Raw genomic sequence first — 100689 nt, 5'->3', positions numbered from 1 at the left:
CCCAGCCGTTATCAGAGACTTCATAACGTTCGACCATGACGGTTCTCCTATGCAGCTATCGCATAGGCAAATTTAGCAGATATGACTTTTCGTACAAAACCTAGTATGCAAATCCACAACAGAAACTGTAATTGCTATAAAGAAAAGAACCAATGCCGCCTCAACAAACAAAATTAAAGTAAAAACAACCTTATCCTTGATGGGACGACTATACACAAAAATAAGAAAACGAAAGGCAACAATCAAAACGACAACAATCAAAGAAGTTGCCAATGCCGTTCTCGAGCCCGTGTTATATGAAAAAAACATTGCAGCCAGAGAAAACAACACTGAATAAAGACGGACACCAAAGTCCTTACTAATTAAAAAAAGTAAAAAAGCGGAAATCATCAATATTGAAGCCAGCCTACCCAAAGAGTTTTTTTGATCATATACACCCTTCCAGTCTCCCTCAAAAAAGCCAACATCCACGCCTATTTCAGGAATAGCGACGATCACAAAGAAATTCAAAACTGATAAAAAGAAGAGAGACAGCACTACCACTTTCAAAAAAACTTCGACTTTTATTTTTTCAGCACAATAAACCGCCATCCAAACCACCACGGCAAAAACCACGACCTTTGCCACACTTTGAAGACCACCTCCATTAAAAAGCGAAACCAGATACATGTATAAAAACAAGAGCGGAAAAAAAACCATAGCCAGGGGTAACTTATGCCCATCATATAAAAAAAGCACCAAAAACCCAACCAAAACAAGCACCATGGCGCCTTGCAAATACATCCCTGACATAACTCTTGGATCAAGGTTTCCATTAATCAAAAAAAGCCATGCGCTCAAAAGCGCAATGGCAACTTTGGGAAACATCACATTTCCTTTGCGATTTATTTCTGTAGACATGATACTTTCAGCTCATCATTTTTGATAATTTTCTTAATATCTTTTCAGGCAGACTCATTTTCCACCCCTTACCCCAATGGTGGATCAGGTATGTTTCTTCGGTGACATGCCGATAGAGCAGCTGCTTCCGGTCATGGGTTTTTGCGTAAGGGTTGTAGGGATAGAAAAGTGGCCAAGGCAGAATGACGGTATCGGTATCTTCTTTGGCAATGCACGCATTGGCCACTTCGGGCGCTATCAGATAAGGCTTTTTCTTCTGATGCCGCTCTTCGATGAGCTGCATGGCGTTCTTGAAGAAGTGATGCCCAGGCACACCGCCAATGGCTCCAGCGCCGATTCTTCCCTCATCTTCATACCCGATGAAAAAGGGATGACTCAACAAAGGATCCAAGGACTTCACTACTTCCATGTCCACATCGAGGTAGATGCCCCCTTGCTCATTCAGGGCGTACATCCGAATGTAGTCCGAGAGAAATGCCCACTTTTTGTTTTCCAGGCAGTAGCGAACAAAAGGAATATCTTTATCGATATTACTTTCGTTCCATTCCACGATTTCATAATCGGGCATTTTCTCTTGCCACGAAGCGATACACTCTTTATAGAGTGATGTCATGGCGTTACCGCCAAACCAGCAGAAATGGATCTTTTTAGGAATCATGATTTACTCGATCTTGTTGCCGTATTTGATCAAAAACCGGGGATAGTCTTTCAAGTAGCGCTTCAACAGCCGATTTGGCTCTTTCATCATTCGGTACAGCCAACGCAGGTTGAGACGGTCTACCCAGGCCGGGTAGTAGTCTTGCCCCTTGGCCTCCACGAACTGATCCAGATAGCCGCCACAGGTAAAGCCGGTGCCTTGCCAGCCCGCAGCCCTCAGGTCCAGCAGCAGGCGCTCCTGCTTGCCTGCGCCCATGCCCACGATGACGATGTCGGCATTGGCTGCCTGCACCAGGCTCTGCTGGCGCTCTTCGTCACTGCTGAAAAAGCCGGAGCGTGCGTAGCTGATCTCCAGCCCCGGGTATTTCTGCGCCAGCAGCTGCGCCGCCTGACGGACGTTCTCTTCGGTGCCGCCCACCAGCGCAACGCGCTTCTGTGTGGCCTGGGCATGGCCCAGTACCACCGGGGCAATCGAGGTGTCGTCGAAGCTGGTACGCTGAATCTTTTTGCCTTTGAACAACCGGGCATAGAGCACGACGGCAATGCCATCGGCGTAGAAGCGAATCTGTCGGCACTCCTGCTCGCTCAGGCTTTGCGCCACGACCCCTAGAGAAAACGGATTGATGAAGCTGTAATCGATCCCTTCTTCCAGGTGGAACTCCCTTTCGAGTCTAATCATCTTGGTTCACCATCATTGTTGGCTCGGCTTCGTGGCGTCATGACGAAACGCCAGTCGGTCATCATGAAACCGAACTTTCTCTTCACCACGTAGACCGCCACGCCATTCTGAATCAGCAGGCACAGCAGCAGCGCATAGGCCGCCCCCTCTGCGCTGTAACGCGGAATCAGCAGCAGCGAGGCAATGCCCCCCACCACCACAGACCAGATTAGTATATTCCGCGCCGCACGCTGCTGGTCGGCCATCAAAAGCAGCAAAATGACCGAGCCGGTCATCACATTCACCAGCTGCCCGATCACGAGAATTCTCACGACGCTGGCAGCACCGCTGTAATCACTGCCAAACAACGCCAGCACGGCGTTGGGCCAGATGATGAACACCAAGGCGGGCAGCAGCGCGAAGCAGGTCATTTGAAAAGCACTTTTCTGGGCAAGCAGCCTGAGCCCTTCGCTATTGCCTTCATGCTGGAGCCGTGAGAAACGCGGCCCCAGAATGCTGTCGTATACGGTCAGGATGAAGCCGATGATCATGGCCAACCGTAGCCCCAGGCTGAACAAGGCAACATCGCTTTCGCTATGGAAGGCGCCCAATACCAGGCCAACCCCCCACTGGGTGTAGTAGAAGATGATGCCTACCAGCAAAAAATCGGGCAGATGGCGATAGAAGCCTTTGGTAAAGCTGACGCTGTCACTTTCGACCAGCGCGCTGCGGCGGTAGAGCCACCAGACGGCCCACAGCGCCACCAGCAGGTAGAGCCCTAGAATCACACCCAGCGCGGTCATCAGCGCCAGTGCCCCCAGCGAGATCCCCAGCCAGGCACACACCAGCACGACCCCGCTGAGCACGATGGAAATACAGCCTATTTCGAACAGGCAGGAAACGTTGGCCCTGCCCCAGCCTTTCATCAGAAAATTGCACAGGTAAATGACGCTGTACACCGGCGACAGCAGCGCGGTCATTCTCAGGGCCTCGACCGCATTGTCTGTCGAGGAGAGCAGCATTTGTGCCACGCTGGGCGCCGCCACCCACAGCACTACGCCCAGCAGCACGCCGACCAGTACGTTGACCGTCATGGCGTGCCGGTAAATCCAGGCGACTTCACGGCGGTTATTATTGGAGGTCGCGACCCCCATGTACTTGAGCGTGGCCCGGTCGGTGCCCAGGCTGGCAAAGACCTGCATGCCGATCATGATCGACAGGCACAGCATGAAGGCACCAAAGGCCTGAATACTGACGAACGTGGCCAACACATAGGAAAGCAGGAAGGTGCCACCTGCGGCAATCCCACGCGCAGCCAGCGTGGTGAGCAGTTGGTTCTGCAGAATTCGTTTTATCATCCGTGACTCTTGGAGAAGTCAACTCTTTGACTTTGCGCGTAAATTCAGAAAGGCATGGCCATCGAACGCCACTACCTGATAAGCGTTATCACTAATGTAAGTGTGCTTAGCCTAACGTATGAATCATACCCTTTTCGGCGCCTGCATGTAACAAGGTGGAAGCAGGATTCATAAATCTTGCCTATTTCCTCCATTGTCAATAGCAATGAGATGTGTTTAGTAAATACTGATAAAGCTACTGTACCTTGCTTCAGACGGCCAAGCGATTGGCCAACCTGTTCACTAACTGACCATAGGCCATCAAATAAAAAACCGGCCCCTGAGGGCCGGTTCTATCTGCTGTTAGGCAGTTATCCATTCAAGCGTTGGCGAAAGCCAGGCTTAGAAGTGGTAACGAGCGCCAGTCAGCCAGTATACGTTGTCGGTCAGGTCGCCCAGAGTGGTGTCACGGTTGACGCTCGGCGCATCGCCGTCAGCCAGCTCAGCGAATACGTCGAAGTTGCTGGATACCTTGTAGTATGCGCCAGCAGACCATGCGTTGCTGGTAGAATCGTCGTCACGCTCGATGTTGTAGTAGTCGACGTTGAACGCCCAAGGACCAGTGGTGAAAGTACCACCCAAACCTACGGTGTCGAAGCCACCGCCGAATTCAGTGCTGTTGTCGCGGCCTTCGTAGCCCAGACGTGCAGAGAACTGGTCAGTGATGTCATAAGAACCGATCAGGCCGTACAGCATTTCGCCGTTGCCGCCGCCACGAACTACGTCGTCAACGAAGCCCAGAGCAACAGTTACAGGACCTTCAGCGTAACGAACACCACCCTGAGCGGCTACAACTTCGCCTTGCTCAGTAGTTTCGATACCTTCCAGCAGGCCGCGCTCGCTGTAGTGCTTCAGCTGCAGGAAGGCAGTGAAACCGCTCAGGTCAGGCGTGTAGTAACCGATAGAGTCGCCGCGAGACTGGGTCGGATGTTCAGCGAACTGCAAGCCTTTGTCGATGTAGACGTCGAACGGATCGACAACGAACTGGTTGTAGAAGCTGTCGAAGTTACCGCCAACCACTGTACCGTACTGCTCGCTCTTCAGACCGATGTAGCTCTGACGAGTTTCACGGAAGGCTTCGCCGCTGCGACGCTCGTCAGCACGGAAACGCCATTCCAGGTGACCGAAAGCGCTCAGGTCAGAAGTAACCTGCTGGCTCATGCGCAGACCCAGACGAGAGGCCACGTCTACGAACTCAGCGCCGTTGTCGATTTCACGGTCTTTAGAATCGAACTCGGGGCCACCACCGGCGATACCCATGGCGATACGACCGTAAATGTCCAGACGAGTGCCGTCCTGGTCATAGACAGTGGCTGCTTGAGCGGCAGCGGAGGCACCCAGGGCGCCAACAATAGCAGTCGCTAAAAGTGTCTTTTTCATGATATAGGTTCCTTAACTAGCTTACTGTTTCGATCGTTGTTACTGGCCTTCGAAGAAGCCAGCAAGCGGCTTGCGGGCCATGCTCTTTTTCTCACCCGCCGGTTTTTCCCGGTGGTATGCGACATGTCCTCAACAAAGCCTTGTTATAGTCCAATGCTCGCAGATCAAACTCTATACTGGGATTCCAAGGAACGCAATAGAAAAAAACAGTGTTTTTTTATGATTTGTGTTTTTTTATGGAACCCAGCCAACCCAAACCGGTCTCAGCGGCCTTCGAATTTCTGCTGCAAACCTTTCAGCTTCTCTTCAAGGCTAAGCGGTTTTGCCTGCTCGATTTTTTCCTGCCGGGGCACTTCCTGACGTTTTTCCTTCCTTGGCGGCGGCGTTCGTTGAGCAGGTTTGGCACGCGGTGTCGGCGCGGCTTCTGTTGCTGTGGTCGCCTGGCTTTCGTGGCGCCGCGCACTGGCGTGCTGTGCCGCTTCCTTGTCGACTTTGCCTGCCGGATTGCCTTCCAGATCCACCCGTTCTACGCCTTCCCGCATGGATTTGATGTAGCGCGGCAGATTGACGTAGTTGGCCAAGGCACGACGCACCAGCTTGCCCGACCAGGGCTCACGCTCGGCCAGGTCGTGATGAATGCCCACTTTCAGCGGCTTGGTATGCCCTTTGAAGAAAGCATTGGGGTAGCGCTGATACCACTGTTTCAACAACGCGTGAGGCGATGGCGGCTGAGTCGCTTCGGCAGCAGGTTCAACGGCAGGGGGTGGCGCTACCTGGGGTGGCGCTGCTTCCCAGCGCGCCAGCTGCTGTTTCAGGCGGCTGTTTTCGGCACGCAGTGCTTCCAGCTCGGCGTTCTTCTGGTCGAGCCGTGTTTCGAGTAGTTCTAATAGTTGCAGTACGCTGGCAGCCATTACCCCCTCCTTTGCCCTTGGTCAGTCGTTGACACGCTCATACACCACGAAATCATAACGTGGCTGCCCTTCCGCTGGCTGGCCGGGTACGCGCTGCACTTCACGCCACTCGTCTGCCGAGAATTCAGGAAACGTCGCGTCGCCCGCAACGTCGATATCGACTTCAGTAATATATAGCCGCTGGGCAAAGGGCAAGGCTTGCTGGTAGATCTCGCCGCCTCCCATCACCATGATCTCCTCGGCCGCTTCGATGGTGGCATGCTGGTCGGCCAGCGCCAAGGCTGATGGCAGGTCGTGGCAGATGCGCGCTCCTTCGGCGGTGAAAGCCGAGTCTCGGGTCACCACGATATTCAGCCGATTGGGCAACGGCTTGCCGATGGATGCATAGGTCTTGCGCCCCATCACCAGAGGCTTGGCCTGGGTCATGCGTTTGAAGAACTTCAGGTCTTCCGGCAGGTACCAGGGCAGCTTGCCATCGACGCCGATGACACGATTCTTCGCCATGGCGACGATCATCGCCACCGGCACCAGCAGTTCGTCAGTCGGGAGAGATTGGCTCATACGGCGACCTTTGCCTTGATGTGAGGATGCGATTGGTAACCTTCTATATGAATGTCATCGAAGGTGAAGTCGAACAGATCCGTGACGGCCGGGTTGAGCACCAGCGCTGGCGGTGCCATGGGGGGGCGCGCCAGCTGTTCCTGCGCCTGCTCCAGGTGGTTGCTGTAGAGATGGGCATCGCCCAGCGTGTGGATGAACTCGCCCGGCTTCAGCCCGGTCACTTGCGCCACCATGCTGAGCAGCAGCGCGTAGCTGGCGATATTGAACGGCACACCGAGGAAAATATCCGCACTGCGCTGGTACAGCTGGCAGGAAAGGCGACCGTTCGCCACGTAGAACTGGAACAGGCAGTGGCACGGCGGCAGCTTCATTTCATCCACCTGCCCTGGGTTCCAGGCCGAGACGATCAAACGGCGCGACTGCGGGTTATGACGAATCTGCTCCAGCACATTGGCAATCTGATCCACGCTGCCGCCCTTGGGGTGCGGCCAGCTACGCCACTGGTAGCCATATACGGGGCCCAGGTTGCCCTCTTCATCGGCCCATTCGTCCCAGATACGCACGCCGTGCTCTTTCAGGTAACCGATGTTGGTATCGCCCTTCAGAAACCACAGCAGCTCATGAATGATCGAGCGCAGGTGCAGCTTCTTGGTGGTCAGCAGCGGAAACCCACGGGAAAGATCGAAACGCATCTGGTGGCCAAACACCGAGCGCGTACCCGTACCGGTACGGTCACCGCGATCAACGCCCTGTTCGAGCACAGTGCGCATCAAGTCCAGGTAAGGCTGCTCAAGCGCAGGCAATTCGTTCGACGTGGTAAGCGAAGGCGTTGTAGCAGTCACAAGGTTTCCAGATTAACAGCGAATATGAGGCTGTATTCTAGGCTCCCCTAAAGGCAACGTCTACGTTAAGCCCACCGCCGCCCACCGAGCCCTCATCGGCAACGCTCCTCGCGTTGCTTCGCGGGTGCGCTCCGGTTACGCCGCGCTACGTTTTCCACCGAAAGCTATGCCCCCCGTAGCGCGGTGTAACGACAGAGCGAGAGCAACGAGCGATGGAGGCACCCGCGAAGGCGGCGCCAGCCGCCCCGATTACGCCACCGTAACCACCACGCCTCCGGCCACAAAAACGCCACTGCCACCAACCGTGCCCTCATCGGCAACGCTCTCGCGTTGCTTCGCGGGTGCGCTCCGCTTACGCCGCGCTACGGGGATATCGCCAACGCCGATGTTGTGCAACCGCACGTGCATATGTCGCCCCATGTGGGCGCGCCCGCTCACGGTATCGAACAATAAAACGCCACCGCCACCCACCGTGCCCTCATCGGCAACGCTTTCGCGTTGCTTCGCGGGTGCGCTCCGCTTACGCCGCGCTACGGGGTGTACTGCTTTCTATACCTTGGCGTCGATGGGCTTGCCTTTTGACCAGAGCATCAGGAAGAGTCCGAGAATAATCATGGGTAGGGTGAGGAGCATGCCCATGGTGAACCAGCCAAAGGCGAGGTAGCCGATGTGGGCGTCGGGCATGCGGACGAATTCGACCATGAAGCGGAAGACGCCGTAGCCCAGCAAAAACAGGCCGGAGACGAACCCGCGCGCGCGAGGCTTGGCCGAGACCCACCAGAGGATGACGAACAGCACGGCGCCTTCCAATACGGCTTCGTAGAGTGCCGAGGGGTGACGCGGCTCTGGGCCCATGCCGGGAAAGGGCATGCCCCAGGGAAGCGAGGTCACGCGGCCGGGCAGCTCGTGGTTGATGAAGTTGCCGATGCGCCCTGCCCCGAGGCCGATGGGCACGAGCGGGGCGATGAAGTCGGTGAGGGTGAAGAAGGCCAGCTGCTTGCGCCGGGCGAATAGCAAGGCCGCCAGCAGTACGCCGATCAGCCCGCCGTGGAAGCTCATGCCGCCATCCCAGACGCGGAAGATCCACAGCGGGTCGGCAGACCACTGCCCCAGGCCGTAAAACAGCGCATAGCCCAATCGCCCACCGGCCACGACACCGATGGCGCAGTAGAACAGCAGGTCGCTGATATCATCCTTGGTGAGCCCGATCCGCGCAGCACGGCGGCAGCCCAGCCACCAGGCAGCAACGAAACCGACCACGTACATCAAACCGTACCAGTGCACTTGCAGGGGGCCGAGCGAAATCGCGACGGGGTCTATCGTGGGGTAATTGATCATTCCGTTTCTCTACGTGAACAAAAGAAGTGACAGCGTGCCGGGTGGCGATTACGCCAGGATGAAGCGCAGCCCCACCACCGTGAGCAGCAGGGCAAAACCATAGCGCAGCACGTGGGCAGGCAACACGTGCGCCAGCCGCACCCCTAGCCGTGCAAAGGGAACGCTGGTGACGACGATGCCGATAAACGCGGGCCACATGACGAAGCCGGTGGCCCACGGCGGCAACAGAGGGTTGCCCCAGCCGACGATGATGAAGGTGATGGCACCCACGACGGCAATGGGCAGGCCGCAGGCGGCGGAGGTGCCCACGGCCTGGGTCATGGTGGCACCGGAGCGAGACAGCCAGGGCACCGTCATGGCCCCGCCGCCAATACCGAACAGTGCCGAAATGGCGCCCACGATGCCACCGGCCACGGTCATGGCCACTTTACCAGGCGGTACGCTGCCCGGCTTTGGATTCAGGCCAATGACCATTTTGGCCGCCAGCAGAAGCACGAAAACACCGAACAGAGTGCCCAGCACGGTACCCGAGAGGTTGCCCGCAATGAACACCCCGGCAATGGCACCGAGCATGAGCCCGGGCAGCAGCGCCATGAACCAAGGGCGGTGCACGCTGCCTCGGCGCACATGGCCAAGGGCCGATGAAGCTCCGGTAACAACGATGGTGGCCAGCGAGGTGCCCACCGCCAGGTGCATGGTGATTTCCGGGGCGATGCCTTGCAAACCAAAGGCGAGCACCAACACCGGTACGATGATGATGCCGCCCCCCACACCAAACAGTCCTGCCATGGTGCCTGCGGCGGCACCGAGTACGAGATAACTGGCCAAAATGGCGGCAAATGTCATTGTGCGGGCTTCTCCAAAGCGTCAGGCAGCCATTTTTTGAGCATGCGTTGCAGCGTTTCGGGTTGATAGGGCTTGGCTAGGATATCATCCATGCCTGCCGTTTCGCAGGTGCCTCGCCCGGCGTTGTCCACGTTCGCGGTGAGGGCAATGATGATACTGCGATGGGCGGGGTTATGCCGCTCGAACTGACGCCAGCGGCGGGTAGTTTCCAGGCCATCCAGCGTGGGCATGAAGATGTCCATGAACACGAGATCGTAAAAAGTGGACTGTTGCCGCTCCAGCGCCTGCTCGCCACTGCTGACGCCTTCTACCTGAAGCCCTTGAGATTCCAGCATTTGCCGTGCCAGCATCAGGTTGACGGGGCCGTCATCCACGACCAGCACACGGGGCTGATAACCTTCGGTTTCCAGCACGTCGTAGGTGGTGGCTTCGTTGACGCTCTGCTGCACGAAATTGGCCAGCAGCGAGCGTATATCGGCCAGCCGCTCGCGCACATGGGTGACGTTCTGGCGACACGCCTCGGTAGTGTCGTCCTTGATCATGCTGCCCAGGTGTTCGAACAGGCTGTCGGCTTCACGCTGCATCAAGGTCAGGTAGCCTGACTTCAGCCGCGACTCTTCCCGTGCCCGCTCCCTGCCTGCCATCAGGTGCTTCAGCTGCTTCTGCTGGTGATGCAGGTCTTCGAGCAGCGCCTGGTCGGCCCGGCCCGCGCTCTCTTGCGTCGCCGTGGGTATTTTTTCCAGCTGTTCCAGCATGGCGGCCAGCCGATCGTTGGCATGGGTAAGGCGCTTGAGGGGGCGCTGATGGGTGTCTTCTTCCGCCGCCCATGGCTGGCTGGGAGCGACCTTCTGCCCCAAGGAGGCGACACGGCACTCCAGCTCGACCAGGCACTGCATGAAACGGGCATCCTTATATCTGGCCCGGGCTTTGATTAACATCAAGAAAGCGCCTACATTCATGCAACTGCCCAGCAGCAGGGCCAGGGTAAGCCATAACGTGGTCGACCAGGAGGCCTGGCCTGGCGACATCACCCAGATCACCACTCCCATCAACAGGCAGAGCAGTACGAGTGCGGCTTGCACTAACAGCAGCGGCCACAGAACGGGCCAGATGATGGCGTTCCAGAAGTGCTCTCGCTGATCACGTTGCATAGTGTGCGTCTTCCTCGTTGATATGAGGCTCTGTCGCGGCAGGTGAACCGCCTTATTGCTTTAGCTTTGCTAAGTGTACGTCCACTCTTGGATGCTGTCATGCAGCACACCGCAAGGAGTCGGATTTCGTGACCAACAGGGGTCGTTTATGTGTTTGATCACCTTTTCATGGCGCCCAGGGAGTCGTTTCCCGCTGCGTCTGGCCGGTAATCGGGATGAATTTCATGCCCGCCCCACGGCACCACTGGCCCGCTGGGACGACAAGCCGCTGCTGGGCGGCCGCGACCTGGAGGCCGGGGGCACCTGGCTGGCGGCCAACCGGAAAGGAATGGTAGCCGCATTGACCAACGTGCGCGACACCCGGTTGTTGGCCCCCGCTCACCCGCCCAGCCGGGGCGAACTGGTGGCCAACGCACTCACCAGTAGCGACCCTGCCCAGTGGTTAAGGGACATGGCCGAGCACGGCGCAGCCCGCTATGCCGGGTTCAACCTGCTGGTGGCGACGCCCACCCACTGCTGGCACCTGCACCGGGGGCGCAACGGCGTGACGCTGAACGAAGTGGCCGAGGGGGTTCACGGGTTATCGAATGCCAGTCTGAACACCGCATGGCCCAAGCTCCAGGCGGTGCGCCATGCCCTACGCCAGCATGAAGCGGGCCACTGGCGTCAGGCCACCCGCCAGGCGCTTCACGATGCCCGCCTTGCCGATGACGCGGCGCTACCCGATACCGGCGTGGGGCTGACGCTGGAGCGTCAGCTCTCTGCGGCGTTCATCGTGGGCGAGACCTACGGCACACGAGCCACTACGTGGCTCTCATTGAGCCACGCAGGGAGCGTCACCTTGACCGAGCAGCGTTTTGGGCCCCTCGGCCGTTTTCAGGGTGAGACCACGTTGGCAACGCCCGCCTACAGGGGGTATTAATCCCTAGGGGGAAGCAGGTGGGAAAGCTGCCACTCGTCGAAGCGCTGGTTGAGATGGGCATGTACCTGGGAAGGTGTATCCAGCTGCATGATCTCCTTGAGCAGCGTTTGCGCATCAGCCAGGGTGACACGCCGAATGGCTGCTCGCACCTTGGGCAGGCTGGGAGCGTTCATGGAGAGGCTATTGAAGCCCATGGCCATCAGCAGCAGCGCCCCTGCCGGGTCCCCGGCCAGCTCGCCACACAGCGAAATGGGTTTGTTCAGCCGCCGGGCATCCTGAGACAGCTCGACCAGCGCGCCCAGCAGCGCTGGGTGCAGCGCATCGTAGAGGCTGGATACCCGTGCGTTGTTGCGGTCCACCGCCAGCAGGTACTGGGTGAGATCGTTACTGCCCACCGAGAAGAAGTCCACCCGCTTGGCCAGCGCATCCATCTGATAGATGGTGGCGGGCACTTCGATCATGACCCCCACGCTGGGCCGCTCCACTTGGATGCCCTCTTCGCCCAGCTCGATGATGGCACGGTCGAGCAAGCGAATGGCTTCATCCACCTCTTCGACGTTGGTAATCATCGGGAACAGAACGTGGAGATTGTTCAGATCCTGAGAGGCCTTGAGCATGGCGCGCAGCTGCACCATCAGCACTTCAGGATGGTCGAGGGTGACGCGCATGCCGCGCCAGCCCAAAAAGGGGTTGGCCTCTTCGATGGGGAAGTAGGGCAAATCCTTGTCGCCGCCGATATCCAGCGTGCGCATGACCACCGGCAGCGGCGCAAAGCCTGCCAACTGCTCGCGGTACATGCGCATCTGCTCTTTTTCGCCGGGAAAGCGCTCGGTGATCATGAACGGTACTTCGGTGCGATAGAGCCCTACCCCACCAATCCGGCTTTTCAGCATGGCAGACGCATCCACCGCCAGGCCGGTGTTCACCATCAGCGGGATGCCGTGGCCATCCGGGGTTTCGCTGGGCAGGTCCTGCTCGTGGGCCAACACCTCACTGAGCACTTTCTCTTCGGCAATCAGGCTAGCGTAGCGAGCCTTGAGCTCCGCCATGGGCCGCACGAACAGCCGCCCACGGTGGCCATCCAGCACCACAGGCGCGCCGTTCAGGCGGGGCAGCGGCAAATCCATCATGCCCAGCACGGTGGGGATACCCATGGCACGGGCGACGATGGCCACATGCGAGGTGCTGGAGCCGCGCACCGAGACCAGCCCCTTGAGCTTGTCGCGGGGCACTTCGCCCAACATCGCCACGCTGATTTCATCGCCCACCAGAATGGCGTCGTCCGGGTAGATTTCCGGGGTGGCGGGCGTATCTTCCTGAAGATGCGCCAGCACGCGGCGGCCCAGGTCGCGAATATCCGCCGCCCGTTCACGCAGGTAGTCGTCATCGACCCGCTCCAGGTATTGCACGTGACGGCGCACCACATCGGCCAACGCCCCCGGCGCCCACTGCCCTTCACGGATGCGTTTTTCGACCTCTTCCGAAAGCGCTGCCTCGCCCAGCATCTGCTGGTAGACATCGAACAGCGCCAGCTCCTGGGAAGAGATACGGTTGACCAGCCGCTCGGCCGCCGCGCGGATTTCGTCGCGGGTCTTGCCGATGGCTTCTTTCAGGCGGGCGATTTCATACTCCTGATCGCTGGGGATCAGGTCTGGCACGCTGTTGAGGTCGGCGGGCGGGGTGATGACCACCGCTTCACCCATGGCCATGCCAGGCGACGCGGCCACGCCCTTGAACATGGCCTGGCCACCGGGCAGCGCGGGGCGGTTGAGGTGGCCAGTGGCCAGGGCATGGGCCAGCACGCCGGCCAACTGGGCTGCCATGGTGACCAGAAAGGCTTCGTCTTCGTCATCGTAGCGGCGTTTTTCCGCCTGCTGCACTACCAGCACGCCCAGCATGTGACGCTGGTGGATGATCGGCACGCCGAGAAAGCTGCAGTAGCGCTCCTCCCCGGTGGCCTCGAAATAGCGGAAGTGCGAGTGCGACTGCGCATCTTCCAGGTTGAGAGGCTCACTGCGCTTGGCTACCAACCCCACCAGGCCCTCGCCCAGTGGCAGAATGACTCGCCCCACGGCCTGAGTGCGCAGGCCGATGGTTTCCATCAGCACCAGCGACTCCAGCTCTTTGTCATACAGGTAGAACGAGCAGACGTCCGTCTGCATGGCCTTGCGGATACGACGTACCATGGTGGACAGCGCGGCATCGAGGTTGCGCGCGCCATTCACTTCCTGAATCACGCGTCGTAGCACCTCAAGCATCGACATTTTACTATTCACTGTTGTTTGCCTCGCTGAGGAAGTGTCCGGCTATAGCCCACTGCCGACTTCCAGCAGTGACGCGCACGTCATCCTTCATTATCTTGTGCCAACCGTTGAACGCGGGGAGACAGCTCTCGTAACGCGCGTCGATAAACCTCTCTTTTAAAGGGCACCACTTGACCCAGCGGGTACCAGTAGCTCACCCATCGCCAACCATCGAATTCCGGCTTGGGTGTCGCCGTCATGCAAATCCGGTTTTCCTGGCAGCGAATTTGCAGTAAAAACCACTTCTGTTTTTGGCCGATGCAGACTGGCCTTGAGTGGGTACGAATCATGCGTCGTGGCAGACGGTAGCGCAGCCAGCCCCGGGTGCAGGCGACAATATCAACATCGTCGGCGGTCAGGCCGATTTCTTCGTGAAGCTCACGAAAAAGTGCTTGTTGTGGAGTCTCGCTTGCCTTGATGCCTCCCTGGGGGAATTGCCACGCATTTTGTCCTACACGACGCGCCCAAAGCAGTTGCCCCTGGCTATTGGCAATAATGATGCCAACATTGGGGCGAAAGCCGTCAACGTCGATCACGGACATCACCTTCATAAATTTTCAGTTGTCCCCATTTTTCCACAAGGGAGTCAACCGTATCAATACAATTTGACATCCTCCCCTCCCTCAGCTTGCGCTGCCGCCTCGCGGCGGAAAGGAAGGGGATTCCCAGGTTGTTGCCTTCCTGGTTCCTGCTTCGCTGTCCGTTGCCCTCAATGCCTTGGCATTGCCGGTCTTACACAAACTCCACAGGCGTTAATTCCCGAGTGCCCCTCGGTAGTTACTTCAACGCTCGGCACCAGCTAATAGCGCGGTGCCAGCTTGTAGGATGTTGCGGGCGGCATTGAGGTCACGGTCAATGCCTTCGGTGCCACAGCCTGGGCAATCCCACATGCGAATATTTAGTGGCAGCGATTCCATGACAAATCCACAGCCATGGCAGCGTTTTGAGCTTGGGTACCAGCGGTCGATCTGGACGAACTGGCGTCCGGCCCAAGCCGCTTTGTAGTCAAGCTGGCGCACCAGCTCCCCCCAGCCAACATCACTGATGGCGTTAGAGAGATGGGGATTTTTGACCATGTTCTTCACCTGCAAACTCTCCGCTGCGATCACTTGGTTCTCGTTAACGATCTGGCGAGTGAGTTTATGCAGGCGGTCTAGCCGAGTGTCGGCAATTTTGGCGTAGCATTTGGCGACCTTTAACCGCGCCCTGGCGCGGTTATTGGAGCCTTTCCGCTTACGTGATAGCTGGCGCTGCGCCCGCGCCAGTTTACGGGCATAGCGTGCCGTATGGCGGGGATTGTTAACCCGCATTCCGTCGCTGGTCACAAAGAGGTCTTTCAGTCCCAGGTCGATACCGACCATCTTCGGCGTTATAGGGAGGGCGTCGGTGTCCACTTTGCAAAGACAGCTAATGAAGTAACGGCCTGCGGCGTCCTTGGATACCGTGACGGTGCCTGGGGCAGAAGGAAGCTCACGGCTCCAGCGAATGCTCAGCGGTTCACTGCATTTAGCCAGGGTGATTTTACCGTCACGGTAGGAAAACGCTGAACTGGCAAACGTTGCCGACTGGCGGTGCTTTTTGGATTTAAAGCTGGGATACCGCGCCCGCTTGGCAAAGAAATTCTTGAAAGCGGTTTGTTGGTGGCGCAGGCATTGTTGCAGTGGCACCGAACTGACCTCGGCCAGAAAGGCGGTGTCAGGCTGCTTTTTTAACTGTGTCAAAAACGCGCTGGCGTCGGTGTAACCGATTTTTTCCTGACGCTGATAGAACGCATCGGTGCGATAGCGCAGCACCGCGTTCCAGACAAACCGCACGCACCCAAACGTTCGCGCCAGCAGGGTTGCCTGCTCTGGCGTGGGGTAGAAGCGGTATTTGAAAGCGCGTTCGGTTATCATATCTTACAAATTATCGTGTTTTATGTAAGGTTGCAAGGCACAAGGCGTCCTGCCGGACGCCGCGCTATCCATCCTCGCACTCAAAGTACGAGGTTTTACGCGCTGACTGATAACGCCAAGTGGTGAAAGCCAGGCGACTCTGCGATAATCCGGCGCTTTGTGCCGCGAACATCTCACCAACATCAACCACCAAGGGGAGCGCCGTGAGTCTGGCCATTTTCGACCTGGATAATACGCTGCTATCCATCGATAGCGATCATGCCTGGGGGGAGTTCCTGGTAGAGCAAGGGGCGGTGGACCCAGTGGCCTACCGCGAGGCCAACGAGCGCTTCCTGGCCGACTATAATGCGGGCACGCTGGACATGATGGCGTTTCTGGCGCTGGCGCTGAAACCCCTGGCTGACAACAGCCCGGAACAGCTTGCTGCCTGGCACCAACAGTTTATGATTAGCAAGATCGAGCCGCATATTCTGCCCAAGGCCGAAGAGCTGCTGGCCCGCCACCGCACCAAGGGCGATACGCTGCTGATCATTACGGCCACCAACCGTTTCATCACTGGCCCGATTGCCGAGCGGCTGGGCGTGGATGATCTGATTGCCGTCGACCCCGAAATGGTCGATGGCCGCTATACCGGACGCGTGGCCGGGGTGCCCAGCTTCCGAGAAGGCAAAGTCACGCGTTTGGAAGCATGGTTGGAAGACCAGGACTGCACCCTCGATGATGCGTGGTTCTACAGCGACTCACACAACGACCTGCCGCTACTAGAAGTGGTCGACAACCCCGTTGCCGTAGACCCTGACGATACCCTGCGCCAAGTGGCCGAAGCACGTCATTGGCGCATCATGAGCTTACGGGATTGAGGTAAGCGTCTCGCATTGAATGGTGTGGCGACAACCCTATCGTCATGCGTACCAAGCCATTGCCACCACCGGCACCCCTATCGGGGTGCTTCGCGGGTGCGCTCCGCTTACGCCGCGCTACGGTATGCGCCCACATCACCCCAACGTATAAACCACCCCGATCACATCGCCAACACCAACCCGAATACGTCACCACGGCAAATCGAGGCCCCCCGTAGCGCGGCGTAACGATTGAGCGAGAGCAACGAGCGAAAGAGGCACCCGCAGCGGCGGCCCGGCGCGAAGGCGGCACCAGCCGCCCCGATGAAGCCACCGACTTCAACACGCTCTCGAACCGCAAAACGCCACCGCCACCCACCATGCCCCCATCGGCAACGCTCCACGCGTTGCTTCGCGGGTGCGCTCCGCTTACGCCGCGCTACGGGGTCACCCACTCAAGCTATCCCGCAAGCGACATAACTATCCATCCCAGCCCATTACGCTGAGCATAAAAAAACCCCGCAAGCATGGCTTGCGGGGTGGGTGCGGTTGGCGGGTGCCAAACGGCGTGCTTAGCCGAGCAGGTGCTCGACGGCAGCGCGCTCTTCGCGCAGTTCTTTTTCCGTGGCTTGCATCTTCTCTTTGCTGAACGCATCGAGTTCGAAACCTTGTACGATTTCGTACTTGCCACCCTGGCAGCGCACCGGGTAGGAGTAGATGATGCCTTCGGCGATGCCGTAGCTGCCGTCGGAGGGGATGGCCATGCTGACGATACCGTCGCAGCCCAGCGCCCAATCACGCATGTGGTCGATGGCGGAAGACGCAGCGGAGGCGGCAGACGAGGCGCCGCGTGCCTTGATGATGGCGGCACCGCGCTGCTGTACGGTCGGGATGAAGTCGTTTTCGTACCAGTCGCGCTCGACCAGATCGAAAGCGGCTTTGCCGTCTACCTTGCACTGGGCCAGGTCCGGGTACTGGGTGGCACTGTGGTTGCCCCAGATGATCATGTTTTCGACGTCGGTGACGTGCTTGCCGGTCTTCTGTGCCAGCTGCGTCAGGGCGCGGTTGTGGTCCAGACGGGTCATGGCGGTGAACTGGCCAGCGTCCAGGTCCGGCGCGTTGCAGGAGGCGATCAGCGCGTTGGTGTTGGCCGGGTTGCCGACGACCAGCACTTTCACATCACGGCTGGCGTGGTCGTTCAGCGCTTTACCTTGTACGGAGAAGATAGCGGCGTTGGCTTCCAGCAGGTCTTTACGCTCCATGCCGGGGCCACGCGGACGAGCACCTACCAGCAGAGCGAAGTCGGCATCCTTGAACGCCACGTTGGGGTCGTCGGTGGCGACGATATCTTGCACCAGCGGGAACGCACAGTCGTTCACTTCCATGACTACGCCGTTGAGCGCATCCATGGCCTGAGGAATTTCGAGAAGCTGGAGAATGACAGGCTGATCCGGCCCCAGCATGTCGCCAGCGGCAATGCGGAAAATAAGAGAGTAGCTGATCTGGCCGGCACCGCCGGTAATCGCAATACGTACTGGATCTTTCATCATTGCTCCTTGATGGTTCGCCTAGTGAAGGTTCGCCCGGTAAAGATTCGCGCACCGATGTTATGCCCACACGCCTAAAAACTCAATCAGACTTGAGACTACTACCCATTCGCGCGGCGGCTTGGTACTCGCTGAGCGGCAGCACTTGCGCTATGGTGTGACGGGTTGCGAGCCCCTCTTTATTTGGAACAGTGACTCCTCATGCGAAGAATCCCCCCCTCTTATGCACTGGCTAGCCTGCTGGTGCTGGCCCTGGTGGTATGGCTTGCCCTGGGCGACTTTCAGCGTTTTCAGTCCGCCCCTGTAGAAAACCGCGAGAGCAACGGCGAGACCTTGGCTCGGGTGGAGGTCTCGACCCAGCCCAGCACGCTCTACATTCCTCAGGTGGTCGTTCAAGGCCAGCTGGCGGCCGCTCGCGAGGCGGTATTGCGCGCCAACGTGGCGGGCCTGGTGGCGGAAGCCCCCATCACCCAAGGCGAGCGCGTTCAACCGGGCGAGACGCTGCTGGTACTGGAGAGCGATGCCCTGCCAGAGCGCCTGCAGCAGGCACGCGATGAGCTGGCCCTGGCGCAGGCCGAGTACGCGGGGGCCCAGAACCTGCGCCGTCGCGAGCTGATTTCCCAGCCCGAGCTGCTGCGCTTGCAAAGCGCACTCAGCGCCAGCGCGGCCCAGGTGGCTCAACTGGAGAAGCAGCTACGCGATACCCGCCCCAGCGCTCCGTTCGAAGGCGTGCTGGACCGAGTACAGGTGGAAATCGGCGACCTGCTGCAGCCCGGAGAAGAGTGGGCGCGTCTGGTCGATGACCGTCGCCTGAAAGGAGAGGCCTGGGTGTCCCAGCAGCAGGTAGGCACTCTGAGCGAAGGGCTGCCGGTGACGGCCCGCTTGTTGAATGGCGGCGAACTGACCGGCGAAGTGAGCTATATCAGCCGCCGTGCCGATGAAGCGACTCGGACGTTCTATGTGGAAGTCATCCTCGACAACCCCGAGCGCCAGCGGCTGGCAGGCGGTAGCGCCGAGCTGACCATCACCCTGCCCCCTCGCGCCGTGCATACGCTTTCCCCTGCGCTGTTCAGCCTGGATGAGCGGGGCCAGCTGGCCATTCGGCACCTGGATGCCGAAAACCGCGTGGTGCAGTCTGCCGTGGAGCTGATCAGTGCCGACACCCAGCGCGCCTATGTCAGCGGCCTGCCCGACCCGGTCACGCTGATTACATTGGGGGCTGGCCTGGTCAGCCCTGGCGAGGAAGTCACCCCCGTGCCTGCCCAGGAAGGTGGTCATGCGATCACTCATTAATGCCGCGCTGACCCATACGCGCACCACCCTGCTGCTACTGGTCGGGCTGCTGCTGGCGGGGCTCACGGCCTGGCAGGTGATCCCCAAGGAAGCCAACCCGGACGTCACCATCCCGATCATTTATGTCTCGCTCTCGCTGGAGGGGGTCAGCCCGGAAGATGGCGAACGGCTGCTGATTCGCCCGATGGAACAGGAGCTGCGGGGCATTGCCGGGCTGCGCAAGTTCACGGCGCAGTCCAGCGAGGGGCATGGCTCCGTCACGCTGGAGTTCGACCCGGGCTTCGATCCGGACACGGCGCTTTCCGACGTGCGGGAACGAGTAGACATTGCGCGTAGCAGCCTGCCCACCGAAGCCGACGAACCGAGGGTCATGGAGGTCAATGTCTCGGAGTTCCCGGTCTTGAGCATCGGCCTTTCAGGGGAGCTGGACACCCGCGAACGCATTGCCATCGCCCGCCGCCTGAAGGAGGAGATCGAAGGCATTGCCGACGTGCTGGAGGTGGACATTGCCGGTGACCGTGAAGACCTGCTGGAAATCGTCGTGGACCCGCTGGTGCTGGAGAGTTACGGGGTCGATTTCGATGCCTTGTTCAACCAGGTCTCGCGCAACAATCGGCTGGTGGCCGCCGGCAGCCTGGATACTGGCGCAGGCAGGCTGGCGCTGAAGGTGCCCGGCATCATCGCTGCCCTGGAAGACGTGATGAACATGCCCGTGAAAGTAGAGGGCGAGCAAGTGGTCACGTTCGGTGACGTGGCCTGGATTCACCCCACCTACAAAGAGCCCGAAGGCTTTGCGCGTATCGACGGCCAGCCTGCCGTGGTGCTGGAAATCTCCAAACGCGCCGGGGCCAACATCATCGCCACCATCGACGCCGTGCGGGACCGCTTTGCGGAGGCGCAAACGCTGTTACCCGAGCAGCTACGGGTGACGACCATCCTGGACGAGTCGGTCACCGTGCAGAACATGCTCTCCGAACTGCTCAACAACGTGCTGACTGCGGTGGTGCTGGTACTGGTCGTGGTGGTCGCCGTGATGGGCTGGCGTATGGCACTGCTGGTCGGACTGACCATTCCAGGGGCTTTCCTGACCGGCATTCTGCTGGTCTGGGCCTTTGGCTTCACTCTCAACATCGTAGTGCTGTTTGCGCTGATTCTGGTGGCGGGCATGCTGGTGGACGGTGCCATCGTGGTCAGCGAGCTTGCCGACCGCCATCTGCACGAGGGGCTGACGGCTCATCAGGCGTGGCTGAACGCCGCGTCGCGGATGAGCTGGCCGGTGATTGCCTCCACGGCAACCACATTGGCGGTGTTTCTACCGCTACTGTTCTGGCCCGGCGTCGTCGGCCAGTTCATGAAGTACCTGCCCGCCACGGTGATTCTGTGCCTGCTGGCCTCGCTGGTCATGGCGCTCATCTTCCTGCCCACGCTTGGGCGGCTGTTTACCCGTACCGCCAAGGCCAGCGGTGCAGGCACTGGGCCTCTGGATGAAAGCACTGCGATGGGCCGAGGCTACCGCCATTTGCTGAGCCGATTGCTGCGCTACCCCGGCTGGGTGCTGGCCTTCGCCCTGCTGCTGATCGCACTGCTGTATACCGGCTATGCGCGGTTCAACCACGGCGTGGATTTCTTCCCCAACGTCGAACCCGATAGCGCCCAGGTGCTGGTGCGCGCCCGGGGCGATTTTTCCGCTCAGGAAACCGACGCTATTTTGCGCCGCGTGGAGCAGCGCCTGGGCGGCCTGGGTGAAGTGGAGGCTCTCTACGCACGCTCTTTTGCAGTGCCCGACCAGCAGATGGGCAGCGACGTGGTCGGCATGCTGCAGTTTCAGTTCATTGACTGGTATCAGCGCCGTCCGGCACGCACCATCCTGGCGGACATGGCCGAGCGCACGGCAGATATTCCGGGGATCACCCTGGAATTCCGCGAGCAGGAAATGGGCCCCGGCGGCGGCAAACCCATCGTGCTGGAAGTCAGCGCCACGGACCCGGACGTTGCCGATGCGGGGGTCGATCAACTCACCCGGTTGATGCGCGAGCTGGGCGGCTTCGTGGATATTCAGGACAACCGCAGCCTGCCAGGGGTGGAGTGGCAGATCACCGTGGACCGTGAGGCCGCCGCCCGCATGGGCACCGACATCACCACCATTGGCAGCGCGGTTCAACTGCTCACCACCGGCCTGCAGGTGGCCAGCTACCGCCCTCCCACGGTGAGTGACGAGGTCGATATTCGCGTACGCCTTCCGGAACACTGGCGCACGCTGGACCAACTGGAGCGGCTCACCATCAACACCTCCCGTGGGCAGGTGCCGATTTCTCATTTCGTGGAAATCGCCCCGGCGCCCAAGGTGGGGACATTGAACCGCATCGATGGCCGCCGCGCGATTACGTTGGAAGCGGATCTGGCGCCCGGCTACCTGGCCGATGAGCGCCTGAGAGCCCTGCTGACCGCTGGCCAAGGCCAACTACCGGATGGCCTGATGGTCAATGTGGCTGGCGAACAGGAGGATCAGCAGGAGTCGATGCAGTTTCTGATCAGTGCCTTCCTGATTGCCGTAGGATTGATGGCGCTGATTCTGGTGACCCAGTTCAACAGCTATTACCAGGCCGCGCTGGTGTTGTCCGCCATCGTGTTCTCCACGGCGGGCGTACTCATGGGCCTGCTGATCACCGGCCAGGCCTTTGGCATCGTCATGGTAGGCATGGGCGTGATCGCGCTGGCGGGCATCGTGGTCAACAACAATATCGTCTTGATCGATACCTACAACGAGCTGCGCCGCGACGGCATGCCACCTCCTCAGGCAGCCCTGGAAGCAGGCTGCCTGCGCCTGCGCCCCGTCCTGCTGACCGCCATCACCACCGTGCTGGGGCTGATGCCCATGGTACTGGGAGTCAACGTCAACCTCTTCACCCCCGCGCTCGGGTTCAACGCCCCCTCCGCCCAGTGGTGGACACAAATGTCCAGCGCCATCGCCGGTGGATTGACGTTCGCCACCTTCCTCACCCTACTGCTCACCCCCTGCATGCTGGTGATCGGCGGCCGCTTACGGCGGGAGAAAGATCTCGGATAAAACGCGCCCCACCCCGCTACGGGCAACCCCATTTGCATCGTTGGCGCCGCACCCGTAGCGCGGCGTAAGCGGAGCGCACCCGCGAAGCAACGCGAGAGCGTTGCCGATGGGGGCGACGGGGGTGGCGGTGGCGTTTTGTGATTCGAGTGCGCGTTCGGCTCGGTGGCTCCATCAGGGCGGCTGGCGCCGCCTCCGCGGGTGCCTCTTTCGCTCGTTGCTCTCGCTCTTTCGTTACGCCGCGCTACGGGTGTGCCGCGATTTGCCGTGGTGACGTATTGGGGTTGGTGTGGCTCGATTTGCCGTGGTGACGTATTGGGGTTGGTGTGGGCACATACCGTAGCGCGGCGTAAGCGGAGCGCACCCGCGAAGCAACGCGGAGAGCGTTGCCGATGAGGGCGCCGGGGGTGGCGGTGGCGTTTTGTGATTCGAGGGCGCGGTGGGTTCGGTGGCGTCATCAGGGCGGCTGGCGCCGCCTCCGCGGGTGCCTCTTTCGCTCGTTTCTCTCGCTCAGTCGTTACGCCGCGCTACGGGGGTATCCGTGCCCGTGCCCCCATACCCAATGTTGGCGACATATCGTAGCGCGGCGTAAGCGGAGCGCACCCGCGAAGCAACGCGCAGAGCGTTGCCGATGAGGGCACCGGGGGTGGTGGTGGCGTTTTGTGATTCGAGGGTGCGGTCGGTTCGGTGGCACTATCGGGGCGGCTGGCGCCGCCTTCGCGCCGGGCCGCCGCTGCGGGTGCCTCTTTCGCTCGTTGCTCTCGCTCTTTCGTTACGCCGCGCTACAGGGGCGCGGCATTAAGCGGGAGATTTGATCTGTTGGGGGCTGTGGGCTGCGTGGAGGCGTGCGATGAGCTGGTCCTCCAGGGCGAAGCGTTCGGTGAGCCCTTTGGCGAGTCGGTCGATCCAGGCGGGCAGCCGGGCCAGGTTTTGCTGGCAGCGTACCGAGGTGGCGAAGTCTTCGTCGAACTCCAGCACCATGGCGGTAGACATTTCGAGCCTTTCCAGCAACAGGGCCGCGATTTGCAGGGCTCCTTCATCTTCGAAGGCCTTGGCTTCTTCGGCCAACTGGGGGTAGATCTCGAAGTGGCCCGCGCTGATGTAATCCATCAGCAGCTCGCTGAAGGTGTCGATGCGAGCCTTGCTGACGGCTTCGAGTTCCGCATCGCAGGCTTCCTTGAGCTCAATGAAGCTGACCAGTAGTGCGCGCCGTTGATCCAGCCAGCGGTCGATCAGGCTGTGTACGCCCCCCCAGCGCTCCAGGGCATTTTTGCAATCTTCGAGCATGGGGCTTCTCCTTGCTGATAGCCGCCTTCATCAGGGCTAGACTCGCTGTTCCTTCTAGCCCTGTCAATGCAGGCGGGCACGATTTCCTTGATACTGCCGAGTGTGCCTTGAATAATCAACGCTTGGCTAACGTACCCTGCCCCGTCACGGCCAGCCATAACATACGTAACGGCACCAGGGCGAGAATGACGAACCCGACCAGCGTCCAGCCAGGCAGCGACAGCCCCAGCAGCATGAAATCGATTTCCGCGCACTCGCCGGAGCCGGTGAGCACCATGGCCACGACGTCCTGCATGGGCAGAATATCCATCATGTATTCCAGGCCGGGGCCACAGCTGGGCACTTCATCGGCGGGCAGGCCCTGTAGCCAGACATGGCGGCCTGCAATGAACGCCCCGGTACCCACCGCCGCCAGGCTGAGCACGCCATATAGCCCCTTGCCGAAACGGCCGCGGGGGTTGTGGATGGCAGCCACGGCCAGCACTAGCCCGGCGGCGATGACCGCGACACGCTGGAAGATGCACAGCGGGCAAGGCTCCAGCCCGCCAATGTGCTCCAGTCCTAGCGCCACGGCCATCATCAGGATACAAAAGGCGACGCCGAGTAGCGCGACCGGACGAATAGCTGATGAGGTCATTGCCCATCCTCAGGTGTAATGGCCGATAGCGCTCGCGATTCCCGCGCCTTGGTGAAGTAGGTTTCCAGGAAGGTGCTGAAGCTTTCTTGATCCGCGGCTTCGATATCACGCTGCTGCTGGTGCGAGGTGTCGATGAGCTGTGCCAGCAGCGCTTCCCGTGAGCGCAGCATGGGGGTGCTCTTCAAGGCCTCTGCCTGTTCCTGGGCCATGCCCAGCAGAGTCTCGCTGAGCGAGCCGTTGCCGGATTGCAGCTTCGCCAGCAGTTGCGCAGAGGGCGTCAGCTCGGGCTGGCGCAAACGGGGCTGTAGCGCCGCCAGGGCGGCCGCATGGGGGGCGTCGTCTTCCACGGCGTCCAGCAGCCGAGCGACCTCGGCCATTTCCGCGAAGATCTGCTCGCCCCACTCGGGGAGCGTCACCGATTCCCCCTGACGCACGAGACGCAGCTCAGGGTCACGCCCACGCTCCACCACCAGGCGACGGTTGTCATCCAGGCGGTCACACTCTTCATCGGAAATCCAGGGGCTGTCACTGAGCAGACACCACATCAGGAAGGTGTCGACGAAGCGCATCTGCACTTCCGTGACGCCCAGCGGATCGAAGGGGTTGAGGTCCAGACAGCGCACTTCGATGTATTCGACGCCACGAGCTTCGAGTGCCTGGCTCGGGGTTTCGTTGTGCCGCGCCACGCGTTTGGGGCGAATATCGCTGTAGTATTCGTTCTCGATCTGCAGAATATTGGCATTGAGCTGCTGCCACTCATCGCCTTGCCGAACGCCCAGCGCTTCATAATCGGGCCACGGTGTGGAAATCGCATGGCGCAGGGTGTTGACGTAGTTGGAGAGCGAGTTGAAGCAGATTTTCAGCTGCGACTGGACCTTGTTCTGATACCCCAGGTCGGACATGCGCAGCGTGGTAGCGTAGGGGGCGATATAAGTATCGTCACCGAGCGGCTGCAGCTTGTCCGGCACCTGCCCGCTGGGCAGGAAGCTCTTGTCCACGGCGGGAGACGCACCGAATAGATAGAGCAGCAGCCAGCTATGGCGACGGAAGTGACGAATCAAGCCAAAGTAGCGCGTCGAACGGTAGTCGTTGAACGGTACGTGGGTGGCTTTTTCCATCTCGCGCAGGGCGTACCACATGTCTTCAGGCAGCGAGACGTTGTAGTGCACCCCGGCAATGGCTTGCATGATCCGCCCGTAGCGCACGTCGAGCCCTTTGCGGTAAACGTGCTTCATGGTGCCCACGTTGGAGCTGCCGTAGTCGGCAATCGGCACGCTGTCGTTACCGGAGAGCCGGGAAGGCATGCTGCCAGGCCAGATCCACTCGTTATCGAGGTGGTGATAGGTAAAGGTATGCAGATCGGACAGGAAGGCCAGAGCCTCCTTGGGTTCCGAATACACCGGGGTGATGTACTCCAGCAGCGCTTCGGAGTAGTCGGTGGTGATGTGCGGGTGGGTCAGCTTGGAGCCCAGCGCCTGGGGGTGTGGGGTCTGTGCGATATGGCCCTGCGCATCGACCCTCAGCCCCTCTTTTTCTAGCCCGCGACGCAGCCGCCCCAAACGACCCAGACGGGCGCTGGGGAGCAGGCGCTCGACCTGAGCGGTCAGCGACGTAGGCACCGTGAGTGGTTCAGACAAGGTGAACACTCCTTGTTGATAAGGCCTGCATGACGCAGGCCTTGTGGAAACCGGCGGGCGTGACCATGAGCTGTATCCTACCTGATAGGGAATAGTGGGCAGGATATGGCGGCAACCCTGTGTTTTTCAAGACACGCGACTATTTGCCCCGCTTGGCCTTCAACAACGCAGCACCCAGGGCGCCCATGGCCGCCGGTGCATTGCCCTGCTGCTGCCCCTGGCGCTGGCCCGATTGCCGGCTGCTGCGCGCAGGATTGCGCGGCTCCTGAGCGGCGCGGCTACCGCTTTGTTCAGGCTGCTCTGGTTCATCGCTGAGACGCATGGAAAGCCCGACTCGCTTGCGGGGAATATCGACGCTCATCACCTTGACGGTGACGATGTCGCCCGCCTTGACCACGCTGCGCGGGTCGTCGATGAAACGCTCGGACAAGGCCGAGATATGCACCAGGCCATCCTGATGAACCCCGATATCCACGAACGCGCCGAAGTGCGTCACGTTGGTCACCGTGCCTTCCAGCACCATGCCCAGGGTGAGGTCCTTGAGCGTTTCCACGCCTTCGCGGAACTCCGCCGCCTTGAACTCCGGGCGCGGGTCTCGGCCTGGCTTGTCCAGCTCCTTGAGAATGTCGCTGACGGTGGGCACCCCGAAGCGCTCATCGGCGAAATCGGCGGGCTTCAGCGCCTTGAGGGTGGCGCTGTCGCCAATCAGGCCCTTGAGGTCACGCCCGCTTTGCTTGGCGATGCGCTCGACCAGAGTATAGGCCTCTGGGTGGACGGCGCTGGCATCCAGCGGGTTGTCGCCATTGCTGATGCGCAGGAAACCGGCACACTGTTCGAACGTCTTGGGCCCCAGACGGCTGACGCCGAGCAGCTCCTTGCGGCTTTTGAAGGCACCCTGCAGGTTGCGCTGCGCGACGATGTTTTCGGCCATCGCGGCGCTCAAGCCAGCCACTCGGGAGAGCAATGCGCTGGAGGCCGTGTTGAGGTCCACGCCCACCGCGTTCACACAATCTTCGATGACGGCTTCCAGGCTGCGCGAGAGCTGCACCTGAGAGACGTCGTGCTGATACTGGCCTACCCCGATGGATTTGGGCTCGATCTTCACCAGCTCGGCCAGCGGGTCCTGCAGGCGGCGGGCAATCGAGACTGCCCCCCGGATGGTGACGTCGAGGTCGGGCAGCTCACGGGCCGCGTATTCCGACGCCGAGTACACCGATGCCCCGGCCTCCGACACCATGACCTTGCTCAGCGACTGCGCGGGCGCCAGCGCCTTCACCAGTTCCCCGGCCAGCTTGTCGGTTTCACGGCTGGCGGTTCCGTTGCCCACGGCAATCAGCTGCACGCGATGCTGCTTGACCAGCCGCGCCAGCACCTCCAGCGATTCGCTCCAGCGGTTCTGGGGAGCGTGGGGGTAAATGGTGGCCTGGTCGATGAACTGACCGGTGGCATCGATGACCGCTACCTTGCAGCCGGTACGCAGGCCGGGGTCCAGCGCCAGGGTGACTTTCTGCCCCGCCGGGGCCGCCAGCAGCAGGTCTTTCAGGTTGGCAGCAAAGACATCGATGGCGGTCTGCTCGGCCTGTTCGCGCAGGCGGCCCAGCAGCTCGGTTTCCAGTGCGGTGTAGAGTTTGACACGCCAGGTCCAGCGCACCACTTCGCCCAGCCACTTGTCGGCCGGGCGCCCTTCATCGCGAATACCGACCTGACGGGCAATGGCCACCTGGGCAGGATGCACCGGGGCGTCTTCTTCACCGGGCAAGCGAATGGCCAGCCCCAGAATCCCTTCGTTGCGGCCACGGAACATGGCCAGCGCCCGGTGCGAGGGCACCTTGGCGAGTTTTTCGTCGTGCTCGAAGTAATCCGAAAACTTGGCGCCTTCCTGCTGCTTGCCTTCCAGCACCCGGGCGCTCAGCTCGCCTTCCTGCCAGAGCCGCTCACGCAGCTGGCCGATCAGCTCGGGGTCTTCGGCAAAGCGCTCCATCAGAATCTGCTTGGCACCGTCGAGGGCGGCCTTGGCATCTTCGATGGCCGGTACTTCCCCTTCTGCCGGGCGCAGGTAGCGTGCCGCTTCGTTTTCCGGGTCGAGGGTGGGGTCGGCCAGCAGCACATCCGCCAGAGGTTCGAGACCGGCTTCCCGGGCAATCTGGGCTTTGGTGCGGCGCTTTTTCTTGAACGGGAGGTAGAGGTCTTCCAGGCGCTGCTTGGTGTCGGCGGCCTCGATGGTGGCCTTGAGCGCGGGGTCCAGCTTGCCTTGTTCATCGATGGCCGCCAGCACGGCTTCGCGCCGCTCTTCCAGTTCGCGCAGGTAACGCAGGCGCTCATCCAACTGGCGCAGTTGAGTATCGTCCAGCGCGCCGGTCACTTCCTTGCGGTAGCGGGCGATGAAGGGCACGGTGGCACCGCCATCCAGCAATTCCACCGTGGCCAGGACTTGTTCAGGTCGTACGCCCAGCTCTGACGCCAGGCGCGCAATAATCCGTTGTTTGACATCCATAACGTGCAACCAGCTCATGCAGCCTTCGAGGTGCCGACACGGTACCACAAAGCACCTGTGCTGGCATGGCTTGCGCGCCCGAGACCGCCCTAGCGGTGGAATTGCTTCTCCCGCTCGGGCTGCCAGAAGATGGCATCCACCCGCAGCTTCACGTCGGTGGCATTGGGTAGCGGCCATTCGATGACATCGCCCACCTTCAGGCCAATCAGCGCGGCTCCGATCGGCGCCATGACGGAAATACCGTCTTCCACGCTGGCCAGCGCATGGGGATAGACCAGCGTGCGGATCATTTGCCGCCCACGGGTCAGGTCGGTGAAGCGGATCTGGCTATTCATGCTCACGACGTTATCAGGAATGTCCTGCGGGTCGAGCACCTCACCGCGCAGCAGCTCTTCTTCGAGCAATTCCGCCACCATCTGATCCTTTTCCGGTGCTTGATCGATCAGTCGCTGCAGACGCTCTGCATCGAGACGGTTGATGATGATTGGAGGACGCTGCCCCATGGTCTCTCTCCTTGATGATACCGACCATAAAAAACAGCCCTTCCCCAAAGGGAAAGGACTGTGGATATCCGCTACATGCAGGATAGCTTATTTAAAGTGACCCGGTAACTCAATCGACCAGGCCACCGACATGATCAGGTAACGCCCTGCTCGATCATGGCATCGGCCACCTTGCGGAAGCCTGCGATGTTGGCACCGAGCACCAAGTTACCGGGTTCGCCGAACTCTTCTGCCGTGTCAGCACACTGCTGATAGATATCGGCCATGATGCGCTTGAGCTTGTCATCGACCTTCGCTAGCGACCACTGCTCCATGCTGCTGTTCTGGGCCATTTCCAGCTGGCTCGTGGCCACGCCACCGGCGTTGGCGGCCTTGCCAGGGCCGTAGGCGAGCCTGGCGGCAATAAAGCGCTCCACTGCCGCCTTGGTAGAGGGCATGTTGGCCCCTTCACTGATACAGCTCACCCCGTTGGCGATCAGCGCCTGGGCATCCTGTTCGGTCAATTCGTTCTGGGTGGCACAAGGAAACGCTACCTGCGCCGGTAGACGCCATACGGCATGGCCATCGGCGGGGTAATCCCGTGCCGCCACATAGTGTGCCTCAGGGTGCTCGTGCAGATAAGCTTCCAGAGAAACACGCTCGACCTCCTTCAGACGCTTGAGCAGCCCCAGGTCGATGCCTCGCGGGTCGTGAATCATGCCCTTGGAATCACTGCAGGTCACCGGTAGCGCACCGAGTTCCAGCAGCTTTTCGATGGTATAGATGGCGACGTTGCCCGCGCCGGACACCAGGCAAGTCTTGCCTGCCAGACTCTCCCCTCGGGCGGCCAGCATGTTCTGGGCAAAGTAGACCGCGCCGTAGCCGGTGGCCTCCTTGCGCCCGAGCGAGCCGCCCCAATTCAGCCCTTTGCCGGTCAGCACCCCTTCGTAACGCCCGGTCAGCCGCTTGTACTGGCCAAACAGATAGCCAATCTCGCGGGCGCCCACGCCGATATCGCCGGCGGGCACATCGCTATGGGGCCCCACGTGGCGGTACAGCTCGGTCATGAACGACTGGCAGAAGCGCATGATCTCGTTGTCCGACTTGCCCTTGGGGTCGAAGTCCGCGCCGCCCTTGCCGCCGCCAATCGCCAGGCCGGTCAGCGCGTTCTTGAAGATTTGCTCGAACCCCAGAAACTTGATGGTGCCTGCGGTCACGCTGGGATGAAACCGCAGCCCCCCTTTATAAGGCCCCAAGGCCGAGTTGAACTGCACTCGATACCCTTTGTTGACCTGCACCCTACCTTTGTCATCCAGCCAACTGACGCGGAACATGATCTGCCGTTCAGGCTCGATCATACGCTCGATGATACTGTGCTGATGATAGTGCGGCGAGCGCTCGAACAGGGGGCGCAAGCACTCGAGCACTTCCTCGGTGGCTTGATAGAACTCGGTTTGGGCAGGGCTACTCTTGGCTAGCCGCGCAAGGGTGTCATGAACGTAGGGCATGGCGTCGTACCGTTACCGTAATGAGACTGTCGTTATGCTGGCCAGCGCATGACGGTATTTAACTGTGACGGCGTTTTTCTGCATACCCTATGCCGGTTCGGTATGGGCAAAAAACCGGCTGCAACTCGACTAAAGTCGCACTTTTTTTGCCCACTATTGGTGCATTAACCAAATTTGATAAACGTTGTTTTAACGACGCCAGCCGCGATCATCCCAAAAAGGGCGCCTGGCTTCACGCTGCACGACTTCACGACTCAAGCCAATGTCCTTGAGCAGGTCATCGTTGAGCTGCTGTAGTGCATAGCGCTCGCGACGCAGTTGCCGCCATCGCGCCAGCCTGACCCGCCAAGGGGTGCGGCGGCGTTCCACCACGTCCGGCTGCCGCTCTGATAGTGCGTGACGCTCGTTTACACAGGTCATGATGCGCTCCATGTCGATCTCTCCTTCTGGGTGTGGAAGAAGTATCAAAGAGCGCCTAAAATCAATCCAACGAATACTTCTTATTCATAACATCAAGCAGATTGATACCTCATGGCAACGTTACCGACCATCGATCATGAACTGCTGCGCACCTTTGTGGCGATTGTCGACCAGGGCGGATTCACCCGCGCGGCGCAGACGGTCAACCGCACCCAGTCGGCGGTAAGCATGCAGATGAAGCGCCTGGAAGAGGATGTCATTCAACGCCCCCTCTTCGTTCGCCAGAATCGGCAGCTACTGCTGACCAGCGAAGGCCATACGCTGCTGAGCTATGCGCGCAAGATTCTCTCGCTACAGGGGGAGGCGCTGACGCTCTTGCGCCAGCCCGATATGGTGGGTCGTGTGCGTCTGGGCGTGCCCGACGACTACGTCATGCGCTTTCTACCGGGGATCCTGAAGACCTTCTCCCAGGCATGGCCGCTGGTGGATGTCGAGGTGCACTGCGCCCCTTCATCGGTGCTTTCGCGACAGCCCCCGGACAGCCTCGACCTGATCATCATGACCCGGGAGGTAGGCGATGAGATCGGCACGCTGCTAAGACGCGAGACGACCGTCTGGGTAGCCGCCGCTGACCACGCCATCCATCTACAAACGCCGGTGCCATTGGCCATGTTCGAAGCTCCCTGCTTCTGCCGCCGCCACGCCTGTCATGCGCTGGACCGCGCGGGCAAGACCTATCGCGTGGCTTACAGTAGCCCCAGCCTGGCCACCTTGCAGGCCGTGGTCGGCGCCGGGCTGGCCGTTTCTGCCTGGATGCACAGCCTGGTTACTCCCGACATGCTGATTCTTGGCAAACAGGAGGGCTACCCTGCCCTGCCCGAGGCTTCCATCGTGCTGCAACGCACTTCCCAGACCCAGTCACCGATCATCGATAGCCTCGCAGAGCACATTGTGGAGGGGTTTAGGTTGTGAATGTTCCTGCCCTTAATGGGACCTTATTTATCATAAGATCAAGCACCTGTTCGGTACCCATGGGCATCGTGGCTTTCTGACAACAATTGGCGTGGTTCATCCACCTGGGCTGCCGCTAGGGCATCATGGTTGGGAGTGAAGCCCAAACCAGGTTCTCCAGTAAGCCGCATAATTCCCTCTGCTAGTTCTGGTGTTCCAGTAAAGAAGTGCTTCCCTACCTGCCAAATACCATAGTGAAACTCCACTGCCCCTCCATTCATTACGCTACACAATAAATGCATGTTGAAAATTGGCCAGCCTCCTCCATTAGACATTGGCATGTTGAATGCCTGAGCCATGTGCGCCACTTTGAGCGACTCGGTAAAGCCCCCATTGTAAATCACATTAGGTTGGATGATATCAACTGCACGACTGGCAATAAGATCCCTATAGCGAAAACGATGGCCTTCCATCTGTCCAACCGCAATAGGCACTCTGACAGAGGCACGTAGATCTCGGAGTGCATCTACATCGTTGACATGCAAGGGCTCTTCGAACCACAGTAAATTACAGGGTTCGACAGCCGTGGCTAAATAGCGAGCTTCCACGGGATCAAAGCGACAATTTGCGTCTATGATCAGCCCGATATCCTCGCCAATGGCCTCACGCACCAGTTGAACTCTACGGGCATCATCTTGCCAAGTTCGATTGGGGTTTCCTCCTACCACCATCTTAAGAATACGATGCCCATCTGAAATAAAATGCTTCGCCTGGGCCACCAACTGGTCATCATCTAGCGAGGGGTAACCAAAGGTAGCGTAAGTCGGTGCCCAATCTCGATAACCACCCAATAATTCATGTATTGATTGCTCAGTGCGCTTGCCCGCCAGATCCCATAAGGCGATATCGATGGCTGACAACGCATTGGATATCACGCCGGTATAACCGCGGGTATTTAAGTGATGCCAAACATAACTGTGAATTGCCTCACGATGCAGCGCATTTTTACCGATGAGCGCAGGAGCCAGATGATGGTCAATGCAGCTTTTCACGGCCCAGGGAAGCATCGCGCCAGTTAACCCAAAGCCGGCCAACCCTTCATCGGTGAAAACTTCTACATATACAAAAATACGCCTCTCTACGGACTCAACAACGCCCGGCACCTGCACGTCGTGATAGTGCACTGTTGCTTTAATATCGTTAATAATCATGAGTTAACCTCTTCAGCAACAGGTACGGCGTTAACCAAAGGCTGTTCCAACCCATTTATGGTTGGCTGGTAAAGGCAGGAGGGATCAAGCTGAGAAAGGCTGGTAAGGCCTAACAGGGCCATATCCCGTTCTATTTCACGCTGCAGCAGATCCGCAACATGCTCTACGCCCGCTTGGCCTGCGCAGGCCGCAGCATAGTTAAAGGGGCGCCCCACGAACACGAAGTCGGCTCCTAGCGCTAGTGCCTTGATCACATCCGTCCCCCGCCGGAAACCGCTGTCGATCATAATGGGGATATTGCTGATGCGGTGTTTCACCTCTGGCAGCACCTGCAAGGGAGAGATGGTCGAGTCCAACTGACGTCCACCATGATTGGAAAGGATAATGCCATCCACACCCGCCCGATGGGCGCGCACCGCGTCGTTTGGGTTAAGAATGCCTTTAACGATCAAGGTATCTGGCCACAGGCGTCGCACCAGGTCGAGATAACTCCAGTCAAAATGGCGACGTCCAGAGAAATCCCTTGCCGCCTTACGAGAGATTACCGGCGCACCACGTTCAGCGTGATTATTCTCGAAATGGGGCATACCATGCTTCCATAACGTACGTAGGAAGGTATTGCACAGCCAATCAGGGCGTATCAAGCCATCGAACGCGAGCCTGAGGCTAGGTTCAAGAGGTGATGAAAACCCCGACCGGCGAAGATTATCCGGATTGGGAGGCACGGGATAATCGAGCGTTACTACGAGCTTTTTGAAACCGGCCCGCTTAATGCGCTCAATCAAAGCTTCGATGCCTTCCGGTGTTCCTGGCAGGTAGGCCTGGAACCAATCGGCTCCTTCGACCTTTGCCACTTCCTCCATGGGCACCAACGATGACCCACTCATAATCATCGGAAGGTTGCGAACCGCGGCGGCGCGAGCGAGTACCAGATCCCCCTGATAGGCCGATAGCGAGCTAATACCCATAGGGGCGATACCAAAAGGTACCGCGTAGCGTTTGCCATACAGCTCAGCTTGCAGATCAATTTGTGAGACATTGACGAAGGCTTTAGGTAAGAAGCTGTATGCATCAAAAGCAGTCAGGTTGGCTCGCTGAGTTCTGCCATCTTCCGCCACATGATCGATATAGCCAAAGATCGGCCGTGGCAACTTGCGCCGGGCCAATCTTTCGACATCATGTAGATTACGGATTTTCGAAAGCGCTCTGCGCGTTAGAAAGCTCACTCCGATACGCTCCTTCCCGTTGTGCCCATTGCAAAACCTTCCTCAGCTAGGGCTTTTTGAAGGTCATTTCTAGCGGCATCATTCAGATTCACAAGCGGTGGACGAACGAGACACCAGCCATCGTGTCCTGTTGCCTGAGCCTTTGCTGCTTTCATGGCAGGTATCATCGGAAAGCCTTCAAACGCACTACGTATTCGATTAAGGGCTTGCTGCTGATCATCGGCATCGCTGTTCTGCCAAGTGGCACCTAGTTCAGAAATCGCTTTGGGGTTTACGTTGGCAGTGGCGCTGATACATCCCGCGCCACCGGCGCGTAACGTATCTAACAGGAAACGCTCGCTACCCGCATACACCTCAAACCCCTCTGATGAAAAGCGTTCGATCAAGGACTGGGTAAATGCCCGATCTCCCCCGCTGTCCTTAATGCCAACGAACACACCTGGATAGCGTTGGCGTAGGCGCTCAATCAGCTCGATGGAGAGCGGCACTTGGGCAACCGGCGGAATGTGATAAAGATAAATACGCAGGCGGCTGTCGTTGACCCGCTCGGCAATTTGAGAAAAATAGTTGAATAAGCCTTCGTCAGAGACACCCTTGTAATAGAAAGGCGGCAACATGAGTACCCCAGAGCACCCTGCCTCAACGGCGGTTCGCGTGAGAGATACGGTATCCTCAAGGTTACAGCTACCCGTACCGGGCATAAGGTCTGTCCCCTGAATACCGGAGGCTACCAATAGCTTGATAAGGCGCTGTTTTTCAGCCAATGGTAAAGAGTTGGCTTCTGAGTTTGTACCAAAGATGGCTAATCCGACATGATTATCAAGCAGCCACTGACAGTGTTCTACAAAGCGCTGGTCGTCAGTGGAAAGATCTGACATAAAGGGGGTCATCACTGGTGACCAAACATTTCTTTTATCGCCTGTCTTATTCATATCGTCAAATTGCCTTTTCAATTATTGTTAAAAACCATTATTTTATTTACTTATCTTCTTCCAATGACTCTTTACTAAGCCATCGCACCAATCCTCTTTTTACATGCTCAAAACCAGCTTTATAAGCGGCATCTACATCTCCCTTCTCAATGGCGGAAACAATTTTATCGTGCTCATCATTCGACTGAAACATAGCCGACTGGTTTTTTAGTGTAAACTTCCTTACCAAATGAGAGTCTTTAACTAAATCATCATATACATCAGCAGCCCGTTTATGATTAGCAACTTGCAAGATATACTCATGAAAATCCAAATTCATCTGATAATAGTCCTGGGCACGTTCCTCTGTAATCGCCAGCTCCATATCACTCACTAATTTTCGAAGCTTCAGCTTCTGCTCATTACTGCCCCGATCAGCGGCAAGTTGACAGACAAAACCTGTAATGTATGCGCGAACATCACTATTTTCGATATACTCTTCTTTGGAAACTTGCTTGACGAATACGCCTCGATTGGGAATACTAGTTAGCAGTCCTGCCCTCTCTAGCCCGCGCCTAGCTTCTCGCACTATTCCACGACTCACGTTCAAGTCTTCAGCGAGGCGTAATTCATTAACGCGATCTCCTGGCTTTAAATAACCAGTAATAATTAACCGTTCCAACTCTTGCGCAACAATAGTCGTTAGAGATGTTAATTTTCTTTCAGATATAAGACTAGCTGAACGGCTTACAGGATCCATGACGACACCTCTGATTACGTTGAATGATATTAAATCATGCCAATACCAATTTTTCAAAGGCTACCCAAAGCAAGCGCACTGACAACAGAGTCAACAGCAGTTTCATGATGAAATCGAACTTGGTGTTGGTCAGTTTTTTTAGCACTTTCAGTCCTGCCCAGGTACCTACGAATCCTACTACGATCATGGCGAACATCAATGCTAGCCAGTCTATAAAAACAAAACCAGCAAAGCCAAAAATGAAGGCTTTGGTAAGATGCTGGAGAGACATGATGGCAGAATGTGTCGCCACCCTCACCATGCGTTCCGGGGATATATGCTTAAGATAAGCAGCTACGATCGACCCGGCGGCCCCAACAAAGCTTGATAGAAAGGTAGTAAAAGCCCCCATCACCATACTGCCCAGATACCCAACTGAACGGGCAGGTAAAGAAGGCCCCCAACACATATATATCATAAAACTAGCGATCAACAGCTCCAACATACCAGAAGGCAATTGCACCAGCAGCCAGCCTGCCATGAATGCTCCCAGCAGAATGCCTGGGATCACAGCAAGTAGTCGCTTGTAGTCTACATCTCGCCAAATAAACATAAAGCGGCTGCTATTGGCTCCCAACTGCACCATTCCATGAACAGGAATTACGGCTGCCGGCGGCATAATCTGCGCCATCGTCATAATAAGCAGTGCACTACCGCCAATACCCATTGCACTATTAATCCAGGCGGTCACCAGACTGAATAAAATCAGCCCACCATTAGCCGCCCCCGATAGCGGTGATAACATATCTAGCCAGGCCATCATGCTAGCCATTGGAAGGCATCATCCATGTTGCGGTGGCGATGGCTACTTCCTTACCCTCGGCGTTGAATGCTTGCGACTGCATGAAGGCAAGCTGACGCCCACGCTTGACGAAACGCCCTTTGAAACGCAGCGTGCCCTCCTTTATAGGCCTCAGGAACTGTACTTTCATCTCAATGGTACTTCCTCCTTTACCCGTTACATGGTGAATGAGATGCCCCATGGAAATATCCATCGCTACCGCAATAATACCGCCATGCAAGCTGCCTTGGGGATTATATAGGTGCGCTGCCACCGGCAAGGCCACATGACACACTTCATCTTCGTAGTTAATATCGAGCTGGAGCAGCTTGGCCAGAAAGAACTGGCCAAACTCAGGCTGCTGAGTGGTGAGAGCATGCTCAAGAATGTCACGGGTCGCTGATCCATTAATCATATAGTTTTCTCCTTAAGCTTTTCACGTCGACGTTGGGCATTAAGAAAGACACCGCCCAAAATAGTAGCCGCAAAGAAAAACAGAATGTAAATCGAAGCCTGGCGGGTGAGGAAAATATCGAAAGAACCACGACTGATCAACAATGTCTGTCGAAGCGACTCTTCGGCCATCGGTCCTAACACCAATGCCAACACAACTGCAGCCGGGGAGAATCCATAACGCTTCATCAAAAAGCCGACAACACCCGCGCCCAGCATGATGAACGTTTCGATGATACTGGCATTGACGCTGAAGGTACCCAACGTACATACCACCAGCACTATCGGAGCCAAAATACGGTAAGGCGCTTTAATGATGTAAACGAAAAGAGGAATAGCAAATATACTCAGCGCCAAAAGAGCCATATTGCCGAGATACATACTACTTATTAGCCCCCAAGCAAACTCAGGGTTCTGCTCCATTAATAGTGGCCCAGGACGAAGCCCCCACATTAAGAACGCAGCGAGTAACACTGCCGTTGACGCTGAGCCAGGAATACCAAGGGTCAAAAGGGGTACCATTGCGCCAGAGGAGGCTGCATTGTTAGCAGACTCAGGAGCAACCAGTCCACGCATTTCCCCTTTGCCAAATTTTTGCGGATTTCTAGAAAAAGAGCGTTCGAGCGAATAGGCCATTAACGACGCGATAGTGGCACCTGCACCAGGAATAACTCCAATTAAGAAACCTAGTATGGAGTTACGTGGCATCGTGTATTTGCAATCAGCAACGTCTTTCCTAGTTGGCCAAAATCGAGCTTCATTTTTGTATTGAATGATCCCACCGCTACCGCTTTTATGTGCACCATTGTAGAAAGCATAAAAAAGCTCGCCTATACCAAAGAGGCCAATTGCCACAGGAATAAAGTTAACGCCACCGATCAGCTCAACGGAACCAAAAGTAAACCGCTGATGCCCCGTTTCCAAATCAACACCAACGGTACCCAATGCAAAGCCTATCAGCGCCGAGATCAAACCAAGGATCCAATTCCCCGACATAAGTGCAACCAGCGTCAACAGCCCCATTACACAGAGCAGAAAGAACTCGGGTGGGCCAAAACTGCGTGTCACAAGACTAAACACAGGCGCTAACAAGGTAATTAAGATGACGCCTATTGTGCCTCCCACAAAAGATGCACTTGCCTGCATGACCAAGGCAGGCCCCGCTCTGCCCTGTTGAGCAAGGGGGAATCCATCAAATGTTGAAGCAACTGTCGTCGAGTCCCCAGGCGTATTCAGCAGAATAGCGGTGATTGTTCCTCCATACATGGCGCCATAATAAATAGCGGCCAACATCATGACGGCAGAAATTGGATCCATACTAAAGGTAAGCGGAAGCAGGATAGCGATGCCTGCTGAAGGACCAAAACCGGGAATGGCACCGATCATCATGCCGATTGAAGCACCGATTAGCAGATAAAACAGATTCATTGGTGTGATGGCAACAGAAAGTCCCATCAACAAGTTATCGAAGATTTCCATGTCGAAGCTCTTATTGTTGTCGGAACTATCACCAAATGCCGTGAGGCAGCGATGCATTCAGTACATGGCCAAACAGAATATAAATGGCCAACGGCACAGCCGCGGTAATAACACCATTCATAACCAATTGTTTGGAGTTAAAGTAAAGCAATACCGAGCCGACAAACAGGGGCGTAGCAATTAAATAACCTGCGAACATCAGCAGCACACCAAAAACAATGGCTAGTCCAATGAGTACAGCGGCATCACAAATTTTCCCGCTAGGCTCTTTCTCAAGTAGTTTGCCAAGCTTGGCTTCCTTGATGATCGCTATGATCAGCGACAACACAAGAAGGACGCCGATAAACCTCGGGAAGTATCCAGGCCCCATGCGTCCACGATTAGTCACAAACGATAGATCGAAGAAGGCCATATAGGTGTAGCCGATGGCCGACAACAGCAGAAAAGCATAGAAAAACAACCTCATGACCATTCTCCAAAAAGAGGATAATAGGCCGGCTCACACTCTCCGGCCTCTCTTATCTCGTGAGGTACCGGGATCAGATAGCGCCAGTCTCGGCCAGAATGGTTCTGAAATTATTGATGGAGGTTTCGAGAAAGTCGGTAAAGTCATCGCCCATCAGCACATTCTCAGTGAGGAAGTTAGCCTCTACGTACTCCCGCCACTCAGGTGTCTCTACCACCTCTGCAATGGTAGCTATCCACCATTGACGAGCTTCATCTGATACATTGGGAGGTAGAATCAAGCCGCGTGGCATAGGGACAGCAGCGCCTGCTACACCTAGCTCCTCGAAACTAGGAACTCCTTCAAGTGCTTCCGGAACCTGATCAGCACTGAAGGCTAGCGCTCTAAAATCTCCTGCCTCGATTAGTCCAATAATAGAGCCAGGGGTCGCCACCATGGCATCAATCGAGTTGGAGAGCAGCGCCGTGGTCAGTTCTCCTTGCTGGTTGAAAGGGATATAGTCGTATTCGTAACCGGCCTCAACAGATAACAGTTGCGCCACGATAAAGTCATTATTGACAGACCCAATGCCTCCAACAGACAGAGGCTTCTCCTGAGCATATTCAACGAATTCTTCAAAAGAGGTGATTGAACTCTCAGCATTCACCACGAGCACTTGGTCATCTGCTGCCATCAGTGCCACATGGGTGAAATCGAGGGTGTCCCACGGTGTATCGGCCTGCAGTGGCGTCGCAATAAAACTTCCACTGGTCGTGGAGATATGATGAGGATTTCCCTGCTGTCCATAGAGGTAGCCCCAGCCAACAGCGCCGCTCCCACCGGGTCGGTTAGTAGCTACGATATCGCCTTCATAAAGATCATATTTATCAAGGATATCAATCAGTGTTCTGGCTAACACATCGTTACCGCCACCTGGGCCAAACGCAATGGTCACGTTAAGTTGCTGACTAGGGTCGTACTCTTCCGCCACTGCTAGCGAGGAAGCCAGCATCAAGCCACCCGCTGTTATACAGGCAATTGCGAATGACTGAGGGCGAATTGTTATTGTCTTCTTGAGCATGGTCATGAAAGCTCTCCTGATTGTTATTGGAATTATTTTTCGGTTTATCAACTTCTTTTTACTGTTTCCTACCAAATACGCGGAGCGAATAAAATACCGAGCATTAATAAGAGACTTATCTGCCAGCGAATACTGGCTGACGCTTCTCTTTAAAGGCTTGGCGTCCCTCCTTATAATCTTCGCTCTCGAAACATGCATTCACCATCTCAGCAACCTGTTCTGGTGTTGGCGCATCATCTTCATTAAGTAAGCAGCGCACACCATTCTTGACCGCCCGCATCGTTAAGGGGGCATGTCCGGCGATATCGCTAATACGCTTTTCAACCGCATGGTCAAAAAGATCATCTGCAATTGCCTGATTCACTAGCCCTATACGAGCGGCTTCACTGCCATTAATGGTGCGAGCGGTTAAAAAGAGCTCATAGGTCCTCGACGTGCCAACAACATCGATGAAACGCTTTATGCCCTCAAGTGCATATCCCAAACCTAACTTTCCGGCCGGCATCCGAAACTTTGCCGATTCGGTGCTGTAGCGCAAATCACATGAAAGTGCCAACCCCATACCACCACCCATGCAAATACCCTTTACCACGGCGATTGTTGGTTTCTGGCTGCTACGCAGGGATGACTGCGCTAGGTTGACGCTATCGGCGTAGAACTGAGCCTGCTGCCGATCACTGCGTTTTTCCTTAAATTCACTGATGTCAGCGCCAGACATAAAGGCCTTATTGCCTTCACCACTTAGAACGATCAAACGAACATCGTCATTGGTTTGCGCTTCAGTGACGACTCTCCCCAAATCCTGCCACATGGATAGCGACATCGCATTATAACGGCGGGCATTGCAAATACTGATACGAAGAACATTGCCGTCCAACTCACTTTTAATATAACCGGGTGCATTTTCTTGCTGCATGAAGGCTTCCTCGTTTAAACAGCACCGATCTCTTTGAGATGGGCAATTTGGGTTTCGTTATAGTTCAGTTCAGATAAAATTTCGGATGTATGCTCACCCCACTTAGGTGCTATCTTCACGACATTGGCAGCGGTACGTGACAGATTCACTGGCTGAGTAATGAAGTGTTTGCTTCCTACTTCATCATCATCAACTTCTTTAGATACATTGAGATGCTGAATTTGAGGGTCTTTGAACATTTGGGGAACGGTATAAACGGGTCCTGCTGGAATGCCCGCCGAATTCAGCAACGCCACCCAGTGATCAACTGATTTCTTTTTAAATACATCCTGAATTAAAGAGTTCAGCTCTTGGCGGTGCTTGCGTCGAGCTTTAATAGTTTCAAACCGCGTATCAGTTATCCATTCCGATTTGTTTAGCGCCTCACAGAACTTTAGCCACTGGCCGTCTCCTGAAACACCAATATTGAAAGGGCCATCTTCACCGTAAAAAAGCCCCATGGGGCAGCTGGTGGGATGATCATTACCCGCCTGGATGGGCTCATCCCCTTCATTAAGGTAGCGTGCAGCTTGGAAATCCAGCATTGCTATCTGCGCATGCAACAAGGAAGTATGAACCCATTGACCTTCACCCGACTCTTCTCGCTCCAACAGTGCGGTTAAAATGCCCAAGGCGGTGTAAAGGCCAGCACTGGAATCTGCCACTGCAATCCCAGCACGTACAGGCCCCTGACCTGGAATGCCGGTAATCGACATCATGCCACCCATCCCCTGCACTATCTGATCGAACCCTGGACGCTTGGCATAAGGCCCGTCCTGACCAAAACCAGAAATGCTGGCCAGAATAATGCGAGGATTGATTTTTTTTAGTGATTCATAATCAACACCTAAACGCGCTTTAACATCAGGCCGCCAATTCTCCACCACAACATCGGCTTCCTTCACCAACTGATAAAGCACTTCCTTGGCTTCGGGCTTCTTGAGGTTTAGGGTCAGCGAGCGTTTGTTGCGGTTGAGATTCTGAAAGTCGCCACCGAGACGCACATCCGCGAACATATTGGCATTTGGATCCACTCCCGCAGGGGGTTCGATACGAATCACATCTGCACCAAAATCTGCCAGCATACGCACACAGGTTGGTCCAGCCCTCACTCTCGATAGATCAAGTACACGAAAGCGCTTGAGCGCAGCGGATGCTTGAATCTTGCTCATAACAGACAACACCTTTTTATGTTTATTGTTAACAGTTAACGTTAAACTATATGCAGCATGCTTTTTCGTCAACGAAAAATACCTATACTTTAGTATTAAATATCGAATTTTCACTAAAAAGAAGGTACAAAAAAACCTTCTGAGAAATCTTCAGAAGGGTTTGGAATCTCCATCAATTATCAATAAAATCAATAATTAAAGAAAAAATGAAACAATCATAGCAGTTACGAAGCGCTACGCTGTTGTTACATCAACGCAAGCCGATGATCAAAGGCGTGCTTCTGAGAATCACCACAGCGGGCGCAGTTATATTCAGTGCGTAGCAATACCAATTTGAAATCCAACTTGGTCAACTGGTGGCCTTCAGCGTGCTCGAAAAAGCCTTGGCCAGCCGGTGCCTGAGTGGTACTTCACCGCAGTGGTATCTTCATCGTACGGCTTATCCAGTGGGCTTGGGAACGCTAGTCCCCTCTTCGCGACGAAGGTAAAAGACTTCTTCGGAAAGGGGCTCCCGCCACCGGTCTGCGCTAAGCTCTAGTTTTTCCAAATCTGGCGCAGCCTCAAGATCAAGATTCATACAGCCAAACTAGATACCCGGTAGTACACCCATGAAACATGGTTGACCTTGCAAACCTCAAAAAATGACGACGTTTCATTGCGTTAACCCCATCGCCAACGGTCGGATGTAAATAGAAACATGCAGATGAGAAAAAGGGACAGTGCCTTGGCACTGCCCCTTTCTGATTACTTAGTTGTCCTTACGTGCGACAACTCACACTTGAGTGAAAAATTATGTCAGTTGCGGGCCAGCTTTGATGATCGCTTCGTTGACGCCTTCGAACTTCTTGAAGTTGTCAACGAACTTGGTGGCCAGGTCTTGCAGGTGACGGTCGTAGGCGTCGCGGTCGGCCCAGGTGTCGCGGGGGTCCAGCAGGCTGGAGTCCACGCCCGGCACGGCCAGCGGCACTTGCAGGTTCAGGCCGTCGATGTGCTTGGTCTCGACATCACGCAGGATGCCTGACTGAATCGCGCTGATGATGGCGCGCGTGGTGGGGATCGAGAAGCGCGAGCCGCCTTCACCATAGGCACCACCGGTCCAGCCAGTATTCACCAGGTACACTTGGGCGTCTTTCTTTTCGACACGCTTGATCAGCAGGTCGGCGTATTCACGGGCCGGACGCGGGAAGAACGGCGCGCCGAAGCAGGTAGAGAACGTTGCTGCCAGACCTTCGGAAGAGCCCATTTCCGTGGAGCCGACCTTGGCGGTGTAGCCCGACAGGAAGTGGTAGGCTGCGGCTTCCTTGGACAGGATGGACACCGGCGGCAGCACGCCCGACATGTCACAGGTCAGGAATACGATGGCGTTGGGCTCACCCGCCAGGTTTTCGGCCACGCGCTTCTCGACGTGCTCCAGCGGGTACGCGGCACGGGAGTTCTGGGTCAGACTGTCGTCGGCGTAGTCCGGCTCGCGGCGGTCATCCAGCACGACGTTTTCCAGCACGGTGCCAAACTTGATGGCGTTCCAGATGACCGGCTCGTTCTTCTCGGAAAGGTCGATGCACTTGGCGTAGCAGCCGCCTTCCATGTTGAAGACGATGCCGTCGCCCCAGGCGTGCTCGTCGTCACCAATCAAGAAACGCGCCTGATCTGCGGAGAGCGTGGTCTTGCCGGTGCCTGAGAGGCCGAAGAACAGGCAAGTTTCGCCATCTTCACCCACGTTGGCAGAACAGTGCATCGGCAGCACGTCGGCGGCGGGCAGCAGGTAGTTCTGCACCGAGAACATGGCTTTCTTCATTTCACCGGCGTAACGCATGCCGGCGATCAGCACCTTGCGCTCGGCAAAGTTGATAATCACGCAGCCGTCGGAGTTGGTGCCATCACGGTTCGGGTCGCACTCGAAGCCTGCAGCATTGAGGATGGTCCACTCTTCCTTGGCGGCCTGGTTGTAGGCCAGCGGGCGCACGAACATGGTGCGGCCAAAGAGGTTTTGCCAGGCCGTTTCCGTGGTGACACGTACCGGCAGGTAGTGGGTGTTGTCGCTGCCTACGTGCAGCTCGGCCACGAAGCGCTCACGGCTTTCCAGGTAGTCTTCGACACGCGCCCACAGCGCCGAGAACTTCTCGGCGTCGAACGGGCGGTTGACGCTGCCCCAATCGATGCTGTCACGGGTGGAGGGCTCATCGACGATAAAACGGTCTTTCGGTGAACGCCCGGTGCGTGCGCCGGTGTTGACTACCAGGGCTCCGTTCGCCGAGAGGCGACCTTCACCACGGGCCACGGCGCGCTCGATCAGTTCGGCGCTGCTGAGATTGACGTGGGCTTGAGGAGCGGCTTGAGTCGTGGTCATGTCGATTCCTGGGCCTTGCGGCCGTTTATCTCGTTTACCGGGCGTCGTACGACGCCTTTAAAAGTCATCCCAACCACTCGCAAACGGGCTGGGCGCGCTGAAGTCCGGCGCATTATGGCAAAAAGAAAGCCCCCGGGAAACGGGGGCTTCTCGCAAATATCTTGTAGTTAAACTACTACAATGACACTACATTTTGTGTTGCAGCGCAGTATATTTTCAAACAACCGTTTGCTGGGTGCGCCGAGCGCATTGTCTCCTCTGGGGTGGCGCCAGGCCGCCTGAAAGCCCACCCCATCAGGAGCCGACTACACAATCAGTGAATGACTGGCGGTGGTGCGCCCGGGTCTTCCAACAAAATTTCAATATCTGCGGCGGTGTAGTGATATTTCGTGTGGCAAAAGTGGCATTGGGTGTCGATGGCGCCCTGCTCCTGAAGAATATCCATCAACTCTTCCTTGCCCAGGGTGTACAGCGCATGGCTCATACGCTCCCGTGAACAGGTGCAGCCAAAGCGCAACGCCTTGGGTTCGAAGACCCTGACGGTCTCTTCGTGATAGAGCCGATACAGTACCTCACGCTGCTCCAGCCCCAGCAGCTCTTCGTTCTTGATCGTTTCGGCAAGGTGCACGCTGCGCTCCCAGGCATCCACGTCCTGGTTTTGCGAGGCATCCGGCAAGCGCTGCAGCAGCAGCCCACCCGCTCGCTGACCATCGGCGGCCAGCCACAGCCGCGTAGGTAGCTGTTCGGACTGGCCGAAATAGGCTTCCAGGCAGCCACTCAGCGTATCGTGATCCAGTGCCACGATGCCCTGGTAGCGGTGCCCCTCCTTGGGGTCCAGGGTGATCATGATCTGGCCGTCACCGACCAGCTCACGGAAGCTGGCCTGCTCGCTGGGCAGCGCGGCCTCTTCGGCGATACGTGCAATGGCGCGCAGCTCACCGCCCGGATTGGACTCTGCCATCAGCAGCGCCAGCGCGCCCTGGCCGCGCACTTCGATGCTGAGCGTACCGTCCAGCTTGACCGTATCGGTCAGCAGGGCCACCGCTGCCAGCAGCTCGCCCAGCAGGGCATTGACCGCCGGTGGGTAGGCATGACGATCGAGCACTTCCTGATAGGCGGTGCTCAGCGTGACGATTTCGCCACGCACGTTGGTTTGGTCAAACAGGAAACGCTGGATCTGATCAGACATAGTGAAACCATGAAGAGAGAAAGGGGAACGTCGACAAGGCAGGCGTCAGCGACGCTACTCGCCCTGCTGGCGTTGAAATCGGTGTATATCGCGGCGCTGCTTCTTATCGGGGCGCTTGAGGGGGTGCTGCATCGCTTCGTTGGTGAGCCGACGCGCCTCGGTTTCCTTGGCACGACGCTGGGCGCTGGCCTCGGTTTCGGCATACAGGGTGCGCGCTTCGGGAGCGCCCCTGCGCTGGTCTGAAAGCGCCGTAACTTCCACCTCGTAAATGTCCCAGCCCTGGGGCACGCGAATCAGCGCCCCCAGCTCGACGTTCTTGCTGGTCTTGGCACGCTCACCGTTGTAGTGAACCTTGCCGCCTTCTATCGCTTTCTTGGCCAGGGCGCGGGTCTTGAAAAACCGTGCAGCCCATAGCCACTTGTCCAGGCGAACGCTGTCGCTCATTGGCACTCTCCTAATCTATTGGCTGCCCCGCGAAGGTCGCCCCTGGCGGATCAGTCAGTGGCCGATGCCCAGGCCGCACTCATGGCAGCAGTTGGGCAAATCGGTCCAGGGCCACGAACTCCTGCAGCTCTTTTTCGGGCCGCTGGCTATCGGGCTGCTTGATGCCCAACAGGTACTTGATTCCGAACTCCCTGGCGCTTTCCAGTACCCGGGCGTTGTCGTCGATGAACAGGGTACGTGCGGGGTCGAAGGGCTCTCGCTCCTGCAGCGCGAACCAGAAGGCCTGCTCCTCCTTGGCAGCGCCAACGTCTTCCGAGGAGATGATGGCATCCAGGTAGTTTTCCAACCCGGTGAGCGGCAATTTCAGTGCCAGACTGGCTCGGTCGGCATTGGTGGCCAGCACTACTCGGGGGTGGGCTTGCTTGAGCCAGGTGAGAAAGTCCAGCGCGTCGCTACGCAGGCCAATCAGATGCTGCACCTCACGCTTGAGGGCCACGATATCGACGTTCAGCTCGCGGCTCCAATAGGCCAGGCTGTACCAGTTCAGAGTGCCCTGCTCACCGATGATGCGGCTCTTGAGCTCCTCCTGGCTGGCCTGATCCAGTTGATGCAGCTCGACGTAGCGGCGTGGCAGATGCTCCAGCCAGAAGTGGCTATCGAAGTGAAGGTCCAGCAGCGTGCCGTCCATGTCCAACAGCACCGTGTCGATCTCGCGCCAATCAATCATGGCCACTCCAGTCTTTGAGAGTAAGCGTGCTATTGTAGCGTAACCCGTTTTTTGCAGCCACGGAGGCATGATGGACCGCGACGATTCCACCACCAGCGACGTCACTGAGCGCTACCCGCGCAAGCCCACGATTCTGGCTCGTCACCCCGTGGCCCAAAGCCGCTTGTTTCAGATCGAGGCGCTGGACCTGCGCTTTTCGAACGGCGAGGAGCGCCAGTTCGAGCGCCTCACCGGCGCCGACCGTGGCGCCGTGATGATCATCGCCATGCCGGATCCGGAACACGTATTGCTGATTCGTGAGTACGCCGCCGGTTTCGAGGACTACGTACTCACCCTGCCCAAAGGCTTGGTAGACCCCGGCGAGGATGTCGTGGCCGCCGCCAACCGTGAACTCATGGAAGAGTGCGGCTTTGGCGCCCACCGCATCGAGCCTCTAGTGGAGCTTTCGCTGGCCCCCAACTACATGCGACACCGCATGCAGGTACTGATCGCCACCGACCTCTACCCCAAACGCCTGCCCGGCGACGAGCCCGAGCCGCTGATCGTGGAAACCCACGCCATCGAAGAGCTCCCCGCACTGCTGCTTCGAGAAGACTTCCACGAAGCACGCGCCATCGCCGCCCTCTACATAGCACGCGACCGATTACGCGAAGAGCAGCGCAGCAACGGCATTGATTTACTCTAGCGCCGAATCAACACCCCTGCGCCCCCACCGGCAGCGCTCTCCGCGCTGCTTCGCGGGTGCGCTCCGCTTACGCCGCGCTACGGGTATCCCGACCCTCCAAATTCCGGCAACATCCCGTAGCGCGGCGTAACGAATCTTGCGAGGCACGAGCAAATGAGGCACCCGCGAAGGGCGGCGCCAGCCGCCCCGATCATGCCACCATCCCCCACCGTGCCACCGCCGCCTCATGTGGCCCTACCGGCAGCGCTCCTCGCGCTGCTTCGGGGGTGCGCTTCGCTTACGCCGCGCTACGGATATCCCGCCCCTCCAAGTGCCAGCAACACCCCGTAGCGCGGCGTAACGAATCTTGCGAGGCACGAGCAAATGAGGCACCCGCGAAGGGCGGCGCCAGCCGCCCCGATCACGCCACCACAACCAACCGTGCCACCGCCACCCCCGAGCCACCACCGGCAGCGCTCCCCACGCTGCTTCGCGGGTGCGCTCCGCTTACGCCGCGCTACGGGTATCCCGCCCCCCCAAATTCCGGCAATATCCCGTAGCGCGGCGTAACGAATCTTGCGAGGCACGAGCAAATGAGGCACCCGCAGCGGCGGCCCGGCGCGAAGGCGGCGCCAGCCGCCCCGATCACGCCACCACAACTAACCGTGCCACCGTCCACCCCCGAGCCCCCATCGGCAGCGCTACTCGCGCTGCTTCGCGGGTGCGCTCCGCTTACGCCACGCTACGGGTGTCCCGACCCCCCAAATTCCAGCAACACCTCGTAGCGCGGCATAACGATGGAGCGAGAGCAACGAGCGAAAGAGGCACCCGCAGCGGCGGCCCGGCGCGAAGGCGGCACCAGTCGCCCCGATCACGCCACCATCCCCCACCATGCCACCGCCGGCCCATGCGCTCCCCATCAGCAGCGCTCTCCGCGCTGCTTCGCGGGTGCGCTCCGCTTACGCCGCGCTACGGGTGTCACGAACTTCCAAATGCCAGCAACACCCCGTAGCGCGGCGTAACGATAGAGCGAGAGCAACGAGCGAAAGAGGCACCCGCGAAGGCGGCGCCAGCCGCCCCGATGAGGCCACGAAACCACCCTGCCGCTCCACATTCAGGCAGGCATTCAATACACGGTCGGCTTTATGAGTGGTGCTTCAACGCTATCCAGCGGCGTTGGCGGTGGCTGTCGAGGCCGGCTTCGAGCAAGGTCATGCTGCGCAGGGCGTCCTCGACGGAGACTGGGAGGGGGGCTTGTTGGCGGATGGCGTCGGCAACGCCCTGGTAATAGGCGAGGTAGTCGCCGGGTAGCGTGGGGTGTTCGTGACTGACCAGTGGGGCATCTTCGCCTTGCCCTTTGCGTAGGGTGAGCGTGCCGGGAATGTCCTGCCCCCAGTGCGGCGTGGGGGTCTCGCCTGCTTTCAAGCGCGCTTCCTGTGGGTCGAGCCCCATCTTCACATAGCTGCCCAGCGTGCCATGCAGGCGGTAGCGGGGAGTGGGTTCAGCCACCAGGGTGCCTGCACTCAAGCTGACACGGCAGTCGTCGTACTCCAGCAGGGCCAGGAAATCATCGTCGGCATGGGCGGCGTCTCGGCGCGCGCCGATCTCCAGCAGGATGGCGTGGGGCATGCCAAACAGCTCGCAGGCCTGGTCCAGCAGGTGAGGCCCCAGGTCGTACCAGATGCCGCCCCCGGACGCGGCTTTTTCGCGCCAGCGGTCGCGCACCTCCGGACGAAAACGATCGAAGCGGGATTCGAAGCCCGTCACTCGCCCCAGCGTGCCTTCGGCCAGCAGTGCCTTGACGGTCAGGAAGTCACTGTCCCAACGGCGATTGTGAAATACCGAGAGCAGGCACTCTTTATCCGCCGCCAAGGCCTTGAGTTGCCTGGCCTCCGACAGCGTGACGGTGAAGGGCTTGTCGACCACCACATGCTTTCCTGCCGCCAGCGCGGCCTTGGCCAGGGGAAAGTGAGTATCATTGGGCGTTGGGATAACGATCAGATCCAGATCCTTGCGTTGACACAGCACCAGAGCCTCGCGCTCGACCGCCACCTGGGGCAAGTCGGCAGTCACCTTGCTGGCATCGCTGGAAGATACCGCCACCAGTTCCAACCCCGGTACCGCCTGAATCAGCGGCGCATGAAACGTTTTACTCGCAAAACCATAGCCGACCAGGCCCACATTGATCGTCGCCTTCATGACGCTCCTCGATAGGTGTTGGATGATATACCACAAAAAAAACAGCCCGCTTTCGCGGGCTGTGAGATAAGCCGATCAATCCAGTTTGGAGAGGTCGCGTACTGCGCCCTTGTCGGCGGAGGTGGCCAGCAGGGCATAGGCCTTGAGGGCAGGCGTCACCTTGCGCGGGCGCTGCTCGACGGGCTTCCAGGCGTCCTTGCCACGCGACTCCATGGCGTCGCGGCGCTTGGCCAGCTCGGCATCGCTCAGCTGCACGTTGATGGTGCGGTTGGGGATGTCGATCAGAATGGTATCGCCCTGCTCGACCAGCCCGATGGCACCCCCGGCGGCGGCCTCAGGTGATACGTGACCAATCGACAAGCCTGAGGTGCCCCCGGAGAAACGGCCGTCGGTCAGCAGCGCGCACGCCTTGCCCAGCCCTTTGGATTTCAGGTAGGAGGTGGGGTACAGCATCTCTTGCATACCGGGGCCACCTTTGGGGCCTTCGTAGCGGATGACCACCACGTCGCCCTCTTTGACTTTGCCATCCAGCACGTTGGCCACTGCCTGATCCTGGGACTCCACCACGTGAGCCTTGCCCTCGAATACCAGGATGGAGTCGTCTACACCGGCGGTCTTGACCACACAGCCATCCAGGGCGATGTTGCCGTAGAGCACGGCGAGGCCGCCCTCACGGGAGAAGGCGTGCTCCAGGTCGCGGATACAGCCGGTGGCACGGTCGCCGTCCAGGCTTGGCCAACGGGCGCTCTGGGAGAACGCGGTTTGGGTCGGAATGCCCCCCGGGCCTGCCTTGAAGAATTCGACCACTTCTGAACTGGGCGAGCGCATGATATCCCACTCGTCCAGCGCGTCCTTCAGGCTGTCGCCGTACACGGTGGGCACCGAGGTATCCAGCACCCCCGCCCGGTCCAGCTCGCCCAGAATGGCCATGATGCCACCCGCGCGGTGTACGTCTTCGATATGGTATTTCTGAGTATTGGGCGCCACTTTGCACAGCTGCGGCACTTCACGGGAAAGGCGGTCGATATCCGCCATGGTGAAGTCGACTTCTGCCTCTTGAGCCGCCGCCAGCAGGTGCAGGATGGTATTGGTGGAACCGCCCATGGCGATGTCCAGGGTCATGGCATTCTTGAAGGCGGCCTTGTTGCCAATGGCGCGGGGCAGCAGGTGTGCCTCTTCGCCTTCGTAATAACGCTTGGCCAGCTCGACGATACGATGGCCCGCCGTTTCGAACAGGCGACGGCGATCGGCATGGGTCGCCAGCACGGTGCCGTTACCGGGAAGTGCCAGGCCCAGCGCCTCCATCAGGCAGTTCATGGAGTTGGCGGTGAACATGCCCGAGCAGCTGCCACAGGTGGGGCATGCGCTGCGCTCGACTTCTGCCAGGGTTTCGTCGTCGACGCTGTCGTCTGCGGCCATGACCATGGCATCGACCAAATCCAGGCCGTGATCCAGAAGCTTGGTCTTGCCGGCTTCCATGGGGCCGCCGGAGACGAAAATGACGGGAATGTTGAGCCGCATGGCGGCCATCAGCATTCCGGGGGTGATCTTGTCGCAGTTGGAAATGCACACCAGCGCATCGGCACAGTGGGCGTTGCACATGTACTCGACGCTGTCGGCAATGATATCGCGGCTGGGCAGCGAGTAGAGCATGCCGTCATGGCCCATGGCGATACCGTCATCCACGGCGATGGTATTGAACTCTTTGGCAACGCCACCCGCTTTTTCGATTTCGCGGGCGACCAGTTGCCCCATGTCTTTCAGGTGCACATGGCCGGGCACGAACTGGGTGAACGAGTTGGCTACCGCGATGATCGGTTTGTGAAAGTCGTCATCCTTCATGCCGGTGGCACGCCAAAGGGCACGAGCGCCTGCCATATTGCGGCCAGCGGTAGTGGTACGGGAGCGATACTGGGGCATGGTGTCCTCTACGTCTTTATCATGGCCCGCCACATACGAGGTGGCGGGCGGGTGAATCCAGCGGTCTTCGATTGTGGCATGAGCGAACCGCTGAGACTAGACGTAGACGACATCCAATACCCCACCCGCTTCAGAACGTCTCCCACTCCTCCGCGGCACGAGCCTTCACCAGCGGACGCCTCGACGGCGCTGACGAAGAGGCCGAGGGTGACGGCAAGCTGGCCGACTGCCCAGCACGCGCCACGCGAATCCGCGCCATTTCGCTACTCTCCTCCTCGGCCCCTTCCAGGCGGAAAGCCGCGATCACGTTGGCAAGGTCCAAGGCTTCATTGGTCAACCGCTGAGCAGCGCTGGAAATGGACTGCACCTTGGTGGCATTTTGCTGGGTCACGTGATCCATCTCGGAGACGGCCATGTTGATCTGGGCAATACCGCTGCTCTGCTCGTCGGACGCAGTGCTGATCTCCTCCATGATGTCACTGACACGCATGACCTGACTGACCACCTGCTCGATGGCCTGCTCGGCTTGCTTCACCGCACTGGTCCCACCCGCGATTTCCTGGGTAGAGGTGTCGATCAAGCGGCGAATTTCGCCTGCTGCGTCGGCACTGCGACCCGCCAGGTTGCGCACCTCGTTGGCCACCACGGCAAAACCACGCCCCTGCTCTCCGGCACGGGCAGCCTCCACCGAGGCATTCAGCGCGAGGATATTGGTCTGGAAGGCAATGCCATCGATGACGCTGATGATGTCGTTCATCTTGTCGGCGCTGGCCGCAATGCGCTCCATACGCTCCACCAGAGCCTGCATGTGCTCGCCGGTTTCACGGCTGGTGGCGGCATTCTGCATGGCCAGTTGGTTGGCCTGGCGGGCATTTTCGGTATTCTGCTGCACCGTTGCGGTGATCTGATCCATGCTGGACGCCGTCTGCTGCAGCGACGAAGCCTGCTGCTCGGTACGTGAGGCGAGGTCTTCGTTCTCCTGCTTGATCTGCTCGGACGCAGGCGTGACCACTTCGACCTTGTTGCCCACTTCGGTAATCAGCCCTGAGAGGCTGGCCCGCATGGTTTCCAGCGAGGCCAGCAGTTCGCCCAGTTCGTCATCCCGCTTCAAGGTGACACGGTTGGCCAGGTTGCCCGCAGCAATTTGAAAGGTGACACGCCGCGCCTCGCTGAGCGACTTCAGCAGTGATTTCAACACCGCCACGCTGAGCCCGACCATGAGCGCAATACCGAACAGCAGCACGCCCACTTGCCCCCATAGCAGCCATTGCTGCTGCCGCTCGGCATCGGCCATCAGGCTGTGAGCTGCCGCGCGCTCGTTATCGACCAGCAGATTGATGGTGGCGCTGATGCTCTCGGAGGTGGGCCTGACCACATCATTGAAGGCTTCGAAAGCCGCAAAGCCATTGCCTTGGCGAATCGCCGTCATGGCCGTGGTCGAACCGCCAAGAAACGTCGCCAGATGGGCAGTCAATCCTTGCTGCACACCGCTGGCCTGCTGACGCTGTTCGGTATAGGTCTGCCAGGTCTGTTCGATCTGGCTCTGCAGCGATGCCAGCTGTTGATCGAGCTGGTCGAGATCGGCACGACGAGGATTGCGCACCGCAGGCTCCAGCACCTGCAGTAGCTGGGCACTGCGCTGCTCGATCTGCTGCAGGTCGGCAATGCCTTCCAGGCCGGTCTGGTTGAGGGTACGCAGGCGCTCGGCAGAGCTGGTCAAGCCATAGACGCCGGCGGCCCCCGCCACCGTCAGCAAGAGAATGGCAGCCACGACCATGCCCATCAATTTGGCCTGCATGCTACTGAAACTGAAGCGTTGCACCCATCCACGCACCCCCGTGCGACGCAATGCACCATAATGAAGCGTAAAGCCCCGCGCTCGCCCCTGCTGCATGGCATGGTAGGCCCTGGCCGCCCGCGCAATGGCCTTGTTCGCCGCCCGGCGACGTATGGCGGTATAGCCCGCCACCCGCTCACCATCCAGTAGCGGCGCCACGGTGGTATGCACCCAATAGGTATCGCCATTCTTGCAGCGGTTCTTGACTACCCCCTGCCAGGTTTTGCCTTGCTCGATGGTGGCCCACATGTTCTTGAATATCTGAGCAGGCATCTCGGGATCACGGAAAATACGATGGGGTTCGCCCAGTAGCTCGGCTTGTGAGTAGCCGCTTACTTCGATGAACGTCTGATTGACGTAGGTGATGTTTCCCTGACGATCAGAGCGTGAAATCAGCACCTGATCGTCTGTCAGCTCAAGGGTTGCCTGGCTAGATGTGCTCATGAAGTCCCCTGTGTTTTTATGAAAGGCATGTTTCGCCCGATGACCCAGCGCTTCCTTTTACCAAGCCGACGTGATGGCACGCGATGACGTGCAGCAAGAATCATCAAGAATAGGCAAAAAACATGCCACCCGAAGGTGGCATAGGCAAAGCAGATCATGGTTTTTCGTCAATGCTGATTAAACGCACCGATCAGAAGGTCTCCCATGGCTCGTCCTGCTGGTGGCCAAGCGCGTGACGGGATGACGCGGCTGTTTGCTGAGGCACGGCTTTCTTGACCCGCGCCAGCTTCTCCCGAGCCGCCGCTACGCTCTCGTCCTGGGCACCCTCCAAACGGAAAGCATCGACCACGTTGGCCAGTTCGAAGGCTTCCAGGGTCAGGTTGTCTGCGGAGGCGGCAATGGACTGAACCTTGGTGGCATTTTGCTGTGTGACGTTGTCCATCTCTGCAATCGCCGAGTTGATCTGGCCGATTCCACTGCTCTGCTCGCTGGAAGCGGTGCTGATCGAGGCCATCAGTTCGCTCACCTGATTGACCTGACGCACGACGTTCTCGATGGCGCTTTCGGCCTGCTCCACGGCGCTGCGCCCACCGCTGACTTCCTGAGTGGTGCTGTCGATCATCTTGCGGATTTCCTGGGCAGCATCAGCACTACGGCTGGCCAAGGTGCGCACTTCGCTGGCCACCACGGCAAAGCCGCGGCCATGCTCCCCGGCCCGAGCGGCCTCGACGGAGGCGTTCAGCGCCAGGATATTGGTCTGGAAGGCAATGCCATCAATCACGCCGATCATCTCGGTCATCTTCTCGGCGCGCTGGGCAATGCGCTGCATGCGCTCCACCAACTGCTCCATTTGCTGGCGGGTTTCCTGAGTGCTGTGGGCGTTCTGCTGCGCGAGTTCGGTGGCCTGGCGCGCGTTGTCGGTATTCTGCTGCACGGTAGAGGTCATCTCTTCCATGCTGGAAGCCGTTTGCTGCAGCGAGGAGGCCTGTTGCTCGGTACGCGATGCCAGCTCCTCGTTCTCGGCGGCGATCTGCTGAATCGCAGGCGTCACCACCGCTACCCGGTTTTCGACCTCGCTGACGATACTGGAAAGGCTGAAACGCATGGTGTCCAGCGAATAGAGCAGCTCTCCCAGCTCATCGTTGCTTTGACGACGCTCACGGGCGGCCAGGTTGCCTGCGGCAATCTGGAAGGTCATGTAGCGCGCTCCCGCCAGGCTGCGCATCACCGAGCGCAGGATCATCACGCTCAAGCCGATCATCACCAGTAGCCCTACGGCCATCAGCACCAGTTGCGCCACCAGCATCTGCTGACGGCCCTGATGCGCTAGAGCCACCAGCGCATGGGCGCCTTCCCGCTCGGCATCGACGAGCTGGTCACTCAACTGTCGCAACTGCTCGGTGGCGGGCTGCACGGCATCATTGAAAGCTTCGAACGCGGCAAAGCCGTTGGCCTGACTGACCGCCGTCATGGCGCTGGTCACGCCAGTGATCCAGGCATTCAACGACGCCTCGACCACTTGCAGCACGTCAGGAGCGGCTGCGCTATCCGACTCATACTCATCCCACAGGGTCTGGACCGACTGAGTGACTTCTTGCAGCCGCGTTTCAAGGGCCACCAAGTCTACCCGGCGCGGGTTGCGCACCGCGGGCTCCAGCTGTTCGACGGTGAGCCCTACCTGGCGCTCCATGAGCTGCAGGTTGGCAATCGCCTCGAGCCCCGAGCGGTTCAGCGTATCCAACCGCTCCCCCGACACCATCAACCCATAGACGCCAAGCCCCCCCGCCATGCCCAGCAGCAACAGCGCGGTAACGACCATCCCCGTCAGCTTGGCCTTTAAACTACTGAACTGAAAGCGCGCCACAAGCCCGCCCAGGCCACGCCGAATCAGTGCCCCCTGGTGCAACCGGTAGCGGCGTGATTTGCCCTTGGCACGAATCTCGGCATACACCTGCTCGGCCCGGGCGATCCGCTTGGCAGACGCCTTGCGGCGCAGCGAGGTATAGCCCACGATCCGCTCGCCGTCGCGCAGCGGCGCCACGGTGGCATTGACCCAGTAGTGATCGCCGTTCTTGCGACGGTTCTTGACCGTACCCTGCCAGGTGCCGCCTGCCTGGATGGTTTTCCAGAAGTCGGCGTAGGCGGCCTCGGGCATGTCCGGGTGTCGGATCATGTTGTGGGGTGCCCCCATCAACTCCTCACGGCTGTAACCGCTGACCTCCACGAAGGCTGCGTTGGCATAAGTCACGTTGCCTTTCAGGTCGGAGCGAGAAATCAGAACGGTTTCTTCGTCCAGCACGTATTCGCGCTGTGTCACGGGCTGGTTGTTACGCATCGCGGCTCCCCAGGGTGTTATTCGATTTTTTGAGTTCTCTCATTATCCAACGTATTAAGTCGCGTTAATCCTCAAATAGCCATATAAAAAACGCCGCTCTTCAAAGAGCGGCGCCGAAAGGAAAGACCGATACCGTACTAAGCCCTTTACTGGTTACCAGGGCTTACCCGACGTTACTTGAACACCACGTTGGCCACATCTCGGTAACGGCTGGCGAAATGAACCGTCATGCCTTCTTTCAGGTACTCCGGCAGTTCGTCGTAATCGCGACGGTTGGCTTCCGGCAGGATCACTTCGAAGATGTCGCTGCGCCGCGCAGCAATGACTTTTTCGCGTATCCCGCCCACCGGCAGAACCTGCCCGGTCAGGGTCAGCTCCCCGGTCATGGCCAGCGGGCGATTGATGGCCTGGTGCTTGGCCAGTGACAGCAGCGCCGTGGTCATGGTGACCCCCGCCGACGGGCCATCCTTGGGTGTTGCCCCTTCGGGTACGTGCAGATGCACGAACGCGGAATCGAAGAAGTCGGCATCGGCACCGAACTCGGCCAAGTGCCCCAAGGTGTAGCTGTAGGCGATATTGGCCGACTCCTTCATGACCTCCCCCAACTTGCCGGTGAGCTTGAAGCCTCGGTCCAGGGAGTGGATCTTGCCCGCTTCGATAGGCAGCGTGGCGCCCCCCATGGAGGTCCAGGCCAGGCCGGTCACGACCCCTTCACCCTTGAGCACTTTCTCCTTGCGGAAGAGCGGCGCGCCCAGAAACTCTTCCAGGTTCTTGACCGAAATCTTGACCGTTTCCACCTGCTCTTCCAGCAATTTGACCGCCGCCTTGCGCACGATGCGGTGCAGCTGTTTTTCCAACTGGCGCACCCCCGCTTCGCGGGCGTAGCCGTCGATGACCTGCTTGAGGGCAGCATCGGTCAGGTTGATGCGTTTTTTCGGCAGGTTGTCACGCTTGAGCAGCTTGGGCCACAGGTGGTGCTTGGCGATCTCCAGCTTCTCTTCGGCGATGTAGCCGGACAGGCGAATCTGCTCCATGCGGTCCAGCAGCGGGCCGGGGATGCTGTCCAGGGTATTGGCCGTACACACGAACAGCACCTTGGAGAGGTCCATGCGTACGTCCAGATAGTGGTCAAGGAAATCCACGTTCTGCTCGGGGTCCAGCACTTCGAGCAGCGCCGAGGCGGGGTCGCCCTGGAAGGACTGGCCCAGCTTGTCGATCTCATCGAGCATGATGACCGGGTTTTCGACCTCCACTTCCTTGAACGCCTGCACCAGCTTGCCGGGCATGGCACCGATGTAGGTGCGTCGATGGCCTTTGATCTCGGCTTCGTCGCGCATGCCCCCCACCGAGAAACGATAGAACTCACGCCCCAGCGCCTCGGCAATGGAACGGCCAATGGAGGTCTTGCCCACCCCAGGCGGCCCCACCAGCAGCACGATGGAGCCCCCCACATCGCCTTTGAACGTGCCTTCGGCCAGGAACTCGATGATGCGCTCCTTGACGTCTTTCAGGCCATCGTGGTCTCGGTCCAGCACCGCGCGGGCATGGCCGAGATCCAGCTTGTCCTGGCTGGTGACACCCCAAGGCAGCGATGTCAGCCAGTCCAGATAGTTGCGCGTGGTGCCATACTCCGGCGAGCCGGTTTCCAGCACGCTGAGCTTGTTGAGCTCTTCGTCGATGCGGGCCTGAACACGCTCCGGCACCACCAGAGACTCCAGACGGTTCCTGAACGTATCCACGTCGTTCTCGCGGTCGCCCTTGGAGATGCCCAGCTCACGCTGAATCACCTTCAACTGTTCACGCAGGAAGAATTCACGCTGGCGCTCCTGCATCTGCGCGTTGACCTGCTCGCTGATTTCGCTTTGCAGCTGGGCAACGTCGATCTCCTTGCGCAGCAGCGGCAGCACCTTGTGCATGCGCTCCGCCACGGGCAGCGTGGCCAGCACGTCCTGCAATTCAGGGCCTTTGGCCGAGGTGATGGCAGCGGCAAAATCGGTGAGCGGCCCAGGCTGATGGGGGCTGAATCGATTGAGGTAGTGCTTCAGCTCCTCCCCGTACAGCGGGTTGATGGGCAGCAGTTCCTTGATGCCGTTGATGATCGCCATGGCGTAGGCCCGGGTTTCTTCATCTTCGGCATTGACCGGCTCTTTCGGGTAGGTCACTTCCACCAGATAGGGCGGTTCCTTGGAGAGCCAGCGCTGAATCTTGAAACGCTGCAGGCCCTGGGCAATGAACTGAATCTGCTGCTCTTCGTTTTTCAGCTTGTGCACCTTGACGGCCGTTCCAATCTCGGGGAAGCCGTCATGATCCAGGGAGTGCACCCCTTGTTCTCCGACGAACGCTACTCCAATGGTGTGATGTGGCGTGTTGCCAACGCGGCGCATGGTCTCTTCCCAGCGCTCACGATTGATCACCAGAGGCTGTACCTGGGCGGGAAAGAACGGGCGGTTGTGAATTGGCAGCAGATAGATACGCTCGGGCAGCATGTCGCTGGCAGGCACCAGTGAATGGGTGCGCTCACCATCCGAGCGGTGGTCGTTTTCGTCGTGGTGTTCTGCGTGGTGTTCTTCGTGACGGTCCGAATGCTCGCCTGCGGCGAGCCAATCGAGGTGTTCGTGATCGCGGTCGTAATCCTGGTCGCTCATGCGCCCTCCCCATCCACAGTAACCAGCAGCAGTGGCCAGCAAGTGGTTTGCCTGCCACTGTCGCCGCTTCGTATGGTTACTGGGATGTGGGCAGCCAGGGAAAACTTCAACCCTGAGCGCCATTTGACAGCGTACTTATTGGTGGAACGTTACGGCCACAGTGTCGGCATGGGACGACCATTGACGCGCCAGACGCCGCGCACCACGTCGAACTGCAGCTCCCGGGTACCGAGGGGCAACCCCAGCCACAGGGCCGCTACGGTAGGGGCGTCGTGCCAGATGAAGTCGCCGTCGATACGTGCCCGCCAGCGCGCTTGCTCCTCGGGCTTGTCCAGCGAGACGACGCGCAATCTATCCAGCTGTCGACCGTCGAAAAACAGCGCCCCGTCTGCGGCAACTTGCAGGCCGAGCAGCGGGCTATCGAGTTCGATGGTGGTGACATCGAGCCGTGGAGAGTCGCTCAATACTTGCAGCAGATCAGGTTCCAGCCGCGCCAGCAGCCCTTCGGCCATGGGCAGCGCGGTATCTCCCCAGGCAGCTTCCTGGCGCAGCCGACGGATCACCTGTCGCACGGCATCACCGTTCAGCCGCGACAGTTCGGCCGCGACACGGCCGCTCAGCAGCGGTGTCTCCGGCGCTTCGCTGGGCACCAGTACCTCGCCCAGCACCAGCTCTCCCTGAATGCTCAGCTCGGTTTCATCCAGCGTCATCTGGCTGTAGAGATCCAGCGGGGTGATCTGGATATCGTAGGCGGGGTAGTGCATCGACAGGCGGTCGATGCGCAGGTGGTCACGCTGGGTGAAATGGTAGGCATCGTCGATGTAGGTATAGCGGCTTTCCAGGGTGGTGGGCCCCAGTGTCAATTGAGACAAGCCATCGGTCAGCGTCAACTGGTCGAACAATCCCCGCAGGCGCCAATCGCCAAACATGCCTTCCAGGCGAACCCGAGCGCCCCGAACATCCAGTTCCCGACCATTCTGCTGGATCACGAAGGGGGCCAGCGCCAAACGCAGCTCGGTGCGACCACTCAGCGTCTGATAGCGACCCTGCCAACGCGGCACGGAAGGGGCAGATACATCGCCCACGGCTTTTTGCAGCACGCTGTCCAGGCGAGGCAACAGCGTGCCCTGCACATCGGTAGAGAGCAGGCCGTGGCGGGCGTGGTAGGTCAACTCCAGCCGCCAGGGGCGGCCCAGCAAGGGCGACAGCACGAGCTGACCACGGGAGGTCAACCAGCCCTGACGGCTATCCAGGCGCTCTACCCGCCATTCACCTCGGGCTTCCAGGTCTTCCAGCGCCTGACGCAGGCTCCGTTCGAACAGAATGCTCGATAGCAGTTGCGCGACCATCCATATCACGGCAATCACCGAGAGGATAGGCACGATCAGACGTTCCTTGCGCATGCTATCTCCTTGTATGGCCTCCTGACAAAGCGCAGCGCCTGCTATCGGGCGTCGACTAGTGGAGCCAGAACCATAAGTGCATGGTACTCCAGGCGTAGATGCCTGCCATGACGTCGTCGATCATGATGCCAAAGCCCCCCGCCACTCGGCGGTCGGCCCAACGGATGGGCCAGGGCTTGAACACATCGAAAATACGAAAGACGATGAACCCCCAGATGGCCGCTTCCCAGGAAAAGGGCACGGCGGCCATGGTGATCCAGTAACCGACGAACTCGTCCCAGACGATGCCGGAGTGGTCGTGTACCCCCAGGTCATGGGAAGTTTTATCGCATAGCCAGACACCGACGATGAAGGCTACGAACACGATACTGAGATACCAGACCAGCGGCAGGTCCGCCATCATCCAATAGAAGGGAATCGCCGCCAGCGTGCCGAAGGTGCCCGGCGCCCAGGGCACGGTGCCACTCCCCAGGCCAAAGGCGAAGAAGTGAGTGGGGCGTCGCCAGACGCTGGCCGGTGCACGGTTCATTGGACACCCCCACGAAAGTGCTGCCAGCCAGACTCGGCCAACGGCGCCACGCCGGTGATGCCAGGCGTATCGGTGCACTGGCCAATCACGCTGAGCGCGATCCCCTGCTCTGCCAGCCGTTGCCTGGCCAGGGAAACGTGCGACGGGGGGAGCGTGACCAGCAGCTCGTAGTCGTCGCCTCCGGAAAGGGCTGCCCGCTGGGCTGCTTGCGCGCCCAGACAGGCTTCCAGCCCTTCCGCCAGCGGCAGTTGCTCTGCTTCCAGCGCAGCCCCCACCTGGGAAGCTTCACAAAGATGCGTGAGATCCGCCAGCAGGCCATCGGAGATATCCAGCGCCGCGCTGGCCAGGTCACGCAAGGCAACACCCGCCGCCAGGCGAGGCTGGGGCAACAGATAGCGCTGGAGCAACGGGTGCTGCATGTCTCTTTCACCCTGTTGCCACAGCGCTAGCCCGCCCGCACCACCGCCCAAAGCGCCCGTGACGGCAATCACATCGCCGGCACGAGCCCCGGAGCGGGTCAATGCTTCACCGGAGGGCACTTCTCCCATCACCGTCACGGCTATGCTCAGCGCTCCTGCGGTGACATCGCCCCCCGCCAGCGTGGTCTCATGCCGACGGCACAGGTCATGGAAGCCATCGGCATAGCCCGATAGCCACGCCTCGGCAGCCGCACTGCTGGGGAACGCACGCTGGTCGAGGGTCAGCGCCATCAAGCACCAGCGGGAGCGTGCCCCCATGGCCGCCAGGTCGCTGAGCGCCACGGCCAGGGCGCGATGGCCGACCGCATGGGCAGGCGCATCATGGGGAAAGTGCACGTCTACCACGGAGGTATCCACACTGACCACGAGCTGCTGCCCCGACTGGGGCAGCAGTAAGGTGGCGTCATCGCCGCATCCCAGGGCAACGCCATCCGTCGCTTTCGCCTCCTGCGGCGACATGAAGAAACGTCGAATCAAATCAAATTCGGCAAGCACAAAGGCCCCTTAAACGCTTGATCAGGTCGCCCGCTTACAAGCGGCGGGCGCTGACTTCGGCACTTCGCAAGCGGTTGGCCAGCTTGTCGAGAATGCCATTCACGTACTTATGGCCGTCGGTGGCGCCAAACGATTTTGCCAGCTCAACGCCTTCGTTAATGACCACGCGGTAAGGCACTTCCATGCGGCGCGAGAGCTCGTAAGCGCCCAGGCGCAGAATGGCCAGTTCTACCGCGTCCAGGTCTTCCAGACGACGATCCAGCAGCGGTGCAATGTCACGATCCAGCTCGGCTTTGAAGCGCACCGTGTTGTGCAGCAGCTCATGAAACAGCGCTTTGTCGGCGATTTCCATGACCTTGACCCAGTTCTCGTGGTCTTCCAGGTCGTCGTCCGCCTTCTGGCTACGAAACTCGGCTTCGATGGTCGAGATCGATTTGCCGGTCATGTGCCATTGATATAACCCTTGTACCGCCAACTCCCTTGCGGCGTGGCGTCCCTGCTGTGCTGCAGAGGACTTGCGCTCACGTCGCTCGCTCATTGGTCATCTCCTGCGGGCAGTGCGCGCAGCAGCGATACCATTTCCATGGCGGCCATGGCGGCTTCGGTGCCTTTATTGCCTGCTTTGGTGCCCGCTCGTTCGATGGCCTGTTCGATGGATTCCACGGTCAGCACGCCGTTGGCGACCGGCGTGTCGAACTCCAGCTGCAGGTGATTGATGGCCGTGTTGCAGCCACCCGCCACGTATTCGAAGTGCGGCGTGCCACCACGAATGACCGCGCCCAGCGCGATGACGGCATCCGGCTTCATGACGCGGAGCACGCGCTTGACTGCCAACGGCAGTTCCCAGGCTCCCGGCACGTGCACGATATGGATTTGCTCGGCATCGACGCCGTGGCGGGTCAGGCTGTCCACTGCGCCTTCTACCAGGCTATCGACCACATGGTGGTTGAAACGCCCCACCACGATGACATAACGGCCATCTACGTCGACAAAAGTGCCTTCAACTTGCGAAAGGGATTGCATCGATTTATTCCTGCTGAGTAGTTGGCTCATACGCCGTGTCGTTGGGCCCCAGGCGCTCGACCACTTCAAGATCGAACCCGGAAAGCGCCGAGAATTTCCACGGGGAGCTGAGTAGCCGCATCTTGCCGACGCCCAGATGGCGCAGAATTTGCGAACCCGTACCAATGGTTAAATAGTTGCCGGCTCCATCCGAGTCATTGGTACGCGGTTGGCGTACCCGATCCAGGAAGATGTCCAGCTGGTCTTTGAGATCCTGATGCGGCCGTCCGTCATCGATCAGGACGAACACACCGGCGGGCGCTTCGGCGATTTCACGCAGGGCGCGGTGGGAATCCCAGCGGCACTGTTCGCCTTTCATCAGCCCCAGCACGTCGCGCAGCGTATCGGCCAAGTGTACACGAACCGTGGTGGGCTGCTCGGCGGTGGGCTGGCCTTTCACCAGCGCCAGGTGGTGAGCGCCCTGAATGCGGTCACGGAACACATGCAGCGCCAGCTCGCCATGCACCGTGGACACACGGCTGGTCTCGATGGCATCGACGGTCTGTTCGTTGACGATCCGGTAGTGGATCAAATCGGCAATGGTGCCGATCTTGATGCCATGGGCCTTGGCGAAGGCTTCCAGCTCGGGACGACGCGCCATGCTGCCATCGTCGTTCATGATTTCACAGATCACGCCGCTGGGGTCGAGCCCTGCCAGCGCCGCCAGGTCGCAGGCCGCTTCGGTGTGCCCTGCCCGGCGCAGTACGCCACCCGGCTCGGCCATCAGCGGAAAGATATGACCTGGCTGCACGATATCCGTGGGCTTGGCATTGGGTGCGGCGGCGGCCTGCACTGTACGTGCACGGTCCGCGGCAGAGATGCCGGTGGTCACGCCTTCGGTCGCCTCGATGGACAGCGTGAACTTGGTGCCAAAACCGGACCCGTTGTCACGCACCATGAGCGGCAGGTTGAGCTGCTCGCAGCGTTCCCGGGTCATGGGCATGCAGATCAGACCGCAGGCGTAACGCGCCATGAAGTTGATATGCTCTGGCTTGACCAGTTCGGCCGCCATGATGATATCGCCTTCGTTTTCGCGATCCTCATCGTCCATGAGGATCACCATTTTGCCCTGGCGAATGTCTTCTACCAGCTCGGCGATAGGGGACAGGCCCTCAGAAGCGGAGTGCGCCATGGAATCTCCAAAAAAAGTGGTCGCATGGGATGCGATTTCGGGCGTCAGGGTACCTTGCTATGGCCGCTTGCGCTAGTCGATCACGGGGGTCGCGATAATCTGCCAGTCCTGGCCTACCTGGCGGGACTCCTTGATCACCAGGCGCTTTTGATCCGCCATTCGGGTGATCCCCGGCAGCTCGAACAGCGGGCGGGCGTCGCCTCCCAGCAGCGTGGGGGCGACGAACAGCTGCAACTCATCGACTAGCTGCGCATCCAGCAGCGCCCCGGCCAGCGTCGCACCGGTCTCTACCAACAGCTCGTTTACCTGCTCATTATCGGCTAACCAGCGCAGCATGTCAGCAAGCTCGACACGCCCGTCGGCGGCGCTGGGCAAGACCTGGATCTCGGCACCGGCCGCTTCCAGCCGCTGACGCTTGTCGGGGCTGTGCTGGTCGGTGGTGATGATCAGCGTGCGCCCCGGCTCGCGCAGGCAGGCCGCCGCCAGCGGCAGCCGCAACCGAGAATCCAGAATGACCCGCAGCGGTTGGCGCAGCACGATCTCATCGGCCTGGGGCAGCCCCAGCTGTTCGGCACGCACCGTCAGCCGCGCATCGTCCATGATCATGGACTCCACGCCACTGAGAATCGCGCTGGAGCGTGCTCGCAGGCGCTGCACCTGGGTGCGCGCCTGCGGGCCAGTGATCCACTGCGACTCCCCCGATCCCATGGCCGTTCGACCATCGAGGCTCATCGCCATTTTCAAGCGCACGAATGGTCGCCGTGACTGCATGCGCGACACGAACCCAGGATTGAGCGCCCGAGCATCCTGTTCCAGCAGACCCACGAGGACTTCGATACCGGCAGCCTTCAAGTGGGCAATCCCCCGCCCACTCACTTGCGGATTGGGGTCTTCCATGGCCACCACCACGCGCCCTACGCCTGCATTGGCCAGCGCCACGGCACAGGGGCCGGTACGCCCGGTATGGGAACAGGGCTCCAGCGTCACATAGGCCGTGGCCCCCCGGGCCTGCTCCCCAGCGGCTGCCAACGCATGCACTTCGGCATGAGGCTCACCGGCGCGCAGGTGGTAGCCTTCCCCCACCACCTGGCCCTCGGCCAAACGATCATAGCCAACGATGACACACCCCACGCGAGGGTTGGGGTCCGTGGTATACAGGCCCTGGCGAGCCAACTGCAAGGCGCGCGCCATGAACCCGTGGTCGGCAATCGAGAACAGGCTCATCACTTGACCTCGGAAGAGGCGGCACCGGAGGAAGCATCGTCACCCGGCTCTTGAGCCAACCGGTCGATTTCAGCCCGAAACTCTTCCAGATCCTGGAATTTGCGGTACACCGATGCAAAGCGAATGTACGCCACCTGATCCAGGCTACGCAGTGCCTTCATCACCGCCTCGCCCACTTCACGGGCATTCACCTCTCGGTCGCCTCGTGCCCGCAAGGTCTGACGGATACGCTCCACAGCCGCCTCGATGGCTTCGGCACTTACCGGGCGCTTTTCCAACGCCCGCAACATGCCTGCCCGCAGCTTGGCTTCATTGAAGGTCTCCCGGGAGCCATCCGACTTCACCACCCTGGGCATGATCAGCTCTGCCGTTTCGTACGTCGTGAAGCGCTCGTGGCAGCTTGCACACTGGCGGCGACGACGCACCTGATCACCTTCTGCCACCAGGCGTGAGTCCGTCACTCGTGTATCGTTTGCACCACAAAAAGGACAATGCATGGCAGTCAACCTATTGTCGGTACGCACCTGCAAGTGCGCTCAGCGTGTCAGCCCATGGATACCCGCCAGGCCAGCGAGCCTCCTGGTATCCACTGTTTTGTAAGCTATTTTTAAGATCCATCCAAGGATCGTTGGGTAAACCGTCCCATTACCGCTTGTCATGCCTGCAAAAGCGGCAGACGCATGACTTGTACGTCATTTCGCACACTATTCACCTATATTGTAACGATTTGGCACACAAGCTGCAGCGTTTGTCGAAGGTTGATTGAAAGGGAGGCATCCATGACGGCATTTGAGCTCAGGCTACAGCGTTACTTGACCCACCTGTACGGCGAGCGCGCAGGAGAGGTACAGCGACGCCTCGAACAGCACTTGGCACACTTCCGGCCGCTACTCCCCTCTGCCCCCTCCACAGGCACGCCCAGCGACGGCGCACCAACATGGAGCGAAAAGGATCAGTGGGTCATCAGCTATGGTGACTCCATCGTGGCAGACGGCACGCCCCCACTGGGCGTACTGAACCACTTTCTGCAGCGCCACTTGGGCGAGACGATCAGCGGGGTGCACGTGCTGCCCTTCTTTCCCTGGAGCAGCGACGACGGTTTTTCGGTCATCCATTACCGGGAGGTCAACCCCGAACTGGGAGACTGGTCGCATATCCGTGACCTGGCCAGCCACTATGACGTGATGGGCGACCTGGTGCTCAACCACGTTTCCCGTGAATCGCTGTGGTTCGTGGATTACCTGACCGGCAGCCTGCCGGGGCGGGACTACTTTATCGAGGTGGACCCTGACACCGATGTTTCCCAGGTCACGCGGCCACGCAGTAGCCCGCTGCTCGTGCCTGTCTCCACCCGCCGGGGCACACGCCACCTGTGGGCCACGTTTTCGGAAGACCAGATCGACCTGAATTTCGAGAACCCGGATGTCCTGCTGGAATTCGTCGGCATCCTGCTGTTTTACCTGCAGCAGGGAGTGAGGATCATCCGCCTCGATGCCGTGGCATTCTTGTGGAAGCGGCTGGGCACGGCCTGTATTCACCTGCCCGAAACCCATACCGTGGTACGCCTGCTACGCGCCATCGTCGATGAGATCGCCCCCGGCACCTTGATCATCACCGAAACCAACGTGCCCCATGCCGAAAACATCAGCTATTTCGGCCTCGAACGCCTGGCGGAAGGCCCGCCGGACGAGGCGCACATGGTGTACCAGTTCGCGCTGCCCCCGCTGCTGCTGCACACCCTCACCCGTGGGGAGGCCAGCACCCTGCAAGGCTGGCTATCCAGCCTGCCGGTGCTGCCTGAACACTGTACTTACCTCAACTTTACCGCCAGCCACGACGGCATCGGGGTGCGCCCGCTGGAGGGCCTGCTGCCGGACCACGAACGGGACGCCCTGCTGGAGCTGATGCACCGCTTCGGTGGCTTCGTCAGCATGCGCAGCAACCCGGACGGCAGCGACACGCCCTACGAAATCAACATTACCTGGTTCGAGGCCATGCGCGGTACCCGGCGCGGCCCCGACCCTTGGCAAATTGCGCGCTTCCTGTGCAGTCAGGCCATCATGCTCAGCCTGCAAGGCATTCCTGCGCTCTACCTGCACACCTTGACCGGCACGCTCAACGATGTCGAAGGCGTCGAGCGCAGCGGGCGGCTGCGCTCCATCAACCGGCGTCGCTGGCCGCTGGACGAACTGGAGCTGCTGCTGGAAAGCCCCTCTACCCCAACCCACGATGTCTTCCATGCCCTGCGTCGGCTGTTGGACCTTCGCCGTCAGGAGCCCTGCTTTCACCCCAACGTGCCCCAGCAGGTCATCAGCACGCCAGCAGAGCTGCTGGCCATCGAGCGCGGTCCGCTGGCCGATGGCCGATGCTTGCTGGCCCTGTTCAACGTCACCGACCGCCGCATAGCCCTCGACCAGGGCGGCGAGGCATTGACTCAGCGACTGCAGCAGCACGCCTGGCAGCCGCTGGATACCTCGTCTTCGCTTCACCCGCTGGCATCCCTGCCTCCCTATGCCGTGCTCTGGCTGGTGGCTAACGCCTGACGCCTTGCGACATAACGTCTCAGGACAGAACAAGATAATCCTTTAATAATCCTGTCCTGCGACACTGTCCATCCAATTCGACGGTGGATACGTGAGCGTTTATGTTGCAACAAAGCCTGGCCATTGGCCCCATGGGATTCAGCCTGCATCAGTTGATCATCGGTTTTGCCTTCTTACTCGCCCTGTTGGTGGGCGCCCTGCTGGGCAGGCGCCAGCAGGTTTCGGTCAGCGATACCCTGTTTACCCTGCTGATGGTCGCCCTGCTGGCGGCCAGGCTGGTATTCGTCGTGCGTTACTGGGGTGAATACGACGGCCTGCTCGCGCGGCTGGATATTCGTGACGGTGGTTTTGATCTGCTGGCCGGTGCATTGGCCGGGATAGGGTATGGCGTCTGGGCACTGTGGCGCTCGCCGCGTCAACGCGCGCCGCTGGGCGCGGCCATGCTCACCGGCGGTCTGGTGTGGGGCGTCACGCTGGGCAGCACCCTGCTCATCGAACAGCAGACCCGGCCGCTGCCCACCACCCCGCTCAGCACCCTGGAAGACACCCCCATCAGCCTGCCGGAGCTGGCTCAGCAACAGGGCCAACCCATGGTAGTGAACCTGTGGGCCAGCTGGTGCCCGCCCTGCATTCGCGAAATGCCGGTCTTCGAAGCGGCTCAGCAGCAGGAGCAGGACGTGACGTTCGTGTTCGTCAATCAGGGGGAGAGTCTTCCACAGATCAACCGCTTCATGGCAGAACATGGCTTTCAGCTCGACAACGTCTGGCAAGACCCGCGCAATGCGCTGGGTCAAGTGACAGGTGCCCATGCCATGCCCACCACGCTTTATTATGATGCCCAGGGCCAATTGGTCAGCACCCACTTTGGCGAGCTTTCCCGAGCCACCCTGAACGATGGGCTATCACGTATTCGTTAAGCCTTCTACAGCGTGATCATGAGTTACCCGCTGCCGCAATAGCGGCCTATTTGAGGATAAAGTGATGCAACGGATGTTTCCCATTCAGACGGGCCGTCTGACCCTGCTGGCTGCGTTGAGCGGCTTTGCCATTACCAGCCAGGCCGATGCTCTACCCGCCCCGGTGCAAGCCCTGGCCGACCAGGGCATCAGCATTCACGGGCAGTTCGAGGCCCCCGGCGGCATGCGCGGCTATGGTGCCAGCGTGCAAGGCCAGGACATGGCCATCTACCTGACCGCCGACGGCGAACACGCCATTGTCGGCACACTGATGGACAGCGCGGGCAATGACCTGACCGAAGCGCAGCTGGACGAACATGTGCGCGTCCCGCTCGAAGCCGAAACCTGGCAACTGCTGGAAGAGAGTCACTGGATTCAGGACGGCAACCCGAACGCCCCCCGCGTGATTTACACCTTCACCGACGCCAACTGCCCTTACTGCCGCCAGCTATGGCAACAGACGCGCCCTTGGGTGGAAGCAGGCGAAGTTCAGTTACGCCACATCATGGTAGGCATTCTGGCGCCGAATAGCCCCGCCCTCGCCGCCACCCTCCTCGGTGCCGACGACCCCGCCGAGGCCCTGCACCGCCATAGCGACGGCGAATCCCTGAGCGCCAGTGCGCAACCTCGCGATATCGAAGAACAGGTCTATGCCAATAACCAGCTTTTCGATGAGCTGGGACTGTACGCCACCCCCACCAGCGCCTACCAACGCGAAACCGACACAGGCCTGCTACGCATCGACCGCATCCAGGGCATGCCCAACGAAGCCCGCCTTCTGGACATGATGGGCAGCGAAGCACCGTAAGCATGGAGGCCAGACTAGCCACCACGCCCAAGGTGGCTGTGGCTTTTAGAGATTTCGTGTTGGTGTAATAACTGCGGCGCCATCGGGGCGGCTGACGCCGCCTCCGCGGGTGCCTCGTGGACAGTAGCGCGTCCGTCATCAACCTGGGCCGGCTGGCGCCGCCTCCGCGGGTGCCTCTTTCGCTCGTTGCTCTCGCTCAATCGTTACGCCGCGCTACAGGGGTGCCGCGATTTGACGTGGTGACGTATTGGGGTTGATGTTGGCGACATACCGTAGCGCGGCGTAAGCGGAGCGCACCCGCGAAGCAACGCGCCAGCGTTGCCGATGGAGCCACCGAACGTGGCGGCGGCCTCATCGTTACGGGCAGCCGCCGCCCACCCCACAGCCGCTACTCCTCCGAAAGGTGCTGAAAACGCGGGGCGCCGACGTTCCAGGGTTGGATGTTACCGTTTTCGCCGTAGTTGTCGTGGTCGCCGAGGACGTGGCCGTCATGCTCACGGGTGTGGCCGTAGAGCGAACGGTTGTGGAAGGTGGGGCCGAAGCGCTCGGCGGTTTCGGCGATATCGCCGGTGTAGCGTGGGTCCTGGGGGCGCTCCTGGCTATTGATGTAGTAGGCGATGTCCCAGGCTTGCTGGCCGGTGAGCGAGCGTGGCTGGCCCAGCGGCATATTCTGATAGATGAAGCCTGCCATGGTTTCTACCCGAACAATGCCGGCCCCCCAGTTGTTGGAGCCATCGCCCCAGGGCGGTGGAAAGACGTATTCCCCGTTTTCGTAGTGGCCTGAGCCGTCGGACTGATGGCACAGAGCGCAATTTTCCAGGTAGGCCGTTTCCCCTCGGGCATAGCTGGGCGCTTCTTCATGCTCGGGGGCTGGAAAGCCTCGCCCATAGATTGGCTTGTCGGGGTACATGGGCGCCCCCGTGGCCAGCCACTGGTGGTAGGCGCTCAACGCCAGCATTTCATCGCTGCCATATGCCGGCGGTGTGCCGTTCATGGAGTAGGCAAAACATCCGGCAATGCGCTCTTCCAGATTGTTGACGTGCTGATTCTTGCCACGAAAATCCGGTAGCGTGATGGCGGCGGCCCATACCGGCGCGCTGAACGGCACGCGCCCTTCTCCCAGGTGGCAGCTGGAGCAGTTCATATCGTTGTACACGTACTCACCGCGCAGCTGCTGGGTATCCGTGAACAGGTCGTAGCCGTAGCGAATGACTTTCTTGAGCTCCGGGTGCAGATCGGAGGCTTCCAGGTCGTCCATGGTGGGCGGCTCGTGGACCAGCATGTCCAGGGCGTCATCGGCACGCGGCTGCTGGGCCGACACCGCGCCTGCATAGAGCGCCAGCGCGGCTGCCGAGGCCAGAAGGCCGCCCGACAAGGTGAACGTCAAGGTCGTTGGACGCGTCATCATTGGCTAGCCTCCTGGTCGCGTTGAGGGGGTTGAGCGGCGTACCAGGCCGAGACGGCGGCAATGTCGTCATCGCTCATGCGCTTGGCCACGGCACCCATCAGGTGTTGTGGATCGTTATGACGGGTATCGTTTTTCCATGCGTGCAATTGGGCGCTGATATAGCCTGCATGCTGCCCGGCAATCCCGGGAAAGTCGCTGCCCACTCCGTAGCCGCCGGGCCCATGGCAGCTTTGACACGACACGATGTAGGCGTTCCAGTCGCCACGTTCGGCCAGCTGCTGGCCACGCGCCAGCAGACTGTCTTCCACGTCGCCGCCTTGGCCTGGTGTCGCGGGCAGTTGGCTGTAGTAGGCAGCCACATCGGCGATTTGCTGGTCATTGAGCATGTTGGCAAAGGTCAGCATGGTGGCGTTTTGCCGCTCACCGGACTGATAGTCGTGCAGTTGCTTGGCCAGATAGTCGGCATTCAGCCCCGCCAGGCGCGGCCAGGACTCGCCGCCCGGAATGTTCATGCCGCTGCCGTCTGCCTGGTGGCAGGCAACACAAGTGGCGGCGGCGGTTTGCCCCCGTTCCGGGTCTCCCGCCTGGGCCATGGCAGCACTTGCCAGCAGGCAGGCCCCCGCCAGCAGGCCAACGTGCGTCGATTGGATGTATGGCATTCTTCCCCCTTGGCATTGCTTGTTATGTTGGGTCTTGCAGTAACGGCGTTGGTGGTGATGACGCGTGTGGCGGTAACACTTCGGGCACCGTGAGGTGGGCCAGGAAACCTCCGGTGGGTGCATTGGCAAAGTGAACGCTGCCGCCAAAGCGCTCGGCGATGGCGGCCACGATGGCCAGCCCCAGGCCACTGCCCTGGTGCTTGCTGGCCCGCCAGAATCGTTGCGTTAGCTGTTTCAGCGTGGCGTCATCCACCCCAGGCCCCTCGTCGGCCACGGTGAACGTGACCCGCCCACCCCAACGCTGCACGCTCAGGTGAATCAGCGCGTTGGCAGGCCCATGGCGCACGGCGTTGTCCAGCAGATTGCGCAACGCGGTAATCGCCAGCTCACGAGGCATGGCCAGCTGCACATCGGGTAATGCCTCAGGCACGCGGCACTGTGATGGGTCGACCACGCTATCGGTGACGGCCAGCTCGACCACCGGGCCGACGCTGCAGGGTTCGCCATCGTCGAAACGCATGCGCCCTTCCACCCGGGCCAGGGTGAGCAGCTGATCCAGCGTATCGGCCAACCGCACCACGCCTTCTTCGGCGTGGCTCAAGGCTTCGCGTGCCAGCGGGCCTTCTGCCCGCTGCGCCACTTGAAGGTGGGTCTTGATAGCCGTTAGCGGCGTACGCAGCTCATGGGCGGCATCGTTGGTGAAGCGCTGCTCGCGCACCAGCGTCTGTTGAACGCGCACCAGCAGCCCATTGAGCGTGTCGATCAGCGGCTTGATCTCCTTGGGCACACCATAGGTAGACACCGGCGCCAGCGCTTCCGGGTGGCGGCTGGCCAGGGAGGCGCGCAAACGTGACAGTGGCGCCAGCCCACGCCATACCCCAATCCACAGGGCGACCAGGCTACCCACCAGCGCCACCACGAACGGCACCACCGCCACCCGCACGATGCCGCCCAGCAGCAGGTTGCGCTCATCCATGCGGTCTGCCGTGGTGATGATCAGCCCACCTCGCTCGTAGGTGAACACACGCCAGGTGGTCTCCCCTTCCTGACGGTAGCTATGGCCGTGTTGGCCGGGAGCCAACACGGCCTCCATATTGGCGTGGGTCCGCGCAATGATCTCACCACGCGGCGAGTGCACCTGGCAGGCAAGCCCTTCAATGGGCGGAATGGAAAGCGCAGCGGTCATGTTCTGCTCCCACACCTCTGGCGGCAGCTGATGGACCAGCCCAGCCACCATGCGCGCCGACTGGGCCAGCCGCTGGTCGAGGGTGCGCACAAAGGACGCCTGTAAATCGTTCAACAGCCACGCGGCAGCCACGCCCCAGAGCAGCACCAGCGTGATGCCCAGCGTCAACAGCAGCCGAGCGCGCAGGCTCATCGTTGCCCCTTGGGCAGTTGGCCGGGCACCTGGACCGCCTCGGGCTTGCCCAATCGATATCCCAACCCACGCACGGTTTCGATGATGCCGCTGCCCAATTTGCGCCGCAGGTGGTGAATGTGCACATTGAGCGCATTGCTTTCGACATCGTCGCTCAAGCCATACAGGCTATCCTTGAGCTGGTCGGCGGAAAGCACGCTGCGCGGCGCATGCAGGAAAGCTTCCAGCAGCACCAGTTCACGACGCGACAGGGCAACCAGGTGATCGGCCACTCTCACTTCTCGAGCAGCCGGGTCCAGGGTCAGGGTGCCGTGCACGGTCAAGCCCTGGCTGCGTCCTGCCACACGCCGCAACAGCGCATGCAGGCGCGCAACCAGCTCATCCAGGTCGAAGGGTTTGATCAGGTAGTCGTCAGCACCGGTTTGCAGCCCATCCACCCGGTCACGCACGGCATCTCTGGCCGTGAGCACCAGTACCGGGGTGGTGACCCCCTCGTCACGCCAGGCTTGCAGCAGGGTCAAGCCATCGCCATCCGGTAACCCACGGTCGAGGATGACCACGTCGCTGGCGACACTCTGCATGGCCTGCCGCGCTGCCTGTAACGACGTCACGTGTTCGACCACAAAGTGATACATCATCAGTCCGGCGCGAATACCCGACGCCACCAGCGGGTCATCTTCAATCAATAGGACGTGCATAGCGGTTTCCTTGTTATGGAAGCAGCATGACAAAAGCGTATTAACCGAGCGTTAAGCGCCGGTCGAAAACCCTTGCCTCAGATCAAAAAAAACGCCCCTGCCGACAGGGGCAAGGGCGACAACATGCCACGTTGGTTCAGTGGTGCTAGCGAGACAGGCGTGCAGCCCCCCACCAGCCCAGCACCATGGCCGCCAACATGGCCAGTAACGGCAGCGTGACGCCGCCCAGAGAAGCAATGGCAGGCCCCGGGCAGTAGCCGGAAAGCCCCCAGCCCACACCAAACAGCGCCGCACCGCCCAGCAGCTTGCCATCCAGCTCCTGGCGCGTGGGCAGTTGAAAGCCACCGGCCAACAGCGGCTGCCCCCGAGCAAACACCAGCCGATAACCGACAAACGTGGTGCACACCGCGCCCCCCAGCACGAACATCAGCGTGGGGTCCCAGGCGCCCGCGATATCCAGAAACCCCAGCACCCTCGCTGGGTCGGTCATGCCGGAAATAGCTAGCCCTAACCCAAACAGCAGCCCTGCCACGTAGCCCGCTGCCGTTTTCAACGCAGCCCGGCTCATACGCCACCCCCAATGACATGACGCACCACATACACGGTGGCGATGGCGGTCACCAGAAACATGCCCGTGGCCGCCATGGAACGCGGCGCCAAACGCGCCAAACCACATACGCCGTGGCCGCTGGTGCAGCCGCTGCCCAGCCCGGTGCCCAGCCCCACCAGCAGGCCCGCCAACAGCATCAACGCAACGCCACCGGCAGGCGCGCCAATCACTTCACCGGGGCTGCCAGCCACATTGCCCAGGCCTCCGCCCAGCGCCATGACCAGCAGCGGGCCGCTGACCAGGCCCGCCAAAAAAGCCACCCGCCAAGCGCTATCGCCCTTGGGCCGCTGAAGCACCAGCCCCCCAATGATCCCGCTGATGCCAGCAACACGCCCCAGCGCCCCCATCAACCAAACGGCGGAGAGCCCAATCAACACGCCCCCCACCAGCCCTTGCAGGCTTGCCATTACGTCCACCGTCTGCTCCTCGTATTACTTGGGTTGAAAAGATTCAGAAACGATTGATCGGCACCTTGAGATACACCTGACCGTTGTCTTCCTCGGGGGGCAGCTCCCCAGCACGCATGTTGACCTGCACCGATGGGATGATCAGCCGAGGCATGCCCAGGGTGGCATCTCGCTCGGTGCGCATACGCACGAAGGCGTCTTCACTAATGCCCTCGTGCACATGAACGTTGGCCTGGCGCTGCTCGGCAACGCTGGTTTCGTGCTGGTACACGTCACGCCCTGGGGCTTTATAGTCGTGGCACAGAAACAGCCGTGTCGTGTCAGGCAGGGCCAGCACTTTCTGAATCGAACGATAGAGAGTGCGGGCATCGCCACCGGGAAAATCACAGCGGGCGGTGCCGTAGTCGGGCATGAACAGCGTATCGCCGACAAACGCGGCATCCCCCACCACATAGGTCAAACAGGCGGGGGTGTGGCCAGGCGTATGCAGCACGCTGGCTTCCAGCGCGCCAATCATGAAGGTATCACCCTCCTGGAACAGCGCGTCGAACTGGCTACCGTCCCGGGCAAACTCGGTGCCGGCATTGAAGGCCTTGCCGAAGATCTCCTGTACCTCGACGATGTGCGCTCCAATGCCGGTCTTGCCACCCAACTGGGCGTGCAAATAGGGGGCCGCCGAAAGGTGGTCGGCATGGACGTGAGTTTCCAGTATCCAGGCCACGTTTAGCCCTTCACGGCGCACGAACGCGATGATCTGCTCCGCTGAACGGGTATCGGTTCGCCCAGCGGCATAGTCGAAATCGAGCACGGAGTCGATGATGGCGCAGGCGGTGCCATCAGGGTCTCTCACCACGTAACTGAACGTGTTGGTTGGCTCATCGAAAAAGGGCGTGACGACGGGGCGTTGCATGATGGACCTCCAGCAATTGACCGCATGCAGTGTGCATTTCATCAAGTGTATCTCACCAAAACATTATATTGTTATTACTTTTTATAATTAGCAATTGTAAAATTTAGTTAAAAACACTCCTTTCGACTAAGGTAGGTCGCCTCATGGCCGATAGGAGTGAGGGTTCACCCACTGAACTAATCGATATAAGGACGCCATGAACAACCTGACTACTACACAGAAACTTTGGAGCACGCTGGGCATCATCTGGGTGGCCATGCTGCTCCTGGTAGGCTGGCTGGCCTGGGAAAACCGCCAAACCATCGCCAACGAGCGCCGCGACAGCATTCAGTACATTGTCCATAGCGTCCACGGCCAAATCGCCGATCTGCAAGCACGTGCCGCCAGCGGTGAACTGAGCGTCGATGAAGCGCAGCAGCGGGCCATCGATAACCTTGCCAGCGTTCGCTTTGGTGAAGGCGAATATGTGTTTGCGTTCGACAACCAGTTGGCCATCGTGTCCCACCCCAATCGCCCGCGTGGCGAAGACATGACCAACTTCCAGGACGCCAGCGGCATGCGCTTGTACAGCGTACTTCGCGATGTGGCCCAGGCAGGTGGCGGGCACGTGGATTACTACTCGCGGCGCATCTCGGGTGAAGACCAGTCACCCAAGGTAAGCTATGTGGCCCACTTGCCCGAATGGGGTTGGTCCATGGCGGCAGGCGTCTATGTGGACGATATCGATGCAGCCTTTGTGGCTGGACTGGTACGTTCGGCAGTCATTCTGCTGGTCATTGGCCTGCCCGTGACGCTGCTGATGGGCTGGGTGATCCGGGACGTGGCGCGTCGGCTGGGCGGTGACCCCCGCTATGCGGCCAGTGTGGTACGTCATATTGCCGATGGCGACCTGACCCAGGCCGCTGCATTGAAAGGAAGTGATCAAAGCAGCCTGCTGTTCGACATCAACCGGATGCGCGAAACCCTGGCGGGCACCATCAGCGACATCCATCATGGCGCCGATCAGGTCAACAATGGGGTAGAACAGATCGTAGGTGTCAATGAAGAGCTCTCGACGCGCACCGAAGAGCAGGCGGCGTCGCTGGCGGAAACCGCCTCCAGCATGGAGCAGTTGACCGCGACAGTGAAGCAGAACGCAGAGCATGCCGACCACGCTCGCAGCCTGGCCTCCCAAACCGCAGAAAGCGCCCAGCGGGGTAGCGACGCCATGTCCTCGGTGATCGATACCATGGCGACCATCAATGAAAGCGCCACTCGCATGAGCAGCATCGTCGAAACGATCAATGCGATTGCCTTCCAGACCAATATCCTGGCGCTGAATGCCTCCGTGGAAGCCGCTCGTGCAGGGGAGCAAGGGCGCGGTTTTGCCGTGGTGGCCAATGAGGTTCGCCAGCTGGCCAGCCGCTCCGCGTCTGCCGCCCAGGAGATCAAGGGGCTGATCGAGAATGCCGATGCTCAGGTGGTCGAAGGTAGCCGCCGAGTGCGCAGTACCGGTGATGTCATCAACGGCGTGGTGAGCGACATCCAGCAGCTCAGCACGCTGGTCCAGGAAATTTCTGCGGCCACCATCGAACAGAGCAGCGGCATCGAGCAGGTCAACCAGGCCGTAACGCAGATGGACCAGATGACCCAGCAAAATGCCGGGCTGGTGCAGCAAAGCAACCACGCTACCCAGCAATTGGCGCATTTGAGCACCCAGCTGCGTCAGATGGTCAGCAATTTCAAGCTCAACGCGTCACGGCATCAAGCCAAGACGTTGTCACTGGCGCCTTCCAGCACACAGGCGCACAGCGACGATTTCTAGGCGTCAAACGTAGGCTGTCATGGCCTACACATCCCCCTGGTTATCCAGCGCGACCGCTTCGTGCATCCGGGTCAGCAGGTCAGGTACAGCGGCCTGCACCCGGTTCCAGCTAGGAATGAATGGGCGCTCACGCGGGTTGTCCAGAAACAGGTTGCCAGCTTCCAGCAGGTTGCTGGCAAACAGCTCTACCGCCTGCTCTTCGCAGTGGCGGTCCAGACTCAGGCCATTCATGGTGGCGTCGTGGTCATAGGCCTCGATCAAGTCCAGGGCCAACCGATAATAGGTGGCTTTCAAGGTACGGAAATCTTCGCTACTAAAACTGACGCCTTGCGTGGCCAGCTTGCGATAAAGTGCCTTGGCGATATCCAGGCTCATGCGGTTCAAACCACCGCTGGCATCCTCTTCGCTCACTGGCTGGTGCTTGTGGTCGTAGGCATCGGCAATATCTACCTGGCACAGCTGGCGATGCGAGTAGTTGCGCTGTAGCTCCGAGAGCACGCCAATTTCCAGCCCCCAATCGGCGGGAATGCGAATGCCCTCCAGCACGTCGCTGCGCATGGCAAACTCCCCCGACAACGGGTAGCGGAAACTGTCCAGGTAATCCAGATACGGCAGCGGGCCGCACACGGTCTTCAATGCTCGTAGCAGCGGCGTCACCATCAAACGAGACACCCGACCATTCAGCTTGCCTTCGGCAATGCGTGGGTAGTACCCCTTGCAGAAGCTGTAGTTGAAGCGCGGATGCGCCACCGGATACATCAAGCGCGCCAGCAAGCTGCGGTCGTAGGTCAGAATATCGCAGTCGTGCAGCCCCACCACCGACGAGCGTCCTGACGCCAGCACATACCCCGCGCAGTACCATACGTTGCGCCCTTTGCCAGGTTCAAGCGCCCCTAGCCCGTGATGCTCGAGCTCCGCATCCAGCGCTCGCAGCCGAGGACCATCGTTCCACAGAATGCGGGTGTGCTGAGGCAAGCGTGAAAAAAACTCGCGAGCATAGAGAAACTGCTCTCGGTCGGCCCGGTCCAGGCCAATCACGATCTCGTTGAGATAAGGCACCTTGGCCAATTCATCGATAATGGCCGACAGCGCAGGCCCTTCCAGCTCGGAAAACAGCGACGGTAGAATCAACCCCATGGGGCGGCGCTTGGCAAATTGGCACAGCTCCCGCTCGAGATCTTCCACGGGGCGACGGGTCAGATTATGAAAATCGGTAATGACGCCATTCTGATGAAAATCACTCATGCGCGCTTCCTCGTTGAGTTAAGCCGTGGTGGTTTGCAGATGGGGCTCCGCCGCTAGCCGGCGGTCGTCTCGCCCCCACCAGTGAGCCACCCCCTCGGCCCATCCGGCTGGCCCGGTTGCCTGGGTGCGGTACAGCGCACGGTTGTGTGGCGCCACCCTCAAGTCATGGCACCCTTTGATCACCACGGCCTGATCGACGGCTTCCAGCATGGAAACGTCGTTGGGGCCATCGCCTAGCCCCAGCGCAAGCGGCTGCCGCCCGCGTAGCGACGCAAAGCGCTGGATCAACCAGTTCACCGCACTTCCCTTGCCCGATGCCTGCGCCATGACGTGCCAGAAACGGCCGCCCTGGGTCATGGACAGCCCATCGCCCTCCAGCGCAGCACGCAATTTTTCCAAGGCATTTTCATCGTCTTCCCAGATCAGCGGCTCGCTGCCCTCGCGCCGCTTGGCTGCTTTGGCACGGGGCTCGTCCAGGCCAGTTCTGGCCATGACCTCTGCCACCTCCATCTCCCCCATGGGCGTAAACCGCAGGTCGAGACGCTGCTTCCAGATGGCCAGGCGCGCACGGATAAAGCGGATATCGACCCCCGTGTGCTTGATGACCACGCCGTCCAGCCCGCTACCCGGTCGGTCAAGGCTGGCATGGCACCAGCCAGGCGGCAGACCAATCACGGCACCGTTTTCAGCAATGAAGGGCGTTGCCGTGAGCCCTAGCGCTTCACGTAGCGGCACCAGTTCGGCCCGCGTTTTGCTGGTGACAGGAATGACCGGCACGCCCAACTGCTTGAGGCGAGCAAGCCAAGGGGCCGCAGGCGAAAAGTCGTAGCTGTGGTGGTCCAGCAAGGAACCGTCAAGATCAGTGACCACCAGACGCGGCTGTAACGCGGGGTCAAGTAGTGCAGGACTAGCGGACTCGATCATGGCAGCACCTTTTGCAAACTGTAATCAGGTCATTCAAAAGCCGAACGTGATGGCCTTTCGAAAAAAGCACCTAAGGTAGGAAACTACCAAAGCAGAATGCATGCCAGAACGATTTAGTTAATTAAAATCAAATAATTAAAACACACGAAAGCTCTCAATAAAGACAGCACCAAAATAGGGCAAGCGAAGGCGCACCAAAATGGCGCAAATAAACAGGGGCCAAGAGGCGGGAGTATTGCCAGAAACTGTACAATAATTATCTGATAGAGCGCCCACAACGACACAACAACAAAGATTTTTACACAAATCCTTGGCAAACATTTAAAAATAGCTATACTCGAATTTTACCCACTGGCGATCTCGTACACCCCCTCATCAGATGTCAGTGGGCTGCAGTGAGCCAAGCCCTTTGATGCCCGCCACCCCCTGGCGGGCTTTTTTGTTCAGCAAAAGCAAAGCAGTCCCAAGCCTGCCTGTGGGAGGCCAATTTCATTGGGCGACTGCCTGGGCAGCCCCCATATCAAGCTGAGTGCAGGAATCATCGCGGGCTGAAGCCTCCTCCTACAACAGTGAGCTGCCCCAAGCCAGCATGCGGGTATTTACTCTACGTGAATCACTACTTCGACACGTCGATTGCGGGCGCGCCCCTCGGCGCTGCTGTTATCTTCCAGTGGGCGAGTGTCGGCAAAACCGACCGCGCGTAGCCGTTCAGGTTCGACACCTGCAGCCTCCAGTGCTTCGACGATGGCAATGGCCCGTGCGCTGGAAAGCGCCCAGTTGGATGAAAACTCGGGGGTATTGATCGGCTGACTATCCGAGTGCCCTTCGACCCAGACTTCACCGTCGTAGCGCTGAATGGTTTCCAGCAGGCTTCCCACCAGCGATGTACCGTCCTCGGTCAGCCCAGCGGTGGCTGAAGGAAACAGCAGCTGATCCTGCACGCGCAGGCTGATGCCTTCTGCTACTCGGGAGACCTCGACGCCATCCAGGTCAGGCAGGTAAAGGGACGATTCGACCCGTTCAGACAACTGCTCGTCCAGTGCCAACGCACTGCTGATGGCCTCGTCCTCCACCTGCTGGACGTTGACGGGCGGGCGGTCGGTCAACAGCACCATGTAATTTGCCAGTGGCTGGCCCGAGCGCTGAGTTTCATGGGTAAGCAGCGGCGTGGGCAGCGCAGGCAGGTAACGCTCCAGCAACGGCGCGACAGGCGATGCTGGCTCGACAGGTGCCAGCGCCAGCAAAGGCGGCACCTCGGCGGGTTCAGGCATCACCATGACCGGTGCAGGCAGCCCAGCCACCCCCAAGGCCGCGCTGAGGGCCATCGGGCTGAGCGTTCCGGGCTCATTCAGATAAGCAATGTTGCGCTTTTGGCGACGTTCATCCAACAGCGCAGGCAGGGGAACTTCCAAGGTAGGCACACTGCTTTCACTGATCTCGGTGTCAGGTGCTTCCGGGTTCCAGTTGGGGCCAGTGACCCCGGCAGCAGCAATGATGATCACGAACAGCGCCACCAGTAGCGTCATGATGTCGATGTAGCTGATCATCCAGCCATTGTTGCTATCGTCTTCCGGGTAAGATGACAGCAACGAATCGTGACGAGGGCCGCTACGATGGTCCTCAAGCATGGGGGTTACTCATTCAAGTTTTAAACCTCGTGGCCGATCTACTATGAGCATGGCAAACTAGTCTATCAAAAAGCCGTTTACTAGCGATAAGGAACTACCGGTGCGCATTCGTCCTCTGTTGTCTCTCACTCGCCGCTGTCTTGCCCCACTTGGGCTAGGCGCGGTTGGCCTGATGCTAAGCGGCTGTTTTTACGCCAACACATCACAAACGCCGATTGCTACCACCTACCCTTACAGTGAACAACAGCGCATGCAGGCTGCCCAGCACTGGGAAGTCCTGGCCCGACATGAAGCGGCAGGTATTCTGGCCAGCGAACGGGTACGGTTCCGCGACCTGCACATTCTCGCCCCCGAACACGCGCAGTACGGCAGTTATTACAGTGGAGGAGAGTTCGAACGAGGCTTCAGAACCCTGCTGACCAGCGAGCTGGTGTCACGCGGTGGCAGCGTCACTACCCAGCCCCGTGCCAACGGAGCAACGGTTCAGATCGATGTGGAAGTCGTTCAGCATCGTGACCGTGGCTATACGCGTCCGCCTTTTGGTGCTTACACGGCGCTGGCAACCGGCATTGCCGTCGCCAGCTTTCCCATCCGCCACTGGAGTGAGCCTGGGCTGGCACTGATCCCGGCCGGTATCCTCGCCGACTCTGTCGGGGGTAGTTGGACACCCACCAGCAACGAAGAGATCATCGTCACCACACAGATCGTTGAACAGGATCAAATCCTCTACTCTTCGTCCAATATCTATTACATTAATGCCGGTGATCGGCGCCAGTATGCACCCCATAGAGTGCCTCAGGCTCCCACGACGCCGACTATTTCCATCACCGACACTTGGTAACCTTTATGCTGTTGACGCTTATGACGGTGCTTCCTGTCTCTTACCGCCGCGCCATGAACACTGCTGCGCTGAGCCTTGCGCTATTGATGCTGACGGGCTGCGCATCGCTTGGCAACAGCAGCCAACCTGAAGCGCCCAAACCAGACCTGTCTGAACTTGCACATCAAGCTGCCCAGCAAATGATGGCAAGCAACCCCGATCTTACCCGCTATAGCCCCATGATTGCGGCCACCTTCGTCAGCATCGACAACTTGAGCCAGTCGTCCACTTTTGGACGCATCAGTTCGGAGATCATGGCCTCGGCACTTGCCCAGCAAGGCATGCAGGTGCGGGAGGTCAAGATGCGCGATAGCATGTTCATCGAAGAGAATGTGGGAGAGCTGATTCTCTCCAGGCAAGTACAACGCTTGAGCTCTCAGCACAATGCTCGCTCCATTCTCATGGGAACCTATGCACAAGGTCAGGACTCTCTGTATGTGAGCGCACGGGTAGTGCGTGCGGGTGATGCCATGGTGCTGGGCAGTGCAGACTTCCGACTCCCCCTCGATAACAACATCCGCAGCCTGCTGGAAGGCCAGGGCGGCTGGTGATGATCGGGTAAACGTCCCCGCAACATTCAATATTGTCGAAAAGCCTGAGGAGCTTACTCCCCAGGCTTTTCATTGAAATGAGCAAAGAGAACCGATGCCGTCTCAACCGAAACCTCGCAAGCCGCATATCGTGGCGACCAGCAGAGTCATCAAGCTAGCGGCCAACATCACCAAGCTGTTGAGCTATGGCTTTCATGCCCTGTTCCCCAAAAAACGCTTTACGCTACCGGAACAAGCGGCCCCCTGGCTGAAGCCCAAAGAGCCAACGCCCATCCCCAGGATCATCTGGCAAACCAACTTCACCAATAAGGTCACGCTCCCTGTTTACTTGAACTACCTGTTCAATCGCTTGATGGCCCCGCGCTTCGAATATCGGTTCATGATTACCGAGGCCAGAAAAGCGTTCATTGCCGCTCACTACTCTCCAGAGATCAATCAGCAATATGACCGCCTACAAATCGGTGCCGCCCAGGCCGATTTCTGGAGGCTGCTGGTGCTCTACCAACACGGCGGCGTATATCTGGATATCGATGCCCACGCGATCTGGCCCTTGGCCAACACGCTAGGCAAGCATGAGGAGCTGTATATCACCACCCGCCGTGGCGAGCTCAGCAACTATTTCATTGCCAGCCGACCCGGCAATCCGAACCTGTTGAAGCTGATCGAACGAGTGCAGCACAACATTCAGGACAGTACCCTGACCAACGTCTTCGAGCTGACCGGGCCGGGGGTGTTCATCGAACTACTCGATCAACAGGCCGTGCCCACCGTCTCCTATCGGCATGCCTGTAACCAGGGCAGCTTCACCAACGAGCATTTTCAGTATATCGACAAAAAAGCGGGAAAATGGACCAAAGAGCAGCGTACCGTCAGCGTTGTGAGACCAGAGCCTGCGCGTGATACTCAGGACCGTTCTGCCGATTGATACGTGCTTAGGAAACGCGACCTACCATAAAAAAACGCTAGCCCGAGGCTAGCGTTTTTTACTTGCTGAAGGCAGTAGCGCTTACTTGTAAACCGGGAAGCGACCACACACCTCTGCCACTTTATCCAACACCTGGGCTTCGATGCCGCTGGTGTCTTCCCCCTTGGCCAGCACATCGAGGATATCGCAGATCCAGCCTGCCAGTTGGGTACACTCTTGCTCACCGAAACCGCGGGTGGTCACTGCCGGAGTGCCGATGCGCAGGCCGGAGGTGACGAACGGGCTTTGCGGGTCGTTGGGCACGGCGTTCTTGTTGACGGTGATGTGGGCGCGGCCCAGGGCAGCATCCGCATCCTTGCCGGTCACGCCTTGCTTGATCAGAGAAAGCAGGAACAGGTGATCTTCGGTACCGCCCGAGACGATGTCGTAGCCACGCTCGATGAACACGGTTGCCATGGCCTGTGCGTTCTTGACGACCTGCTGCTGGTAGGTCTTGAACTCGGGCGCCATGGCTTCCTTGAAGCAGATCGCCTTGGCCGCGATGACGTGCATCAGCGGGCCGCCCTGGCCGCCGGGGAACACGGCAGACTGGAGCTTTTTCTCGATCTCGGGGTTGTTTTCCGCCGAGAGGATCACGCCGCTACGGGGGCCACGCAGGGTCTTGTGAGTGGTGGAGGTGACCACGTGGGCGTGGGGCAGCGGGCTGGGGTAGACACCGGCCGCCACCAGACCCGACACGTGGGCCATATCGACCAGCAGGTAAGCCCCTACTTCGTCGGCGATTTCGCGGAATTTGGCCCAATCGACAATCTGGGAGTAGGCCGAGAAACCCGCAATGATCATTTTCGGCTGGTGCTCACGAGCCAGCTGAGCCACCTGAGCGTAATCGATCAGGCCCTGCTCATCGAGACCGTACTGGATGGCGTTGTAGTGCTTGCCCGAGAAGTTGGGCTTGGCACCGTGGGTCAGGTGTCCGCCTGCGTCCAGGCTCATGCCGAGGATGGTATCGCCGGGGCTGACCAGCGCCTGGAATACGGCACTGTTTGCCTGAGAGCCGGAGTGCGGCTGCACGTTGACGTAGGTGGCGCCAAACAGCTCCTTGGCGTAATCGATGGCCAGGTTCTCGGCGATATCGACAAACTCACAGCCGCCGTAGTAGCGCTTACCGGGGTAGCCTTCAGCGTATTTATTGGTCAGCTGGCTGCCTTGTGCTTCCAGTACCCGCGGGCTGGCGTAGTTTTCGGAAGCAATCAGTTCGATGTGGGCTTCCTGGCGTGCCACTTCTTTCTGCATGGCATCAAACAGCACATCATCGAATCCGGCAATTGTCATGTCGCGGCTGAACATCGGCGGGAACCTCGTAACGAAACGGTCATCATGGAGAAGCGAGGGAGCCATGATAACCCACTCGGACGCGACTTTCATCGCATCCGTATCAGGTGTTACATGAGCATGTTTCATGTTGGCGGCAGCCTTTACAGGCTGACCAACTGGACAACCGCGCTATTTCAATTCGAAAATAACGCGTAGGCGCTGACTGCTGCCCAGCGGGTCCATCATGAATTGTTCGAGGGTAAAGGGGTCCGGCAGCGCGATGTGCGTGGTCAAGGATTGGGCGTGCCCCCCCATGATATCAACCAGAGCTACCATCAGCTTGGCGACCTGTGGGCCTGCCAGCCTTTCGAACTGGCGAGCCTGAGCCCAGCCCTGCGCCACCATTTGCGAGGTGCTGATCCCCTCCTGGGTGGCGAGTTCGGTGGCGAGGCGCGGCAGCAGGCCAGCATCCTTGTAGGCCAGGGTGACGTTACCGCCGTGAAGCCTGGCCGTTTCGAACAGGGCTGGGTGTTGCATGGCCTGTTCGATGGTGGCACGCCCAGGTAGCGTTACGGGAAGCGCCATCTGATAGCTCACCTCCCCCGCCTCGCTGAGCTGTAAAAAACCTTCCGCCTTCAGCTGCGGCGGTTGAGTATCCTCATGCCACTCGGAGACGCTACGCCCTGCGGCATTCAGGCGCCCGCTGCCACCGGTCAGCACGTTATTCACGGCCTGTAGATCCCGACGCTCTTGCGGTGGCGCCAGGCCAATCAACGCCCCCATATCCAGCGCGGCCCCCTGAAAGCCCATATCGCTGACATAGAGGTTGCCACTGGCCCAGGCGCGCTCCAGCAGAACACTCCAGCGGTCTCCGGTCAGGCTGAAGCCATTCAACTCGGCCCGTTCCAACTGCGCTTGCCCTGGGCGGTCGAGCCCTTGCAGCCCACGAACGATCACTTCATCCAGCGCCAGAGACGCGGTAAAGCCAGACGCCAAATCGTTGAACTCGGCGTTTAGCCCGTGTAGCTCAAAACGTCCAAGGGCGGCGTGGCTCATCTCTTCCAGCACCAGGGCTTCCAGGGTGAGGTAGCCCGTCAGCGCCGCGTCGTTGCCCCACTCTGCTGTCCACTGCTTGGCCAAGGTGCCGTCCAGCCACAGCGAAAGCTCCTGCAAACGCAAGCCGTGAAGCGGTGCATCTGGGGTCGTGAAGTTGGCGAAGTCGGGGACGGCCGCTCCTGGTCGATCGAGGGCCAGCTCGGTCAGCGTCAAGACCGGGTCACTGACGTCAGGCTCGATGACGCGAATACCGTGAAACGAGACGCTCTCGGGTTGGTCGTAATCGCCCTGCACGTGGTAGGCCTCGATGGTCACCACATCGCCTTGCGCCTGCCGGATCACGATGTGCTCGGCGATCACGCGCTGCTCCTGTTCACGGAGTTCGCCGATTTCGATGAGCTGCTCGCCACGGCCCCACTGGGCCTGCAGGTCAGCCTCCAGACGCGCCACGGATGCATGGGCATCACCAGCGCTCAACAGGGTGACGACAAGCCCTGCCAGGATCGGCCTACCCTGTTGAAAACGAGGAAGCACAGGTAAGAAATGAGAGACGTTGAACGACCACATGCCGCGAACTCCAATGAAGAGGCGCGTAGCATACACGAAGCCTGCTTTGTGAAAAGCGAAGAATGCACCGGCTCATGCAGTTGCCCAATAAATGGGCCTCCCACAGGTTGGTTTGGTGGCTGCTCAGGCTATAACCCAATGAATTGGCCTCCTTCTGTTCAAGAAGCTTTGCTGTGGCTGAGAGCTTCTTGCGGCTGGAAGCCTATTGTGGGAGGGAGCTTTAGGGAAACGCTGCATAAATCCCGTCGGAGCTGCCTCATAGCCACCGACGAGGTAAAATCTGACCTGTCGTCCAACACCCGCTGACAGAGCCACTCCGATGAAACAGATCTCATTCGCCCAGGCTGAGCACCAGAACAAGAAGAAGGTCACCCGCCGCGAGCGGTTTCTTGCCAGGATGGAGGAGCTGGTGCCGTGGCAACGGCTGATCGCAGCACTGTCGCCGTCCTACTTCCCGAATTCAGCGGGCAAGCAAGGCCGACCACCCATTGGCCTGGAGCGCATGCTGCGCATTTACTTCCTGCAGCAGTGGTATGCCCTGGCCGATGAAGCGCTGGAGGATGCCATCTACGACAGCCAGGCCATGCGTGACTTCATCGGTATCGATCTGGCCATCGAGAGTGTGCCGGATGCGACCACGCTGCTGCGCTTCCGTCACCTGCTGGAGCAGCATGCCCTGACCCAGCGGATCTTCGAGGAAATCAACGCCCACCTGGCCGAGCAGGGCCTGTTCATGCGCGAGGGCACCATCGTCGACGCCACCATTGTGGCGGCGGCCCCCTCCACCAGGAACAAGGCCAGGCAGCGCGATCCGGAGATGAAGCAGACCCGGAAGGGCAAGCAGTATTACTTCGGCATGAAGGCCCATATCGGTGTCGATGCGGTCACCGGACTGACCCACAGTGTCGCCGCCACGTCGGCCAACGTCGCCGATGTCACCATGGCCGGCGCTCTGGTCCGGGAGGATGACAAGCGGGTATACGGCGACGCGGGCTACACCGGCATGTGGAAGTACCTGGACGAAGAGAAGGATGCCCCGGACTCCCGCTGCTGTGTTGCCGCCAAGCGCGGCCCCATCAAGAAGATGGAAGACAGTCCCATGAAAGCGCTGCTGCTGGCGATCGAGAAGGCCAAGGCCAGCATCCGCGCCAAGGTCGAGCACCCGTTTCATGTCATCAAGAACCTCTTCGGCTACCGGAAGGTTCGCTACAAGGGACTGGCCAGGAACCAGGCGCAGCTGTTCACCCTGTTCGCCCTCGGCAATTTGGTGCTGGCTGGACGATGCCAGGGGCATGCTGACGGGGCCAGTGTGTCTTGAATCTGGCCTGGCAGCTGGATAACCAGGCTGCCAGGGTAAAAAGGCCACCTTCCGTGGCCAGAAAGTGACCGTTGACGCGGTGAATATGCCGCCCAGAGTGCTTTAGCCGCTCAGAGACGAATTGATCAGCGGTTCCTTAGCTCGCGATGATTCCAGCACGGGTGCCTGCCCAAGCAGTCGCCCAATGAAATTGGCCTCCCACAGGATAGCTTGGTTGGCTGCTCAGGCTATAAGCCCATGCATTGGCCTCCTACAAGTTAGTTTGGGTGGCTGCGCTACCCAGTTACAGCCATATAGCATTCCAGTAGCTATAGGCTTTGATATCGTCGACCAGGTTGGCACGCAATGGATTGGCGACAATGTATCTGGCCGCCGCTTTTAGGGCAGTTTCATCCCTAATCATTCGATCATGAAAGCCGTCCTGCCAAACGCTCTGTCCAATATCCAAAGAGACATAAGCCTTGTAGCGTCTTACGGCCTCCGATAGCTGTTCATTTAGTTGAAAAAGCCAATGAATGTGGTCTGGCATGACTACATAGGCGTAGGTAGTGGCAAGAACTGACACACGTGGATGATAAAAGTGTCGAGCCGCGTGACGGGCCTGGGAAAAAGTGGAAAAGACAGGTTGCCGACGCTGAGTGGTGATGGTCACCAGGTAATAACTGTTTGGGATGGAGAGCCTGCCACGTCTCAGCTGATAACTTCTACTCATGTGGCCACTCTCCCTTCATGTGATTAATTTTATTTAAACTAGCATATTCTCGTTAATTGATTGAGCGATGACAGAAAGCGCAGGTGAAGCTGGGAGCTTCTTGTGGCTGGGAGCTTCTTGTGGGAGGGAGCTTTAGCTCGCGATGATTCCAGCACAGTTGCCTGCCCAGGCAGTCGCCCAATGAAATTGGCCTCCCACAGGATAGCTTGGGTGGCTGCTCAGGCTATAGCCAATGAGTTGACCTACCAGAGGTTAAGAAGACCTGCTGTGGCTGAGAGCTTCTTGTGGCTGGAAGCCTATTGTGGGAGGGAGCTTTAGCTCGCGATGATTCCAGCACCTGGCTTGATATGGGTGCCTGCCCAGGCAGTCGCCCAATGAAATTGGCCTCCCACAGGATAGCTTGGGTGGCTGCTCTGGCTATAAGCCAATGGATGGGCCTCTCTCAAGTGGGCTTGAGTGGCTGCCTGGGCAGCCACTCTTTCGTTAATTACGCTTCGCCCAACAGCCCCAGGCTGGCGGCGGGGGCTTGGCGGCGCAGTTGGTAAGAGAGCAGATGACCAATGATGCCGATCAGCAGCGCGCCGCCCAGGGGCAGCACTAGCCATAGGCCCCAATGCAGGCGCGGGGTGAGGTCGAGCCAGTAGAGGTAGAGCGCGGCGGTGACCAGCTCGGCCAGCACGGCGCCCAGCAGCCCGCTGGCAAAGCCCAGCAGGGCGTACTCGGCTCCTTGCACGCGGGAGATCATCCGATTACCCGCCCCGAACACCCGCAGCAGGCCGCTTTCATGGGCGCGTACCGGTCGGCTGGCCGTGAGGGCGGCATACAACACGCTCACCCCTGCCAACAGCACCAGGGCCAGCACCAGCTCGACTGCCCGCGTTACCTGGGTGAGCACGTCCCGCACCTGGCCCAGAATGGCATCGACGTTGAGCAACGAGACGCCGGGGAAGTCGCTGACCAGTTGGCGAACCAGGCCCTGCTCCGCGTCTGGCAAGTGGAAGGCGGTGATGAAGCTATGCCCAAAGGACTCCAGCACGCCCGGCGGAAAGATCACGAAGAAGTTGGGGTTGAAGCTATCCCAGTTCAGGCTGCGCAAACTGTCGATACGGGTGGTGATGGTATCGCCCCCCACGGTGAAGGTCATTTCATCGCCCACACCTAGCCCAAGGCGGGCTGCCAGCCCCTCTTCCACCGAAATGGGCACGGTGCTGGCCACCGCCGAGGCAGTGGCTTCGACTTCACTCATCCAGCCTTGAGGCTCGCTGGGGGTGCGAAACCATTGCCCGGCCACCACGCGATTGCCTTCCGGCAGCGTGGCTTGCCAGGTGAGGTTCAGCTCCCGGCGCAAGGAGTTGTCGCCACGGGCATCGGGTGGCACGGCATCCCGAGGGGCTTGCCCGTTGATGGCACTGATGCGCCCGCGCACCATGGGGTAGAGCGTGCTTTGGGTCTCGACGCGAGGGGCCACGGCCTGCTCGAAGGCCTCGCGTTCGCTGGGCTGGATATTGATGGCAAAGTAGTTGGGTGTGGTGTCCGGCAGCTGGTCTTGCCAGGTGCTCAGCAGATCACCACGTACCAGCACGATCATGGCCATGGCGAAAAACGTCACCGAAAAGGCCAGCAGTTGCCCCAACCCGGCCTGTTTGCGCCGGGCCAACTGCCGCCCCCCCAGGCGCAGGGCCTGGCCCCACTCACTGGCACCGGAGAGGCGCTGCACTGCCTTCAACAAGCCGTTCAGTAGCAAGGCACTGACGCCCCACAACAGTGCCAGCAACAGCGAACCGCCCAGCAGCAGCGCCAGAGCCAGCGAGAAGCTGCCCGAGTAGAGCCATAGCAGGCCACCAAACACCAGGCTGGCCACGCCCACCACCAGCCAGGCGGCAGGCGGCAGTGGGTCCAGCTCACGGCGCAGCACTTTCAGCGCGCTCACCTGTTTGATGCGCAGCAAGGTGGGGCCGGCAAAGCCCACCAGCACCGCCAGCGCGGTGAAGATACCCAGCCATAGCGGCATGATGCCTGGGGCAGGCAGCGTCATGGGCAGGAAGCTGCTCAATAACCACAGCAGCAGTGCCTGGCCTAACAGCCCGAGAATGGCCCCCAGCAGAGAGGCTATCAACGCCAGCCCCACCAACTGCAGGCTAAACAGCACGATCAGCTGTTGCTGGCTAGCGCCGAAACAGCGCAGCAGCGCGGCGGTATCCAGGTGGCGTTCGACATAGCGACGGGTCGACATGGCCACCGCGACCCCGGCCAACAGCACCGCTGCCAGCCCTGCCAGCCCCAGGTAGCTCTCCGCGCGCTGCAGTGCATTGCCCAGCTGCGGCCGGTCGACGCGGACATCACGCACGTCCACGCCCTCCCGGCGTAATTCCGCCAGCAAGCCTTGCACTTGCTCCAGAGCAGCAGGCGGCCCGGCGGCCAGCAGCTCGAACTCGACCCGGGAGCCAGGCTGCACCAGCCCGGTGGCATCAAGGTCGGCGGTATTGAGCATCAGCCGGGGGTTGAAGTTGCCAAACCCTGCGGACTGGTCGGCTTCACGCTCGATGATGCCAGTGATGGTCAGCTCGGTTTGGCCTACCTGTACCTGATCACCAATCTGGATCTCGATCAGCTCCGCCAGACGCGGGTCGGCCCAGGCTTCACCGGCGGCAGGCCCGGAGGCCAGGCGTTCGACGCCGTTGCCCAGATCGACCAGGTTGACGCCATAATGCGGGTAGATATCATCGACGGCCTTGAGGCTGGCCGGTTGAAAGCGCTCACCGCGACTAATCATCGACACCAGGTCTACCTGATCGCTCAGGGTAAAGCCCGCCGCTTCGAGTTCGGTACGCAGGCGCTCATCGAAGGGCTCGCGCTGTTCCAGCACCAGATCGCCGCCCAGTATCTGGCTGGCCTGGCGCTCCAGGCCGCGCTCCAGACGGTCCAGGAAAAAGGCGATCATGGTAGATGCCGCCACCGCCAACATCAGCGCCACGAACAGCGCCCGGACATCTGACGCGCGCAAGTCACGTTTTAAACTACGGGCGGCCAGCCGCCAGTTGATGTCACTCATTGCCTTCCTCGCTGGTGGCCGGAGCGGGAACGAAAGGCGTCAACTGGCCATTGGTGAGCCGCAGGCAGCGGTCGCAACGGCGCGCCAATGCGTGGTCGTGGGTCACCAGGATCAGCGTGGTGCCCGCCTGCTGGTTCAGCGTGAACAGCAGGTCGATGATTTGTGCGCCGGTATCCGGGTCGAGGTTGCCGGTGGGTTCGTCGGCGAACACCAGCTCCGGGTCGGTGACGAAGGCACGGGCAATCGCCACGCGCTGCTGCTCGCCCCCCGACAGCTGCTTGGGCAGATGCGAGGTGCGCTCCCCTAGCCCCACACGTTCCAGCCATTGCTGGGCGGCAGCGGTTTCCCCTGCCCGTGGCGACAGCTCCAGTGGCAGCAGCACGTTTTCGAAGGCGCTGAGCGTGGGCAGCAGTTGGAAATTTTGAAACACGAAGCCTACTCGTCCGGCCCTGAGCGCGGCACGGCCATCCTCATCCAGCTGGCTCAACGGGTGACCAAATAGCGTCAGCTCACCGTCGTTGGGCGTGTCCAGCCCCGCCAGTAGCCCCAGCAGGGTAGACTTACCGGCCCCACTCTTGCCCAGAATGGCAACGCTTTCCCCGGCGGCCACGCTGAGATCGAGGTTGTCCAGAATGGTCAGCGAGCGCTCGCCACTGGCGACGCGTTTTGCCAACTGATGGGCATGTAGCACCACGTTGGGCGCCATGGCCGGGGGAACCTTATCTGACGTTAGCGTGTCGGTGATGGGCGGATGCGCGTTGGCAGCATCGCTGGGCACTTTGGAAGTAGGGTCAGAGGAGTAGGACATGAAGCGTGAATTCCCTTTAATAACGGTTCGACAACGAATGGTACCTATACAGCAGGCGATGCACACGACACTCTTGAAAACTGGCTTCTTCAACACAGCTTTTGCAAAATCGGCTTTCTCAAACTTCGTGATGCTGGCGGCCATTACGCTGGCGGCCTGCTTGAGCGTACTTCCAGCGCACGCCGATGACGGCCATGATGACGACAGTGCCCACTCATTGCCCACACTGCTGGTGATGGGCGATAGCTTGAGCGCTGCCTATGGTATCGAAGAAGAGCAAGGCTGGGTGGCGCTGCTCGCCCAGCGTCTGGAGGGCGAGGCCCAAGTGGTCAATGCCAGCATCAGCGGTGAAACCACCGCTGGCGGTGCGCAACGATTCGCCGATATTCTCCGACAGCGTCAGCCGGATATCGTTCTGCTGGAGCTGGGCGGCAACGATGGCCTGCGCGGCCTGCCCCCCGCCCAGATGCGCGCCAACCTGGCCAGCATGATCGAACAGAGCCAGCAGGCCGATGCCGAGGTACTGCTGCTGGGCATCGATATTCCGCCTAACTACGGGCAGGCATATCGCGATGCCTTTACCGGCGTGTTCCACTCACTGGCGGATGAGTACGCGCTTTCACTGGTGCCTTTCCTGCTGGAAGATGTGGCGCTCAATACCCAGTTGATGCAAAGCGATGGCATTCATCCCACGGCAGAGGCTCAGCCTATCATTCTGGACAACGTTTGGCCCGAACTGGGGCCCATGTTGGAAGCCACCTATCAGGCAGCCCAGTAACAAAACATTGATACTTTGTGACCAGCAGGGATAGCACTTTTGCATGCCAGCGAGTAATCTTAAGCTCTATTTGCTCAACACTCATGGCGTCCATGTCCCTGCACTCCTCCCCTTCTCCTCATGGCCTGACACGTCGGCGGTTCTTGACCGTCACAGGTACCTTGTTGCTGGGCTGGGGTTTCAGCCCTCTCCTGCGGCCGCCTTCAACCCTCAGCGGCTGCGTCAATCCATGCAGCGGCTTTATGGCCAAAGCGGAATGAACGTGCTGGAAGAGTGGTTCAGCCTGCTCGACCGCCTGCAGGGCCAGGATATTCAAACGCAACTGCGCGACGTGAATGACTTCTTCAACCGGCGCATTCGCTGGGTAGATGATATCCAGGCGTGGGGCCAGGAAGATTTTTGGGCCACCCCCCTGGAGGCCATGGGCAAGGGTCAGGGTGATTGCGAAGACTATTCGATTGCCAAATACATCACGTTAAAGCAGTTGGGCGTTCCGGGTGACCGGCTTCGCATGATTTACGTACGCGCGCGGATCGGGCGTAGTCAGATTACCCAGGCGCACATGGTGCTGGGCTACTACTCGACGCCCAATGCCGAACCGCTGGTGCTGGATAACCTGATGCCTTCCATCACGCCCGCTTCCCAGCGTAACGACCTGGACCCGGTCTTCAGTTTCAATAGCAGTGGTTTGTGGGCAGGCGGCGGCTCCGAGTCTCGCGCCGACCCGCTGGCGCGGTTGTCTCGCTGGCGCAGCGTCATCGAGCGCATGCAATCACAAGGATTCATCTAAGAGGAACAGGCACCATGTCGCTGATCAAACAGCTTTGGCTGGCCATTATCGTGCTGTTGCTGCTGTCGTTCGTCGGCAGCCTGGCCATCAGCATCAACAGCAGCCGCGCTTACATCGAGCAGGAAGTGCGCATCAAGAACGAGGACAACGCCACGGCACTGGCGCTTTCCATGAGCCAGCTGGACAAGGAGCTGGTGATTCTTGAACTACTGATAGCAGCCCAGTTCGATACCGGTTACTACCGTTCTATCGTGCTGCGCGATGCCGAAGGCGACGTGCTGGTGGAACGCCACGCCGGTGAGTACAGCGGTGACGTGCCCGGCTGGTTTCGTAGCCTGGTGCAGTTCGATGTGCCCACGGGCACGGCCACCGTTCAGGATGGCTGGCGGCAGTTTGGCACGCTGGAGTTGGAGAGCCAGCACAGTTTTGCCTATGCCTCGCTATGGCGCAGCATGCTGGAGCTGGCGGGTTGGTTCCTGCTGGCGGGGGCGATCAGCCTGACCCTGGCCACGGTGATGGTAAGGGGCATCAAGCACCCGCTGGTACGAGTAGTCGCCCAGGCCAAGGACATCAGCGCGCGCCGCTTCACCACCATCAAGGAACCCCGCACGCTGGAGCTGCGTGAAGTGGCCCAAGCAATGAACGTGCTGTCGGCCAACGTGCGCCAGATGCTCAGCCACGAAGGGCAAAAGCTGGACGAGCTACGCCGTCATCTGCAGCACGACCGTGTGACCGGCGCCTTGAACCGCGATGTGATGCTGGGCAAGCTGGGCGCTCTGCTGGAGAGTGAAGACGCCCGTGCCACGGGGCTGCTGGTCATGGTGCGTGTGCGCGCTCTGGAGCAGTTGAACGAGCAGCTTGGCCACCAAGCCACCGATGCCCTGCTCAAGCAGCTCACCCAGCAGTTGGCCGCACTGGACACGGCCTCCGAGGAGCCTCTGGTGGGCCGACTCAACGGCAGTGACTTTCTGCTGATGCTGCCCATGGAAGAGCAGCCTCATGTACTGCTGCCTCGCCTGGAAGAAGCCCTGGTACAGGTCACGGCACATCACGATACGGCCGCCCCAAGCCTGGCCACCGCCGTAGTTGCCTACCACCCCCAAGACCAACGAGGTCCGCTGCTGGCCACCCTGGACGACGCCTTGGCCGAAGCCGAAAGCCCTAGCAGCACCACTCACCTCGTGGTGCGTCAGCGTGAACAAGGCTCCCTGTTCGGCAACCACACTCAGTGGCGTAGTGCGCTAACAGCGGCCATTGCCCAGGGGCCGCAGTTGGCGTACTTCCCCGTCATGGATGCCGACCAACAGGTACTGCACTACGAGTGCCCTGCCCGCCTCAAGTTGGCCAACGAATGGCAAAGTGCGGGGCTCTTCATTCCCTGGGTCACGCGGTTTTCTCTCGAGCCCGCGCTGGATATCGCTGTCGTCAAAAAAGCGCTGGATAAGCTCACGGCCCACGGTGAGCAATCGTTCGGGATCAACCTGTCGATTGCCTCGATTACCAATGCCGAGTTCGTCAATGAGCTGAGACAGCTATTGGAGAAGCAGCCTGCTCAGGCGCGCAAGCTCTGCTTCGAGGTACCCGCTACGCTGACTCCTCACGCCATTGGCAGCTTGCGCGGGCTATGCAGCGCTCTGCGCCCGCTGGGCTGCCAGTTCGGCATCGAGCACGTGGGCGCTGAATTCACCAAGCTGGCCGACCTGCACGACGTAGGGTTGAGCTACCTGAAACTGGACAGCAGCCTGGTGCGGGGTATCGATACCTCCCACGAGCAGCAGACCATCGTGCGCGGCATGGCCACCCTGTGCCACTCACTGGGTATTCAGGTGATCGCCGAGGGCGTGGCCGCCCCGGAGGAGCTGGAAAGCCTGTTCCGCACCGGTGTAGATGGCGTAACAGGCCCAGCCGTTCGCGCGCATTAGCGGCTCAAAAGCCAGCACGGCAGCAACAGGCGCGCCTTGAGCGCGCCACGCCTAGATCAGCGTATCCTCGTCCCCCAGCAGATTCACATCGTTCTTGGCGCGCAATGTCTTGCGCGCCATGACTTTCGCTTGTGCCGCTGGCGGCAAATCCGTAAAACTCAACACGCCCTTCTCGAGCAACACTTCCAGCATGTCTTCCACCACCCTCACAAAGGCCAGGTCAGAGGCAATCATCTGTGCCGACTGCCCGGTTTGCTGGGCCAAAAAGGCGAACACCTCTGGTGAATTGGCCGCGATGGTTTCGTTACACTCGGGCGTAGGCTCCTTGCTAAGCGTCACGATCTCTCCCTTGGCGTTACGTTTGATATAGAGCATAGCGGCTTCCCCTGTAAGTAAACGCGCCTATTGGTTGCTAAACGTAATCTTACTGTAGATACAACAAGGCCGCCCGTAGGCGGCCTTGGGTTGGTCAACGCTGTTACTGATCGATCTTCAACTGATCGTGATCCAACAGAGACTGAATGAAGTCAGACGAGCTGGTACCCTGCGGCATCTGAACGTTCTTCAACACGATCTGTTGATCGGCGTTGCTGCCGTCGCTGGCAATGCCACCATCTGACTTGATATGCAGCACGGTGTCTGCCCCTTGCTGCTCTGCCTTGATGTACTGATCGATATTACCCGCGTTTTCGTTCTGGAGAAGATCCGCAAGATCCAGGCGATCTGCCGATGCATTCGCGCCAAACACACCCAGCGTGAAGTCCGTGACCTTGTCCACGGCAGCACCCGACCCACTGGTGCCCTGATCACCGAATTCCCACTTGAAGGTGTCTGCACCTGCTCCACCCGCGAGAATATCGCTTCCTTCGCCGCCGTAGATGACGTTGTTACCACCATTCCCTTGCAACGTGTCGTTACCCTCGCTTCCCCAGACGAAGCTGTCGACGCCAGGGCCGGTGATGCCAACACGCAGAGTGGCTTCCGCCGTCACACCCGTTGGATGCACCAGTTGATACGTGAGGCTATCGATCTGGCCCACGTGCTCTGGGTTGGCAACGGGGCGATAGGTGTAATCACCATCCGACTCCAGCGTAAACTCGCCATATTTTCCAACGATCTTGACACCTGACTCCGTGGTCGCCACAAAAGCATTGCCATTCCAGACTTTCAACACGGTATCGGTAGAGCCGGGGATGTCACTCTTGCCGTCAATACCGGCATCGGTCAGCACGTTGCCTTTCGCCTCTGTCAGCCTGGGTTCCTGATAACTGGCGGGTTGTACCACTGCCCCGACGTCGCCCAATGTCACCTTGGAGTAGTAATCGGTCTTGAAGAACAAGAACCCTGTGGTATGTACTCCACTGGTCGTAGCCGTGAACTGCACCACGTACTTGCCAGCGCTCAGTCCGTTCAGTTCCAGGTTATTCTGCCCGTTGACAGCCGTCCCACCAAAGCCAGAGACATCTTTGAACTGATTGGGCGCTGTCTCTTGCAGCAGTTTCCAAGTCAACGACGCTTTAGTGCTTCCAGGAGTTTCAAAACTTGCATTGAAGCTTACCTTGGCACTCCCCCCCTGACCAATAGTGAGGACCCCTGACTGGTACTGATCAACTCTGACGTTAGCAGTCGCGTGAGTCGAACTCTGAGCTCCCAATATCTGTGACGTGATGGCAGGCGGAGTGATGGTGACCCAAGTCAGATCAGCGGTTGCTACGTTATCCACCGCGTTGACACTGTTGGGCACACCGCTGAGATCGATCTTCAGCGTCGAGGCAACCTTGTCACCGTCCGCATCTACCTGAACGTAGGTAAAGGTTTCCACGCGCTTCTCACTCAGCTTCATGCTGTCGCGTACTTCACGGTCTACCACGTAGGTGTAGTTACCCGACGCATCCACGGTCAAGGTACCAAACTGCCCTTTGATGGTATTGGTCTGCACATCCTGACCATTGACCCTCCACAACAGCGCACCCACCGTTGCAGCACCGTCCGCACCCCAATTGGTTTCCAGTTGCCCTTGGACGCTTGGCAGATCGTCGGTGGATGAAATTTCGGCATAGAGGTCGAAGGAATTAGCTTTCGTCTCTGTGGTGCGCACCTTGTCGACCAGGTTGCCATCCTTGTCCAAGAACCCTTTGATATGCAGCACATACTCGCGATCACCCACACGAATGATCTGCGTATCGTTGGGGTTCTTGATCTTCACGAAGTCATCGTTGTCCGGATGCGTGGCTACCCGATTGGTATTTGGCGTCTCGTCATGCTCCAGCTTGATGACAGTGGAAACCGTGGTAAGGACGCCATCGATGACTGCCTTGAAGGAGACCTGAAGATCGACGGTTTTCAGTACCTTGGCATCACTGGAGATGGCAAAGTTGTTGTGGGTCAGCGTGCCCACCACGAACTTGGAGTCCGCATCTACCGGTTTCGAGCCTGTCAGGCCAGAGGCATATTTGAAGTCATAGCCTGAGCCGCTGGAGCCACCCCACTGGATATACACCCCTTGGTTATTGGCGGTGGTGGTCACACTGCCTGAACCACTAGTGGAAGTGAGGTTTTTCCATCCAGCATTCAGCTGCGCAATTTCCAGTTCGCTGACAGGTACCTGAATGACATTGGCAAGCGTAAAGGCTTCCGGCGTATCGTCGATGACCGTGACCTTGATCGTGCCTGTCGATGTCTGATTCTGGATATCCTTAACCGCGACATCAATGGCGTTCTTGAAGGCTGAGTCAGTACCTTGTGCCGAATGGCTGACCGTTTCCTTCAGCACGAATTGGTAGCTGAGCGCCCCACCCTTTTCATCACCGTTGTAACCTGTAATGCGAAGCGTATTACCCTCTTTGGTCACGATTTCAATCGGACTGCCACCATTGGTCGCCAATAGCTCTGCTACCGACAGCACCTTGCCAGCCACGGTGATCGTTGCAATGCCTGCCGCAGACGAGACAGAGAAACTGCCTGCCGCCTGAGGCTCACCTTGTCCTGCTTTGGTGCCATCTTTCAGGAAGGCCTCGTTCACCACCAGAGTACTGCCGCTCAAATCGATACCTGGAGGCGCAACCGGTACGTTGCCTACAGGTACATCAGTAGCAACGCTCGGCTCACCGATAATGACGTCGACTACGCCACTTTCATTGCCTGCTGCATCGATGACCTGGTAGCTGAAGCCTGCATCCGGTACCAGTTTGTAGTCGATAGCGCGGACAAAGTAGTCACTGCTGTCGCTTCCGCTACCGCCACCTTGGGTATAGCCGTCTGCGTACTCCTTGGCCGTGAAGCGGAGCTGATCGAAGATGACGCCGTTGATGGTGAATTGGCCGTTACTCAGGACCTTGTCAATACTTTCACCACCCAGCTTATCGGCCGGGTTATTGCTGAAGGTCCACTCACCCACCAACTGGCCATCCAGATATGCTGCAACCGAGCCCACTTCCCCTTCTTGGGCAATCAGGTTCGCCACGGTAACCGTTGCTTCTCCTACCGGCTTGCGGAAGTCGAAGACGAGCTCTTCTGAGTTGCCACCACGCTCACCCAACTGATTGGGTGCATCTACCTGCAAGCCAGTGTTGTCAGAAACACCAAGGTTACCGTTGCTGACGTTCAGCAAGGTGTTGTCTTTCACACCAAAGAGGTTGTAGGCATAAATATCGACTCCCTGATTCTGCCAGGCAGTCAAATCACTACCACTCAAGGTGATGGTATCTGCACTGCTCAAGGCTGCCTGCAGCTCGTCTTTGGTAACGGACCAGTACAGCTTCGCCGTGGTATCGAACTCCGTGGCAGTCGTTGCCTCCTGGTAATTGCCGGCACCCAAATCAATATAGAGTTTGCCGTAGGTGGGCAACGAGCTGAGTACGAAGGTCAGGTCAGCTTCATTACTGAGCCCATCCTCTCCTCCCAGGGACGCATTTTCCTCGAACTCTGTAGGAGTTTGCTCGAACCCTCCATTCACCTGATCAACGCCACCACCCACAGTGAATGATTTGAACATCACCTGATCGACACGGCCAACCGGGTTTCCGCTGCCCGTTTCTGCACCGGTCAATACGGGGTCGGCGAGGGGCGCGTCAGTGTCGACGACATAACCACGCTCGGCGTCGGCGCTGTAGGGGTTGCCCGCCGCATCTTCGCCGCTCACGGTGGCGCTGATGCTGTCGTTGCCGGCCAGCAGCGATCCGGGGACGTCGATGGCGTAGGTGAGGTCTTCGCCCACCANTCGCCGCCCACGGTGCCGGTAACGGTGATGAGGTTGCCCTCGGCCGCTTCGGCACCGTTGATCACGTCGTCACCCGCCAGGGTGTCGATGGTGATGGTGGCTTCTGCGCCCAGGTTCACGTCATAGGACTTGTCGGTCTCGGCGCTGTAGGGGTTGCCCGCCGCATCTTCGCCGCTCACAGAGGCGCTGATGCTGTCGTTGGCCGCCAGCAGCGCTCCGGGGACGTCGATGGCGTAGGTGAGGTCTTCGCCCACCAGGCCGGTAAATTCCTGGCCGCCCACGGTCAGGGTGACGGTGTCACCGGCCTTGGC

The 100689-nt window shown here is 59.3% G+C and carries 85 protein-coding genes; 17 read left to right on the top strand and 68 right to left on the bottom strand.

Annotation, left to right across the window (positions count from 1 at the left end; genetic code table 11):
- Positions 1-72: 72 nt before the first annotated feature.
- The 11 genes from IE061_RS15550 to IE061_RS15500 form a co-directional block, all read right to left on the bottom strand.
- On the bottom strand, positions 73-867 hold the full coding sequence (locus tag IE061_RS15550; RefSeq protein ID WP_193462018.1) for a hypothetical protein: 795 nt from the start codon (positions 865-867) through the stop codon (positions 73-75).
- Positions 868-907: 40 nt separating this feature from the next.
- The gene (locus IE061_RS15545) at positions 908-1558 is read right to left on the bottom strand and encodes a glycosyltransferase family 32 protein (protein ID WP_193462017.1); all 651 of its coding nucleotides are present in this window, start codon (positions 1556-1558) and stop codon (positions 908-910) included.
- A gap of 3 nt (positions 1559-1561) precedes the next feature.
- Positions 1562-2236, bottom strand: coding sequence for a WecB/TagA/CpsF family glycosyltransferase (locus IE061_RS15540; RefSeq protein WP_193462016.1), 675 nt, complete (start codon positions 2234-2236; stop codon positions 1562-1564).
- On the bottom strand, positions 2233-3573 hold the full coding sequence (locus tag IE061_RS15535) for an oligosaccharide flippase family protein (protein ID WP_193462015.1): 1341 nt from the start codon (positions 3571-3573) through the stop codon (positions 2233-2235). The genes IE061_RS15540 and IE061_RS15535 overlap by 4 nt, the downstream gene beginning before the upstream one ends.
- Before the next feature lie 381 nt (positions 3574-3954).
- On the bottom strand, positions 3955-4992 hold the full coding sequence (locus tag IE061_RS15530) for a porin (protein WP_193462014.1): 1038 nt from the start codon (positions 4990-4992) through the stop codon (positions 3955-3957).
- A 263-nt stretch (positions 4993-5255) separates the two neighbouring features.
- Positions 5256-5903, bottom strand: a complete 648-nt coding sequence (locus IE061_RS15525) for a ProQ/FINO family protein (protein ID WP_193462013.1) — start codon at positions 5901-5903, stop codon at positions 5256-5258.
- A 21-nt stretch (positions 5904-5924) separates the two neighbouring features.
- Complete coding sequence (locus IE061_RS15520; protein WP_193462012.1) at positions 5925-6464, bottom strand: dihydrofolate reductase; 540 nt, start codon at positions 6462-6464, stop codon at positions 5925-5927.
- Entirely contained in the window at positions 6461-7306 is an 846-nt protein-coding gene (locus tag IE061_RS15515) for a thymidylate synthase (RefSeq protein ID WP_193462011.1), read from the bottom strand. Before IE061_RS15515 ends, IE061_RS15520 begins: the two co-directional genes overlap by 4 nt.
- Before the next feature lie 549 nt (positions 7307-7855).
- Positions 7856-8644 carry a prolipoprotein diacylglyceryl transferase gene (lgt, locus tag IE061_RS15510; RefSeq protein ID WP_193462010.1) on the bottom strand — a complete coding sequence of 263 codons (789 nt, stop codon included), beginning with the start codon at positions 8642-8644 and terminating at the stop codon, positions 7856-7858.
- A 48-nt stretch (positions 8645-8692) separates the two neighbouring features.
- Positions 8693-9490 (bottom strand): sulfite exporter TauE/SafE family protein, encoded by a 798-nt coding sequence (locus IE061_RS15505; protein WP_193462009.1) that lies wholly within the window; start codon positions 9488-9490, stop codon positions 8693-8695.
- Positions 9487-10641: a response regulator gene (locus tag IE061_RS15500; protein ID WP_193462008.1), complete on the bottom strand. Its 1155-nt coding sequence runs from the start codon at positions 10639-10641 to the stop codon at positions 9487-9489. The genes IE061_RS15505 and IE061_RS15500 overlap by 4 nt, the downstream gene beginning before the upstream one ends.
- Positions 10642-10789: 148 nt before the next feature.
- Here IE061_RS15500 and IE061_RS15495 point away from each other — a divergent pair, with 148 nt between their 5' ends.
- Complete coding sequence (locus IE061_RS15495) at positions 10790-11563, top strand: NRDE family protein (protein WP_193462007.1); 774 nt, start codon at positions 10790-10792, stop codon at positions 11561-11563.
- Here IE061_RS15495 and ptsP read toward each other — a convergent pair.
- From ptsP to IE061_RS15480, 3 genes are all read right to left on the bottom strand, one after another.
- A complete protein-coding gene (ptsP, locus tag IE061_RS15490; protein ID WP_193462022.1) occupies positions 11560-13821 on the bottom strand; it encodes a phosphoenolpyruvate--protein phosphotransferase in 2262 nt (753 codons plus the stop codon). The two genes, IE061_RS15495 and ptsP, sit on opposite strands and share 4 nt — an antisense overlap.
- 86 nt (positions 13822-13907) lie before the next feature.
- Positions 13908-14402, bottom strand: coding sequence for an RNA pyrophosphohydrolase (locus IE061_RS15485; protein WP_193462006.1), 495 nt, complete (start codon positions 14400-14402; stop codon positions 13908-13910).
- A gap of 246 nt (positions 14403-14648) precedes the next feature.
- Positions 14649-15761: an RNA-guided endonuclease InsQ/TnpB family protein gene (locus IE061_RS15480; RefSeq protein WP_193462005.1), complete on the bottom strand. Its 1113-nt coding sequence runs from the start codon at positions 15759-15761 to the stop codon at positions 14649-14651.
- A 203-nt stretch (positions 15762-15964) separates the two neighbouring features.
- On the opposite strand from IE061_RS15480, the gene IE061_RS15475 reads away from it, so the two are divergent.
- Positions 15965-16621: a histidinol-phosphatase gene (locus IE061_RS15475; protein ID WP_081138239.1), complete on the top strand. Its 657-nt coding sequence runs from the start codon at positions 15965-15967 to the stop codon at positions 16619-16621.
- Between the two features lie 551 nt (positions 16622-17172).
- On the opposite strand, the gene IE061_RS15470 is transcribed toward IE061_RS15475, so the two are convergent.
- Positions 17173-18147 (bottom strand): malate dehydrogenase, encoded by a 975-nt coding sequence (locus tag IE061_RS15470; protein ID WP_016913321.1) that lies wholly within the window; start codon positions 18145-18147, stop codon positions 17173-17175.
- Between the two features lie 201 nt (positions 18148-18348).
- Here IE061_RS15470 and IE061_RS15465 point away from each other — a divergent pair, with 201 nt between their 5' ends.
- Together IE061_RS15465 and IE061_RS15460 are read left to right on the top strand one after the other, a co-directional pair.
- Entirely contained in the window at positions 18349-19440 is a 1092-nt protein-coding gene (locus IE061_RS15465) for an efflux RND transporter periplasmic adaptor subunit (protein ID WP_193462004.1), read from the top strand.
- Positions 19424-22507 (top strand): efflux RND transporter permease subunit, encoded by a 3084-nt coding sequence (locus tag IE061_RS15460; protein ID WP_193462003.1) that lies wholly within the window; start codon positions 19424-19426, stop codon positions 22505-22507. Before IE061_RS15465 ends, IE061_RS15460 begins: the two co-directional genes overlap by 17 nt.
- A gap of 795 nt (positions 22508-23302) precedes the next feature.
- Here the strand turns inward: IE061_RS15460 and rsd are convergent.
- The 7 genes from rsd to IE061_RS15425 form a co-directional block, all read right to left on the bottom strand.
- Positions 23303-23791: a sigma D regulator gene (gene rsd / locus IE061_RS15455; protein ID WP_193462002.1), complete on the bottom strand. Its 489-nt coding sequence runs from the start codon at positions 23789-23791 to the stop codon at positions 23303-23305.
- A gap of 115 nt (positions 23792-23906) precedes the next feature.
- Positions 23907-24428 carry a disulfide bond formation protein B gene (locus IE061_RS15450; RefSeq protein ID WP_016913317.1) on the bottom strand — a complete coding sequence of 174 codons (522 nt, stop codon included), beginning with the start codon at positions 24426-24428 and terminating at the stop codon, positions 23907-23909.
- The gene (gshA, locus tag IE061_RS15445; RefSeq protein WP_193462001.1) at positions 24425-26065 is read right to left on the bottom strand and encodes a glutamate--cysteine ligase; all 1641 of its coding nucleotides are present in this window, start codon (positions 26063-26065) and stop codon (positions 24425-24427) included. The genes IE061_RS15450 and gshA overlap by 4 nt, the downstream gene beginning before the upstream one ends.
- Before the next feature lie 139 nt (positions 26066-26204).
- Positions 26205-28559, bottom strand: a complete 2355-nt coding sequence (locus IE061_RS15440) for a Tex family protein (RefSeq protein WP_193462000.1) — start codon at positions 28557-28559, stop codon at positions 26205-26207.
- 89 nt (positions 28560-28648) lie between these two features.
- Positions 28649-29062, bottom strand: coding sequence for a nucleoside diphosphate kinase regulator (gene rnk, locus IE061_RS15435; RefSeq protein WP_039183820.1), 414 nt, complete (start codon positions 29060-29062; stop codon positions 28649-28651).
- Between the two features lie 134 nt (positions 29063-29196).
- Entirely contained in the window at positions 29197-30549 is a 1353-nt protein-coding gene (gene gdhA / locus IE061_RS15430) for an NADP-specific glutamate dehydrogenase (protein ID WP_189463859.1), read from the bottom strand.
- A 189-nt stretch (positions 30550-30738) separates the two neighbouring features.
- Positions 30739-30969, bottom strand: a complete 231-nt coding sequence (locus IE061_RS15425) for a DUF1127 domain-containing protein (protein ID WP_230478486.1) — start codon at positions 30967-30969, stop codon at positions 30739-30741.
- Between the two features lie 111 nt (positions 30970-31080).
- Here IE061_RS15425 and IE061_RS15420 point away from each other — a divergent pair, with 111 nt between their 5' ends.
- A complete protein-coding gene (locus IE061_RS15420) occupies positions 31081-31941 on the top strand; it encodes a LysR substrate-binding domain-containing protein (protein ID WP_193461998.1) in 861 nt (286 codons plus the stop codon).
- A gap of 38 nt (positions 31942-31979) precedes the next feature.
- Here the strand turns inward: IE061_RS15420 and IE061_RS15415 are convergent, their stop codons facing one another.
- The 15 genes from IE061_RS15415 to yrfG all read right to left on the bottom strand — a co-directional run bounded on the left by IE061_RS15415 (position 31980) and on the right by yrfG (position 47140).
- Positions 31980-33131 carry a mandelate racemase/muconate lactonizing enzyme family protein gene (locus tag IE061_RS15415; RefSeq protein ID WP_193461997.1) on the bottom strand — a complete coding sequence of 384 codons (1152 nt, stop codon included), beginning with the start codon at positions 33129-33131 and terminating at the stop codon, positions 31980-31982.
- Entirely contained in the window at positions 33128-34357 is a 1230-nt protein-coding gene (locus IE061_RS15410) for an alpha-hydroxy acid oxidase (protein ID WP_230478485.1), read from the bottom strand. Before IE061_RS15410 ends, IE061_RS15415 begins: the two co-directional genes overlap by 4 nt.
- Positions 34354-35289 carry a dihydrodipicolinate synthase family protein gene (locus tag IE061_RS15405; protein ID WP_193461996.1) on the bottom strand — a complete coding sequence of 312 codons (936 nt, stop codon included), beginning with the start codon at positions 35287-35289 and terminating at the stop codon, positions 34354-34356. Before IE061_RS15405 ends, IE061_RS15410 begins: the two co-directional genes overlap by 4 nt.
- A gap of 46 nt (positions 35290-35335) precedes the next feature.
- Complete coding sequence (locus tag IE061_RS15400) at positions 35336-36028, bottom strand: GntR family transcriptional regulator (protein WP_193461995.1); 693 nt, start codon at positions 36026-36028, stop codon at positions 35336-35338.
- 34 nt (positions 36029-36062) lie between these two features.
- A complete protein-coding gene (locus tag IE061_RS15395; protein ID WP_230478484.1) occupies positions 36063-36839 on the bottom strand; it encodes a sulfite exporter TauE/SafE family protein in 777 nt (258 codons plus the stop codon).
- Complete coding sequence (locus IE061_RS15390; RefSeq protein WP_193461994.1) at positions 36832-37263, bottom strand: PaaI family thioesterase; 432 nt, start codon at positions 37261-37263, stop codon at positions 36832-36834. Before IE061_RS15390 ends, IE061_RS15395 begins: the two co-directional genes overlap by 8 nt.
- Positions 37260-38780, bottom strand: coding sequence for a tripartite tricarboxylate transporter permease (locus IE061_RS15385; RefSeq protein WP_193461993.1), 1521 nt, complete (start codon positions 38778-38780; stop codon positions 37260-37262). The genes IE061_RS15390 and IE061_RS15385 overlap by 4 nt, the downstream gene beginning before the upstream one ends.
- A gap of 28 nt (positions 38781-38808) precedes the next feature.
- Positions 38809-39246 (bottom strand): tripartite tricarboxylate transporter TctB family protein, encoded by a 438-nt coding sequence (locus IE061_RS15380; RefSeq protein ID WP_193461992.1) that lies wholly within the window; start codon positions 39244-39246, stop codon positions 38809-38811.
- Positions 39247-39319: 73 nt separating this feature from the next.
- Positions 39320-40312: a Bug family tripartite tricarboxylate transporter substrate binding protein gene (locus tag IE061_RS15375; RefSeq protein WP_193461991.1), complete on the bottom strand. Its 993-nt coding sequence runs from the start codon at positions 40310-40312 to the stop codon at positions 39320-39322.
- A 109-nt stretch (positions 40313-40421) separates the two neighbouring features.
- A complete protein-coding gene (locus IE061_RS15370; RefSeq protein ID WP_193461990.1) occupies positions 40422-41222 on the bottom strand; it encodes an enoyl-CoA hydratase in 801 nt (266 codons plus the stop codon).
- Positions 41223-41236: 14 nt separating this feature from the next.
- Positions 41237-42433, bottom strand: coding sequence for a CaiB/BaiF CoA transferase family protein (locus IE061_RS15365; RefSeq protein WP_193461989.1), 1197 nt, complete (start codon positions 42431-42433; stop codon positions 41237-41239).
- Positions 42434-43223: 790 nt separating this feature from the next.
- Positions 43224-44780: a phosphoenolpyruvate carboxykinase gene (locus IE061_RS15360; protein WP_193461988.1), complete on the bottom strand. Its 1557-nt coding sequence runs from the start codon at positions 44778-44780 to the stop codon at positions 43224-43226.
- Between the two features lie 313 nt (positions 44781-45093).
- Positions 45094-45969, bottom strand: a complete 876-nt coding sequence (gene hslO / locus IE061_RS15355; protein WP_039183814.1) for an Hsp33 family molecular chaperone HslO — start codon at positions 45967-45969, stop codon at positions 45094-45096.
- Positions 45970-46023: 54 nt separating this feature from the next.
- Entirely contained in the window at positions 46024-46413 is a 390-nt protein-coding gene (gene hslR, locus IE061_RS15350) for a ribosome-associated heat shock protein Hsp15 (protein WP_039183812.1), read from the bottom strand.
- A gap of 79 nt (positions 46414-46492) precedes the next feature.
- Positions 46493-47140, bottom strand: coding sequence for a GMP/IMP nucleotidase (yrfG, locus tag IE061_RS15345; protein WP_096923296.1), 648 nt, complete (start codon positions 47138-47140; stop codon positions 46493-46495).
- A 70-nt stretch (positions 47141-47210) separates the two neighbouring features.
- On the opposite strand from yrfG, the gene nudE reads away from it, so the two are divergent.
- A complete protein-coding gene (gene nudE, locus IE061_RS15340) occupies positions 47211-47825 on the top strand; it encodes an ADP compounds hydrolase NudE (protein ID WP_096923297.1) in 615 nt (204 codons plus the stop codon).
- 1122 nt (positions 47826-48947) lie between these two features.
- Here the strand turns inward: nudE and IE061_RS15335 are convergent.
- From IE061_RS15335 to nrdR, 13 genes are all read right to left on the bottom strand, one after another.
- Positions 48948-50003, bottom strand: a complete 1056-nt coding sequence (locus tag IE061_RS15335) for an oxidoreductase (RefSeq protein WP_193461987.1) — start codon at positions 50001-50003, stop codon at positions 48948-48950.
- Between the two features lie 75 nt (positions 50004-50078).
- The gene (ilvD, locus tag IE061_RS15330; RefSeq protein ID WP_193461986.1) at positions 50079-51923 is read right to left on the bottom strand and encodes a dihydroxy-acid dehydratase; all 1845 of its coding nucleotides are present in this window, start codon (positions 51921-51923) and stop codon (positions 50079-50081) included.
- Between the two features lie 130 nt (positions 51924-52053).
- Positions 52054-54204: a methyl-accepting chemotaxis protein gene (locus tag IE061_RS15325; RefSeq protein ID WP_081138202.1), complete on the bottom strand. Its 2151-nt coding sequence runs from the start codon at positions 54202-54204 to the stop codon at positions 52054-52056.
- A 190-nt stretch (positions 54205-54394) separates the two neighbouring features.
- Positions 54395-56539 (bottom strand): methyl-accepting chemotaxis protein, encoded by a 2145-nt coding sequence (locus tag IE061_RS15320; protein WP_193461985.1) that lies wholly within the window; start codon positions 56537-56539, stop codon positions 54395-54397.
- Positions 56540-56712: 173 nt separating this feature from the next.
- Complete coding sequence (gene lon, locus IE061_RS15315; RefSeq protein WP_081138200.1) at positions 56713-59184, bottom strand: endopeptidase La; 2472 nt, start codon at positions 59182-59184, stop codon at positions 56713-56715.
- Positions 59185-59333: 149 nt separating this feature from the next.
- Positions 59334-60587, bottom strand: coding sequence for a DUF945 family protein (locus tag IE061_RS15310; protein ID WP_081138198.1), 1254 nt, complete (start codon positions 60585-60587; stop codon positions 59334-59336).
- Positions 60588-60642: 55 nt separating this feature from the next.
- A complete protein-coding gene (locus IE061_RS15305) occupies positions 60643-61116 on the bottom strand; it encodes a phosphatidylglycerophosphatase A family protein (RefSeq protein ID WP_039183688.1) in 474 nt (157 codons plus the stop codon).
- Positions 61113-62090: a thiamine-phosphate kinase gene (gene thiL, locus IE061_RS15300; RefSeq protein ID WP_193461984.1), complete on the bottom strand. Its 978-nt coding sequence runs from the start codon at positions 62088-62090 to the stop codon at positions 61113-61115. The genes IE061_RS15305 and thiL overlap by 4 nt, the downstream gene beginning before the upstream one ends.
- Positions 62091-62124: 34 nt before the next feature.
- Positions 62125-62628, bottom strand: coding sequence for a transcription antitermination factor NusB (gene nusB / locus IE061_RS15295; protein ID WP_016913295.1), 504 nt, complete (start codon positions 62626-62628; stop codon positions 62125-62127).
- Positions 62625-63113 carry a 6,7-dimethyl-8-ribityllumazine synthase gene (ribH, locus tag IE061_RS15290; protein ID WP_039183684.1) on the bottom strand — a complete coding sequence of 163 codons (489 nt, stop codon included), beginning with the start codon at positions 63111-63113 and terminating at the stop codon, positions 62625-62627. The genes nusB and ribH overlap by 4 nt, the downstream gene beginning before the upstream one ends.
- 4 nt (positions 63114-63117) lie before the next feature.
- Complete coding sequence (gene ribBA / locus IE061_RS15285) at positions 63118-64284, bottom strand: bifunctional 3,4-dihydroxy-2-butanone-4-phosphate synthase/GTP cyclohydrolase II (protein ID WP_039183682.1); 1167 nt, start codon at positions 64282-64284, stop codon at positions 63118-63120.
- 72 nt (positions 64285-64356) lie between these two features.
- Positions 64357-65508, bottom strand: coding sequence for a bifunctional diaminohydroxyphosphoribosylaminopyrimidine deaminase/5-amino-6-(5-phosphoribosylamino)uracil reductase RibD (gene ribD / locus IE061_RS15280; RefSeq protein WP_193461983.1), 1152 nt, complete (start codon positions 65506-65508; stop codon positions 64357-64359).
- Positions 65508-66005 carry a transcriptional regulator NrdR gene (gene nrdR / locus IE061_RS15275; protein WP_193461982.1) on the bottom strand — a complete coding sequence of 166 codons (498 nt, stop codon included), beginning with the start codon at positions 66003-66005 and terminating at the stop codon, positions 65508-65510. Before nrdR ends, ribD begins: the two co-directional genes overlap by 1 nt.
- A gap of 282 nt (positions 66006-66287) precedes the next feature.
- Here nrdR and IE061_RS15270 point away from each other — a divergent pair, with 282 nt between their 5' ends.
- The 3 genes from IE061_RS15270 to dsbG all read left to right on the top strand — a co-directional run bounded on the left by IE061_RS15270 (position 66288) and on the right by dsbG (position 69815).
- A complete protein-coding gene (locus IE061_RS15270; protein ID WP_193461981.1) occupies positions 66288-68051 on the top strand; it encodes a sugar phosphorylase in 1764 nt (587 codons plus the stop codon).
- Positions 68052-68152: 101 nt separating this feature from the next.
- A complete protein-coding gene (locus IE061_RS15265; protein ID WP_016913289.1) occupies positions 68153-68968 on the top strand; it encodes a TlpA family protein disulfide reductase in 816 nt (271 codons plus the stop codon).
- Between the two features lie 64 nt (positions 68969-69032).
- Positions 69033-69815 (top strand): thiol:disulfide interchange protein DsbG, encoded by a 783-nt coding sequence (gene dsbG / locus IE061_RS15260; protein WP_193461980.1) that lies wholly within the window; start codon positions 69033-69035, stop codon positions 69813-69815.
- 388 nt (positions 69816-70203) lie between these two features.
- Here dsbG and IE061_RS15255 read toward each other — a convergent pair whose 3' ends face one another.
- The 7 genes from IE061_RS15255 to IE061_RS15225 all read right to left on the bottom strand — a co-directional run bounded on the left by IE061_RS15255 (position 70204) and on the right by IE061_RS15225 (position 75885).
- The gene (locus tag IE061_RS15255) at positions 70204-71223 is read right to left on the bottom strand and encodes a c-type cytochrome (RefSeq protein ID WP_016913287.1); all 1020 of its coding nucleotides are present in this window, start codon (positions 71221-71223) and stop codon (positions 70204-70206) included.
- Positions 71220-71882 (bottom strand): c-type cytochrome, encoded by a 663-nt coding sequence (locus tag IE061_RS15250; protein WP_193461979.1) that lies wholly within the window; start codon positions 71880-71882, stop codon positions 71220-71222. Before IE061_RS15250 ends, IE061_RS15255 begins: the two co-directional genes overlap by 4 nt.
- A gap of 22 nt (positions 71883-71904) precedes the next feature.
- The gene (locus IE061_RS15245) at positions 71905-73260 is read right to left on the bottom strand and encodes an ATP-binding protein (RefSeq protein ID WP_193461978.1); all 1356 of its coding nucleotides are present in this window, start codon (positions 73258-73260) and stop codon (positions 71905-71907) included.
- The gene (locus tag IE061_RS15240; protein ID WP_039183774.1) at positions 73257-73958 is read right to left on the bottom strand and encodes a response regulator; all 702 of its coding nucleotides are present in this window, start codon (positions 73956-73958) and stop codon (positions 73257-73259) included. Before IE061_RS15240 ends, IE061_RS15245 begins: the two co-directional genes overlap by 4 nt.
- Positions 73959-74103: 145 nt before the next feature.
- Positions 74104-74526 carry a DUF6691 family protein gene (locus IE061_RS15235; RefSeq protein WP_016913283.1) on the bottom strand — a complete coding sequence of 141 codons (423 nt, stop codon included), beginning with the start codon at positions 74524-74526 and terminating at the stop codon, positions 74104-74106.
- Positions 74523-74984 carry a YeeE/YedE family protein gene (locus tag IE061_RS15230; RefSeq protein ID WP_084123833.1) on the bottom strand — a complete coding sequence of 154 codons (462 nt, stop codon included), beginning with the start codon at positions 74982-74984 and terminating at the stop codon, positions 74523-74525. Before IE061_RS15230 ends, IE061_RS15235 begins: the two co-directional genes overlap by 4 nt.
- Positions 74985-75018: 34 nt before the next feature.
- Positions 75019-75885 carry an MBL fold metallo-hydrolase gene (locus IE061_RS15225; RefSeq protein WP_193461977.1) on the bottom strand — a complete coding sequence of 289 codons (867 nt, stop codon included), beginning with the start codon at positions 75883-75885 and terminating at the stop codon, positions 75019-75021.
- A gap of 196 nt (positions 75886-76081) precedes the next feature.
- On the opposite strand from IE061_RS15225, the gene IE061_RS15220 reads away from it, so the two are divergent.
- Positions 76082-77689 (top strand): methyl-accepting chemotaxis protein, encoded by a 1608-nt coding sequence (locus tag IE061_RS15220; RefSeq protein ID WP_193461976.1) that lies wholly within the window; start codon positions 76082-76084, stop codon positions 77687-77689.
- 24 nt (positions 77690-77713) lie between these two features.
- Here IE061_RS15220 and IE061_RS15215 read toward each other — a convergent pair whose 3' ends face one another.
- From IE061_RS15215 to IE061_RS15205, 3 genes are all read right to left on the bottom strand, one after another.
- Positions 77714-78934 (bottom strand): glycosyltransferase family protein, encoded by a 1221-nt coding sequence (locus IE061_RS15215; protein WP_193461975.1) that lies wholly within the window; start codon positions 78932-78934, stop codon positions 77714-77716.
- 18 nt (positions 78935-78952) lie between these two features.
- A complete protein-coding gene (locus IE061_RS15210) occupies positions 78953-79858 on the bottom strand; it encodes an HAD-IIB family hydrolase (RefSeq protein WP_193461974.1) in 906 nt (301 codons plus the stop codon).
- 599 nt (positions 79859-80457) lie between these two features.
- Positions 80458-81486: an OmpA family protein gene (locus IE061_RS15205; RefSeq protein ID WP_193461973.1), complete on the bottom strand. Its 1029-nt coding sequence runs from the start codon at positions 81484-81486 to the stop codon at positions 80458-80460.
- A 172-nt stretch (positions 81487-81658) separates the two neighbouring features.
- On the opposite strand from IE061_RS15205, the gene IE061_RS15200 reads away from it, so the two are divergent.
- The 3 genes from IE061_RS15200 (at position 81659) to IE061_RS15190 (ending at position 83842) form a co-directional block, all read left to right on the top strand.
- The gene (locus tag IE061_RS15200) at positions 81659-82327 is read left to right on the top strand and encodes a hypothetical protein (RefSeq protein ID WP_052196507.1); all 669 of its coding nucleotides are present in this window, start codon (positions 81659-81661) and stop codon (positions 82325-82327) included.
- A gap of 5 nt (positions 82328-82332) precedes the next feature.
- Positions 82333-82917, top strand: coding sequence for a FlgO family outer membrane protein (locus IE061_RS15195; RefSeq protein ID WP_268992390.1), 585 nt, complete (start codon positions 82333-82335; stop codon positions 82915-82917).
- A 94-nt stretch (positions 82918-83011) separates the two neighbouring features.
- Positions 83012-83842, top strand: a complete 831-nt coding sequence (locus IE061_RS15190) for a glycosyltransferase family 32 protein (protein WP_193461972.1) — start codon at positions 83012-83014, stop codon at positions 83840-83842.
- A gap of 81 nt (positions 83843-83923) precedes the next feature.
- Here IE061_RS15190 and glyA read toward each other — a convergent pair whose 3' ends face one another.
- On the bottom strand, positions 83924-85189 hold the full coding sequence (glyA, locus tag IE061_RS15185) for a serine hydroxymethyltransferase (protein ID WP_016913272.1): 1266 nt from the start codon (positions 85187-85189) through the stop codon (positions 83924-83926).
- A gap of 156 nt (positions 85190-85345) precedes the next feature.
- On the bottom strand, positions 85346-86779 hold the full coding sequence (locus IE061_RS15180; protein ID WP_193461971.1) for a hypothetical protein: 1434 nt from the start codon (positions 86777-86779) through the stop codon (positions 85346-85348).
- A gap of 319 nt (positions 86780-87098) precedes the next feature.
- On the opposite strand from IE061_RS15180, the gene IE061_RS15175 reads away from it, so the two are divergent.
- Positions 87099-88097: an IS5 family transposase gene (locus IE061_RS15175; RefSeq protein WP_193461970.1), complete on the top strand. Its 999-nt coding sequence runs from the start codon at positions 87099-87101 to the stop codon at positions 88095-88097.
- Between the two features lie 283 nt (positions 88098-88380).
- Here IE061_RS15175 and IE061_RS15170 read toward each other — a convergent pair whose 3' ends face one another.
- The 3 genes from IE061_RS15170 to IE061_RS15160 all read right to left on the bottom strand — a co-directional run bounded on the left by IE061_RS15170 (position 88381) and on the right by IE061_RS15160 (position 92669).
- The gene (locus IE061_RS15170; protein WP_039183782.1) at positions 88381-88809 is read right to left on the bottom strand and encodes an REP-associated tyrosine transposase; all 429 of its coding nucleotides are present in this window, start codon (positions 88807-88809) and stop codon (positions 88381-88383) included.
- Between the two features lie 487 nt (positions 88810-89296).
- The gene (locus tag IE061_RS15165; protein WP_193461969.1) at positions 89297-91861 is read right to left on the bottom strand and encodes an ABC transporter permease; all 2565 of its coding nucleotides are present in this window, start codon (positions 91859-91861) and stop codon (positions 89297-89299) included.
- Positions 91854-92669, bottom strand: coding sequence for an ABC transporter ATP-binding protein (locus tag IE061_RS15160; RefSeq protein ID WP_016913268.1), 816 nt, complete (start codon positions 92667-92669; stop codon positions 91854-91856). The genes IE061_RS15165 and IE061_RS15160 overlap by 8 nt, the downstream gene beginning before the upstream one ends.
- A gap of 235 nt (positions 92670-92904) precedes the next feature.
- On the opposite strand from IE061_RS15160, the gene IE061_RS15155 reads away from it, so the two are divergent.
- From IE061_RS15155 to IE061_RS15145, 3 genes are read left to right on the top strand one after another with little or no spacing between them, the layout of a single operon-like run.
- On the top strand, positions 92905-93447 hold the full coding sequence (locus tag IE061_RS15155) for an arylesterase (RefSeq protein WP_230478487.1): 543 nt from the start codon (positions 92905-92907) through the stop codon (positions 93445-93447).
- Between the two features lie 43 nt (positions 93448-93490).
- Positions 93491-94237, top strand: a complete 747-nt coding sequence (locus IE061_RS15150) for a transglutaminase-like cysteine peptidase (RefSeq protein ID WP_308429563.1) — start codon at positions 93491-93493, stop codon at positions 94235-94237.
- A gap of 14 nt (positions 94238-94251) precedes the next feature.
- Positions 94252-96159 (top strand): bifunctional diguanylate cyclase/phosphodiesterase, encoded by a 1908-nt coding sequence (locus IE061_RS15145; RefSeq protein WP_193461967.1) that lies wholly within the window; start codon positions 94252-94254, stop codon positions 96157-96159.
- Positions 96160-96210: 51 nt separating this feature from the next.
- On the opposite strand, the gene IE061_RS15140 is transcribed toward IE061_RS15145, so the two are convergent.
- From IE061_RS15140 to IE061_RS15130, 3 genes are all read right to left on the bottom strand, one after another.
- Positions 96211-96534: a tryptophan synthase subunit beta like protein gene (locus tag IE061_RS15140; protein ID WP_193461966.1), complete on the bottom strand. Its 324-nt coding sequence runs from the start codon at positions 96532-96534 to the stop codon at positions 96211-96213.
- 103 nt (positions 96535-96637) lie between these two features.
- Positions 96638-100375, bottom strand: coding sequence for a BapA/Bap/LapF family large adhesin (locus IE061_RS15135; protein WP_193461965.1), 3738 nt, complete (start codon positions 100373-100375; stop codon positions 96638-96640).
- Positions 100297-100557: an Ig-like domain-containing protein gene (locus IE061_RS15130; RefSeq protein WP_444542710.1), complete on the bottom strand. Its 261-nt coding sequence runs from the start codon at positions 100555-100557 to the stop codon at positions 100297-100299. Before IE061_RS15130 ends, IE061_RS15135 begins: the two co-directional genes overlap by 79 nt.
- Between the last annotated feature and the right edge of the window lie 132 nt (positions 100558-100689).

Origin of the sequence: Vreelandella hamiltonii (genome assembly GCF_014651795.1) — a bacterium.
In the GTDB taxonomy this organism is placed as follows: Bacteria; Pseudomonadota; Gammaproteobacteria; order Pseudomonadales; family Halomonadaceae; genus Vreelandella; species Vreelandella hamiltonii.
This window is presented reverse-complemented; position numbering and strand designations above follow the sequence as displayed.

Bases quoted from the DNA above. Each gene is read 5' to 3' on its own strand.
- IE061_RS15550 (WP_193462018.1), bottom strand. From the start codon at position 867: ATGTTTCCCAAAGTTGCCATTGCGCTTTTGAGCGCATGGCTTTTTTTG.
- IE061_RS15545 (WP_193462017.1), bottom strand. From the start codon at position 1,558: ATGATTCCTAAAAAGATCCATTTCTGCTGGTTTGGCGGTAACGCCATG.
- IE061_RS15540 (WP_193462016.1), bottom strand. From the start codon at position 2,236: ATGATTAGACTCGAAAGGGAGTTCCACCTGGAAGAAGGGATCGATTAC.
- IE061_RS15535 (WP_193462015.1), bottom strand. From the start codon at position 3,573: ATGATAAAACGAATTCTGCAGAACCAACTGCTCACCACGCTGGCTGCG.
- IE061_RS15530 (WP_193462014.1), bottom strand. From the start codon at position 4,992: ATGAAAAAGACACTTTTAGCGACTGCTATTGTTGGCGCCCTGGGTGCC.
- IE061_RS15525 (WP_193462013.1), bottom strand. From the start codon at position 5,903: ATGGCTGCCAGCGTACTGCAACTATTAGAACTACTCGAAACACGGCTC.
- IE061_RS15520 (WP_193462012.1), bottom strand. From the start codon at position 6,464: ATGAGCCAATCTCTCCCGACTGACGAACTGCTGGTGCCGGTGGCGATG.
- lgt (WP_193462010.1), bottom strand. From the start codon at position 8,644: ATGATCAATTACCCCACGATAGACCCCGTCGCGATTTCGCTCGGCCCC.
- IE061_RS15505 (WP_193462009.1), bottom strand. From the start codon at position 9,490: ATGACATTTGCCGCCATTTTGGCCAGTTATCTCGTACTCGGTGCCGCC.
- IE061_RS15500 (WP_193462008.1), bottom strand. From the start codon at position 10,641: ATGCAACGTGATCAGCGAGAGCACTTCTGGAACGCCATCATCTGGCCC.
- IE061_RS15495 (WP_193462007.1), top strand. From the start codon at position 10,790: ATGTGTTTGATCACCTTTTCATGGCGCCCAGGGAGTCGTTTCCCGCTG.
- ptsP (WP_193462022.1), bottom strand. From the start codon at position 13,821: ATGCTTGAGGTGCTACGACGCGTGATTCAGGAAGTGAATGGCGCGCGC.
- IE061_RS15480 (WP_193462005.1), bottom strand. From the start codon at position 15,761: ATGATAACCGAACGCGCTTTCAAATACCGCTTCTACCCCACGCCAGAG.
- IE061_RS15470 (WP_016913321.1), bottom strand. From the start codon at position 18,147: ATGAAAGATCCAGTACGTATTGCGATTACCGGCGGTGCCGGCCAGATC.
- IE061_RS15465 (WP_193462004.1), top strand. From the start codon at position 18,349: ATGCGAAGAATCCCCCCCTCTTATGCACTGGCTAGCCTGCTGGTGCTG.
- IE061_RS15460 (WP_193462003.1), top strand. From the start codon at position 19,424: ATGCGATCACTCATTAATGCCGCGCTGACCCATACGCGCACCACCCTG.
- rsd (WP_193462002.1), bottom strand. From the start codon at position 23,791: ATGCTCGAAGATTGCAAAAATGCCCTGGAGCGCTGGGGGGGCGTACAC.
- IE061_RS15450 (WP_016913317.1), bottom strand. From the start codon at position 24,428: ATGACCTCATCAGCTATTCGTCCGGTCGCGCTACTCGGCGTCGCCTTT.
- IE061_RS15440 (WP_193462000.1), bottom strand. From the start codon at position 28,559: ATGGATGTCAAACAACGGATTATTGCGCGCCTGGCGTCAGAGCTGGGC.
- rnk (WP_039183820.1), bottom strand. From the start codon at position 29,062: ATGGGGCAGCGTCCTCCAATCATCATCAACCGTCTCGATGCAGAGCGT.
- gdhA (WP_189463859.1), bottom strand. From the start codon at position 30,549: ATGCCCTACGTTCATGACACCCTTGCGCGGCTAGCCAAGAGTAGCCCT.
- IE061_RS15425 (WP_230478486.1), bottom strand. From the start codon at position 30,969: ATGACCTGTGTAAACGAGCGTCACGCACTATCAGAGCGGCAGCCGGAC.
- IE061_RS15420 (WP_193461998.1), top strand. From the start codon at position 31,081: ATGGCAACGTTACCGACCATCGATCATGAACTGCTGCGCACCTTTGTG.
- IE061_RS15415 (WP_193461997.1), bottom strand. From the start codon at position 33,131: ATGATTATTAACGATATTAAAGCAACAGTGCACTATCACGACGTGCAG.
- IE061_RS15405 (WP_193461996.1), bottom strand. From the start codon at position 35,289: ATGAATAAGACAGGCGATAAAAGAAATGTTTGGTCACCAGTGATGACC.
- IE061_RS15400 (WP_193461995.1), bottom strand. From the start codon at position 36,028: ATGGATCCTGTAAGCCGTTCAGCTAGTCTTATATCTGAAAGAAAATTA.
- IE061_RS15395 (WP_230478484.1), bottom strand. From the start codon at position 36,839: ATGGCTAGCATGATGGCCTGGCTAGATATGTTATCACCGCTATCGGGG.
- IE061_RS15390 (WP_193461994.1), bottom strand. From the start codon at position 37,263: ATGATTAATGGATCAGCGACCCGTGACATTCTTGAGCATGCTCTCACC.
- IE061_RS15385 (WP_193461993.1), bottom strand. From the start codon at position 38,780: ATGGAAATCTTCGATAACTTGTTGATGGGACTTTCTGTTGCCATCACA.
- IE061_RS15380 (WP_193461992.1), bottom strand. From the start codon at position 39,246: ATGAGGTTGTTTTTCTATGCTTTTCTGCTGTTGTCGGCCATCGGCTAC.
- IE061_RS15375 (WP_193461991.1), bottom strand. From the start codon at position 40,312: ATGACCATGCTCAAGAAGACAATAACAATTCGCCCTCAGTCATTCGCA.
- IE061_RS15370 (WP_193461990.1), bottom strand. From the start codon at position 41,222: ATGCAGCAAGAAAATGCACCCGGTTATATTAAAAGTGAGTTGGACGGC.
- IE061_RS15365 (WP_193461989.1), bottom strand. From the start codon at position 42,433: ATGAGCAAGATTCAAGCATCCGCTGCGCTCAAGCGCTTTCGTGTACTT.
- IE061_RS15360 (WP_193461988.1), bottom strand. From the start codon at position 44,780: ATGACCACGACTCAAGCCGCTCCTCAAGCCCACGTCAATCTCAGCAGC.
- hslO (WP_039183814.1), bottom strand. From the start codon at position 45,969: ATGTCTGATCAGATCCAGCGTTTCCTGTTTGACCAAACCAACGTGCGT.
- hslR (WP_039183812.1), bottom strand. From the start codon at position 46,413: ATGAGCGACAGCGTTCGCCTGGACAAGTGGCTATGGGCTGCACGGTTT.
- yrfG (WP_096923296.1), bottom strand. From the start codon at position 47,140: ATGATTGATTGGCGCGAGATCGACACGGTGCTGTTGGACATGGACGGC.
- nudE (WP_096923297.1), top strand. From the start codon at position 47,211: ATGGACCGCGACGATTCCACCACCAGCGACGTCACTGAGCGCTACCCG.
- IE061_RS15335 (WP_193461987.1), bottom strand. From the start codon at position 50,003: ATGAAGGCGACGATCAATGTGGGCCTGGTCGGCTATGGTTTTGCGAGT.
- ilvD (WP_193461986.1), bottom strand. From the start codon at position 51,923: ATGCCCCAGTATCGCTCCCGTACCACTACCGCTGGCCGCAATATGGCA.
- IE061_RS15325 (WP_081138202.1), bottom strand. From the start codon at position 54,204: ATGAGCACATCTAGCCAGGCAACCCTTGAGCTGACAGACGATCAGGTG.
- IE061_RS15320 (WP_193461985.1), bottom strand. From the start codon at position 56,539: ATGCGTAACAACCAGCCCGTGACACAGCGCGAATACGTGCTGGACGAA.
- lon (WP_081138200.1), bottom strand. From the start codon at position 59,184: ATGAGCGACCAGGATTACGACCGCGATCACGAACACCTCGATTGGCTC.
- IE061_RS15310 (WP_081138198.1), bottom strand. From the start codon at position 60,587: ATGCGCAAGGAACGTCTGATCGTGCCTATCCTCTCGGTGATTGCCGTG.
- IE061_RS15305 (WP_039183688.1), bottom strand. From the start codon at position 61,116: ATGAACCGTGCACCGGCCAGCGTCTGGCGACGCCCCACTCACTTCTTC.
- nusB (WP_016913295.1), bottom strand. From the start codon at position 62,628: ATGAGCGAGCGACGTGAGCGCAAGTCCTCTGCAGCACAGCAGGGACGC.
- ribH (WP_039183684.1), bottom strand. From the start codon at position 63,113: ATGCAATCCCTTTCGCAAGTTGAAGGCACTTTTGTCGACGTAGATGGC.
- ribBA (WP_039183682.1), bottom strand. From the start codon at position 64,284: ATGGCGCACTCCGCTTCTGAGGGCCTGTCCCCTATCGCCGAGCTGGTA.
- ribD (WP_193461983.1), bottom strand. From the start codon at position 65,508: ATGAGCCTGTTCTCGATTGCCGACCACGGGTTCATGGCGCGCGCCTTG.
- nrdR (WP_193461982.1), bottom strand. From the start codon at position 66,005: ATGCATTGTCCTTTTTGTGGTGCAAACGATACACGAGTGACGGACTCA.
- IE061_RS15270 (WP_193461981.1), top strand. From the start codon at position 66,288: ATGACGGCATTTGAGCTCAGGCTACAGCGTTACTTGACCCACCTGTAC.
- IE061_RS15265 (WP_016913289.1), top strand. From the start codon at position 68,153: ATGTTGCAACAAAGCCTGGCCATTGGCCCCATGGGATTCAGCCTGCAT.
- dsbG (WP_193461980.1), top strand. From the start codon at position 69,033: ATGCAACGGATGTTTCCCATTCAGACGGGCCGTCTGACCCTGCTGGCT.
- IE061_RS15255 (WP_016913287.1), bottom strand. From the start codon at position 71,223: ATGATGACGCGTCCAACGACCTTGACGTTCACCTTGTCGGGCGGCCTT.
- IE061_RS15250 (WP_193461979.1), bottom strand. From the start codon at position 71,882: ATGCCATACATCCAATCGACGCACGTTGGCCTGCTGGCGGGGGCCTGC.
- IE061_RS15245 (WP_193461978.1), bottom strand. From the start codon at position 73,260: ATGAGCCTGCGCGCTCGGCTGCTGTTGACGCTGGGCATCACGCTGGTG.
- IE061_RS15240 (WP_039183774.1), bottom strand. From the start codon at position 73,958: ATGCACGTCCTATTGATTGAAGATGACCCGCTGGTGGCGTCGGGTATT.
- IE061_RS15235 (WP_016913283.1), bottom strand. From the start codon at position 74,526: ATGAGCCGGGCTGCGTTGAAAACGGCAGCGGGCTACGTGGCAGGGCTG.
- IE061_RS15225 (WP_193461977.1), bottom strand. From the start codon at position 75,885: ATGCAACGCCCCGTCGTCACGCCCTTTTTCGATGAGCCAACCAACACG.
- IE061_RS15220 (WP_193461976.1), top strand. From the start codon at position 76,082: ATGAACAACCTGACTACTACACAGAAACTTTGGAGCACGCTGGGCATC.
- IE061_RS15215 (WP_193461975.1), bottom strand. From the start codon at position 78,934: ATGAGTGATTTTCATCAGAATGGCGTCATTACCGATTTTCATAATCTG.
- IE061_RS15210 (WP_193461974.1), bottom strand. From the start codon at position 79,858: ATGATCGAGTCCGCTAGTCCTGCACTACTTGACCCCGCGTTACAGCCG.
- IE061_RS15205 (WP_193461973.1), bottom strand. From the start codon at position 81,486: ATGCTTGAGGACCATCGTAGCGGCCCTCGTCACGATTCGTTGCTGTCA.
- IE061_RS15200 (WP_052196507.1), top strand. From the start codon at position 81,659: ATGCTAAGCGGCTGTTTTTACGCCAACACATCACAAACGCCGATTGCT.
- IE061_RS15195 (WP_268992390.1), top strand. From the start codon at position 82,333: ATGCTGTTGACGCTTATGACGGTGCTTCCTGTCTCTTACCGCCGCGCC.
- IE061_RS15190 (WP_193461972.1), top strand. From the start codon at position 83,012: ATGCCGTCTCAACCGAAACCTCGCAAGCCGCATATCGTGGCGACCAGC.
- glyA (WP_016913272.1), bottom strand. From the start codon at position 85,189: ATGTTCAGCCGCGACATGACAATTGCCGGATTCGATGATGTGCTGTTT.
- IE061_RS15180 (WP_193461971.1), bottom strand. From the start codon at position 86,779: ATGTGGTCGTTCAACGTCTCTCATTTCTTACCTGTGCTTCCTCGTTTT.
- IE061_RS15175 (WP_193461970.1), top strand. From the start codon at position 87,099: ATGAAACAGATCTCATTCGCCCAGGCTGAGCACCAGAACAAGAAGAAG.
- IE061_RS15170 (WP_039183782.1), bottom strand. From the start codon at position 88,809: ATGAGTAGAAGTTATCAGCTGAGACGTGGCAGGCTCTCCATCCCAAAC.
- IE061_RS15165 (WP_193461969.1), bottom strand. From the start codon at position 91,861: ATGAGTGACATCAACTGGCGGCTGGCCGCCCGTAGTTTAAAACGTGAC.
- IE061_RS15160 (WP_016913268.1), bottom strand. From the start codon at position 92,669: ATGTCCTACTCCTCTGACCCTACTTCCAAAGTGCCCAGCGATGCTGCC.
- IE061_RS15155 (WP_230478487.1), top strand. From the start codon at position 92,905: ATGGGCGATAGCTTGAGCGCTGCCTATGGTATCGAAGAAGAGCAAGGC.
- IE061_RS15150 (WP_308429563.1), top strand. From the start codon at position 93,491: ATGCCAGCGAGTAATCTTAAGCTCTATTTGCTCAACACTCATGGCGTC.
- IE061_RS15145 (WP_193461967.1), top strand. From the start codon at position 94,252: ATGTCGCTGATCAAACAGCTTTGGCTGGCCATTATCGTGCTGTTGCTG.
- IE061_RS15140 (WP_193461966.1), bottom strand. From the start codon at position 96,534: ATGCTCTATATCAAACGTAACGCCAAGGGAGAGATCGTGACGCTTAGC.